At 72.5% G+C, this 108,071-nt stretch carries 101 protein-coding genes and 2 pseudogenes (1 of these 103 cut by a window edge); 56 read left to right on the plus strand and 47 right to left on the minus strand.

Features of this window, described 5'->3' with window-relative positions; all coding sequences use genetic code 11:
• The 3 genes from ACFYXV_RS29680 to ACFYXV_RS29690 form a co-directional block, all read left to right on the plus strand.
• On the plus strand, nucleotides 1–43 hold the 3' portion of the coding sequence (locus ACFYXV_RS29680) for a YigZ family protein (protein WP_359177285.1). 584 nt of this gene lie to the left of the window's left edge; 43 of the gene's 627 nt are visible here — the last part of the coding sequence; its start codon lies beyond the left edge, outside the window; it ends in the stop codon at nucleotides 41–43.
• Nucleotides 44–165: 122 nt separating this feature from the next.
• Nucleotides 166–1,332, plus strand: a complete 1,167-nt coding sequence (locus ACFYXV_RS29685) for an exonuclease SbcCD subunit D (protein ID WP_385462906.1) — start codon at nucleotides 166–168, stop codon at nucleotides 1,330–1,332.
• Nucleotides 1,329–4,340, plus strand: a complete 3,012-nt coding sequence (locus tag ACFYXV_RS29690) for an AAA family ATPase (RefSeq protein WP_389384545.1) — start codon at nucleotides 1,329–1,331, stop codon at nucleotides 4,338–4,340. The genes ACFYXV_RS29685 and ACFYXV_RS29690 overlap by 4 nt, the downstream gene beginning before the upstream one ends.
• Nucleotides 4,341–4,363: 23 nt before the next feature.
• Here ACFYXV_RS29690 and ACFYXV_RS29695 read toward each other — a convergent pair whose 3' ends face one another.
• Nucleotides 4,364–4,810: an Lrp/AsnC family transcriptional regulator gene (locus ACFYXV_RS29695; RefSeq protein ID WP_385462900.1), complete on the minus strand. Its 447-nt coding sequence runs from the start codon at nucleotides 4,808–4,810 to the stop codon at nucleotides 4,364–4,366.
• A 94-nt stretch (nucleotides 4,811–4,904) separates the two neighbouring features.
• Here ACFYXV_RS29695 and ACFYXV_RS29700 point away from each other — a divergent pair, with 94 nt between their 5' ends.
• Complete coding sequence (locus ACFYXV_RS29700) at nucleotides 4,905–5,441, plus strand: rhodanese-like domain-containing protein (RefSeq protein ID WP_385462897.1); 537 nt, start codon at nucleotides 4,905–4,907, stop codon at nucleotides 5,439–5,441.
• A gap of 82 nt (nucleotides 5,442–5,523) precedes the next feature.
• Here ACFYXV_RS29700 and ACFYXV_RS29705 read toward each other — a convergent pair whose 3' ends face one another.
• The 4 genes from ACFYXV_RS29705 to ACFYXV_RS29720 all read right to left on the minus strand — a co-directional run bounded on the left by ACFYXV_RS29705 (nucleotide 5,524) and on the right by ACFYXV_RS29720 (nucleotide 11,617).
• A complete protein-coding gene (locus ACFYXV_RS29705; RefSeq protein ID WP_389384546.1) occupies nucleotides 5,524–7,239 on the minus strand; it encodes a DUF885 domain-containing protein in 1,716 nt (571 codons plus the stop codon).
• A 167-nt stretch (nucleotides 7,240–7,406) separates the two neighbouring features.
• Entirely contained in the window at nucleotides 7,407–8,843 is a 1,437-nt protein-coding gene (locus ACFYXV_RS29710) for a GNAT family N-acetyltransferase (RefSeq protein WP_389384547.1), read from the minus strand.
• Nucleotides 8,844–9,063: 220 nt separating this feature from the next.
• Nucleotides 9,064–10,659 (minus strand): alkaline phosphatase D family protein, encoded by a 1,596-nt coding sequence (locus tag ACFYXV_RS29715; RefSeq protein ID WP_389384548.1) that lies wholly within the window; start codon nucleotides 10,657–10,659, stop codon nucleotides 9,064–9,066.
• Nucleotides 10,660–10,765: 106 nt separating this feature from the next.
• Nucleotides 10,766–11,617 (minus strand): alpha/beta fold hydrolase, encoded by an 852-nt coding sequence (locus tag ACFYXV_RS29720; protein ID WP_389384549.1) that lies wholly within the window; start codon nucleotides 11,615–11,617, stop codon nucleotides 10,766–10,768.
• A 295-nt stretch (nucleotides 11,618–11,912) separates the two neighbouring features.
• Between ACFYXV_RS29720 and ACFYXV_RS29725 the strand changes: the two genes are divergently transcribed.
• Nucleotides 11,913–12,686 (plus strand): GntR family transcriptional regulator, encoded by a 774-nt coding sequence (locus tag ACFYXV_RS29725; protein WP_389384550.1) that lies wholly within the window; start codon nucleotides 11,913–11,915, stop codon nucleotides 12,684–12,686.
• Between the two features lie 129 nt (nucleotides 12,687–12,815).
• Here the strand turns inward: ACFYXV_RS29725 and ACFYXV_RS29730 are convergent, their stop codons facing one another.
• The 3 genes from ACFYXV_RS29730 to ACFYXV_RS29740 all read right to left on the minus strand — a co-directional run bounded on the left by ACFYXV_RS29730 (nucleotide 12,816) and on the right by ACFYXV_RS29740 (nucleotide 15,904).
• A complete protein-coding gene (locus tag ACFYXV_RS29730; protein WP_383348432.1) occupies nucleotides 12,816–13,973 on the minus strand; it encodes an ROK family transcriptional regulator in 1,158 nt (385 codons plus the stop codon).
• Between the two features lie 100 nt (nucleotides 13,974–14,073).
• Nucleotides 14,074–14,724, minus strand: a complete 651-nt coding sequence (locus ACFYXV_RS29735; protein ID WP_366103260.1) for a response regulator transcription factor — start codon at nucleotides 14,722–14,724, stop codon at nucleotides 14,074–14,076.
• A gap of 4 nt (nucleotides 14,725–14,728) precedes the next feature.
• Nucleotides 14,729–15,904 carry a sensor histidine kinase gene (locus tag ACFYXV_RS29740; protein WP_389384551.1) on the minus strand — a complete coding sequence of 392 codons (1,176 nt, stop codon included), beginning with the start codon at nucleotides 15,902–15,904 and terminating at the stop codon, nucleotides 14,729–14,731.
• A gap of 108 nt (nucleotides 15,905–16,012) precedes the next feature.
• Between ACFYXV_RS29740 and ACFYXV_RS29745 the strand changes: the two genes are divergently transcribed.
• From ACFYXV_RS29745 to ACFYXV_RS29755, 3 genes are read left to right on the plus strand one after another with little or no spacing between them, the layout of a single operon-like run.
• Entirely contained in the window at nucleotides 16,013–16,924 is a 912-nt protein-coding gene (locus ACFYXV_RS29745; RefSeq protein WP_389384552.1) for an ABC transporter ATP-binding protein, read from the plus strand.
• Nucleotides 16,925–16,953: 29 nt separating this feature from the next.
• On the plus strand, nucleotides 16,954–17,703 hold the full coding sequence (locus tag ACFYXV_RS29750; RefSeq protein WP_385462873.1) for an ABC transporter permease: 750 nt from the start codon (nucleotides 16,954–16,956) through the stop codon (nucleotides 17,701–17,703).
• Between the two features lie 40 nt (nucleotides 17,704–17,743).
• A complete protein-coding gene (locus ACFYXV_RS29755) occupies nucleotides 17,744–18,178 on the plus strand; it encodes a hypothetical protein (RefSeq protein ID WP_385462870.1) in 435 nt (144 codons plus the stop codon).
• On the opposite strand, the gene mug is transcribed toward ACFYXV_RS29755, so the two are convergent.
• From mug to ACFYXV_RS29780, 5 genes are all read right to left on the minus strand, one after another.
• A complete protein-coding gene (gene mug / locus ACFYXV_RS29760) occupies nucleotides 18,175–18,723 on the minus strand; it encodes a G/U mismatch-specific DNA glycosylase (RefSeq protein ID WP_389384592.1) in 549 nt (182 codons plus the stop codon). The genes ACFYXV_RS29755 and mug overlap by 4 nt on opposite strands.
• A complete protein-coding gene (purB, locus tag ACFYXV_RS29765) occupies nucleotides 18,720–20,153 on the minus strand; it encodes an adenylosuccinate lyase (protein WP_383348417.1) in 1,434 nt (477 codons plus the stop codon). The genes mug and purB overlap by 4 nt, the downstream gene beginning before the upstream one ends.
• 71 nt (nucleotides 20,154–20,224) lie before the next feature.
• A complete protein-coding gene (locus ACFYXV_RS29770) occupies nucleotides 20,225–21,016 on the minus strand; it encodes an SGNH/GDSL hydrolase family protein (RefSeq protein WP_385462866.1) in 792 nt (263 codons plus the stop codon).
• Nucleotides 21,017–21,085: 69 nt separating this feature from the next.
• On the minus strand, nucleotides 21,086–22,111 hold the full coding sequence (locus tag ACFYXV_RS29775; protein ID WP_385462863.1) for a hemolysin family protein: 1,026 nt from the start codon (nucleotides 22,109–22,111) through the stop codon (nucleotides 21,086–21,088).
• Nucleotides 22,108–23,457 (minus strand): hemolysin family protein, encoded by a 1,350-nt coding sequence (locus ACFYXV_RS29780; protein WP_389384553.1) that lies wholly within the window; start codon nucleotides 23,455–23,457, stop codon nucleotides 22,108–22,110. The genes ACFYXV_RS29775 and ACFYXV_RS29780 overlap by 4 nt, the downstream gene beginning before the upstream one ends.
• A 206-nt stretch (nucleotides 23,458–23,663) precedes the next feature.
• Here ACFYXV_RS29780 and ACFYXV_RS29785 point away from each other — a divergent pair, with 206 nt between their 5' ends.
• Nucleotides 23,664–24,086, plus strand: a complete 423-nt coding sequence (locus ACFYXV_RS29785) for a GNAT family N-acetyltransferase (protein ID WP_389384554.1) — start codon at nucleotides 23,664–23,666, stop codon at nucleotides 24,084–24,086.
• Nucleotides 24,087–24,122: 36 nt separating this feature from the next.
• Here ACFYXV_RS29785 and ACFYXV_RS29790 read toward each other — a convergent pair whose 3' ends face one another.
• Complete coding sequence (locus tag ACFYXV_RS29790) at nucleotides 24,123–24,788, minus strand: class I SAM-dependent methyltransferase (RefSeq protein WP_389384555.1); 666 nt, start codon at nucleotides 24,786–24,788, stop codon at nucleotides 24,123–24,125.
• A 192-nt stretch (nucleotides 24,789–24,980) separates the two neighbouring features.
• Between ACFYXV_RS29790 and ACFYXV_RS29795 the strand changes: the two genes are divergently transcribed.
• A complete protein-coding gene (locus ACFYXV_RS29795; protein WP_389384556.1) occupies nucleotides 24,981–25,610 on the plus strand; it encodes a hypothetical protein in 630 nt (209 codons plus the stop codon).
• Between the two features lie 29 nt (nucleotides 25,611–25,639).
• Here ACFYXV_RS29795 and bioD read toward each other — a convergent pair whose 3' ends face one another.
• From bioD to bioB, 3 genes are read right to left on the minus strand one after another with little or no spacing between them, the layout of a single operon-like run.
• Nucleotides 25,640–26,359, minus strand: a complete 720-nt coding sequence (bioD, locus tag ACFYXV_RS29800) for a dethiobiotin synthase (RefSeq protein WP_385462848.1) — start codon at nucleotides 26,357–26,359, stop codon at nucleotides 25,640–25,642.
• A 1-nt stretch (nucleotide 26,360) separates the two neighbouring features.
• Nucleotides 26,361–27,674: an adenosylmethionine--8-amino-7-oxononanoate transaminase gene (locus ACFYXV_RS29805; RefSeq protein ID WP_389384557.1), complete on the minus strand. Its 1,314-nt coding sequence runs from the start codon at nucleotides 27,672–27,674 to the stop codon at nucleotides 26,361–26,363.
• Nucleotides 27,667–28,920, minus strand: a complete 1,254-nt coding sequence (gene bioB / locus ACFYXV_RS29810) for a biotin synthase BioB (protein WP_385462842.1) — start codon at nucleotides 28,918–28,920, stop codon at nucleotides 27,667–27,669. Before bioB ends, ACFYXV_RS29805 begins: the two co-directional genes overlap by 8 nt.
• Nucleotides 28,921–29,076: 156 nt before the next feature.
• Between bioB and ACFYXV_RS29815 the strand changes: the two genes are divergently transcribed.
• Complete coding sequence (locus ACFYXV_RS29815) at nucleotides 29,077–30,249, plus strand: 8-amino-7-oxononanoate synthase (RefSeq protein WP_389384558.1); 1,173 nt, start codon at nucleotides 29,077–29,079, stop codon at nucleotides 30,247–30,249.
• A gap of 4 nt (nucleotides 30,250–30,253) precedes the next feature.
• Here the strand turns inward: ACFYXV_RS29815 and ACFYXV_RS29820 are convergent, their stop codons facing one another.
• A complete protein-coding gene (locus ACFYXV_RS29820) occupies nucleotides 30,254–30,484 on the minus strand; it encodes a DUF397 domain-containing protein (protein WP_389384559.1) in 231 nt (76 codons plus the stop codon).
• A gap of 12 nt (nucleotides 30,485–30,496) precedes the next feature.
• Entirely contained in the window at nucleotides 30,497–31,384 is an 888-nt protein-coding gene (locus tag ACFYXV_RS29825) for a helix-turn-helix domain-containing protein (RefSeq protein WP_385462835.1), read from the minus strand.
• A 196-nt stretch (nucleotides 31,385–31,580) separates the two neighbouring features.
• Here ACFYXV_RS29825 and ACFYXV_RS29830 point away from each other — a divergent pair, with 196 nt between their 5' ends.
• On the plus strand, nucleotides 31,581–32,030 hold the full coding sequence (locus ACFYXV_RS29830) for an ATP-binding protein (protein ID WP_389384560.1): 450 nt from the start codon (nucleotides 31,581–31,583) through the stop codon (nucleotides 32,028–32,030).
• A 7-nt stretch (nucleotides 32,031–32,037) separates the two neighbouring features.
• Here the strand turns inward: ACFYXV_RS29830 and ACFYXV_RS29835 are convergent, their stop codons facing one another.
• Complete coding sequence (locus tag ACFYXV_RS29835) at nucleotides 32,038–32,427, minus strand: VOC family protein (RefSeq protein WP_389384561.1); 390 nt, start codon at nucleotides 32,425–32,427, stop codon at nucleotides 32,038–32,040.
• 315 nt (nucleotides 32,428–32,742) lie between these two features.
• Between ACFYXV_RS29835 and ACFYXV_RS29840 the strand changes: the two genes are divergently transcribed.
• The 7 genes from ACFYXV_RS29840 (at nucleotide 32,743) to ACFYXV_RS29870 (ending at nucleotide 39,229) form a co-directional block, all read left to right on the plus strand.
• Entirely contained in the window at nucleotides 32,743–33,045 is a 303-nt protein-coding gene (locus ACFYXV_RS29840; protein WP_048476832.1) for an urease subunit gamma, read from the plus strand.
• A gap of 14 nt (nucleotides 33,046–33,059) precedes the next feature.
• Nucleotides 33,060–33,371 carry an urease subunit beta gene (locus ACFYXV_RS29845; protein ID WP_385462825.1) on the plus strand — a complete coding sequence of 104 codons (312 nt, stop codon included), beginning with the start codon at nucleotides 33,060–33,062 and terminating at the stop codon, nucleotides 33,369–33,371.
• Entirely contained in the window at nucleotides 33,364–35,085 is a 1,722-nt protein-coding gene (locus ACFYXV_RS29850) for an urease subunit alpha (RefSeq protein ID WP_385462822.1), read from the plus strand. The genes ACFYXV_RS29845 and ACFYXV_RS29850 overlap by 8 nt, the downstream gene beginning before the upstream one ends.
• Nucleotides 35,086–35,115: 30 nt before the next feature.
• On the plus strand, nucleotides 35,116–35,790 hold the full coding sequence (locus tag ACFYXV_RS29855) for an urease accessory protein UreF (protein WP_385462819.1): 675 nt from the start codon (nucleotides 35,116–35,118) through the stop codon (nucleotides 35,788–35,790).
• Nucleotides 35,791–35,839: 49 nt separating this feature from the next.
• Nucleotides 35,840–36,526 carry an urease accessory protein UreG gene (ureG, locus tag ACFYXV_RS29860; protein WP_389384562.1) on the plus strand — a complete coding sequence of 229 codons (687 nt, stop codon included), beginning with the start codon at nucleotides 35,840–35,842 and terminating at the stop codon, nucleotides 36,524–36,526.
• A 32-nt stretch (nucleotides 36,527–36,558) separates the two neighbouring features.
• A complete protein-coding gene (locus ACFYXV_RS29865) occupies nucleotides 36,559–37,374 on the plus strand; it encodes an urease accessory protein UreD (RefSeq protein WP_389384593.1) in 816 nt (271 codons plus the stop codon).
• A gap of 190 nt (nucleotides 37,375–37,564) precedes the next feature.
• A complete protein-coding gene (locus ACFYXV_RS29870; protein ID WP_385462813.1) occupies nucleotides 37,565–39,229 on the plus strand; it encodes an alpha/beta hydrolase in 1,665 nt (554 codons plus the stop codon).
• A 44-nt stretch (nucleotides 39,230–39,273) separates the two neighbouring features.
• Here ACFYXV_RS29870 and ACFYXV_RS29875 read toward each other — a convergent pair whose 3' ends face one another.
• From ACFYXV_RS29875 to ACFYXV_RS29905, 7 genes are all read right to left on the minus strand, one after another.
• Entirely contained in the window at nucleotides 39,274–39,984 is a 711-nt protein-coding gene (locus ACFYXV_RS29875) for a lysophospholipid acyltransferase family protein (RefSeq protein WP_385462810.1), read from the minus strand.
• 15 nt (nucleotides 39,985–39,999) lie between these two features.
• Nucleotides 40,000–40,365, minus strand: a complete 366-nt coding sequence (locus ACFYXV_RS29880) for a DUF6328 family protein (protein ID WP_389384563.1) — start codon at nucleotides 40,363–40,365, stop codon at nucleotides 40,000–40,002.
• Nucleotides 40,366–40,556: 191 nt separating this feature from the next.
• On the minus strand, nucleotides 40,557–40,715 hold the full coding sequence (locus ACFYXV_RS29885) for a hypothetical protein (protein ID WP_165937333.1): 159 nt from the start codon (nucleotides 40,713–40,715) through the stop codon (nucleotides 40,557–40,559).
• A 32-nt stretch (nucleotides 40,716–40,747) separates the two neighbouring features.
• The gene (locus ACFYXV_RS29890; protein ID WP_383348356.1) at nucleotides 40,748–41,704 is read right to left on the minus strand and encodes a cytochrome c oxidase assembly protein; all 957 of its coding nucleotides are present in this window, start codon (nucleotides 41,702–41,704) and stop codon (nucleotides 40,748–40,750) included.
• Between the two features lie 108 nt (nucleotides 41,705–41,812).
• Nucleotides 41,813–42,838, minus strand: coding sequence for a 6-phosphofructokinase (locus tag ACFYXV_RS29895; protein WP_383348353.1), 1,026 nt, complete (start codon nucleotides 42,836–42,838; stop codon nucleotides 41,813–41,815).
• A 213-nt stretch (nucleotides 42,839–43,051) separates the two neighbouring features.
• Nucleotides 43,052–43,780 carry a type 1 glutamine amidotransferase gene (locus tag ACFYXV_RS29900; RefSeq protein ID WP_030158241.1) on the minus strand — a complete coding sequence of 243 codons (729 nt, stop codon included), beginning with the start codon at nucleotides 43,778–43,780 and terminating at the stop codon, nucleotides 43,052–43,054.
• 31 nt (nucleotides 43,781–43,811) lie between these two features.
• Nucleotides 43,812–45,050, minus strand: a complete 1,239-nt coding sequence (locus ACFYXV_RS29905) for a MurT ligase domain-containing protein (protein ID WP_099893962.1) — start codon at nucleotides 45,048–45,050, stop codon at nucleotides 43,812–43,814.
• Between the two features lie 122 nt (nucleotides 45,051–45,172).
• Between ACFYXV_RS29905 and def the strand changes: the two genes are divergently transcribed.
• Nucleotides 45,173–45,736, plus strand: coding sequence for a peptide deformylase (def, locus tag ACFYXV_RS29910; RefSeq protein WP_389384564.1), 564 nt, complete (start codon nucleotides 45,173–45,175; stop codon nucleotides 45,734–45,736).
• Nucleotides 45,737–45,763: 27 nt separating this feature from the next.
• On the opposite strand, the gene ACFYXV_RS29915 is transcribed toward def, so the two are convergent.
• Nucleotides 45,764–46,408 carry a TetR family transcriptional regulator gene (locus ACFYXV_RS29915; RefSeq protein ID WP_382991550.1) on the minus strand — a complete coding sequence of 215 codons (645 nt, stop codon included), beginning with the start codon at nucleotides 46,406–46,408 and terminating at the stop codon, nucleotides 45,764–45,766.
• Between the two features lie 238 nt (nucleotides 46,409–46,646).
• Between ACFYXV_RS29915 and ACFYXV_RS29920 the strand changes: the two genes are divergently transcribed.
• Nucleotides 46,647–47,879 carry an acyl-CoA dehydrogenase family protein gene (locus tag ACFYXV_RS29920; RefSeq protein WP_383348454.1) on the plus strand — a complete coding sequence of 411 codons (1,233 nt, stop codon included), beginning with the start codon at nucleotides 46,647–46,649 and terminating at the stop codon, nucleotides 47,877–47,879.
• Between the two features lie 36 nt (nucleotides 47,880–47,915).
• On the opposite strand, the gene ACFYXV_RS29925 is transcribed toward ACFYXV_RS29920, so the two are convergent.
• Together ACFYXV_RS29925 and ACFYXV_RS29930 are read right to left on the minus strand one after the other, a co-directional pair.
• A complete protein-coding gene (locus tag ACFYXV_RS29925; RefSeq protein WP_389384565.1) occupies nucleotides 47,916–48,677 on the minus strand; it encodes a hypothetical protein in 762 nt (253 codons plus the stop codon).
• A 68-nt stretch (nucleotides 48,678–48,745) separates the two neighbouring features.
• Nucleotides 48,746–49,183 carry an SRPBCC family protein gene (locus ACFYXV_RS29930; RefSeq protein ID WP_389384566.1) on the minus strand — a complete coding sequence of 146 codons (438 nt, stop codon included), beginning with the start codon at nucleotides 49,181–49,183 and terminating at the stop codon, nucleotides 48,746–48,748.
• Between the two features lie 155 nt (nucleotides 49,184–49,338).
• Between ACFYXV_RS29930 and ACFYXV_RS29935 the strand changes: the two genes are divergently transcribed.
• Nucleotides 49,339–49,524: a DUF5999 family protein gene (locus ACFYXV_RS29935; protein WP_030158228.1), complete on the plus strand. Its 186-nt coding sequence runs from the start codon at nucleotides 49,339–49,341 to the stop codon at nucleotides 49,522–49,524.
• 144 nt (nucleotides 49,525–49,668) lie between these two features.
• Here ACFYXV_RS29935 and ACFYXV_RS29940 read toward each other — a convergent pair whose 3' ends face one another.
• Together ACFYXV_RS29940 and ACFYXV_RS29945 are read right to left on the minus strand one after the other, a co-directional pair.
• Nucleotides 49,669–51,771, minus strand: a complete 2,103-nt coding sequence (locus ACFYXV_RS29940) for an ATP-binding protein (RefSeq protein WP_389384567.1) — start codon at nucleotides 51,769–51,771, stop codon at nucleotides 49,669–49,671.
• A gap of 83 nt (nucleotides 51,772–51,854) precedes the next feature.
• Entirely contained in the window at nucleotides 51,855–52,985 is a 1,131-nt protein-coding gene (locus ACFYXV_RS29945) for a fibronectin type III domain-containing protein (protein WP_389384568.1), read from the minus strand.
• On the opposite strand from ACFYXV_RS29945, the pseudogene ACFYXV_RS29950 reads away from it, so the two are divergent.
• The 3 genes and pseudogenes from ACFYXV_RS29950 to ACFYXV_RS29960 form a co-directional block, all read left to right on the plus strand.
• Nucleotides 52,917–53,223, plus strand: a pseudogene (locus tag ACFYXV_RS29950) (ATP-binding cassette domain-containing protein); the annotation flags it as partial. The gene ACFYXV_RS29945 and the pseudogene ACFYXV_RS29950 sit on opposite strands and share 69 nt — an antisense overlap.
• Before the next feature lie 139 nt (nucleotides 53,224–53,362).
• Nucleotides 53,363–53,557, plus strand: coding sequence for a hypothetical protein (locus tag ACFYXV_RS29955; protein ID WP_134074112.1), 195 nt, complete (start codon nucleotides 53,363–53,365; stop codon nucleotides 53,555–53,557).
• 153 nt (nucleotides 53,558–53,710) lie between these two features.
• Nucleotides 53,711–55,279 (plus strand): hypothetical protein, encoded by a 1,569-nt coding sequence (locus ACFYXV_RS29960; RefSeq protein WP_389384569.1) that lies wholly within the window; start codon nucleotides 53,711–53,713, stop codon nucleotides 55,277–55,279.
• Between the two features lie 51 nt (nucleotides 55,280–55,330).
• Here the strand turns inward: ACFYXV_RS29960 and ACFYXV_RS29965 are convergent, their stop codons facing one another.
• Both ACFYXV_RS29965 and ACFYXV_RS29970 read right to left on the minus strand, forming a co-directional pair.
• Entirely contained in the window at nucleotides 55,331–55,996 is a 666-nt protein-coding gene (locus ACFYXV_RS29965) for a cytochrome b/b6 domain-containing protein (RefSeq protein ID WP_389384570.1), read from the minus strand.
• The gene (locus ACFYXV_RS29970) at nucleotides 55,980–56,645 is read right to left on the minus strand and encodes a molybdopterin-dependent oxidoreductase (RefSeq protein WP_385462991.1); all 666 of its coding nucleotides are present in this window, start codon (nucleotides 56,643–56,645) and stop codon (nucleotides 55,980–55,982) included. The genes ACFYXV_RS29965 and ACFYXV_RS29970 overlap by 17 nt, the downstream gene beginning before the upstream one ends.
• A 305-nt stretch (nucleotides 56,646–56,950) precedes the next feature.
• Here ACFYXV_RS29970 and ACFYXV_RS29975 point away from each other — a divergent pair, with 305 nt between their 5' ends.
• Nucleotides 56,951–58,156, plus strand: coding sequence for an acyltransferase family protein (locus ACFYXV_RS29975; RefSeq protein ID WP_389384571.1), 1,206 nt, complete (start codon nucleotides 56,951–56,953; stop codon nucleotides 58,154–58,156).
• Nucleotides 58,157–58,181: 25 nt separating this feature from the next.
• Here ACFYXV_RS29975 and ACFYXV_RS29980 read toward each other — a convergent pair whose 3' ends face one another.
• Nucleotides 58,182–58,850 carry a DUF6445 family protein gene (locus tag ACFYXV_RS29980; protein WP_389384572.1) on the minus strand — a complete coding sequence of 223 codons (669 nt, stop codon included), beginning with the start codon at nucleotides 58,848–58,850 and terminating at the stop codon, nucleotides 58,182–58,184.
• 144 nt (nucleotides 58,851–58,994) lie between these two features.
• Here ACFYXV_RS29980 and ACFYXV_RS29985 point away from each other — a divergent pair, with 144 nt between their 5' ends.
• Complete coding sequence (locus tag ACFYXV_RS29985; protein ID WP_385462773.1) at nucleotides 58,995–59,654, plus strand: DUF2278 family protein; 660 nt, start codon at nucleotides 58,995–58,997, stop codon at nucleotides 59,652–59,654.
• Between the two features lie 16 nt (nucleotides 59,655–59,670).
• On the opposite strand, the gene ACFYXV_RS29990 is transcribed toward ACFYXV_RS29985, so the two are convergent.
• Complete coding sequence (locus ACFYXV_RS29990; protein WP_389384573.1) at nucleotides 59,671–60,054, minus strand: hypothetical protein; 384 nt, start codon at nucleotides 60,052–60,054, stop codon at nucleotides 59,671–59,673.
• Nucleotides 60,055–60,076: 22 nt separating this feature from the next.
• A complete protein-coding gene (locus ACFYXV_RS29995) occupies nucleotides 60,077–60,481 on the minus strand; it encodes an LPXTG cell wall anchor domain-containing protein (RefSeq protein ID WP_383348312.1) in 405 nt (134 codons plus the stop codon).
• A 178-nt stretch (nucleotides 60,482–60,659) separates the two neighbouring features.
• On the opposite strand from ACFYXV_RS29995, the gene ACFYXV_RS30000 reads away from it, so the two are divergent.
• The 3 genes from ACFYXV_RS30000 to ACFYXV_RS30010 are packed head-to-tail and all read left to right on the plus strand — an operon-like array spanning nucleotide 60,660 to nucleotide 63,369.
• On the plus strand, nucleotides 60,660–61,895 hold the full coding sequence (locus ACFYXV_RS30000) for a sensor histidine kinase (RefSeq protein WP_385462767.1): 1,236 nt from the start codon (nucleotides 60,660–60,662) through the stop codon (nucleotides 61,893–61,895).
• The gene (locus ACFYXV_RS30005) at nucleotides 61,883–62,533 is read left to right on the plus strand and encodes a response regulator (protein WP_389384574.1); all 651 of its coding nucleotides are present in this window, start codon (nucleotides 61,883–61,885) and stop codon (nucleotides 62,531–62,533) included. Before ACFYXV_RS30000 ends, ACFYXV_RS30005 begins: the two co-directional genes overlap by 13 nt.
• On the plus strand, nucleotides 62,530–63,369 hold the full coding sequence (locus tag ACFYXV_RS30010) for a hypothetical protein (RefSeq protein ID WP_389384575.1): 840 nt from the start codon (nucleotides 62,530–62,532) through the stop codon (nucleotides 63,367–63,369). The genes ACFYXV_RS30005 and ACFYXV_RS30010 overlap by 4 nt, the downstream gene beginning before the upstream one ends.
• Before the next feature lie 88 nt (nucleotides 63,370–63,457).
• Here the strand turns inward: ACFYXV_RS30010 and ACFYXV_RS30015 are convergent, their stop codons facing one another.
• Nucleotides 63,458–64,288: a hypothetical protein gene (locus ACFYXV_RS30015; RefSeq protein WP_389384576.1), complete on the minus strand. Its 831-nt coding sequence runs from the start codon at nucleotides 64,286–64,288 to the stop codon at nucleotides 63,458–63,460.
• A complete protein-coding gene (locus ACFYXV_RS30020; protein WP_389384577.1) occupies nucleotides 64,288–65,568 on the minus strand; it encodes a VWA domain-containing protein in 1,281 nt (426 codons plus the stop codon). The genes ACFYXV_RS30015 and ACFYXV_RS30020 overlap by 1 nt, the downstream gene beginning before the upstream one ends.
• Nucleotides 65,569–65,686: 118 nt before the next feature.
• On the opposite strand from ACFYXV_RS30020, the gene ACFYXV_RS30025 reads away from it, so the two are divergent.
• Complete coding sequence (locus ACFYXV_RS30025) at nucleotides 65,687–65,965, plus strand: hypothetical protein (RefSeq protein WP_385462752.1); 279 nt, start codon at nucleotides 65,687–65,689, stop codon at nucleotides 65,963–65,965.
• A 20-nt stretch (nucleotides 65,966–65,985) separates the two neighbouring features.
• Here ACFYXV_RS30025 and ACFYXV_RS30030 read toward each other — a convergent pair whose 3' ends face one another.
• Nucleotides 65,986–69,483 (minus strand): M28 family peptidase, encoded by a 3,498-nt coding sequence (locus tag ACFYXV_RS30030; RefSeq protein ID WP_389384594.1) that lies wholly within the window; start codon nucleotides 69,481–69,483, stop codon nucleotides 65,986–65,988.
• A 172-nt stretch (nucleotides 69,484–69,655) separates the two neighbouring features.
• On the opposite strand from ACFYXV_RS30030, the gene ACFYXV_RS30035 reads away from it, so the two are divergent.
• Nucleotides 69,656–70,615, plus strand: coding sequence for a LysR family transcriptional regulator (locus ACFYXV_RS30035; RefSeq protein ID WP_383348780.1), 960 nt, complete (start codon nucleotides 69,656–69,658; stop codon nucleotides 70,613–70,615).
• 9 nt (nucleotides 70,616–70,624) lie between these two features.
• On the opposite strand, the gene ACFYXV_RS30040 is transcribed toward ACFYXV_RS30035, so the two are convergent.
• The 4 genes from ACFYXV_RS30040 to ACFYXV_RS30055 form a co-directional block, all read right to left on the minus strand.
• Nucleotides 70,625–71,254 carry a TetR/AcrR family transcriptional regulator gene (locus ACFYXV_RS30040; protein WP_389384578.1) on the minus strand — a complete coding sequence of 210 codons (630 nt, stop codon included), beginning with the start codon at nucleotides 71,252–71,254 and terminating at the stop codon, nucleotides 70,625–70,627.
• A gap of 109 nt (nucleotides 71,255–71,363) precedes the next feature.
• Nucleotides 71,364–73,433: a discoidin domain-containing protein gene (locus ACFYXV_RS30045; RefSeq protein ID WP_385462746.1), complete on the minus strand. Its 2,070-nt coding sequence runs from the start codon at nucleotides 73,431–73,433 to the stop codon at nucleotides 71,364–71,366.
• Between the two features lie 205 nt (nucleotides 73,434–73,638).
• Nucleotides 73,639–74,832, minus strand: a complete 1,194-nt coding sequence (locus tag ACFYXV_RS30050; RefSeq protein ID WP_385462743.1) for an aromatic amino acid transaminase — start codon at nucleotides 74,830–74,832, stop codon at nucleotides 73,639–73,641.
• Entirely contained in the window at nucleotides 74,825–75,814 is a 990-nt protein-coding gene (locus tag ACFYXV_RS30055) for a DMT family transporter (RefSeq protein WP_389384579.1), read from the minus strand. The genes ACFYXV_RS30050 and ACFYXV_RS30055 overlap by 8 nt, the downstream gene beginning before the upstream one ends.
• A 137-nt stretch (nucleotides 75,815–75,951) precedes the next feature.
• On the opposite strand from ACFYXV_RS30055, the gene ACFYXV_RS30060 reads away from it, so the two are divergent.
• The 6 genes from ACFYXV_RS30060 (at nucleotide 75,952) to ACFYXV_RS30085 (ending at nucleotide 83,869) form a co-directional block, all read left to right on the plus strand.
• Complete coding sequence (locus ACFYXV_RS30060) at nucleotides 75,952–76,410, plus strand: Lrp/AsnC family transcriptional regulator (RefSeq protein ID WP_383348795.1); 459 nt, start codon at nucleotides 75,952–75,954, stop codon at nucleotides 76,408–76,410.
• Between the two features lie 325 nt (nucleotides 76,411–76,735).
• The gene (locus ACFYXV_RS30065; RefSeq protein WP_389384580.1) at nucleotides 76,736–78,244 is read left to right on the plus strand and encodes an aldehyde dehydrogenase family protein; all 1,509 of its coding nucleotides are present in this window, start codon (nucleotides 76,736–76,738) and stop codon (nucleotides 78,242–78,244) included.
• Complete coding sequence (locus tag ACFYXV_RS30070) at nucleotides 78,241–79,767, plus strand: GMC family oxidoreductase (protein ID WP_385462731.1); 1,527 nt, start codon at nucleotides 78,241–78,243, stop codon at nucleotides 79,765–79,767. Before ACFYXV_RS30065 ends, ACFYXV_RS30070 begins: the two co-directional genes overlap by 4 nt.
• Complete coding sequence (locus ACFYXV_RS30075) at nucleotides 79,764–80,849, plus strand: glycine betaine/L-proline ABC transporter ATP-binding protein (protein WP_385462728.1); 1,086 nt, start codon at nucleotides 79,764–79,766, stop codon at nucleotides 80,847–80,849. Before ACFYXV_RS30070 ends, ACFYXV_RS30075 begins: the two co-directional genes overlap by 4 nt.
• Before the next feature lie 73 nt (nucleotides 80,850–80,922).
• Nucleotides 80,923–82,902, plus strand: coding sequence for an ABC transporter permease subunit (locus ACFYXV_RS30080; protein ID WP_389384581.1), 1,980 nt, complete (start codon nucleotides 80,923–80,925; stop codon nucleotides 82,900–82,902).
• Between the two features lies 1 nt (nucleotide 82,903).
• Entirely contained in the window at nucleotides 82,904–83,869 is a 966-nt protein-coding gene (locus ACFYXV_RS30085; protein ID WP_385462722.1) for an ABC transporter substrate-binding protein, read from the plus strand.
• A gap of 49 nt (nucleotides 83,870–83,918) precedes the next feature.
• On the opposite strand, the gene proC is transcribed toward ACFYXV_RS30085, so the two are convergent.
• Together proC and proB are read right to left on the minus strand one after the other, a co-directional pair.
• Nucleotides 83,919–84,728 carry a pyrroline-5-carboxylate reductase gene (gene proC, locus ACFYXV_RS30090; RefSeq protein WP_383348808.1) on the minus strand — a complete coding sequence of 270 codons (810 nt, stop codon included), beginning with the start codon at nucleotides 84,726–84,728 and terminating at the stop codon, nucleotides 83,919–83,921.
• A gap of 55 nt (nucleotides 84,729–84,783) precedes the next feature.
• Entirely contained in the window at nucleotides 84,784–85,911 is a 1,128-nt protein-coding gene (proB, locus tag ACFYXV_RS30095) for a glutamate 5-kinase (RefSeq protein WP_389384595.1), read from the minus strand.
• A gap of 259 nt (nucleotides 85,912–86,170) precedes the next feature.
• Here proB and ACFYXV_RS30100 point away from each other — a divergent pair, with 259 nt between their 5' ends.
• From ACFYXV_RS30100 to ACFYXV_RS30165, 14 genes are all read left to right on the plus strand, one after another.
• Nucleotides 86,171–87,184 carry a pyridoxal-phosphate dependent enzyme gene (locus ACFYXV_RS30100; RefSeq protein WP_385462719.1) on the plus strand — a complete coding sequence of 338 codons (1,014 nt, stop codon included), beginning with the start codon at nucleotides 86,171–86,173 and terminating at the stop codon, nucleotides 87,182–87,184.
• A 61-nt stretch (nucleotides 87,185–87,245) separates the two neighbouring features.
• Nucleotides 87,246–88,445 carry an acetyl-CoA carboxylase biotin carboxylase subunit family protein gene (locus tag ACFYXV_RS30105; RefSeq protein ID WP_389384582.1) on the plus strand — a complete coding sequence of 400 codons (1,200 nt, stop codon included), beginning with the start codon at nucleotides 87,246–87,248 and terminating at the stop codon, nucleotides 88,443–88,445.
• Nucleotides 88,442–89,638 carry an MFS transporter gene (locus tag ACFYXV_RS30110; protein ID WP_389384583.1) on the plus strand — a complete coding sequence of 399 codons (1,197 nt, stop codon included), beginning with the start codon at nucleotides 88,442–88,444 and terminating at the stop codon, nucleotides 89,636–89,638. Before ACFYXV_RS30105 ends, ACFYXV_RS30110 begins: the two co-directional genes overlap by 4 nt.
• Nucleotides 89,631–90,815 carry an ATP-grasp domain-containing protein gene (locus ACFYXV_RS30115; RefSeq protein ID WP_389384584.1) on the plus strand — a complete coding sequence of 395 codons (1,185 nt, stop codon included), beginning with the start codon at nucleotides 89,631–89,633 and terminating at the stop codon, nucleotides 90,813–90,815. The genes ACFYXV_RS30110 and ACFYXV_RS30115 overlap by 8 nt, the downstream gene beginning before the upstream one ends.
• Before the next feature lie 124 nt (nucleotides 90,816–90,939).
• Complete coding sequence (locus ACFYXV_RS30120) at nucleotides 90,940–91,947, plus strand: glutathione synthase (RefSeq protein ID WP_366103449.1); 1,008 nt, start codon at nucleotides 90,940–90,942, stop codon at nucleotides 91,945–91,947.
• The gene (locus ACFYXV_RS30125; RefSeq protein WP_385462707.1) at nucleotides 91,944–93,326 is read left to right on the plus strand and encodes a hypothetical protein; all 1,383 of its coding nucleotides are present in this window, start codon (nucleotides 91,944–91,946) and stop codon (nucleotides 93,324–93,326) included. Before ACFYXV_RS30120 ends, ACFYXV_RS30125 begins: the two co-directional genes overlap by 4 nt.
• A gap of 3 nt (nucleotides 93,327–93,329) precedes the next feature.
• Nucleotides 93,330–94,172 carry an ATP phosphoribosyltransferase gene (hisG, locus tag ACFYXV_RS30130; protein ID WP_385462704.1) on the plus strand — a complete coding sequence of 281 codons (843 nt, stop codon included), beginning with the start codon at nucleotides 93,330–93,332 and terminating at the stop codon, nucleotides 94,170–94,172.
• Nucleotides 94,173–94,753: 581 nt separating this feature from the next.
• Entirely contained in the window at nucleotides 94,754–95,803 is a 1,050-nt protein-coding gene (locus ACFYXV_RS30135; RefSeq protein ID WP_385468466.1) for a substrate-binding domain-containing protein, read from the plus strand.
• Nucleotides 95,804–95,935: 132 nt separating this feature from the next.
• Nucleotides 95,936–97,525, plus strand: a complete 1,590-nt coding sequence (locus ACFYXV_RS30140) for a sugar ABC transporter ATP-binding protein (RefSeq protein ID WP_389384585.1) — start codon at nucleotides 95,936–95,938, stop codon at nucleotides 97,523–97,525.
• On the plus strand, nucleotides 97,522–98,553 hold the full coding sequence (locus tag ACFYXV_RS30145; RefSeq protein ID WP_383498926.1) for an ABC transporter permease: 1,032 nt from the start codon (nucleotides 97,522–97,524) through the stop codon (nucleotides 98,551–98,553). Before ACFYXV_RS30140 ends, ACFYXV_RS30145 begins: the two co-directional genes overlap by 4 nt.
• Before the next feature lie 124 nt (nucleotides 98,554–98,677).
• Nucleotides 98,678–99,727, plus strand: coding sequence for a galactose-1-phosphate uridylyltransferase (gene galT / locus ACFYXV_RS30150; protein WP_385468459.1), 1,050 nt, complete (start codon nucleotides 98,678–98,680; stop codon nucleotides 99,725–99,727).
• Nucleotides 99,724–100,866 carry a galactokinase gene (gene galK, locus ACFYXV_RS30155; RefSeq protein WP_389384586.1) on the plus strand — a complete coding sequence of 381 codons (1,143 nt, stop codon included), beginning with the start codon at nucleotides 99,724–99,726 and terminating at the stop codon, nucleotides 100,864–100,866. The genes galT and galK overlap by 4 nt, the downstream gene beginning before the upstream one ends.
• 108 nt (nucleotides 100,867–100,974) lie before the next feature.
• On the plus strand, nucleotides 100,975–101,778 hold the full coding sequence (locus ACFYXV_RS30160; RefSeq protein ID WP_385468453.1) for a DeoR/GlpR family DNA-binding transcription regulator: 804 nt from the start codon (nucleotides 100,975–100,977) through the stop codon (nucleotides 101,776–101,778).
• A 193-nt stretch (nucleotides 101,779–101,971) separates the two neighbouring features.
• Nucleotides 101,972–104,410, plus strand: coding sequence for a SpoIIE family protein phosphatase (locus ACFYXV_RS30165; protein ID WP_389384587.1), 2,439 nt, complete (start codon nucleotides 101,972–101,974; stop codon nucleotides 104,408–104,410).
• A 52-nt stretch (nucleotides 104,411–104,462) separates the two neighbouring features.
• On the opposite strand, the gene ACFYXV_RS30170 is transcribed toward ACFYXV_RS30165, so the two are convergent.
• Nucleotides 104,463–105,299 carry an enoyl-CoA hydratase/isomerase family protein gene (locus ACFYXV_RS30170; protein ID WP_389384588.1) on the minus strand — a complete coding sequence of 279 codons (837 nt, stop codon included), beginning with the start codon at nucleotides 105,297–105,299 and terminating at the stop codon, nucleotides 104,463–104,465.
• Nucleotides 105,300–105,526: 227 nt separating this feature from the next.
• On the opposite strand from ACFYXV_RS30170, the gene ACFYXV_RS30175 reads away from it, so the two are divergent.
• The 4 genes and pseudogenes from ACFYXV_RS30175 to ACFYXV_RS30190 form a co-directional block, all read left to right on the plus strand.
• Nucleotides 105,527–106,342 carry an alpha/beta fold hydrolase gene (locus ACFYXV_RS30175; protein ID WP_389384589.1) on the plus strand — a complete coding sequence of 272 codons (816 nt, stop codon included), beginning with the start codon at nucleotides 105,527–105,529 and terminating at the stop codon, nucleotides 106,340–106,342.
• A 154-nt stretch (nucleotides 106,343–106,496) separates the two neighbouring features.
• Complete coding sequence (locus tag ACFYXV_RS30180; RefSeq protein WP_385468442.1) at nucleotides 106,497–107,114, plus strand: VOC family protein; 618 nt, start codon at nucleotides 106,497–106,499, stop codon at nucleotides 107,112–107,114.
• A 105-nt stretch (nucleotides 107,115–107,219) separates the two neighbouring features.
• Nucleotides 107,220–107,654, plus strand: a complete 435-nt coding sequence (locus tag ACFYXV_RS30185) for a GMC oxidoreductase (RefSeq protein ID WP_389384596.1) — start codon at nucleotides 107,220–107,222, stop codon at nucleotides 107,652–107,654.
• A gap of 108 nt (nucleotides 107,655–107,762) precedes the next feature.
• Nucleotides 107,763–108,071, plus strand: a pseudogene (locus tag ACFYXV_RS30190) (3'(2'),5'-bisphosphate nucleotidase CysQ); the annotation flags it as partial.

Genomic DNA, 108,071 nt, shown 5'->3' on the forward strand with positions numbered 1-108,071 from the left:
CAGCGCCACCCTCACCCTCGGCGGGGAGACGTACGCGTCCTGAGGACGTGCCGTGCGGGCCCCGGCGACGCGTTAGCGTAGAGGGGCTCAGCGAGCGGGAGACGACCGGGACGACCAGGGGGACGGAAGAGACATGTGCGGCCAGACGTCCGGCGGGGCCGGCGAGTGAGGCTCCTGCACACCTCCGACTGGCATCTCGGCCGGTCGTTCCACCGCGTCAACCTGCTCGCGGCCCAGACCGCCTTCATCGACCACCTCGTCGAGGCCGTCCGTGAGCACGGGGTCGACGCCGTCCTCGTCGCCGGCGACGTCTACGACCGGGCCGTGCCCCCGCTGTCCGCCGTCGAGCTGTACGACCGGGCCCTGCACCGGCTCGCCGATCTCGGCGTGCCCACCGTGATGATCTCCGGGAACCACGACTCCGCCCGCCGGCTCGGCGTCGGCGCCGGGCTGATCGGCCGGGCCGGGATCCACCTGCGCACCGACCCCGAAGGGTGCGCCGACCCCGTGGTGCTGGCCGACGTACACGGGGAGGTCGCCCTGTACGGACTGCCGTACCTGGAGCCCGCCCTGGTGAAGGACCGGTTCGGCGCGGGCAGGGTGAGCCACGAGGCCGTGCTGGGCGCGGCCATGGACCTGGTCCGGGCCGACCTCGCCGCCCGCGCCCCCGGCACCCGCTCCGTCGTCCTCGCCCACGCCTTCGTCACCGGCGGGCAGGCCAGCGACAGCGAGCGCGACATCGCCGTGGGCGGGGTCGAGGCCGTGCCGGCCTCCGTCTTCGACGGGGTGGACTACGCCGCCCTCGGCCACCTCCACGGCTGTCAGACGATCAACGAACGGGTCCGCTACTCCGGTTCCCCGCTCGCCTACTCCTTCTCCGAGGCCGACCACCGCAAGACCATGTGGCTGATCGACCTGGGCCCGGCCGGGGAGATCACCGCCGAGCGCCTCGACACCCCCGTGCCGCGCCCGCTCGCCAGGCTCCGCGGACGGCTCGACACCCTGCTGGAGGAGCCCGCGTACGCCGCGTACGAGGACTCCTGGATCGAAGCCACCCTCACCGACCCGGTCCGCCCCGAGGACCCCATGGCCCGGCTCGCCGCCCGCTTCCCGCACACCCTCAGCCTCGCGTTCGACCCCGAGGACCGCGAGGAGTCCGGCGGCGCCTCCTACGCGCAGCGCCTCAAGGGGCGCAGCGACCAGGAGATCGCGGAGGATTTCGTCGCCCACGTGCGCGGCGGCGGGATCGCGGACGAGGCCGAACGGGCCGTGCTCCAGGGCGCCTTCGAGGACGTACGCGCGGACGACAGCCGGCAGGAGACCCGCCGATGAGGCTGCACCGGCTCGCGATCACCGCCTTCGGGCCCTTCGCCGACCCGCAGGAGATCGACTTCGACGCGCTGTCCGGCGCCGGGATCTTCCTGCTCCACGGCCCCACCGGCGCGGGCAAGACCTCCGTCCTCGACGCGGTCTGCTACGCCCTGTACGGATCGGTGCCCGGCCCCCGCCAGGCCCCCGGCACCAGCCTGCGCAGCGACCACGCCGACGCCGGGACCCCGACCGAGGTCACCCTCGAACTCACCGCGGGCGGGCGGCGGCTGGAGATCACCCGGCGCCCCGAGCAGGACCGGCCGAAGAAGCGCGGCAGCGGCACCACCAAGGACAAGGCGCAGAGCTGGCTGCGCGAGTACGACGGGGAACACTGGCAGGCGCTCAGCCGTTCCCACCAGGAGATCGGCGAGGAGATCGAGCAGCTGCTCGGCATGAGCCGCGAGCAGTTCTGCCAGGTCGTCCTGTTGCCGCAGGGCGAGTTCGCCAAGTTCCTGCGGGCCGATGAGGCCGCGCGGGGCCGCCTGCTGGGCCGCCTCTTCGACACCCGCCGCTTCGCCGCCGTCGAGCAGCTGCTCGCCGAGCGCCGCCGGGCCGCCGAAGCCAGGGTCCGGGCCGGCGACGAGAAGGTGCTCGGCACCGCCCAGCGGCTCGCCCAGGCCGCCGGGGACAGCGCCGACCTGCGCGCCTGGCCGCTGCCCGGGCACCAGCCGGGCGACCCCGGACTGGCCGGGGCCGTCCGGGCCTGGGCCGCCGTCGCACGCTGCTCGGCCCGGGAACGGCTGACGGTCGCCGAGTACGCGCTGGCCGCCGTCGAGGGCCGGCACGCCGCCGCCCGGCGGGCCGCCGAGGAGGCGCGCGAGCTCGACCGCCTCCAGCGCCGCCACGCCGAGACCGCGCGCCGCACCGCACTGCTCGCCGAGGCGGAGCCCGAGCGGGAGCGGGTCCGCGCCCTGCTGGACCGGGCCCGCCGGGGAGCCCTGGTGGCCCCCGCCCTGGAACTGCGCGGAGCCGCGTCGGCCGCCCACCTGTCCGCCGCCCACGCGGAGACCGCGGCCCGCTCGGCCCTCCCGCCCACCCTCGCCGAGGCGGGCACCGAGCAGCTGTCCGCCGTGGAGCAGCGGCTGCGGGAGGACCTCGGCGCGCTCGGTGCCGCCCAGCGGTCCGAGCAGCGCAGCGCCGAGATCGGCCGCGAGCGGGCCACCCTGGAGCGGGAGGCCCGCGACGCCGAGGAGCAGCTGCGGGACTCCGCCGACTGGCTCGCCCGCTGGGAGGCCACCCGGACCGCGCTGGCCGAGCGGGTGGACTCCGCCCAGCAGGCCGCGACCCTGGCCGAGCAGCTCGCGGGGCGGCTGGAGCCGGCCCGGCTGCACCTGAACGCGGCCCGGCGCCGGGACGCCCTGGACGCCGATGCGGAGCAGGCCGAGGGCGAACTGCTCTCCGCACGCGAGGAGTCGACCGCCGCCCGGGAGCGCTGGCTGGAGCTCAAGGAGGCCCGGCTGCGCGGGATCGCCGCCGAGCTCGCCGAGGCGCTGGTGGCCGGTCAGGCCTGTACGGTGTGCGGCTCGGCGGAGCACCCCGCTCCGGCGCGCCCGGCCCCCGGGCACGTGGACCGCGCCGCCGAGGACTCCGCCCACGCCCGCTACGAGCAGGCCGAGGAGCGCAGGGCCGCGGTCGAGCGGAAACTCGCCGCCGTCCAGGAGGCCCGCGCCGAGGCCGCGACCGCCGCCGGGGAGGCCACCACCGCGGAACTCCTCGCGCTGACCTCGGACCTGAGCGCCCGGCACGCCGCCGCCCACGCCGCGGCCGCCGGGCTGCACTCCGCCCGGGAGCGGCTGGCCGGCGCCGAACGGGAGCATTCCGTACGCAGCTCCGACCGGCTGGACGCCGAACGCCGGGCCGCCGGCCGGGCCTCCCGGCGCGAGGCCCTGGACCAGGAGCAGGCCGCGCTGGAGGCGGAGCTGGCCCTCGTACGGGGCGACGCGCCCACGGTCGCGGCCCGCGCCCGGACCCTGGAGGACCGGGTCCGGATGGTCACGGGCGCCGCGGCCGCGCTGCGCCGGGCCGAGGACACCGCCGCCCGGCTCAAGGAGGCCGACGCGCAGCTCGCCGACGCCGCCTTCAAGGCCGGCTTCGACACCATCGACGCCGCGGCCGACGCGGTCCTCCCCGACTACGAACGCACCGCGCACCAAAGGAGGCTGGACGCCTGGCAGGCGGAGGAGGCCATGCTGGCCGACCGGCTCGGCGAGAGCGACACCGCCCTCGCCGCGACCCGGCCCCCCGCCGCGCCGGATGCCGCCGGGGCGTACGAAGCCAGGGCCGCGGCCAAGCTGCGTACGGCAGGGTCCGCCGTGGACGCCGCCCGGGTGCGCTGCGCCGAGCTGGACCGGCTCTCCCGGCAGGTGGAGCACGAGCTGCGCGCGCTGGGCCCGCTGCGCGAGGCCTACGACCGCGTGGCCCGGCTGGCCGGGCTGACCGCCGGCACCTCCGCCGACAACGAGCGCAAGATGCGGCTGGAGGCGTACGTCCTGGCGGCGCGCCTGGAGCAGGTGGCGGCCGCCGCGACGGTACGGCTGCTGCGGATGTCCGGCGGTCGCTACACCCTGGTCCACTCCGATGCCAAGGCGAGCGGCCGGGGGCGTTCCGGCCTCGGGCTGCACGTGGTCGACGCCTGGACCGGCAGTGAGCGCGACACGGCCACGCTGTCGGGTGGGGAGACCTTCTTCGCCTCGCTCGCCCTGGCCCTCGGCCTGGCCGACGTGGTCACCGACGAGGCGGGCGGCATGCGCCTGGACACCCTCTTCATCGACGAGGGCTTCGGCAGCCTCGACGACCAGGCGCTCGACGAGGTGCTCGACGTACTGGACTCCCTGCGCGAACGGGACCGCAGCGTCGGCATCGTGAGCCACGTCGCCGACCTGCGCACGCGCGTCCAGGCCCAGTTGGAGATCGTCAAGCAGCGCGGCGGCTCACTCGTCCGCCACCGCACGGCCTCCCTCACCGACTGAGCTCTGCTCTTGCAGAGCAGAGCTCAGGGGCTCAGCGGGCGCCGGGGCAGGGGGGAGGAGTAGACGATGCTCGTGGTGACGGAGCCGAGGCCCGCGATGCGGCCCGCGACCTCCTCCAGGTGGCTCATCGAGCGGGTGGCGACCTTGAGTACGAAGCAGTCGTCGCCCGTGACGTGGTGGGCTTCCAGGATCTCCGGGGTCGCCTCCAGGAGGTCGTGGAACGGCTTGTAGTTGCCGTGGGGATAGCGCAGCCGGACCATCGCCAGGATGGACTTGCCCAGCTTCTCCGGGTCGACCACGGCGGTGTACCCGGTGATCACGCCCGCCTCTTCCAGGCGGCGCACCCGTTCGGTGACCGCGCTCGCGGACATCGAGACGGTGCGTGCGAGATCCGCGAAGCTAGCCCGGCCGTCCTCCTGGAGGGCCGTCAGGATGCGCCAGTCGGTGGCGTCAGGGGAATAGTCGGTCATGAGGCAGATGTAGCAGGGGAATCCCCGGTCGGACAAGGGGAAGGCCGGGGAAAGGCACTTCACGAGATGATCAAGGGCTCGTAGATTCAGAGCCATGACGAGGACACAGAACAACGCCGCCCCCGCCCCCGCCGCCACTGCCACCGCTCCCGCCGAGAACCCCGTGCTCCGGGTGCCCCCGGCCGCGCCGGCCGCGGCCGCCGCCTACTTCGCCGCGAGCCTCGCCTTCCACGCGGACGTGTCCGATGTCGCCGCCGCCTTCAAGGCCCACCGCGAGCAGGGCTCCGAGCTCGGCTTCCAGCTGCTCGACTCCCGCTCGACCCCGTCCTGGGACCAGGCCCACGTGCCGGGTGCGGTCCACCTGCCGACCGCCCTCATCCCCGAACAGGCCGAGCGGCTGCTCGACAAGAGCATTCCGGTGGTCACGTACTGCTGGGGCCCCGGCTGCAACGGAGCCACCCGCTCCGCCCTCGCCCTCGCCCAGCTCGGGTTCCAGGTCAAGGAGATGCTCGGCGGCATCGAGTACTGGATCCGCGAGGGCTTCGAGGTCGAGACCTGGCAGGGCAGCGAGCAGCGCGCCGAGGCGGACCCGCTCACCGCGCCGACCGACTCCGACGACTGCGGCTGCTGACCGACGGTCCAGCGCCGGGAACGCCGTACGGGCCGTCCGCACCCCGCGAGGGTGCGGACGGCCCGTACGCGGCCGCTGGCGGTCAGAGCTTCGACAGCTCGTCCACGAGGTCGTCCAGGCCCAGCGAGCCCTGCGACAGCGCCGCCATGTGCCACGCCTTCAGGTCGAAGGAGTCGCCGTGCGCGGCGCGGGCGTTGTCCCGGCCGAGCAGCCAGGCCCGCTCGCCCAGCTTGTAGCCGATCGCCTGTCCCGGCATCGACAGGTAGCGGGTCACCTCGCTCTCGATGAAGTCCGCCGGCCGGCCGCTGTGCAGGCCGAAGAACTCCTGGGCCAGCTCCACCGTCCAGCGCTCGCCCGGGTGGAACGGCGAATCCGCCGGGATGTCCAGACCCAGGTGCATGCCGATGTCCACGATGACGCGCGCGGCGCGCATCATCTGGCAGTCCAGGTAGCCCAGCCGCTGCTCGGCGTCCTTGAGGTAGCCCAGCTCGTCCATCAGCCGCTCCGCGTACAGCGCCCAGCCCTCGACGTTGGCGCTGACGAGGCCGACGCTGGCCTGGTAGCGGGAGAGCCGGTCGGCGACGTGCGCCCACTGCGCGAGCTGGAGGTGGTGGCCCGGAACGCCCTCGTGGTACCAGGTGGAGACCAGGTCGTACACCGGGAAGCGGGTCTGGCCCATCGTCGGCAGCCAGGTGCGCCCCGGGCGGGAGAAGTCCTCCGAGGGGTTCGTGTAGTAGGGGGCCGCCGCGCCGCCAGGCGGGGCGATCATGGACTCCACCCGCTTCACGCGTTCGGCGAGCTCGAAGTGGGTGCCGTCGAGGTTCTCGATGGCCTCGTCCATGATGCCCTGCAGCCAGGCCTGGACCTCGTCGACGCCCTCGATGTGGGTGCCGTGCTCGTCGAGGTGCTTGAGCGCCTCCCAAGGACCCGCGCCCGGCAGGATCTTGGCGGCCTCCGCGTTCATCTCGGCGAGCAGCCGGTGGTATTCCGACCAGCCGTAGGCGTACGCCTCGTCCAGGTCCAGGTCGGTGCCGTTGAAGTACCGGGACCAGCGGGCGTAGCGCTCGCGGCCCACCGGGTCCGGCGCGTCGGCGACGGCGGGCGCGTACACGTCGCGCATCCAGTCGCGCAGTTCGGCGAGGGCCGCGGTGGCTCCGGCGGCCGCCTCCTCCAGGCCGGTGCGCAGCGCTTCCGGTCCGCGGGACGCGAGTTCGCCGAAGAAGGCCTCGCCGCCGTCCTCGCCCTCGCCGTCCTCGCCCGCCCAGGTGGTGAGCTGGTCGATGAAGGTGGCGGTGGCGCGCGGGCCCCCGTACAGGCCGCGGTCCAGGCCGAGTGCGAGGCTCTCGCGGTAGCCGGCGAGGGCGGCGGGGACCGCGCGCAGCCGCTCGGCGATGGCGGTCCAGTCCTCGTCCGTTTCGGACGGGGTCAGGGTGAAGACGTCGCGGACCGAGTGGGCGGGCGAGTGGATGTTGCTGACGGAGCGCAGGTCCTCGTCGGCCTCGTACACCGCCAGTTCGGCGTTGAGGCGCTCGCGCAGCAGCCGGCCGCAGCGGCGCTCGGCGTCGCTGTCGGCGCCGGGCAGCCGCTCGGCGGCGTCGAGGCGGGCGAGGGTGGAGCGGGACAGCTCGGCGGCGGCCGCACGGCCGGCCGGCGAGAAGTCCGGGAGTCGGCTGGAGCACGCCGCGACACCGAGATAGGTGCCCGAGATCGGATCGATGGCAATGAGGTCGTCGACATAGGCGTCGGCGACCTGGCGGGGCAGCCGGGAAGCGCTGTCGCTGCGAAGGGTCTCTGACATGCGGCCATCTTCGTACGGAGGACGGCCCCGCGTCATCACCGTTCGCTGTCAGCCTCCTGACGTGCACGGGAGCGGCGGAGCCTGCCTCCGCTCCCGTGCCGTCGGCGGCCGGGGATGCCGGTCCGGAGCCGGGCCGCGCCGGACGCCGGGATCGCGCGGCGCCCGGTTCAGCGGGAGTGCCGCTGCCCGTACGGCTGCTGCGCGCGCGGGAGCTCGTACGCGGCGCCGGAGACGGCGGGTGTCGTGTCCAGTCGGGCCGTGATCACCAGCGTGCCCTCCTCGATCTGGTAGTCGAGGGGGAGGCCGAGACCGCGCATGGCCGCGACCATGCCGGTGTTGGAGGACTGGGTGACGGCGTACACGCTGTCGCAACCGGTCTCGGCGGCCATCGCGATGAGGCGGCCCAGCAGTTCGGAGCCGATGCCGCGGCGCTGCCAGTCGTCCTCGATCAGGAGCGCGACCTCGGTCTCGTCCCCGTCCCACAGCAGGTGGCCGAGGGCGACGAGCTTGCCGGACGCGGTGGTGGCGGCCAGCGTACGGCCGAACCGGGGGCTCAGCAGGTGGCTGAGGTAGCGGTCGGCGTCGGCGACGGGGCCGTGGTAGCGCAGGCCCAGGGTGCGCTCGGAGCAGCGGTCGTGCATGGCGCGGGCGGCGGGGAGGTCGGAGCCGTCGGCGCGGCGCACGGTGATCTCGTTGCCCTCGGGCAGGGTCAGCACGTCCTGGCTGCGCGGGACGCGCGGGCCGAGCCGGGCGTCGAGCTCGACGAGGGCGCGGGCCCGGGCGAACTCGGTCGGGGTGAAGGGCAGGTACGGGCGCTCGACGGTGATGGCGCCGCCCGAGGGGTCGCGCAGCCGCATCACCGTCGCCTCCAGGACGCCCTCGACCGGGGCGTCGGCGCCGGCGTTGGGGCGGCCGGAGAGGGTGGTGGCCGGGATCGAGTGGATGGTGCAGCGGCCGAGCAGCTGGCGCAGCGCCAGCGGCAGTTCGGCGGCGTCCAGGGCGGTACGGGTGGCCAGGCTCAGGACGCGGGTCGGGGTGTCGACGAGGTCGTGCGCGTCGGCGCGTTCGATCCAGGTGCTGTGACCGCCTGCTCCGGCGACGGCGCGCGAGAGTTCGGAGGAGGTCAGCTGGTGCGGGGAGCGCAGCAGGAACTCGTCGACGGTGCCGCCCTCGGGGAGCGGGTGGGTCTGCAGGGTCAGGATGTCTACGTGGTGGTGGGCGAGCGCGCTGCAGATCGCGGCCAGGCTGCCCGGCTCGTCCCGTACGGTCGTCCGCATCCGCCACAGGGAGGTGGTGGGGGCGGTGGCGCTCTCGGACGCGGACGCGACCGGATCGGCGCCCGCGGCCGGATCGGAGGGCGCCGTGCCCGGCGGCGGTGCATGGCTGTTGTGGCGGCGTGCCCACCAGGTGTGGAAGGCCGTCGTGACGAGGAGCGCGACGGCCGAGGCGATGAGCAGGACCGGGCCGTGGGGGCCGTGCGCGACGAGGTTGGCGATGCCGTCGGCGACCGCGACGGCGCAGAACAGCGCGGCCAGTTCGACGAGGTCGCGTCGCCAGTGGTGGCGGTGGTGGCGCTGGGCGGGGGCGTGGTTGCGTTCAGTCATGCATGCCACTGTGACGCAGGGGTGTTGCGTGATCACGAACGATCTGTGTCCGCCTGGTTAAGTGTCCGTCTGGCCGATTTCGCCCGGTTTTCCGAGCGGGCGCGGGCATCCGGAATCCGCGACGGCGGGCCGGGGGCCGGGTCCGGGGCGCCGGGACCTCCTCGGCTCCGGCGCCGGCGGCCCGGGGCCGCGGCTCTCCCGGGCCCCGGACCTGCGGTCGCTACTGACCCACGCGTCCGGGCCGGAGCGAGGTGGTGAAGAGTACGCCGCCTCCCTGGCGGCGCAACCGGACGGTGAGCTCCCCGCTCTCGCCGTCGATGTCGACCTCCCCGTAGTACGGGGGGTTCTCGGACGGTGACATGTTGGCGACCGGGGCGGACTGGACGTACGCGGTCTCGGGGCCGAAGGTGGCGTCGAGCTTCCCGGCGGGGAACCCGCCCGCGCCGACGGGACCGGAGACGAACTCCCAGAACGCCGCGAAGTCGGTGAAGGCGGCCCGCTCGGGGGCGTAGTGGTTCGCGGCCGTGTAGTGGACGTCGGCGGTGAGCCAGAGGGTGCCGGTGATGCGCTGGTGCTTGATGTGGCGCAGGAGTTCGGCGATCTGGAGCTCGCGGCCGAGCGGGGCGCCCGGGTCCCCCTGGGCGACGGCCTCGAAGTTCGCGGTCCCGTCGGGGACGACGATGCCCAGCGGCATGTCGGAGGCGATGACCTTCCATGTGGCCCGGGAGCGCGACAGCTCGCGCTTGAGCCAGGCCAGCTGCTCCCGGCCCAGGATGCCGATGGGGTCCACGGTCTGGCGGCCGGGCGAGTTGGCGTCGCGGTAGGTGCGCATGTCGAGGACGAACACGTCGAGCAGCGGCCCGTACCGCATCACCCGGTACATGCGGCCCTCGGCGCGGCCGCCGCGGAGGTCGGTGACCGGGAAGTACTCGCCGAAGGCGCGGCGGGCGCGGCCGGCCAGGGTGTCGACGTCGCGCACGGTGTAGCGGGGGTCGTCGATCACCTGGCCGGGGTACCAGTTGTTGCGCACCTCGTGGTCGTCCCACTGGGCGAGGACCGGTACCTGGGCGTTGAACTCGCGCAGGTTGCGGTCGAGCAGGTTGTAGCGGAAGTTCCCGCGGAACTCGTCGAGGGTCTCGGCGACCTTCGACTTCTCCTCGGTGGTGATGTTGCGCCAGATGCTGCCGTCGTGCAGCGGGACGGAGGCCTGGATCGGCCCGTCGGCGTAGATGGTGTCCCCGCTGAAGAGGAAGAAGTCGGGGTCGCGCCGGCGCATCTCGTCGAAGACGCGGTAGCCGCCGAGGTCCGGGTTGATGCCCCAGCCCTGGCCCGCGAGGTCCCCGGACCACAGGAAGCGCACGTGGTGGCGGCGGGATACGGGGGTGGTGCGGAAGGTGCCGCGGACCGGCTCGCCCGTTCGGCGAGGGTCGTCCGGGTCGGCCAGGACCACCCGGTAGTGGATCTGCTGCCCGGGCGGGAGGTCGCGCAGGGTCGAGGTGCCGGTGAAGTCGGTGGCGGGGCCGAGGAAGGGGCCGCCGTGCCGCCGGACGCCGTAGCGGAAGGACTCGCTCGGGGAGGTCTCGACGTACATCCGCGCGGGGCGGTCGGAGCGGGTCCAGACCGTGGCCGAGTGCGCGGTGATCTCACCGGACTGGGTGCCCCACGGCGCGCTCGGGCGCCCGGAGCGGGTGAACGCCGCGGCGGTGGTGGGCGCGGCGAACGCGGGCGCGGCGAGCGCGCCGGACAGGGCAAGGCCCACCGGAACGGCGAGTGAACCGCCGAGCAGGGACCGTCGGGTGTGCGGCATCGGTGCCATCGGAGCGTCTCCAGGGGCCGGCGGGGACGGGTCGGACCAGTGTGCCGTCGCACACGGGCCCGCCCGCGTCGCCGAACCGAACCGTGGATGAACAGCCGTCAGCCGCTCAGGCCGAGTGGCCGGTTGTGGCGCGCACCGTGTCCAGAACCACGCGGCAGACCAGTGCGGGGTCGTCGTTCATCGGTACGTGGCCGCAGCCGCGGAGCCGGACCAGGCGGGCGTCCGGGACCGTGTGCTTGGCGCGTACGCCCTGGCGGGGCAGGAGCAGACGGTCGCGGGAGCCCCAGGCGATGGTGACCGGCAGGCCGGGCACGTTCGCGGTGAACCGCACGGAGCGGCCCGCGGCCAGCGTCTCCTCGAAGCCGGTGGCCTCGCGCAGGGCGAGGGTCTCGGCGACCACGGCCTCGGGGGAGCGGCGGGCCGGGTGCGCGTAGATGGTGCCGGTGAGCGCGGCCCGGCCGGCGGCGCTGCGCGAGAGCCGTTCCAGGGTGGAGGGGGGCAGTGTGAGCGCGCCGACGCGCATCGCGCGCAGGGTGGCGAAGGCGTACTTGCGCTCCGCCTCGGTCCAGAACCCGGCGGGGGAGAGCGCGGTGACCGAGCGGACGAGGCCGCTGCGGCCCATTTCGAGGGCGAGGAGCCCGCCGAGGGAGTTGCCGACGACGTGCGGGCGCTCGACGCCGAGCGCCGCGCAGAGCGCGCCGAGAGCGGGGACGAAGGTGCCGAGGTCGTACGGGACCCCCTGGGGCAGCGGCTCCGAGGCGCCGAAGCCGGGCAGGTCGACGGCGATCACGTCGTGCTCGGCGGCCAGGATGTCGGTCACCGGGTGCCAGGCCTGGAGGTGGTGGCCGATGCCGTGCAGCAGGAGGAGGGGTGTGCCCGCGCCCTTGCGTTCGTAGGCGACGGTGGCGGTGCGGGGGCCCAGCTGCGATTCGATCGGGAAGGAGACCGTGGCGGTCATGCTGCTCCTCGTCGGGTGGACGCGTGTGAGACAGGTTGTCAGTAATGACTACCGCCATGATTACCGCCCGGTAGCCCGGCGGGACAAGCCTCCGGCGCGTGTCGCGGTGAGCAGAACATCGCATGAACGGCTTGATACGTATGCCCGATGTGCCCGGTAAAGGGGTGAGGATTGGTCTTGACCAAGGGGGTGTGCCGTCCTATCGTCGCAGGGATAGTGCAGGAACCTTTAATAAACAAAGGCGCGGAACTGCCGCTGGAACACGGCGATTGCAGCGATGGCAGGAGGAGTCAGGGTGGGGACCACGCAGCTCGAAACGGTGCCGGAGCCTAAGTACTGGCACCTCAAGACCGTCCTCAGCGAAGCGCTCGACCAGGACTTCGCGGTGGGCGAGATCCTGCCGAACGAGCGCGAGCTCGCCGCCCGCTTCGGAGTCGCCCGCGCGACCCTGCGGCAGGCCCTGGAGCAGCTCGAACTCGAAGGACGGCTGCAGCGCCGCCGCGGGGTCGGCACCACCGTGGCCCCGCCGCGCGTCGGCGTCGCGGTCGGCAGCTCGGTGCAGGGCTGGCCCGGCGAGAGCGTCGACGGCTGGGAGCTCGTGGACGCGGACGGGGCCGAAGCCGCCCTGCCGTCCGCCGCCGTCCTGAAGCTGCTGGGTGGCGCCGCCGTCGCCGACGGGCCCGTGCACACCGTGCGCCGGACCAGGGTCTCCCACGGGCAGGCCGTCGCCGCCGAGCTGCTGTACGTCCCGGCCGCTTCCGTGCCCGGCCTCTCCGCCATCGACGCCCCGGACGGAACCGCCCGCGCCCGGGCCGTGCTGCGCGAGCTCCAGCGGCTCTCCCTGGAGGGGCAGGACCGTTCGGTGGAGCTCGGTTCGGCGCGCGCCGATGACGCCAAGGAACTGGACCGGCTGCCGGGTGCGCCGGTGCTCGTGGTCACGACCCGGTACTTCACCGCCGCGGGGACGGCGGCCGTCTCGGTGGCCACGTACCGCGCGGACACCTGCCGCCTGACCTTCGGAGACTCGGGCGACGTGGAGATAACGCACGAAGCCCGCGTCGCCTCCTGACCCGGCGTCCCCGCTGACTCCGGCGTCCTCGCTGACCCCGGCGTCATGGCGTCCCCGTACGCCTTTCGACGGCCCCCTTCCGGCCCACCCGCCGGGAGGGGGCCGTTTCGCGTCGCCCGCCGCGGCGGGTCAGCGGCGGCGGGTCGTGACCGTCTTCTCCACCGCGAAGAGCTCTTCCTCCACGTGGTCCAGCGCCAGGCGCAGGGCTCCGGTGGCCACCGCGGCCTCGCCGAGCAGTGACTGCGCCACCCTCGGGGGGCGCAGGCAGTAGCGCTCCAGCTCCCGGCGCAGCGGGTCCAGGACCCCGTTCAGGCCGGCCGCCCAGCCGCCGACCACGACGAGCTCCGGATCCATGGCCAGGACCAGCGCCGCCACGTCGTGCACCAGCCGCTGGATGAAGCGCTCCACCGCGGCCACGGCCCGCTCGTCGCCCCGGCGGGCCATCGTGAACACCTCGGCCACCGCCTGCTCGTCCAGCGGGTGCAGCGGTTCGCCGGTCGTGGACAGCAGCTTCTCGGGCGTGACGTCGCGCCCCAGCAGGTGCAGGGCGCCGATCTCGCCGGCCGCCCCGCCGTACCCGCGGTGCAGTCGGCCTCCGATCAGGGAACCCGCGCCCGGGCTGAGCCCCGCCATCACGAACACCATGTCGTCGGTGTCCTGGGCTGCGCCCTTCCAGTGCTCGGCGACCGCGGCCGCGTTGGCGTCGTTCTCCACTTGCACCGGACAGCGGAACGAGCGCCGCAGCCGCTCCCCGAGCGGCAGGCCCGTCCAGCCCGGCAGGGCCGTGCCCAGGCGCACGGTGCCGTCCGCCTCCACGATCCCGGGGCTGCCGACGCCGACCGCCCGCAGGGAGTCCCGCGGTACGCCCGCCCGCCGCAGGAGATCGGCCACGGCCGCCCGTACCCGCTCCAGCCGCTCGTCGGCGGACGCCGTCTCGGCGACCTCCTTGGTGCCGGCGCCGATGACCCGCCCGTCCAGCCCGGAGAGCAGCACGGCGACGCGGTGCGAGCCGATCTCGATGCCGAGCAGATGCCCGGCCTCGGCGCGGAAGCGGTAGCGCCTCGCCGGCCGGCCCTGGCGCCGCGCGCCTTCTTCCGCGCCGGCCTCGACGACGAGCCCGGTCCCGATCAGCCCCTCGACCACGCCTTCTACGGTCGGCCGGGACAGCCCGGTCACCCGGGTGAGGTCGGTGAGGGTCGGCGATCCGGCCGCCCGCAGCGCACGCAGCACCACGGCCGAATTGATTCGCCGGAGCAGAGAGGGATCCCCGCCGGTCAGCTGCCCCAACGTGTGTCCTCCCAGCTAGCGAGCTTGTCTGCCGGATCGTACTGTGCGCCCGGGGTCGCTGCGAGACGCAGCCCCCCATCGGCCGGAACCGGCTCCTCCCTCACGCCGGGGCGACGAATCCCGACTCGTACGCCGTGATCACCGCCTGGGTCCGGTCCCGCGCCCCCAGCTTGCCCAGGATCGCGCTCACATGGGACTTCACCGTCTCCGTGCCGACGATCAGCTCCTTGGCGATCTCGACGTTCGTCAGCCCGCGCGTCATCAGCCTCAGCACGGCCTCCTCCCGCTCAGTGAGCGCGGCCCGCTCCAGCACCGCCCGCGCCTGCCGGTTCCCGTACTCGGCGGCCAGAGCCCGCACGGCCGCCGGGAACAGCAGCGTCTCGCCCTCCGCCACCAGCCGCACCGCGTGCACGATCTCGGAGGGGCGGGCCCGCTTCAGCAAGAACCCGTCGGCACCGGCCCGCAGCGCCTGGTACACGTACTCGTCGTTCTCGAACGTGGTCACCACGAGGATCTTCGGCGGGGAGTCCACGGTCCGCAGCACGGCCCGTGTCGCCTCGATCCCGTCGAGCAACGGCATCCGTACGTCCATGGCCACCACGTCCGGCCGCAGCTGCCGCACGAGGGGGACGACGGAGGCCCCGTCGGCCGCCTCACCCACCACTTCGATGTCGGGCTGGGCATCCAGGACGGCACGCAGACCCGCGCGCACCAGGGGTTCGTCATCGACGAGCAGAACGGTAACCGGCATCCGGTCAGCGTATTCGCTCCAGCGGAAGCCGGGCGCGCACCCTCCAACTGCCCTCGAAGGGACCGGTCTCGGCCTCTCCGCCGAGGAGCGCCGCCCGCTCCCGCATCCCGCGCAGCCCGCTCCCGCTGCCGGGGCTGAAGACGGGCCCTTGCGGCAGCGGGTTCGTGACCTCCATGTCCAGCCTGCCGACGGCCATCTCCACCCGGATCCGTACCGGTACCGGACCGCAGTGCCGCAGTACGTTCGTGAGTGCCTCTTGCAGGATCCGGTAGCCCTCCCGGGTGACCGGGCCCGGCAACTGCTCCAGTGGTCCGGTCAGTTGTGCGTCGACCTCCGCGCCCGAGGCGCGGGCCGACTCCAGCAGCCGGTCCGCCTCGGCCAGCGTCGGCCGCTGCGATACGGGCTGCGCCGACTCCCGCAGGACCAGCAGGACCCGTTCCAGGTCCTCCAGCGCGGCCCGGCCCGTCTCCTCGATCGCGCTCAGCGCCCGGTCGGTGAACTCGGGGTTGCCCGCGGCCCGGGCCGCTCCCGCCTGGACCACGGCCACCGTCAGGGCGTGCCCGATCGAGTCGTGCAGCTCCCGCGCGATGCGCGTGCGCTCCAACAGCTGCTCGGTGCGGGCTTCCAGGGCGGTGAGCCGCTCGGCGGCCGACGGCCCCAGCAGCCGGCGCGCGATAGCGGTGACCAGCTCTCCCAGCAGCACCACTATGACGATGAGGAGGACCAAGGGCACCGGAACGAGCAGAGCGGCGGCCCAACGCGGGGGAGTGAAAGGGATCATGAGGTCCGAATGGAGCGGATGCCCGAGCGCGGCCGCGACCAGTTCGACCGTGGTCGTCGGGAGCCACACGGTCGCGGCCATGGCGGCGAGCGCGATGGCGAGCCGCGCTTCGAGCCACAGCAGTGTCCGCCAGCGGTCGCCCCACCGTGCCGACGGCGCGGCACTGATGCCGCTGTCGGTGGTGTCGCGATCGTGCGGTGTGAGCAGGAACTGCGCCTGAAGCCCCTCCGCCAGCCGCACCCACGGCACCAGGCCGAACGGTATGACGATGACCAACGGCATCCACGGCCACGCCGGCTCTATGAACATCCACAGGGCCAGCAGCAGCACGGGCACGCACAGATGCAACCAGCGTGAGTAGGTCACCGGTTGGAACGGGGCACGGAGCAGTCGGTACATGCCCCCATCGTGGCAGTGACCGGCGAGGATGCGTCTCCCCCACGTGGGGGAGACGGGACCCTCGCATGGGGGAGGAAGGGGGGTGGGGCGGGCGGCGAGTCTTGAGCCATGAACAGCATCGAGATCCGAGAACTGACCAAGGAGTACGGCCGCACCAGGGCCGTGGACCGCCTCACCTTCGACGTCCTGCCGGGGCGGGTCACCGGATTCCTCGGCCCCAACGGCGCCGGCAAGTCCACCACGATGCGCCTGCTGCTGGGCCTGGACCGGGTCACCTCCGGCACGGCCACGATCGGCGGGGCCCGGTTCACCGATTTCCCCGACCCGCTCCACCGGGTCGGCGCCCTCCTGGACGCCCAGGCGGCCCACGGCGGGCGCACGGCCCGCGACCACCTGCGCTTCCTGGCCGCCGCCAACCGCATTCCGGTGCGCCGGGTGGAGGAGGTGCTGGAGCAGGCGGGGATCGCCTCGGCGGCGAAGAGGCGGATCAAGACGTTCTCACTCGGCATGCGCCAGCGCCTCGGCATAGCGGCCGTGCTGCTGGGGGATCCCGAGGTGCTGCTGCTGGACGAGCCCACCAACGGGCTCGACCCCGAAGGAATCATCTGGATCCGCGAGCTGATGAGGGGCCTCGCCGCCGAGGGCCGCACGGTGCTCGTCTCCAGCCATCTCATGTCCGAGACCGCGGCGCTGGCCGACCACTTGGTCGTGCTCGGGCAGGGCAGGCTGCTGGCCGACTCCTCGATGGAGGAGTTCATCGAGGCCCGCAGTACCCCGAAGGTGCGGCTGCGCACCTCGGATCCGGTCCGGCTCCGTGCGGCCCTGGCCCGGGACGGCTTCGAGTTGGCTGCCGCCGACGGCGAGCGCTGGACCGTGGAGGGCATACGGGCCGAGCAGCTCGGCCCCATGGCAGCCCGCGAGGGCATCCCCGTGCTGGAACTCTCCGACGAACGCGCCTCGCTGGAGCAGGCCTACCTCGACCTCACGGCCGACCACGCCCAGTTCGCCGCAACCCACTGACTTTCACTCAGACCCAAGGAGGCCTCGCCATGAGCGCCGCTCTGCCCACCGTCCCCGTCCTGCACTCGGAATGGATCAAGATACGGTCCCTGCGTGGCACGTTGGGGGCGTTGATCGCCATACTCGTGGCCACCGCCGGGATCCAGGCGCTGGCGGCCGCCGCCATAGGCCAGGCGGAGGCGGGCGGCCTGGGAGAGGACCCACTGCTCGGAGCCTTCTACGGCATCAACTTCGGCCAGATAGCGGCGTTCACCTTCGGGGCGAGCGCCCTGGCCGCCGAGTTCCACAACGGCGCCCTGCGCACGACGTTGACCTCGGTGCCGAACCGGACCCGCTTCTACCTGTCGAAGATCGCCATGGTGGGTGCGCTCGCCTTCCTGGTGGGTCAGGTCACCGGACTGCTCACATTCCTCCTGGGACAGGCGTTCATGGGCCGGCACGCGCTGTCGCTGGGGGACCCGGGTGCCCTCCGGGCCGTCTTCGGCAGTGGGGTGTACCTGACGCTCATGGCCCTGTTCGCGGCCGGACTGACGGCGGTGCTGCGCAGTGCGGCGATCGTCCTGAGCGTGCTCATACCCTTCGTCGTGATGGTGCCGTTCATCATCGGCCAGGCCGCGGGCGGTGTCGCCGAATTCCTCCCGGACCAGGCGGGGCAGCTCGTCCTGCATCTGGAGTCCACCGGTCGGCTCGGTCCCTGGAGCGGCCTCGGGGTGCTCGCGCTGTGGGCGGCGGCCGCGTTGGCCGGGGGCTGGCTGGCGGTGCGCCGGCGTGACGCGTGACGCCGGGCCAGTTGTCAGACCCCGGCGCGATACTGACGGCATGACCACGGCAGAGCATCTCGACACGATCGACCGGCTCCGGACGCGTGCTTTCCCCGACGTCCGGGGCAGGTCCGAAGTGGGCACCAGCGGGCCCGGCTACCACCTCGCCGAGCTGGGCGGCAGCCGGTGGTACGGGGACGAGGACGCGGCCGATCGCCTGGCGCACGAGGACCAGGTCTCCGCCGAGTTCGAGGCTCTGACCCAGCGGCTGGAGGAGCGCTGGGGCAAGCCGGACCGGTTCACACTCGACAGCCTGCGGCTGCGGACGGAGACCCGGGAGGTGACGCAGCCGTGGCAGGAGATCGGCGACACCAGCGACCACCTTCACCTCTGGCGGGTCGGGGACCGCTGGGTCACCGTCTACGAGGCACGGTGGGGGGCCGACCACTCGCCGCAGCTGATGGCCGCGGTGACCGTGATCGACCCGCCCTAGGAATCCGGGGTCTGGTCGGCGGCCGTGCGGAGGCGGGCGTACTCCTGGGCCATGGACTCCGCGGTCCAGTGGGCGTTGAGGCCGCTGGGATTGGGGAGCGCCCAGATCCGGGTGGAGCCGATGGTCCGGTCCTGGGGCCCGATCTGGGCCTTCCGCTCGCCGAAGGCCGTCCGGTAGGCGGTGACTCCGACGACGGCCAGCCACTGCGGGCGCAGCAGTTCCACCTTCGAGGTCAGGATGCGGCCGCCCTCGCGGAATTCCTCGGCGGTCAGCTCGTCGGCCCGGGCCGTGGCGCGGGCGACGACGTTGGTGATGCCGAGCCGGTAGGCCAGCAGCTCCTCCTGCTCCGCGGGGTCCAGGCGGCGCGGGGTGAAGCCGGACAGGTGCAGGACCGGCCAGAAGCGATTGCCGGGGCGGGCGAAGTGGTGGCCCGTCGCGGCGGAGAGGAGACCCGGATTGATCCCGCAGAACAGCACGCGCAGACCGCCCGTGACCACGTCCGGGAGGAAGCGGTCACGGGCGGCGTTCAGCTCTTCGGGGGTCAGAGGATCGACCCCGGGGCGTACCCGGCGGCCTCCGGGTGCTGCTTGGCGATCGCCTCGATACGAGAGATCACCGTGGCGACCTGGTCACCGGCCGCGCCCGTGAAGGACAGCTTGTCGGCCATCAGGGCGTCGAGCTGCGCCCGGTCCAGCGGCATCCGCTCGTCGGCGGCCAGCTTGTCCAGCAGCTCGTTGCGCTCGGCGCCCTGCTCGCGCATGGCGAGCGCGGAGGCCACCGCGTGCTCCTTGATGACCTCGTGGGCGGCCTCGCGGCCGACACCCGCCCGCACCGCGCCCATCAGGACCTTGGTGGTCGCGAGGAACGGCAGGTAGCGGTCCAGCTCGCGGGCCACGACGGCCGGGAAGGCGCCGAACTCGTCGAGGACCGTCAGGAAGGTCTCCAGCAGGCCGTCGAACGCGAAGAACGCGTCGGGCAGGGCCACCCGGCGGACCACGGAGCAGGACACGTCGCCCTCGTTCCACTGGTCGCCGGCCAGCTCGCCGGTCATCGAGGCGTAACCGCGCAGGATGACCATCAGGCCGTTGACGCGCTCGCAGGAGCGGGTGTTCATCTTGTGCGGCATCGCGGAGGAGCCGACCTGGCCGGGCTTGAAGCCCTCGGTGACCAGCTCGTGGCCGGCCATCAGGCGGATCGTCTTCGCGATCGACGAGGGGGCGGCCGCCAGCTGCACCAGGGCGGTGACCACGTCGTAGTCGAGCGAGCGGGGGTAGACCTGGCCGACGGAGGTGAAGGCCTGGGCGAAGCCGAGGTGGGCGGCGATCCGCTGCTCCAGGTCGGCCAGCTTCGCGGCGTCGCCGCCCAGCAGGTCGAGCATGTCCTGGGCGGTGCCGACCGGGCCCTTGATTCCGCGCAGCGGGTAGCGGCCGAGCAGGTCCTCCAGCCGGGCGTAGGCGACCAGCAGCTCGTCGGCCGCCGTCGCGAACCGCTTGCCCAGGGTGGTCGCCTGCGCGGCGACGTTGTGGGAGCGGCCGGCCATGACCAGCTCGGCGTGCTCGCCGGCCAGCTTGCCCAGGCGGGCGAGGACGGCGACCGTGCGGTCGCGGGCCAGCTCCAGCGAGAGGCGGATCTGGAGCTGCTCGACGTTCTCGGTGAGGTCGCGCGAGGTCATGCCCTTGTGGACGTGCTCGTGGCCGGCGAGGGCGTTGAACTCCTCGATCCGGGCCTTCACGTCGTGCCGGGTGACCTTCTCGCGCTCGGCGATGGAGGCGAGGTCGACCGTTTCCAGGACGCGCTCGTAGTCGGCGAGGGCGGCGTCCGGGACCTCGATGCCGAGGTCCTTCTGGGCGCGGAGCACGGCGAGCCACAGCCGCCGCTCCAGCGTCACCTTGTACTCGGGGGACCACAGGACGGCGAGCTCCGCGGAGGCGTAGCGGCCGGCCAGGACATTGGGGATGCGGGGCTTGGCTGTCACGTGTAGGGATTCTACTTGGGCTACGGCTGTGCGTTTACGCAGGTGGGGACCCTGCCCCGGATTGTGCCTTGCTACGAGAGCGGCTCGCCCGCGGTGGCCCGGTACGGCAGCAGCTCCGGGCGCTTGGCCGGGCGGCCGTCCCCGGAGGAGCGGCCCGTCAGCCGGCGGCCGACCCACGGCAGCAGGTGCTGCCGGGCGAAGCTCAGGTCCTGTGAGCGGCGCGAGGCCCAGCCGGGCGGCACGGCGGCGGGGAGTTCGGTGCGCCAGTCCTGTTCGGGCGGCAGGCCCAGCGTCTGCCAGACGGCCTCCGCGACCCTGCGGTGGCCCTCGGCCGTCAGGTGCAGCCGGTCCACGTCCCACATGCGGGGATCGGCGAGCGCCGCGGCCCCGTACAGGTCGACCACCAGGGCCCCGTGGCGGGCGGCGAGCTCCTCGATGATGACGAAGAGCTCCTCCATGCGCGGCCGGAACCGGTCCATCACGGGCCCGTTGCGCCCCGGCGAGCGCATCAGCACCAGCGTCTTGCACGTGGGCGCCAGCAGCCCCACGGCCTCTTCCAGGTGCCCGCGCACCCTGCCCATGTCCACCTTCGGCCGCAGGGCGTCGTTCAGACCGCCGACCAGCGTCACCACGTCCGCGCCCATCGCCGCCGCGACCGGGGCCTGGTCCTCGGCGATCTGCCCGATCAGCTTCCCGCGCACCGCGAGGTTCGCGTAGCGGAAACCGGGCTCGCGCGCCGCGAGGCGGGCGGCCAGCAGATCGGCCCAGCCGCGGTAGGAGCCGTCGGGCAGCAGGTCGGACATGCCCTCCGTGAAGGAGTCGCCGACCGCGACGAAACTGGTGTAAGAGGCATTCATCTCCATGGCGCAGCGATGCTACCGCGCGGTACCCCGGCCGTGCAGGGCCGGGGCACCGTCGCGGTGGCGACCACGTCAGGCGGAGGCCGGCCTGCCGAACAGCTCGCGCAGCACGTCCTCCATCGTGACCAGGCCCGTCATCGCCCCGCCCGAGCCCATGACCGCCGCCAGGTGGGTCCGGCTGCGCCGCATCGCGGTCAGCACGTCGTCCAGCGGGGTCTCCGCCCGCACCTGGGCGATCGGGCGCAGCGCGGACACGGGGAACGGCTCGTCCCGCTCCGGCCCGTCCGCGTCCAGGGCGTCCTTGACGTGCAGGTATCCGAGGATCCCGGCCTGCGCGTCGATCACGGGGAAACGGGAGTACCCGGACTCGGCCGACAGGTGCTGCAGGGCCGTCGGCGTGACGCCCTCCCGGGCCACGACGACCCGGTCCAGCGGCAGCACCACATCGGTGACCGGCCGCCGGCCCAGCTCCAGGGCGTCGTGCAGCCGCTCGCTCGCACGGTCGTCGATCAGCCCCGCGTCACTGGAGTCCTTCACGATGCGGGCCAGCTCGTCGTCCGAGAACGTCGCCGCGACCTCGTCCTTCACCTCCACCCGCAGCAGCCGCAGCAGGAGGTTGGCGAAGGCGTTGATCGCGAAGATCACCGGCCGCAGCGCCCGGGTCAGGGTCACCAGCGGCGGCCCGAGCAGGAGCGCGGTGCGCACCGGCTCGGCCAGGGCCACGTTCTTCGGCACCATCTCGCCGAAGAGCATGTGCAGGTACGTCGCCAGGGCCAGCGCCACGACGAACGAGATCGCGTGGGTCAGCCCGGAAGGCACCCCGACGAGGTCGAACAGCGGGGTCAGCAGATGCGCGATGGCCGGCTCGGCGACCACACCCAGCACCAGGGTGCACAGGGTGATGCCCAGCTGGGCCGCCGCCATCAGCGCCGACACGTGCTCCAGCGCCCACAGCACGGCGCGGGCCCGCCGGTCGCCCTGCTCGGCGTACGGCTCGATCTGGCTGCGCCGTACCGAGATCAGCGCGAACTCCGCGCCGACGAAGAAGGCGTTGACGACCAGGGTCGCCAGGCCGATCAGCAGTTGGATGACCGTCATCGGGCCCCCTCCCCACCCTTGTCCGACGAATCCTGTGCCGGGTCGGCCGGGGCGTGCAGCAGCACCCGCGCGGCACGCCGGCCGCTCGCGTCCTGCACGTCGAGCCGCCAGCCGGCCAGCTCCATGCTGTCGCCGACGGCCGGGATCCGGCCCAGCTCCGTCGCTATCAGCCCGGCGAGGGTCTCGTACGGACCGTCCGGGACGCGCAGTCCGATCCGCGCCAGCTGGTCGGTGCGCACGGCGCCGTCGGCGGAGTACAGGCGGCGCCCGGAGGCGTCCGTACCGGCCGGGGCCAGGTCGGAGGTCTCGTGCGGGTCGTGCTCGTCGCGCACCTCCCCGACGACCTCCTCGACGATGTCCTCCAGGGTGACCACGCCGGCCGTCCCGCCGTACTCGTCGATCACCACGGCCATCGTCTGGCGGCCGGACAGCAGGTCCAGCAGCCGGTCCACGGTCAGCGACTCGGGTACCAGCAGCGGATCGCGCAGCAGCCGGGAGACGGGGCGGCGATGGCGTTCCTCGGCGGGCAGCGCGAGCACGTCCTTGATGTGGACGGTGCCGACGACGGTGTCGAGACTGCCCCGGTAGACGGGGAAGCGGGACAGGCCGGTCGCGAGCGTCGCGTTCGCCACGTCCTCGGCGGTGGTCTGCACGTCGAGGGCCGTGACCTGGACCCGCGGGGTCATGACGTTCTCGGCGGTCAGGTCGGCCAGGTTCAGGGTCCGCACGAACAGCTCGGCGGTGTCCTTCTCCAGGGCGCCCGCCTTCGCGGAGTGCCGGGCCAGCGCCACCAGCTCCTGCGGGGTGCGCGCGGAGGCCAGCTCCTCGGCCGGCTCCATGCCGAGCCGGCGGACCATGTGGTTCGCCGTGGTGTTCAGGTGGCTGATGAACGGCCGGAACGCCCGGGTGAAGACCCGCTGCGTGGTGGCCACGCGTTTGGCGATGGCCAGCGGCGAGGAGATCGCCCAGTTCTTGGGCACCAGCTCGCCGACGACCATCAGGACGACGGTCGACAGCACGGTGCCCAGGATCAGGGCGGTGGAGGAGGCGGCGCCGGCCGACAGCCCGAGGGCCTCGAAGGGGCCCTGGAGCAGGGCGGCGATCGAGGGCTTGGAGATCATGCCGATGACCAGGCCGGTCACGGTGATGCCGAGCTGGGCTCCGGAGAGCTGGAACGTCAGGCTCCGGACGGCCGCGAGGGCGCTCTCGGCGCCGCGCTCGCCCCGTTCGGCGGCCTGTTCGAGCTCACTGCGCTCGACGGTGGTCAGCGAGAACTCGGCCGCGACGAAGGCGCCGCAGGCAAGGCAGAGCAGCAGCGCCACGAGGAGCAGGAGCACTTCGGTCATCGGTCGGTCACCTCCGTCCCATGATCGGCCAGGAGGAGGGGTGTCGCGCGATGTCGGGTACTGGGGGGCTCGCCCATGGGCGGACGCTCACACCTTTCGTTCGGGTCGGCTCCGGGTCGGCCGACTGCTGGTCACCATAGTAAAGGAAAGGCAAAGAGGGCGGATCATTCTTTTGGCGGAGCGCAACCGGATGATGGGATCCGGCCATGAGCGATCTTCACGTCGGTCCCGCGTCCGCCGGTGATCTCGCCGCCGTGCTCGGCTTCTGGAAGACGGCCGCCGAGGGCACGAGTATCAGTGACGACCTCGCCGGGGTCGAGCGCCTCCACGCCCGCGATCCGCAGGCCCTGCTGCTCGCCCGGCGCGAGGGGGAACTGGTCGGCACGGTGATCGCGGGCTTCGACGGCTGGCGCTGCCACCTCTACCGGCTCGCGGTGCACCCGGACCACCGCCGCCAGGGCATCGGATCCGCGCTGCTGGCCGCCGCGGAGGAGCGGTTCCGCGAGCTCGGCGGACGGCGCGCGGACGCGATGGTGCTGGACCGCAACGAGCGGGCGCGGGGAGCCTGGGCCGCGGGCGGCTACCACCCCGAGGACCACTGGACGCGCTGGGTCAAGCCGCTGGTCTGAGGTCCGGCCCGAAGGACCGCGCGGCATCTTCGAGGGCTACGCGGGACCGCGGCGCGCCGTACCGATCACGCAGTACGAGCTCGGAAGCGCCGGCCCGCGCTCCGGCAGACGGAAGGTGCGGGACGAGGTGACCCGGAAGCCGGCGTCCTCGATCGCGGCGACGGGCTCCCGGGCGGTGTGGCACCCGCCGAAGAGACGGGGCCAGACGGTCCGGTCCAGCATCCGCTGAACGGCGGCCATGCCGGCGGCGGGCGCGCGGCCGTGCTCGAAGAAGCGCAGCTCGGCGTCCGGGCGCAGCACCCGGTGGAGCTCCGAGAGCGCGCGCGGCAGGTCCCGTACGGTGCACAGCACCAGGGAGGCCACGGCGGCGTCGAAGGCCTCGCTCTTCACCGGCAGCGCCTCGGCGACCCCCGGCACGAGATCGACCGGGACCTCGGCGCGCAGGGCGGCATCGGCCGCGAGCCGGCGGAGGCGGCGCTCCGGTTCGACGGCGACGACCTCGGAGACGGCGCGCGGGTAGTGGGCGAAGTTCAGGCCGTTGCCCGCTCCGATCTCGATGACGCGGCCCGACACCCCGTGCAGGAGCTCACGACGGAGATCGCGCACCCCGCCGCGGGCGTCGGCGGCGTTGCTGAGCCGGGCGTAGAACCGGGCGAACAGCGGATGGTCGACGGAGTCCGGGTCGCGGTGCGGTGAGGGCATGGCGGACCTCCGGGTGAAGGGCGACGGACGGGTGGGTCTGCCGGGCGTGTGCCCCGCTCGGACGCCCCGTAACCCGTGCCGTGGGCGCGCGGGTGACGGCGCGCGGCCGCCCTCTGAGTACGCGTACTCATGTGCCCGGCGCGGCGCGGTGATGACAATCGGCTGATCGCAGGATTCGAGAGCGGAGACCCCGTGACGCCCCGTACGCCCCCCGCAAGTGCGGTGCTGCTCGCCGCAGGGCTGCTCGTCCTGACCGCCTGCGGAACCACGGTGCCGGGGACCGCCGCGGCCCCGCCCCCATCCCCATCCCCGTCCCCGTCCCTGAGCCCGACTCCGGATTACGCAGCCCGGGCGGCGGCCGCGGAGGCCCGCCACGACGCGCTCTTCCCCGAGGTGGCCGCGGCGTGCGCCGGGAAGCCGACCGCCGTCCCGAGCCGGTCGGCCACGCCGGACGGCCTGCCCACGGACCCCGAGGCGCGCAAGTACGCGGAGAACCACGGGTACAAGCAGCAGGGCACTCTCACGCCCGCGGCCCAGTGCCGGGGCGACGCGCACGCCGCCCGGATCAAGGCGGCGCTGGGCGGCTCCGAGGGGAAGGGCGCGCCGCGGACGGCGCAGGAGCTCGGCGCGCTGCTGACCGGGATGGGCTACAAGCCGGAGCCCCCGGACGTGTACGCATCGAGCACGGGCAACCTGTCGTTCGTGCTGTCGATCCCGGAGAGCGGGCCGTGCGTGACGGGTCATCTGACCCCGCCGGTGAGCGTGAAGGCGCACGCCGTCTACGTGGAAGGCGGCTGCAACGAACCCCGCGGTGGCCACTGACCCGTCGGCCGGGCCTGCCGGCACACCGCTCAGGGCTGCCAGGCCGTCAGGAAGGACTCCGGCGACCACGAGCCCGAGAGGTCGGCGCAGAGCCACGTCGGGGCCGCCTCGCGGAAGGACTCCGGGGACAGGGATCCCGAGGACTCGGGCACGACGCCCAGCAGCGGGAGCCCTGAGGACGAGGGGAGGTCCGCCAGGTTGCAGCGGCAGGCCAGGTCCGGCTCCGCCGGCCAGCTGCCGATGACCACGCCCGGCGCCGCCAGGCCCCGCGCCCGGAGGGCCTCCGCCGTCAGCGTCGTGGAGTTGAGGGTTCCGAGGGCGGGCGGGGTGACCACCAGGACCGGGGCGTCGAGCAGGCGGGCGGCGTCGGCCAGGGTGTGACCGGCCTCGTCGAAGCGGACCAGCAGCCCGCCCGCCCCCTCCACCAGGACCAGGTCGTGGGAGCGGGACAGCTCCCGCGCCGCGTCCGCGATCTCCTGGGGGGAGAGCGTCGGCAGGCCCGCCCGGCGGGCCGCCGTGTCCGGGGCCAACGGTTCCGGATAGCGGGCCAGTTCCACCGCAGTGACCGAGGGCCCCGCGAGGCGGACCACCTCCGCAGCGTCGCCCGGAGCGCCGGGTTCCATGCCCGTCTGGGCCGGCTTCAGGACCGCCACCGAGCGGCCCGCCGCCACCGCGGACGCCGCGACCGCCGCCGTGACCACCGTCTTGCCGATCTCCGTGCCCGTGCCCGAGACCACCAGTACCGTCATGTCAGCCCTCCTGTGCCGCCGCGCACACCGCGCGGCAGATGCGTGCCACGTCGGCGTCGCCCGTGACGAACGGCGGCATCACGTAGATCAGGTCCCGGAAGGGGCGTACCCACACGCCCTCGCGGACCGCGGCCCGGGTCGCCGCGGCCACGTCGACCTCGTGCGTCAGCTGGACCACGCCGATCGCGCCCAGGACCCTTACGTCCCGCACACCGGGCAGCTCCCGGGCCGCAGCCAGGCCCTCCAGCAGGCCCGCCTCGATGCGCTTGACCTCGCGCTGCCAGTCCTGCCCGAGGAGCAGGTCGATCGAGGCCAGAGCCACGGCCGTGGCGAGCGGATTGCCCATGAAGGTGGGCCCGTGGGCCAGGATCGGGACGGCGCCAAGGGAGATGCCGTTCGCCACCCGCTCCGTGCACAAGGTGGCGGCCAGCGTGAGGTAGCCGCCGGTCAGGGACTTGCCGAGGCACATCACGTCAGGAGTGATCCCGGCGTGGTCCGCCGCGAACAGGGCGCCGGTGCGGCCGAAGCCCGTCGCGATCTCGTCCAGGATGAGCAGGACGTCGTACTCGTCGCACAGTTCGCGCATCACCCGCAGGTATCCGGGGTTGTGGAAGCGCATGCCGCCCGCGCCCTGCACCACCGGTTCCAGGATCACCGCGGCCAGCTCGTCCGCGTGCGCGGAGAGCAGGGAGCGCAGGTGGTCGACGTACGCGGGGTCCACGGGCGCGTCGAACCCGCTCGGCGGGACGTCCGCGAAGAGCTGCTGCGGAAGGATCCCCGACCAGAGCTCGTGCATGCCGCCCTCGGGGTCGCAGACGCCCATCGGCGTCCAGGTGTCCCCGTGATAGCCGCCGCGCCAGGTCAGCAGCCGGGTCTTGCCGGACCGGCCGATGGAACGCCAGTACTGCAGGCACATCTTCACCGCGACCTCGACCGAGACCGACCCCGAGTCGGCGAGGAAGACGTGCTCCAGGCCGGGCGGGGTGATCTCGACCAGCCGGGAGGCGAGGCGGACGGCGGGCTCGTGGGTGAGCCCGCCGAACATCACGTGTGACATGCGGCCGAGTTGGCCGGTCACGGCCTCGTTCAGCACCGGGTGGTTGTACCCGTGGATCGCCGACCACCACGAGGACATGCCGTCGACCAGCTCGTCCCGGCCCTGCGCGGGCTCGGCCAGCCGCAGCCGCACGCCCGAGGCGGAGGAGACCACGAGGGGCTCCTGCCGCCCGGGCATCGGACCGTACGGGTGCCAGACGTGCTGCCGGTCCAGCGCGAGCAGCTCGGCGGCCGGCAGCGGGTGGTGCTGATCAGGCATTGGGGGCGAGGTCCGTTCCCGCGCCCCGGCGGCGGACCGCCACCAGGTCCGAGCGGACCTCCCCGGCCGGAGCCTGGGCGGGCGCCCCGGCGGGCACGGGCGCCGGCGCCTCGGCCGCCGCCTGCGCGGGAACGGCCTCGTGGCCCGAGCAGCCGCCGCACGCCGAACCGCAGCCCGCCTCGGCCGCCGAGGACCCGCACGGGCTCTGACCCGCCGCGGCCCTGGCCGCCGCCAGCGCGTCGGCGCGGTGCGCCGGCAGGGTCGTCGTACCGGCGCCCTCCACCTCGAAACCAGCGTCCGCGATCATGTCGAGGTCGGCCTGGCCGGCCTGGCCCTCACTGGTGAGGTAGTCGCCGAGGAAGATGGAGTTGGCGATGTTCAGCGCGAGCGGCTGCATCGAGCGCAGGTGCACCTCGCGGCCGCCGGCGATCCGGACCTCCACGTCGGGGCAGACGAACCGGACCATCGCCAGGATCCGCAGGCAGCGCTGCGGGGTGAGGTTCCACTCCTTGGCCAGCGGGGTGCCCTCGAAGGGGATCAGGAAGTTGACCGGCACCGAGTCCGAGTCCAGCTCGCGCAGCGAGTAGACGACGTCGACCAGGTCCTCGTCGCTCTCGCCCATGCCCGCGATCAGACCGGAGCAGGCCGACAGGCCCGCCGCGTGCGCCTTTTGCACCGTGTCGACACGGTCCGCGTAGGTATGGGTCTTGGTGATCTGGCCGTACGTGGCCTCGGAGGTGTTGAGGTTGTGGTTGTAGGCATCGGCACCCGCGTCCTTCAGACGCTCCGCCTGGCCGTCCGACAGCAGACCCAGGCAGGCGCAGACCTCGACGCCCTCGTTCTGCTCCTTGATCGCCTCGATCGTCTTGCCGACCCGGTCCACGTCCCGGTCCGTCGGGCCGCGCCCGCTCGCCACCAGACACACGCGCTTCGCGCCGCCCGCGACACCGGCCGCGGCGGCCTGCGAGGCCTCGTCCGGCTTGAGCCACGTGTACTTGAGGATCTCCGCCTTCGATCCCAGTCGCTGGGAGCAGTAGGAGCAGTCTTCGGGGCAGAGGCCCGATTTCAGGTTGACCAGGTAGTTCAGCTTGACCCGACGCCCGAACCACTGGCGGCGCACCTTGCCGGCCGCGGCCACCACGTCGAGCAGTTCGTCGTCAGAGGTCGCCAGTACGGCGAGCGCCTCTTCGCGGGTCGGCAGCTCGCGCCGCAGCCCCTTGTCCACCAGGGTGTTCAGCAGGTCCATGACGCCGATCCTGGACTACACGAGCACTCCCGGCCAAGGAGAGATCGCACAACATGGCCGGAACGGAGTGTGTGGATCGCCACACCTGGCACTCAAGTGGCGGCCGTTAGGGTCAGGCAGGTCTGTGGACTGCCGACAAAAAACGAGGACCCGCCGATGAGCCAGCACAGCCCCGAGCCCGATGACGTGTTCGCCTGGATCGACGACGCGGAGCGGGCCCGTGAGCAGGCCGGACTCGTCCGGACGCTGCGCCCCCGCCCGGCCGCCTCGCCGCTGCTGGACCTCGCGAGCAACGACTACCTCGGTCTGTCCCGCCACCCGGAGACCGTACGCGGCGCGCGCGAGGCCGCCGAACGGTGGGGGGCGGGGGCCACTGGATCACGCCTGGTGACCGGTACGACCGAGCTTCATGCGGAGCTTGAGCGCGAGCTCGCGGAGTTCTGCGGATTCGAGGCCGCGCTCGTCCTGTCCTCCGGGTACGCCGCCAACCTGGCGGCCGTCACCGCGCTCAGCGACCGCGGCACCCTCGTCGTGTCCGACGCCGGCAACCACGCCTCTATCGTCGACGGCTGCCGGCTCTCGCGCGCCGCGGTCGAGGTGGTCCCGCACTTCGATCCGGAGGCCGCGCGCAAGACGCTCGGCACGCACGAGGGCCGCGCGCTGCTGGTCAGCGACTCGGTGTTCTCCGTGGACGGGGACGCCGCCCCGCTCGCCGCGTACGCCGCCGCCTGCCGGGAGGGGGGCGCGGCCCTGGTCGTGGACGACGCGCACGGGCTGGGCGTCCTGGGGGAGGGCGGCCGAGGAGCCCTGCACGCCGCCGGACTCGCGGGCGCGCCCGGTGTGGTCGCCACCCTCACGCTCTCGAAGTCCCTGGGCAGCCAGGGCGGGGCCGTGCTCGGTCCGGCCAAGGTGATCCGGCACCTGGTCAACACGGCCCGGACCTTCATCTTCGACACCGGGCTGGCACCGGCCGCCGCGGGTGCGGCGCTGGCGAGCCTGCGCCTGCTCCGGCGGGAGCCGGAGCGCGCCGGCCGGGCCCGCGAGGTGGCCGACCGGCTGTACGGGCGGCTCACCGCGTCCGGCCTGACCGCGGCCCGGCCGGACGCGGCCGTGGTGTCGGTACGGGCCCCGTCGGCTTCGGCGGCACTGCGCTGGGCCGCCGACTGCCGCGAGGCAGGTCTGTCCGTGGGGTGCTTCCGTCCGCCGTCGGTGCCGGACGGCATCTCCCGGCTGCGGCTGACCGCACGGGCCGATCTCACGGGGGACGAGATCGACCGGGCCGTCGAGACGATCCTGAAGACCGCCCCGGCCGGAGCCACGGACTGCTAGGGCCTCACGCGAGCACGTCCGCGTCCGCCCGTACGGCTGCGAGGAAGCCGTCCCAGGCCGGCCCGGTGAAGAGCAGGGCCGGGCCGTCCGTCCGCTTCGAGTCGCGGACGGCCAGCAGGCCGCCGCCACCGAGCACGGCGGTTTCCACGCAGTTGTTCATTCCGGTGCTGCGGCTGCTCCGCCGCCACCGCGCGCTGATCAGAAGTCCGCTGGTGGAGAGGGGGGTTGCGGACACGGGGGTGCCTCCTTACGCGTCGTCAGCGAGTGAGCTGATGAGATCCGACGAGTCCTGGGGCGGTAGGGCGTGCGCCTGGATGGTGCGGAATGCGGCGCTGTACGCCTCTAGGTCTTCCTTCCGCTCCAGGTAGAGGCTACTCGTCAAATGGTCGAGTACCACCACATCCAGATCGGCGATGTTCGGAAATGAGAAGATCACGAACGGTCCTGTGAGGCCGAGATGACCCCCCACGCTGAACGGCAGTACCTGCAAACGCACTTGCGGCAACCGGGCCACCTGCACCAGATGCCGCAACTGCGCCGCCATCACCCCGGGCCCGCCGATCTGCCGCCGCAGCACCGCCTCGTCCAGCACGGCGCTCAGCTCCAGCGGCGGAGCGGCCCGCAGCACCGACTGCCGGGCCAGCCGTACGTCGACCAGCGCGTCCACCTTGGGTTCCGGCAGCCCGCCCAGCGCGGCCCGGGTCACCGCCCGCGCGTAATCCGGGGTCTGCAACAGGCCCGGCACCACCGAGAGCTCGACCGTACGGGCCGAACGGGCGCTCGCCTCCAGGCTGATGAAGTCCCGGTACTCCTGGGGCAGGAGGCCCCGGTAGTCGTGCCACCACTGGCGGCCGCGCCCGGCCTCGCCGCCGCCCGGCCCGGGTCCCGCCGCCGAGGCCGACAGGGCCTCCAGCAGCGCCCGCTGCTCGGGGCTGACCACCTTCGCGTACACATCGAGGAGGAGGCGGATGTCCTCCGGTTTCACGCCACTGCGCCCTGTCTCGATGCGGCTGATTTTCGACTGGTGCCATCCCGCGATCCGGGCGGCCTCACCACTGGTGAGTCCGGTCCGGTCGCGCAGGGCGCGCAGTTCCTCGCCGAGCTTGCGCCGACGCACCGCGGGACCGTGCTGCATACCCGCCTCCTTCCACCGGCACAGCTCGCACCAGTCTGCCGTCCAAATACGCTCTTCCGTAGCAGAGTTCACTGCATTGAGCGACAGATATATGCATATCTTGGGGGAACGGCCGCGCCGACGGGACGATGGGTGGCACTCTGGCGTCCAGCACAGATCCGGGGCGGTTCGCCCCGGTGGGAAAGGGACCGTCGCCATGGCAGACCTCCAGGAAGCATCCGTCACCCTGCCGAGCGATCCCGCCTCGGTCGCCACCGCCCGCCGCTACGTCGCGGAGGTGCTCGGTGAATGGGGACTGCCCGACGAGGCCGACACCGCCGACAGCGTGCGGCTGATCGTCTCGGAGCTCGCCACCAACGCCGTCCAGCACACGTTCGGCCAGTCGCCCACCTTCACCGTCGACGTCCGCCTGGAGCGCGGGGAGTGGCTGCGCGTCGGCGTGACCGACAGTCACCCGCGCTGGCCGAGGCGCCTCCCGGCCGCCGTCCAGCAGGACAACGGCCGGGGCATGGTCATCATCCGCTGGCTCACCGCCGAAGCGGGCGGCCGGCTCTCGGTCAGCCCCACCGAGGATGGCGGCAAGACCGTCTGGATCGCCCTTCCCTGGCCTGTCGGGGCTCCCGCGAAGAGCGTCTCCGGCTGTTGACGCGGGCTCAGCCCTGCCCGCGCTCCGCGGCTCCGCGCTCGATGCACAGCTCGTTGCCCTCCGGGTCGGCGAGGACCACCCAGCCGAGGCCGTCCTCCCGGCGCCGGTCGTCCACCAGCTTCGCCCCGAGCCCGACCAGCCGCTCGACCATCTCGTCCCGCGTACCGCTCGGCGGCTGGATGTCCAGGTGGACGCGGTTCTTCAGGGACTTGGCGTCCGGCACCCGGATGAACAGCAGGCCCGGCACCCCGGGCTGCCCCGGGTCCAGCAGGACCTCCTCGTCCCCCTCGACGTCGTCCGGGTGGATCGGGAAGCCGGTCACCTCGGACCAGAACCCGGCCGTCCTGTAGGGGTCGAGGGCGTCGAAGGTGATGTGCCGTACGGGGTTCGCGAACATGCGTCTCCTCATGGGTGGCCGTATACGGAACCGTCCCCGGGCGGACCGGGAGTAGAAGCCCCGGAGTTGAACCGGGTGCTTCCCCGAAACGTGGGTTAACGCGGCGGAAAAGCGCGGCGCCTAGCGTGGCGGGCACGACGTTCCGTCAATGATCACCCATCCTTCGGCAAAGCGCCGGTGGTCGGGGCGGAAAGCCTTCCCCCGCATTGGGCAAGAGACGCTTGGCTCGGATATGTGCAGGTCAACAAAGTGTTGAAGGCAGCTAGGGTCGGCCCGGCGCGACGCTGATCTGGTCCCGGAAACTTGGTGATACGAGTGCAACTGACACCGCACGAGCAGGAACGGCTGCTCATCCACGTGGCCGCGGACGTGGCCGAGAAGCGCAAGGCGCGCGGCGTCCTCCTCAACCACCCCGAGGCGGTCGCCCTGATCACCTCGCACATCCTCGAAGGGGCCCGCGACGGGCGGACCGTGGCCGAGCTCATGGCTTCGGGCCGCACCGTGCTCGGGCGCGCCGACGTGATGGAGGGGATCCCCGAGATGATCCACGACGTCCAGGTCGAGGCGACCTTCCCGGACGGAACCAAGCTCGTCACCGTCCACGACCCGATCGTCTGAAGGGGAGAACCCGCATGATCCCCGGCGAAATCGTCCACGGGGACGGCCCGGTGCGCCTCAACGAGGGCAGGCCCGTCACCCGCCTCACCGTGCTCAACGCAGCCGACCGGCCCGTCCAGGTCGGCTCCCACTACCACTTCGCCGAGGCCAACCCCGGCCTCGACTTCGACCGCGCGGCCGCCCGCGGACTGCGGCTCAACATCGCCGCCGGCACCGCCGTGCGCTTCGAGCCGGGCATCCCGGTCGCGGTGGAACTCGTACCGCTCGGCGGGCTGCGCACCGTACCGGGCCTGCGCGGGGAAATTGGGGGGCCGCTCGATGGCTGAGCTCGACCGGCGTGCGTACGCCGACCTCTTCGGGCCGACCGCGGGCGACCGCATCCGGCTCGCCGACACCGACCTCTTCGTCGAGATCGAGCAGGACCTCAGCGGCGGACCCGGACGCTCCGGCGACGAGGCCGTGTTCGGCGGCGGCAAGGTGATCCGCGAGTCGATGGGGCAGGCCCGCACCACACGCGCCGAGGGCGCCCCCGACACCGTGATCACCGGGGTCGTCGTCCTCGACCACTGGGGCATCGTCAAGGCCGACGTCGGCATCCGCGACGGCCGGGTCTGCGGCATCGGGAAGGCCGGCAACCCCGACACCATGGACGGGGTGGACCCCGCACTCGTGATCGGCCCCGAGACCGAGATCATCGCGGGCAACGGGAAGATCGTCACGGCGGGCGCCATCGACGCCCACGTGCACTTCATCTCGCCGACCGTCATCGACGAGGCCCTCGCCTCCGGCATCACCACCCTCGTCGGCGGCGGCACCGGCCCCGCCGAGGGCAGCAAGGCCACCACCGTCACCCCCGGACCCTGGCACCTCGCCCGGATGTTCGCGGCCCTGGAGTCCTACCCCGTCAACATCGGCCTGCTGGGCAAGGGCAACACCATGTCCCGCGAGGCCATGCACTCGCAGCTGCGCGGGGGCGCCCTCGGGTTCAAGATCCACGAGGACTGGGGGGCCACCCCCGCCGTCATCGACGCGTGCCTCGGCGTCTGCGACGAGACCGGCGCCCAGGTCGCCATCCACACCGACACCCTCAACGAGGCCGGATTCGTCGGGGACACCCTCGCCGCCATCGCCGGGCGGACGATCCACTCGTACCACACCGAGGGTGCGGGCGGCGGGCACGCACCCGACATCATCACCGTGGTCTCCGAGCCCAACATCCTGCCCAGCTCCACCAACCCGACCCGGCCGCACACCGTCAACACCATCGAGGAACACCTCGACATGCTGATGGTCTGCCACCACCTCAACCCGGCCGTCCCCGAGGACCTGGCCTTCGCCGAGTCCCGGATCCGGCCCTCGACCATCGCCGCCGAGGACGTCCTGCACGACCTCGGCGCGATCTCCATCATCTCCTCCGACTCCCAGGCCATGGGCCGCGTCGGCGAGGTGGTGATGCGCACCTGGCAGACCGCCCACGTGATGAAGAAGCGGCGCGGATTCCTGCCCGGCGACGGACCTGCCGACAACCACCGCGCCCGCCGGTACGTCGCCAAGTACACGATCAACCCCGCCGTGGCCCAGGGACTCGCTCGGGAGATCGGTTCGGTGGAGACCGGAAAGCTCGCCGACCTCGTGCTGTGGGCGCCCGCCTTCTTCGGGGTCAAGCCCGAACTGGTCATCAAGGGCGGCCAGATCGCCTACGCGCAGATGGGCGACGCCAACGCTTCCATCCCGACCCCGCAGCCGGTGCTGCCCCGCCCGATGTTCGGCAGCCACGGCCGGGCCCCCGCGCTGAACTCGGTCAACTTCACCGCGCAGGCCGCCCTCGACGACGCGCTGCCCGAACGGCTCGGCCTCGGCAAGCGGTTCGTGGCCATCGAGAGCACCCGCAAGGTGGCCAAGACGGACATGCGCAACAACGAGGCCATGCCGCGGGTCGAGGTCGACTCCGACACCTTCACCGTCACCATCGACGGCGAGGTGGTGGAGCCCGCGCCCGCCGCGGAACTGCCCATGGCCCAGAGATACTTCCTCTTCTGACATGGGACCGCTACCGACGGGCGCCGCCCCATGAGCCTCGCCGCCCTGCTCGTCCTCGCCGACGGACGGTTCCCCGCCGGGGGGCACGCCCACTCCGGCGGGGCCGAGGCCGCCTGCAAGGCCGGCCGCATCCACGATGCCGCCACCCTGGAGGAGTTCTGCCGCGGCCGGCTCCACACCGCCGGACTCACCGCCGCCGCACTCGCCGCGGCCGCGGCCCTGGGCCTCGACCCGGCGGTCCTCGACGCCGCGGCCGACGCCCGTACGCCCTCGCCGGCGCTGCGCACCGCGGCCCGGCGGCTGGGCCGCCAGCTGCTGCGCGCCGCCCGGGCCACCTGGCCCGCCGCCGAACTCGACGCGCTCGCCGCGGCCTTCCCGAGGGGTGCGCACCAGCCGGTGGTGCTCGGGCTGACCGCCCGGGCGGCCGGGCTCGGGCCGCTGGAGGCCGCGCACGTGGCGGCGTACGAGAGCGTGAGCGGACCGGCGACGGCGACGGTACGGCTCCTCGGCCTGGACCCCTTCCGGGCGAGCGGGGTCCTGGCCCGCCTCGCCCCCGAGCTCGACGCCGTCTCGGCCCGGGCCGCGCGGGCCGCGGACCGGGCCCGCCGGGAAGGCCCGGACGCCCTGCCCGCGGCCTCCTCGCCGCTGCTCGACATCGCGGCGCAGGCCCATGCCGACTGGCCGGTACGGCTGTTCGCCTCCTGACCGGCCCTTCCCCCGCCCCTTTCGACCACCTCCACGACCGGAGACCCCCATGCACCTCGACCACGGCGTGACCTACCCCCAGCGCCACACCCACAGCGCCGAGCCGGTACGGGCGGACGGTTCGCGCCGCGCCCTGCGCATCGGCCTCGGCGGACCCGTCGGTTCCGGCAAGACCGCCACCGTCGCCGCGCTCTGCCGCGCCCTGCGCGCCGAGCTGTCCATGGCCGTCGTCACCAACGACATCTACACGCGCGAGGACGCCGAGTTCCTGCTCCGCGAGGCGGTCCTGCCGCCCGAGCGGATCAGCGCGGTGGAGACCGGCGCCTGCCCGCACACCGCCATCCGCGACGACATCTCCGCCAACCTGGAGGCGGTGGAGGAGCTGGAGGAGACGGTCGGTCCGCTCGACCTGATCCTCGTCGAGTCCGGCGGCGACAACCTCACCGCCACCTTCTCCCGCGGCCTCGTCGACGCCCAGATCTTCGTCATCGACGTGGCGGGCGGCGACGACATCCCCCGCAAGGGCGGCCCCGGGGTCACCACCGCCGACCTGCTCGTCGTCAACAAGACCGACCTCGCTCCCCACGTGGGCTCCGACCTGGACCGGATGGCCCGCGACGCCGCCGAGCAGCGCGGCGAACTCCCGGTCGCCTTCCAGTCGCTGCGCGGCGCCGAGGGCGTGGCCCCGGTGGCCGCGTGGGTGCGCGAGCGGATCGCCGCCTGGGCCGCGCGGTGAGTCTTACGGTGGCCGGCGCGCCTCCCGCCGCCCTGCCGGCCCCGGCTCCGCCCGGCCCGGTCCGGCCGGCCCCGCCCGAGCCCGCCACGACGCCGGCCGGGGTCCGGGCCACCGCCCGGATCGCCGCGGTCGCCGACGGCCGCGGCACGACCGCCCTGCCCCTGCTGGCCGGCGAAGGACCGCTCGCGCTGCGCCGCACCCGGGGCGCGGGAGCGGAGGCCGGCGTGATGCTGGTCGGCGCGATGAGCGCCCCGCTCGGCGGGGACCACCTCACCGTGGAGGCCGCCGCCGGTCCCGGAGCCCGGTTCGCCCTGGGCTCCGCGGCCGCCACCCTCGCGCTGCCCGGCCGCGGCGGTGAGCCCGCGCGCTACGACGTACGGCTGACCCTGGCCGAGGACTCGGCGGTGCGGTGGCTGCCGGAGCCGCTGGTCTCCGTACGCGGCAGTGACCTGCGGGTGCGCACCCGCGCCGAACTCGCCCCGACGGCCCGGCTGCTGCTGCGCGAGGAGCAGGTGCTGGGCCGGTCGGGGGAGGAGCCGGGCCTGCTGCGCAGCCGGCTCACCGTGACCCGGGGCGGGATCCCGCTGCTGGACCAGGAGCTGGCCTGCGGACCGGGCGCGCCCGGCGGCTGGGACGGCCCGGCGGGGCTCGCCGGCCACCGGACGCTCGGTCAGCTCCTGGTCGTGGACCCGGCGTTCGCCGCATCGCCGCCGGCCGCCGCCGTACTCGGGGAGTTCGCGGCCGTCACTCCGCTGGCGGGTCCCGCCGTCCTCGTGACGGCGCTGGCGCCGGACGCCTTGCGGCTGCGCGAGGTACTCGACGCGGCGTGTCGCACGTATGGCTGGTAACGGCTGAGCCAACCTGGGAGGAATGGGACTCCGCTCAGCGGTACACGCCTTTCCGGTTATCGGGTTGGCAAAGAACGCGACCTTGCTCTGTTGTCAGGTGTAGGTCAGGCGAAAGGATCCCCCTGTTCGACCGACCGACCCGACCGACCCGGCCTTCTCCGGGCCGGTCCGACGCAGGGGGAACAACCACGTGATACGCACTGCAGCGCTGGGGAGCGCTGCCACTCTGATCACCGGAGCACTGGCCGCGGGCCTGCTGCTGGCCACGCCGGCAGCCGCGGCTCCGTCCGGACAGAACAGCGGGTTCCCGGAGGCGCTGGGCGTCCAGCTGGCCGCCGCCCGCGCCGCCGCCACCGGGGTCGAGTGGAAGGCTTGCCCCGCCGACTGGGGCTTCGAGGCCCCGATCCAGTGCGGCTGGGTCAAGGTCCCGCTGGACTACTCCAAGCCGTTCGGCAAGACCATCGACCTCGCGGTCGACCGGATCGGCAGCACCGGCACCAAGGAGGAGCGCCAGGGCGCGCTCGTCTACAACCCGGGCGGCCCCGGCGGCTCCGGCATGCGCTTCCCGCGCCGGGTCACCACCAAGAGCCCGCTGTGGGTCAACACCTCCAAGGCGTACGACTTCGTGGGCTTCGACCCGCGCGGTGTCGGCCACTCCGCCCCGATCTCCTGCATCGACCCGCAGGAGTTCGTCAAGGCTCCCAAGGCCGACCCGGTCCCGTCGGGCGAGGCGGACAAGCGCGCCCAGCGCAAGCTGGCCGCCGAGTACGCGGACGGCTGCAAGGAGCGCAGCGGCGAGATGCTGCCGCACATGACCACCCCGAACACCGCGCGCGACCTGGACGTCATCCGGGCCGCGCTCGGCGAGAAGAAGCTGAACTACCTCGGCGTCTCCTACGGCACCTACCTCGGCGGCGTCTACGCGACGCTGTTCCCGACCCACGTGCGCCGCATGATCGTCGACAGCGTGGTCAACCCGGACACGGACAACATCTGGTACGAGGCCAACCTCGGCCAGGACGTGGCCTTCCAGATGCGCTGGAACGACTGGCAGGACTGGGTCGCCAAGAACGACGGCGTCTTCCACCTCGGCGACACCCGCGCCAAGGTCGAGGCCAAGTGGCAGGAGCTGCGCGCCAAGGCCAAGGCCCACCCGCTGGGCGGGGTCGTCGGCCCGAACGAGCTCATCGGCTTCTTCCAGGGCGCCCCGTACTACGACTCCTCGTGGGTCCCGGTCGCGCAGGCGTTCAGCGCCTGGGCCGCCGGTGACGAGAAGCCGCTGATCGAGGCGATCTCCCCGGACATGTCGGACACCGCGGGCAACGCCGCGTCCGAGAACAGCAACGCCGTCTACACTGCGGTCGAGTGCGCCGACGCCAAGTGGCCGACCAGCTGGGCCAAGTGGGACCGGGACAACTCCAAGCTGCACGAGAAGTACCCGTTCCTGACCTGGTCCAACGCGTGGATGAACCTGCCCTGCGCGACCTGGAAGGCCAAGCAGAGCAACCCGATCGAGGTCGGTGCCAAGCGCGGTCTGCCGCCGGTCCTGATCGTCCAGTCGGAGCGTGACGCGGCCACGCCGTACGAGGGTGGCGTCGAGCTCCACCGCCGCCTGGCCGGCTCGCGTCTGATCACCGAGCAGAACGCCGGCTCGCACGGTGTCACCAGCCTGGTGAACCCCTGCATCAACACCCGGGTGGACGCCTACCTGCTGACCGGCAAGGTCGACGCCAAGGACGTGAAGTGCGGTCCGCACGCCACTCCGGTCCCCCCGGCTCCGGCCGCCGCCCGCTCCCTGGAGAAGGCTCCGGCCTCGGCGCTTCCGGCGCTTGAGGAGCTGCCCGCCGTCCGCTAGGACGGCAGGCGCCCGAGCTCGGCCGGGAATGTGCGGGAGAAGGCTCAGCGCGTCTTGCGCCGGGCCTTCTTCCGCGCTTCCTCCTCTTCGGCCTTGACCTCGGCGGCGTACCGGTCGACGTACTCCTGGCCGGACAGGCCGAGGACCGCGTACATGATCTCGTCGGTCACGGCCCGCAGGACGGCCCGTTCGCGCTCCATGCCGGCGTAGCGGGAGAACTCCAGCGGCTTGCCGAAGCGGATGGTCACGCGCCGGATGTTCGGGATCTTCTGCCCCGGCGGCTGGATCTCGAAGGTCCCGACCATCGCGCACGGTACGACGGGCACCCCGGCCCCGAGCGCCATCGCGGCCACGCCCACCTTGCCCTTGTAGAGCCGCCCGTCGTGGGAGCGGGTGCCCTCCGGGTAGATGCCCAGCAGCTCGCCCTTGGCCAGTACCCCGAGCCCCTCGCGCAGTGCGGCCTGCCCGGCGTCCTTGCCGGAGCGGTCCACCGGGATCTGCCCGGCGCTGCGGAAGAAGAACGCGGTCAGCTTCCCCTTCACCCCGGGTCCGGTGAAGTACTCGGCCTTCGCGAGGAAGGTGATCCGGCGCCCCAGGATCGCGGGCATCAGGAAGTGGTCGGAGAACGACAGGTGGTTGCCCGCGATGATCGCGGCCCCCTCCTCGGGGATGTTCTCCAGTCCCTCGATGCGCGGCCGGAACAGCAGCCGGAGCAGCGGACCGAGCAGCACGTGCTTGAGCAAGTGGTAGAACACCGGGGCATTTTCCCTTCACCTGGGGGTCAGGTCAGTGTGCCGGACACGGTGCCAGATGGGCATGGCGAACCAGAATCCCACCAGCCAGCACAGGATGACCGCGGCCAGCAGCCCGGCCTGGGACAGGCTCAGGACCAGGCTGAGAACCAGCAGTACGGCCGCCGACATCGCCAGCATCAGCGCGGTGACGTAGACGGCCCGGTCGGCCGTCGCGAGGACGGCGAAGCGCGGGGTCACGGCCACGGCCATGAGGAATCCGAGCAGGAACTGCACCGCGGTCTGGGCGATGCGCACCTCTTGGAGGATCTCGGCGTAGGCCTTGCAGGCGGCCTCGTCCTCTCCGGATCCGGCGTATGGAACGCCGTCGGTGCCGTGGGACATGGGATCCTCCAGGCCGTGGGGGTTGGCGTCACATGGAACGTCCTTGCCTGACTTCCGTTGCCTAATAGAACGGACGGCGTCGCCGGGGGTTCATGTGAGGGCCGGTCGGAACCGGCCAAAGCGGCCGGGCCTGGGGAGGGACGCCTGCGGCGCGGGGGCGGGAGGATCGGACGGTGCGCGCGGGCGCCGGTTCAGGTTTTGCGGGAGGCTGCCATGCCGGCGGTCAGCAGGCCGAGAACGACCCAGCCGAACCACAGCCAGCCGTTGCTGCCGAGGGCCACGGAGTACGTGGCGACGGCCACCAGAGCGGCGAAGGTCATGACGGCCATCGCCTTAACGGATCCGGTCATGCCCCATGGTCGCGCGCGAAGGTGCCGGCGCGCTACTGGCCACGCGCTTGGAGTGAGGCGAGATAGGAGTTGTACGCCTCCAGCTCCTGGTCGCCGTCGCGGTCCGCGGCCCGGTCCGCGCGCTTCGCCGCCCGCTGCTCGGAGTGGTACCACTGGTAGACCAGCGCGATCAGGACCAGTACGGACGGGATCTCGCTGAACGCCCAGGCGATGCCGCCGCCCCACTGCTGGTCGAGCAGCGGGTCGATGCCGAGGGAGGCCGGCGGGTTCGCGTACGTCTTGATCATCGGCTCGCTCGCCATCATCAGCGCGATGCCGAAGAAGGCGTGGAACGGCATGCCGGCGAAGAGCTCCAGCATGCGCATCACGTAGCCGGGGCGGTGCGGGCCCGGGTCCACGCCCATGATCGGCCAGAAGAAGACCAGGCCGACGGCCAGGAAGTGCACCATCATGCCGATGTGCCCGGCCTTGCTCTCCATCAGGAAGTCGAAGATCGGGGTGAAGTAGAGGGCGTAGAGGCTGGCGATGAACAGGGGGATCGTGAACACCGGGTGGGTGATCACCTTCATGTACCGGCTGTGCAGCAGCATCAGCAGCAGCTCACGCGGACCCTTGTGGCCGCGGGCGGCGGGCGGCAGCGCGCGCAGCGCCAGCGTCACCGGTGCGCCCAGCAGGAGCAGGATCGGGGAGAGCATGCTGATGACCATGTGCTGGATCATGTGCACGCTGAACATGACCATGCCGTAGTCGTTCAGCTTGGTGCACATCACCAGGGCGACGCTCAGCACGCCGGCGGTGAAGGCGATGGTCCGGCCCAGCGGCCAGGCGTCCCCGCGCCGGCGCAGCCGCACCACGCCCCACAGGTACAGGCCGAGGCCCACCAGCGAGCCGATCAGGAAGAACGCGTCGAAGGAGAATTCCAGCCCGCGCCCGAGAGTGAACGGTGGCAGGTCCATGTTCATGTCCATGCCGTGCCCGCTGTGATCCATCTGTTCACTCCCTTGACCTGTGATGCCCCACCACAGTAGTGCCGCCCCCGTGCGCGATCGCGTCCGGGGGCGGCAACTACGGGATATCGGACCAGAAGGGGGGAAACATCACAGAACGTTCTGGGCCTCGGAGTACCGCTCCTCCGGGACCGTCTTCAGGGTCTGCACGGCGTCGGCGAGCGGGACCATCTCGATCTCCGTGCCGCGCAGCGCGGTCAGCATCCCGAACTCGCCGCGGTGCGCCGCCTCGACCGCGTGCCAGCCGAAGCGGGTGGCAAGGACCCGGTCGTACGCGGTCGGCGTACCGCCGCGCTGGACGTGGCCCAGGATGACCGGACGGGCCTCCTTGCCCAGGCGCCGCTCCAGCTCGACCGCGAGCAGGTTGCCGATGCCGGCGAAGCGCTCGTGCCCGTACTGGTCGGTGCCGCCCTCCTGGAAGTCCATGGAGCCGGCGCGCGGCTTGGCGCCCTCGGCGACGACGACGATCGCGAACCGCTTGCCCGCCGAGAAGCGCTCGCCGACGATCGCCGTCAGTTCGCCGATGTCGAAGGGGCGCTCCGGGACGACGATGGCGTGCGCGCCGGCGGCCATGCCCGAGTGCAGGGCGATCCAGCCGGTGTGGCGGCCCATGACCTCCACCACCATCACGCGCTGGTGGGACTCGGCGGTGGTCTTCAGCCGGTCCAGGGCCTCGGTGGCGACCCCGACGGCGGTGTCGAACCCGAACGTGACGTCCGTCGAGGCGATGTCGTTGTCGATGGTCTTCGGCACGCCCACGATCGGCAGGCCGGCCTGCGAGAGCAGGTTCGCGGCCTTCAGGGTGCCCTCGCCGCCGATCGGGATGATGGCGTCGAGGCCGAGGTCGGCCACGTGGCCGCGGGCCCGCTCCACGCCGTCGCGCAGGTGCGCGGGCTGCACCCGCGAGGAGCCCAGGATCGTGCCGCCGCGGGCCAGGATGCCGGCGACGGCATCGAGGTCCAGCTTGCGGTAGTCGCACTCCAGCAGGCCGCGCCAGCCGTCGTGGAAGCCGATGACCTCGTCGCCGTGGTCGACGACGGCGCGGTGGACGACGGAGCGGATGACCGCATTGAGGCCGGGGCAGTCGCCGCCGGAAGTGAGCACACCAATGCGCATGGCAGGAAGACCTTTGCAACGTGGGCCGACGACCGGACCACGTCGTCCGGTTGGAACTACGGCCACCCTACAAGCGGTGGAGAGGTGGACTGAACCATCCTCCACATGCTGGTCATACTCGTCGTACGAAACCACGTCGGCCCGGTTCCCCCAAGGGAAAACCGGGCCGAACACATGATGGCGGGGCCGCCCCGATGAGCGGTCCGCGCGGTGCTACGCGGGCTGCGTGGCCGCCGCGATGCGCTCCGCGCGCAGCGCCTCGTACCAGCGGTCGTCGATGGGCGGCAGCGCGTTCACGTCGAGGGCCAGCTTCAGCAGCAGGTCCGCGATCTGCGGGTTGCGGGCCATCACGGGGCCGTGCATGTAGGTGCCGAAGACGGTGTCGTTGTAGGCGCCCTCGGTGCCGTCGCCCGTGCCGTTGCCGCGGCCCAGCCGGGTGCGGGCGAAGGGCCGCGCGGTCGGACCGAGGTGGGTGACGCCCTGGTGGTTCTCGAAGCCCGTCAGCTGGGGCAGGTTCAGGCGCGGGTCGATGTCCGCGAGGACGTCGCCGACGCACCGCTCGCCCTCGCCGCGCACGGTCACCACGTCCAGCAGGCCGAGGCCCTCCTGGCGTTCGCCCATGTCGTTGACGAACTCGTTGCCGAGGATCTGGTAGCCGGCGCAGACGGAGAAGACGATCGCCCCGTTCGAGACGGCCCGCTCCAGACCGCCGTCGCGCAGCAGGCGCTCCGCGGCGAGCCGCTGCGGGCGGTCCTCACCGCCGCCGATCAGGTAGATGTCGCCCGAGGTGGGGATGGGCTGGTCGCTGCGCACGTCCACGCGCTGCACGTCCAGGCCGCGCTGGCGCGCCCGGCGCTCCACCACGAGGGCGTTGCCCTGGTCTCCGTACGTGCTCAGCAGGTCGGGGTAGACCCACACCAGACGCAGGCTGTTGTCGCTCATGCTCTTGTCCTCTGCGGTTCAGGTGAGAGTTCTAGTTGCCGACGCGGCGGCGCACGTCCTGGAAGGCGGTGTAGTTGGCGATCAGCTCGATCTGCCCGGGCGGCGCCAGCTGCACGGCCTCGTCGAGGGTCTCGCACACGCGGAAGTCCAGGCCCGCGACCTCAAGGCGGACCGCGAGGTCCAGCTTGCGGTCGCCGATCACGAAGATCGGGTGCCCGGCCAGGCGCGGGTAGTCCACGTCCCACAGCCAGGAGGTGTCTGTGCCGTCGGCGCCGCGCGCGTTCACCGAGAGGATCACCGGGGTCGGCGGCGGGTCGATCAGCGAAAACGTTTCGAGCCAGCCCGCCGGGTTCTTCGCGAGCAGCAGGCGCAGCTCACGGCCCTGGAAGGTGATGACGTCGTAGCGGCCGGCTACGGCCTGCACCTGGTACATCCGCTCCAGCGCGACCTGCGGCGGGACGCCGAAGACGGCGGCCACGGCGGCCGAGGTGGCGGCGTTCGCCTTGTTGGCGCGGCCGGGCAGCTGGAGGTGGATCGGCCAGGCCGAGCCGTGCGGGTCGAGGACGTGGTCCCCGGACAGCACCCAGCTCGGGGTGGGGCGCCGGAATCCGCACTCGCCGCAGAACCAGTCGTCGCCGGGGCGCTGCATGACGCCACCGCAGGAGGGGCACGACCAGGCGTCGTCCTTCCACTCCTGGCCCGCGGCGACCCACACCACGTTCTGCGAGGAGGAGGCCGACCACACGATGAGCGGGTCGTCGCAGTTGGCGACGATGACGGCCTTGGAGCCCTGGAGGCCCTCGCGCCACTTCTCCGCGAGCATGCGGGTCTCGGCGGCGCGGTCCAGCTGGTCGCGGGAGAGGTTCAGCAGGGCGATCACCTTGGGGGTGACGTCCCGGGCCACTCCGGCGAGGTACTTCTCGTCCACCTCGATCACGCCGTACTTGGCGTCCGAGCCGCCCGCGAGGGCGGAGGTGATGCCGGCCGGCATGTTCGCGCCGAGGGCGTTGGAGACGACGGGACCGCTGGCCCGCAGGGCCTCGGCGATCAGCCGGGTCGTCGTGGTCTTGCCGTTCGTCGCCGAGACGAGGACGACGTCGAGATGCTGCGCGAGCGCTCCGAGGAGATCGGGGTCGAGCTTGAGTGCGACCTTCCCGCCGATCACCGATCCGCTTCCGCGTCCCGCGGCCCGCGACACCGCCGCCGCGGCCTTGCCCGCCGTCACGGCCAGCTTGGCCCGCGGCGAAAGCGGCTCTGTGTTGCCTGCCATCGTCCCTTGTCCTCCTTGCGTCGGTCGGCCCCAGCCTATCCAGTACCGGCCACGGCCTTGACCGCGGCGCCCCAGGGCGCCGCAGATCTCCTCATATATTCGCCCGTCGTACCCTTACCGCCATGCGACAGCGCCCCATCCCCGGTACCACCGGCCTCGTCCGCACCATGAGCCTGCTCGGCGACCCGGTGCTCCACTCGCCGTGCGAGGAGGTCACCGCGTTCGGCCCGGCCCTCGAACGGCTCGTCGAGGACATGTTCGCGACGATGTACGCCGCCGAGGGCGTCGGCCTCGCCGCGAACCAGATCGGCGTCGGGCAGCGGGTGTTCGTGTACGACTGCCCCGACGACGAGGACGTGCGCCACGTCGGGCACATCGTCAACCCGCGCCTGGTGGCGGCCGACGGGGACGAGTTCCGCGGCCCCGAGGGCTGCCTGTCGCTGCCCGGCCTGGAGGCGGGCACGGTCCGCTTCGACCGCGCGGTCGTCGAGGGGGTCACCTCCGACGGCGCGCCCGTACGGATCGAGGGCACCGGGTTCTTCGCGCGCTGCCTCCAGCACGAGTGCGACCACCTCGACGGCACGGTCTACGCGGACCGGGTCACGGGGCTGCGCGCCAGGCGGCTGCGGCGGGCGATCCGCAAGACGCCTTGGGGCGCACGGGCAGCGGCGGCCGCGCAGGACTGAGCGCGGCCCCTTTCGGAGGGCAGGGCCTCAGAACCCCGGGCCGTCCGCGCGGTTGCCGGCCGTGGCCAGCCGGCCCCACAGCAGGTCGGTGAGTCCGGTGACCAACTCCGCGCGCTCGCACGGGCGCTCGCCGAGCCACCAGTCGCCGGCGGCGTGCATCATGCCGACGATGCCGTGGCCCCAGATCCGGGCCAGGCGCTCGCCGCCGGGGCCGAGGTCCACGCGCTCGCCGATGACGTCGGCGAGCTCCTCGCCGAGCCGGCGCAGCAGCGGGGCCGAGTGCACGCCCACGTCGAAGCCCTTCTCGGCGGCCTGCGAGTCCTCTGCGGGGTGCATGAGGAAGCGGTAGACCTGCGGACGGGCCTCGATGGCCGCGAGGTAGGTGTCGAGGGTGGACTCCACGCGGCTGCGGCGCTCGGCCGGGGCGTCGAGCGCGGCCCGCAGCGAGTCGAGCAGGGCGTCGGTGTGCCGGACGGCGAGCGCCTGGTAGAGCCCGGCCTTGTCGCCGAAGTGCCGGTAGAGGATCGGCTTGGTGATGCCGGCCTCCGCGGCGATGGCGTTCATGGACGCCTTGGGTCCGTCCCGGAGGACGACCCGGTCGGCCGCTTCGAGCAGCTCCCGCCTGCGGCGCTCGGCCGCTCCCGGTTCGCCGGCCTGCTGAGTGGTCTCCATGACGTGTTTCTCTCCCCGCCCTTGCGATGGTGCGTGACGCCCACGCAACGTAACACCCCGCACACCCTCGCGATCGAATCGGCCGCCCCCGACGCCGCCCCGCCACCGCTCCGACGCCGCCCCGCGGACGGCTCGGCGGCGGCGCTGCTTGACAGTGCCTACTCGCCGGTAACAGACTGTGGCCACCGTATGGGTTACCGCTAGTAACACACTGGTGGACGCACAGCTGGAGGGGAACATGGCGGAGTTCACCATGGAGCTCAATGACGACCAGAAGCAGGTACGCGACTGGATCCACGGCTTCGCCGCCGAGGTGATCCGCCCCGCGGCCGCGGAATGGGACGAGCGCGAAGAGACTCCGTGGCCCGTCATCCAGGAGGCCGCCAAGGTCGGCATCTACTCGCTCGACTTCTACGCCCAGCAGTTCTTCGACCCTACCGGTCTCGGTATCCCGGTGGCCATGGAAGAGCTGTTCTGGGGTGACGCGGGCATCGCCCTGTCGATCGTCGGCACCGGGCTCGCCGCCATCGGCGTCGTCGCCAACGGCACCGAGGAGCAGATCGGTACCTGGATCCCGCAGATGTACGGCACCCCCGACGACGTGAAGGTCGCCGCCTTCTGCTCCTCCGAGCCGGACGCCGGATCCGACGTCGGCGCGATGCGCACCCGCGCCGTCTACGACCAGGCCAAGGACGAGTGGGTGCTCAACGGCACCAAGACCTGGGCGACCAACGGCGGCATCGCCAACGTCCACATCGTCGTCGCGGTCGTCGACCCCGAGCTCGGCACCAAGGGCCACGCCTCCTTCATCGTGCCGCCGAACACCCCGGGCCTCTCCCAGGGCCAGAAGTTCAAGAAGCACGGCATCCGCGCCTCGCACACCGCCGAGGTGGTCCTGGAGGACGTCCGCGTGCCCGGCTCCTGCCTGCTCGGCGGCAAGGAGAAGCTGGACGAGCGGCTCGCCCGGGCCCACGAGCGGGCCAGGGCCGGCGGCGGTGGCGAGCGCGTGAAGAACGCGGCCATGGCCACCTTCGAGGCCTCCCGCCCGGCCGTCGGCGCCATGGCCGTCGGCACCGCGCGCGCCGCGTACGAGGTGGCCCTCGACTACGCCAAGACCCGTACGCAGTTCGGCCGTCCGATCATCGACAACCAGGGCGTGGCCTTCCAGCTCGCCGACATGCGGACCTCCATCGACGCGGCCCGGCTGCTGGTGTGGCGGGCCTCCTGGATGGCGGTCGCGGGCAAGCCCTTCACCTCGGCCGAAGGCTCCATGTCGAAGCTGTTCGCGAGCGAGGTCGCCAAGAAGGTCACCGCCCAGGCGGTCCAGATCCTCGGCGGCAACGGATTCACCCGCGAGTACCCGGTGGAGCGCATGCACCGCGACAGCGCGATCTACACGATCTTCGAGGGCACCAGCGAGATCCAGCGGCTGGTGATCGCCCGCACGATCTCGGAGATGCCGATCCGCTAGCCGGCCGCCGCCCGCCGTGCTCCGCGAGTGAGTGCCTCAGTGGGGCACGGGCGTGAGGCACAGCGAACGGGCGCCCTCGGACCACTTCTCGGGGACGCTGATCAGGTCGCCGGCGGCGCAGTCCGCGTCGCCGGTGCCCCGCTCCTTGGTGACCAGGTACGCGGCCAGCGGGGAACCGCAGGCTTCCGGAACCAGCCTCTCGTTGCGCAGCCTGTCCGCGTCGCGCACGCACGTCCCGACGGCCGGGCCGGCCGACGGCTCGTCGTCCCCGGCCGTCAGGCCCAGCAGTACGAGGAGGGGCGGTGCGAGGGCGATCAGCACGGCCGCCGCGAGGAAGACCAGCGCGGGCGGGCGGCGCCACAGCGGCTTGCCGGGGCTCAGCGAGGGCAGGATGTGTCCCGCCGGGGGAGCGAGCCCGACGAAGCGGGAGCGCGCCGCGAGGTTCATGAGCACGGTCACCGGCGTGATGAACAGGGACAGCGGCCCCCACCAGCCCTGCCACAGGGTGTCCGCGGACATCTTGCGGTAGGTGGCGAGCCCGCAGTCGCGGCAGAACGGCCCCTCCTGGCGCAGGAACCGCATCAGCACCAGCATCCCCTGGTGCCCCCGCACGGTGGCCCGCACGGCCGGCTGGGCCCCGCACACGCGGCAGCCGTACGGCGCCTGCGGCATCGGCTGGTGGCCGTGGCCGTACGGCACGGCCTGCGGCGGGACCCCGTACGGGGAGTGGGGGCCGCCCTGCCGCGGCCCGTACGGCTGGTACGGGCCGGCGCCGTGCTGCGGTGGCGGAGTGGCCACGGATCTCTCCTCGGGTCTCGCGGTGCTCACCGGGCGGTCGGTGATCACCGGCACCCTAGCCCGCGCCGTCACTCCCGCAGCAGCCGGGCGAGGGCCCGCGAGAAGAGCAGCCGCCCGGCCGCCGCGACCAGCGGGTCGAAGCGGCGCCCCAGCCCGCGCACGCGCAGCTCCTCGCGCCACTCCACCAGCGATCCGCCGGCCGGACCGGGGCGGACCTCGATCTCCGCCCAGCCCGTGACCGCGCGACCGCGCTTCTCCAGCCGGACCAGTCCCGGTGAGGCCTCGGCCGGGGGCCGCCAGAGCACGACTTCCATGAGGTCGTCGAACGTGATCCTCCCCACGCCCGTGCGCGCCGTGAAGCGCGTTCCGGCGCCCGTGGGGGGCGCCGTCCCGATGATCGTCCGCGTGAGCGGGACCTGTGCGCCGTGGCGTTCCCAGTCCGTGACCCGCGACCAGGCCGCGGCGGGCGGGAGGGGGGTTCGGTGAACGATCCGAATACCGGGCATGAGCGCATGGTAAGCGGGCATACACACCCTGAACTGGACCCCGAATATGGGTTCCGTCCGGGGGCGGCGATCAGCAATACTCACCGCCACCGTGGATCGCGGATTCGACCGGGTGACCACCGGCCCTCCCGCCCCACACAGCGAGGAGGTGCGCCATGTGCTCCCACCAGCCCCCCTGCCCGTCCGCCGACAGCGCCGACCACGACGCCGCCCGCACCGTGGCCTTCCGCCCCGAACAGGGCTGGAGCCTGCTCTGCAACGGCCTGGTGGTCTTCGACGACACCGGTGAGCTGCTCCCCGACGGCCGCGCGGTGGAACCCCGCCGCCCGGCCCTGGTCTGAGCGAGGAGGCCGCATGCGCCAGCAGCTGATCCGCAAGCCCGTCCCCAAGCCCGCACCACGAGACCTGGACCTGCGCACACCGTCGGGCAGACCCCTCCCGTACTGACGGGAGCCCCGGCGTTACGCGGCCCCACCGGCTGGAGTTCAGCCGGTGGGCGCCGCGGTTCCGCCCAGGAACGCGGCCTCGAAGGCCTCGTCCCCGATCGCCGCGCGGGCCTGCCGCTCGCCCTGGTCCCGCAGGGCCGTCAGCGAGGGTGAGCCCATCTGCGGCCGGCCGACCGTGCGCCACCAGGCGTGCGCGGTGCCCAGCAGCCGCGCCGCGAGCTCCCCGTCGCCCAGGGCCGCCACCGCCGCCGCGAGCACGTCCAGGCCGAGTGCGATGCCGAAGCGGTCGCCGAGCAGCCGCTTCCCGGAGAGCATCGCCCGTACGTGGCGCGCCGCCTCTCCGTGGCGGCCGAGCCCGAGCGCCGCGACCGCCAGGATGTAGTCCGCGTACGCCCGCAGCCAGCGCTCGCCCAGCTCCGCGCAGGCCTCGCGCAGCCCCCGGGCCTCCTCGGCGGCCTCCTCGAAGCGCTGCAGGTCGCACAGGGCGTAGCCGGTCGCCAGCCGGCACAGCAGCCAGCCCGGGCCGCTGGTGCGCCCGCCGTGGCCGGCCCGTGCCCGCGGCCCCGCCAGCTCCAGCGCCCGTACGGGGTCACCGGGCATGAGCAGCGACACCCCGTGCAAGTAGGCGGCGCGCAGCTCCGGTTCGGGATCCGCCAGCCGGCCCGCCGCGTGGGTGCACTCCCCGCCCAGCTCGCGGGCCGCGTCCATGTCCCCCTGGAGCAGGGCGGTCAGACCGAGGGCCCACAGGGCCTGGGTGTACGCGGCGCCCGTGCCCGGGGCCGTGCGCAGGGCCCGTTCCAGGAAGCCCCGGCCCTCGTGGACGTGCCCGCAGGAGAACCAGAAGAACCACAGGGCCCCGGCCATCTCCAGGGCTGCCGCGGGGTCGGCGCCGAGGAGGTGCTCCAGCGCCGTGCGCAGCTGCGCGTGCTCGGTGGTCATCCTGCGGTACCAGTCCACCTGCTCCGGGCTCATCCAGCCCCGGTCGGCCGCCTGGCAGAGCGCCGCGTACCAGTGGGCGTGCCGGTCGGCGACGGTCTGCACCTCGCCGAGCTCGGTCAGCCAGTCGTGGCCGTACTCGCGGATGGTGTCCAGCATCCGGTAGCGGGCGCCCGTCCCCCGCTCCAGGGTGCGCCGTACGACGGACTTCGCGACCAGGCCCGCGAGCACCCGCTCCACCCGTGAGGCGGGCAGCGGTCCGCCCGAGCACACGGCCCGGGCGGCGGCGATGTCGAAGTCCCCGGTGAAGACGGACAGCCGGGCCCACAGCAGCCGTTCCACCGGCTCGCACAGTTCGTGGCTCCAGCCGATCGCGGTCCGCATCGTGCGGTGCCGGGGCTGGAGCACGCGCCCGCTGTCGGAGAGCACGGCGAAGCGGGTCCCGAGGCGCTGCGCCATCTGCTCCAGGGTCCACAGCCGCAGCCGGGCCCCCGCGAGTTCGAGGGCCAGCGGGATCCCGTCGAGGCGGCGGCACACCTCGGCGGCCAGCCGCGCCCGCCGGGGGTCTTCGAAGGCCGCGGCGGCATCCGCGGTCGCGGCCACGGCCCGGGCGCGGAACAGGGCGAGGGCATCGCTGTCGGGCCCCTCGCAGGGCAGCGGGCAGACTTCGAGGACCTGTTCGCAGCGGCTGTCGAGGGGTTCCCGGGACGTCACCAGGACCGTCAGTCCCGGTGCGGACTGGAGGAGTTCACCCACGAGGTGGCGGCATTCGGCCACCAGGTGCTCGCAGGTGTCGAGGACGAGGAGCAGTTCCCTGTCGGCCATCCACGCGCACAGCTCCTCGTCGAGGGGGCGGGCGGAGTGGTCGGCCAGGCCCACCGCGTGGGCGACCGTCATGGTGAGCAGGCCGGGGTCGCGCAGCGGTGAGAGCTCCACCCACCAGACCCCGTCGGGCCGGGCCTGTGCGGGGTCGCTGACGGCCCGCAGGGCGAGGCGGGACTTGCCCACGCCGCCGACGCCGGTGAGGGTGGTCAGCCTGCGGGAGCGCAACAGGCAATGGAGTTCCGCGAGTTCGCTCTCCCGGCCGACGAAGCCCGGGGGGTCGGGCGGCAGGTTTCCCGGCGGGGCGCAGGGAGCCGGATCGGGATCGCCGTCGCCTTCCCCGGAATCCGGCCGTTTTTTGTTGAACGCGTACTCACCGAACACGGGTGTATTGTGCGCGATCTTATGGCCACGGCGCGCCGTTCCGTCCGGATTGCCGTCATGTTGCCGGAGGCCCGCCGTGCGCCTCAGGCCACGAGTACGATGTTCCGCTCCGCCGAGAAGGCCCCCCAGTTGCCGTCGGGCAGCCGGGCGCGCAGCTTGAGCGTCCACCGCGTGCCGGCCGGCTCGGTCACGGTGAGCCGGTGCTCCACCCGGGCGGCTCCGGAGGCGGGCGCGGCGCCGGCGCCGAACTGGATGACGGTGACGGGCCTTCCGTTGACGTGGAGTTCGTACTCGGTGGTCGGGCGGCCGGTGTCCGGGGCGGTCCAGGTCAGCGTGACGGAGCCGGGGGAGGCGGTCGCGGTGAACTCGGCGGGCGCGGTGCCCGGGCCCTGTCCGGCGGAGGGCGGGGTGGTCACGTCCACCGGCGGACCGTCGGGGGAGGAGTTGTCCGCCCCGTCGCGGGCCCGCACGGTGAAGGTGTAGACGGTGTCGGGCTGGAGGCCGGTCAGGGTGGTGGCGCTCTCGCCGGGGCCGGCCGTGTGGATCCGTACGCCGCCCTGGTAGACGTCGTACGCGGTCACGCCGGTGTCGTCGCTCGCCGCGGCCCAGGACAGCGTGGCGGACCGGGGCCCGTCCGCCCGGCCCGTGGTGCGGGCGGGCGCGGTCGGGGCCTGGTGGTCCTCGGCCTTGGCGGCCGGGGTGGCGGCCTGGGCGGAGGCGCTCGGGGCGGAGGTGTTCCCGGCGGCGTCCCGGGCCCGGACCGTGAAGGCGTAGGAGGTCTGCGGGGTGAGGCCGGTGACGTCCACCATCGTCTTGTCGGCCGGGAGTTCACGCACCAGCCGGCCCGCCTGGAAGACCTGGTAGTTGGTCACCGCGTCGGCCGGGGCCGCCGCCTGCCACATGACGTGCACGGAGGTGGCGCTGCCGGCCTGGGCGGTGATCCCGGCGGGGGCCGCCGGGGGCGTGGTGTCGGCGGCGGTGCAGGCGGTGAGCACGGTGCCGGCCAGGCAGAGGGCGAGCAGGGGGGCGGTGCGTCGCACGGGGGGGCCTTCCTCGGCTTCCGCTTCCTCGTAAAGGTCTAGACATATATGGCACGGGTGCGGGCGGTGCGGCAAGACCCGTGCGCCCGCGGCCTCCTCGACGCCCTGCCCGAACGGGCCTTCACCCCCGTCCCGGGCGCCCCGCCCGAGCTCCCCGCCGCCCGCGACGCGCACCTCGCGCTCCGCCCCGGCGAATCCCTCGCCCTGCTCGGCCCCAGCGGCTGCGGCAAGTCCACGCTCGCCCGGGTCGCCGCCCTGCTGCACCGGCCCGACCGGGGCGCCGTGGTCCTCGACGGCGCCGCCGTGACCGGCTTTCGGCACCGGGCGCCGCGCACAGCTGCAACGCGCCTGCCTGGCGCGCGCCTTGGTGGTGCGCCCGCGCCGGCCGGTCTGCGACGAGATGACCGCCATGGACCGTACGACCCACCGGGACGAGATCGTCAAGCACTGATCGCCCGTCACGGACGGTCAACACCCGTTCGGCGGACACCGGTTTCGCCCGAAGGAACCCCCTCCTGCGCCACGATGGGCGCCGCTCTCAGGAGGTAACGATGGTGATCTCGCTCTCCGTGGTCGTGCTGCTCCTCGTCCTCGCATGGATCTTCATGCGCAGCGGCGGCCTCAAGTTCTCCCACGCCCTCGTCTGCGTGCTGCTCGGCTTCTACCTCGCGAGCAGCAGCATGGCGGCGACCATCCACGACGGTCTGACGGCCACGGCCGAGGTGGTCTCCGGGCTGCGCCCGTAGGCCGGCCGCCCGGGGCGAATTGATCAACTGTTGCGCCTTCATGAATCATCCGGTTCCTCCATGGACTCCTCGGGCCGTGCGATCTAGCGTCTGGCGGCGGGCGCGATGTCATACGCACTGTCAATAAAACTGAAGAGAACGGAGGAAGTCCGGATGTTCCGAAGAGCGCTGAACTGCGCCGTGGTCCCCGCCCTCATCGTGTTCACCGCGATGTACGGGATCTCGCCGGCGCAGGCCGCGGAGATACCCCAGGCACCCGGCCACCGCCTGGTCAGCCACTACGACGGCGCCCCCGTGGCCGCCGTCCCGCTGCCCGGCGAGGCCCCGCCCCAGCACCCCTTCCTCGCGCCCAACGGCCGCAGCGGAATGCACTCCGACGCCGGGGGCAGCGCCACCTCCCCCTGGTCCGGACCGCTCGGCAAGAGCCCGCGCGTCAGCAGCGAGAAGATCGCGGCCCTCGGCGGCGAATGCGCCACCGCCACGTTCGACGCGGGCGGCCGGCTGGTCACGGTGTGCGGCACCTTCACGGGCTTCAAGGTCAAGCTCCTCGATCCCCATACGCTGGCCACGCTTGCGGAACACCAGCTTCCGCAGCGTTCCTCGACGGTCGAGGCGATCACCTCCCTCGACTTCTCGAAGATCTTCAAGGACACCTCGGGCGGCGCCTACTTCTACCTCGACGACCAGGACCGGGCCGTGCTGGCCGACTCCCGCCAGCACATCCTGCGCCTCTCGCACGCCCAGCGGCCGGACGGAAGCTGGACGTTCGACGTCGTCGACGACTGGGACCTCACCGGCCAGGTCCCGCACGACTGCGTCACCTGGACCAATCTGCGCCCCAGCGGCACCTGCGACCCGGTCACGTCCGTGATGCCCGACTGGAACGGCCGCATCTGGTGGGTCACCCGCCAGGGCCGCGTGGGCACCGTGGATCCGGGGACCGCGCAGATCCGCTCGATCCGCCTGCCGGGCGAGGAGATCCAGAACTCCTTCTCGGTCGCCGAGGACGGGGTGTCGATCGTCACCGACCACGCCCTCTACAGCTTCCGCGCCGCCGCCGACGGCACCCCCGAAGTGCAGTGGCGCCAGACGTACGACCGCGGTACGGGAACCAAACCCGGATCCGTGAACCAGGGTTCGGGCACCACCCCGGACCTCTTCGGCGACGGCTACGTCGCCATCACCGACAACGCCGACGACCGCATGAACGTCCTGGTCTACCGGCGGGGGACGGACGTACCCGCCGACCAGCGGCTCGTCTGCAAGGTCCCGGTGTTCGGCAGCGGCGCGTCGACCACCGACAACTCCCTGATCACCTGGGGCAACAGCATCGTCGTCGAGAACAACTACGGCTACGAGAACCTCACCAGCCTGCTGCTCGGCAAATCGGTCGTCGGCGGGGCCAGCCGGATCGACGTCCGCGCCGACGGCAGCGGGTGCGACACCGTGTGGCAGAGCACCGTCCGCTCGCCCTCCGTGGTCCCGAAACTGTCCACCGCGAACGGGCTGCTCTATTTCTACGAGAAGGAGCCCAACGCCTGGGGGATCGACGCCTGGTACCTGACGGCCGTGGACTTCCGCACCGGCGAGCGCCGCTGGCGGCAGCTGACCGGCACCGGGCCGCTGTACGACAACAACTGGGCGCCGATCACGCTCGGACCCGACGGCACCGCGTACGTCGGCGTCTTCAACGGCATCGTCGCCGTGCGCGACGGCGGCTGACGGAGACCGGCGCGGGGCCGGCCGACGCGGGATCCGCGCCGGCCGGCCCCCTCACTCCCCGGGCCGCCACAGCGGGTGTTCGCGCTCGGCCCAGTCCCGGCCGACGGAGCCGGTGCGCAGGCCCCGGCGCGCCTCGGGGTCGCCCAGGGCCTTGCCGATGTGCGCGGCGAGCACGACGGCGACCGCAAGGGCCAGCCAGTCGTGGACGAAGGTGGCCGCCGTGCGCCGGCCGAGCGGGACCAGCCCGGTCCACCACATCATGATGCCGGTGCCCGCCATCACCAGCACCGCCCCGGCCAGCCAGCCCGCGTACACCTTCTGCCCGGCGTTGAACTTCCCGGCGGGCCGCCGGGTCAACCGGTCGCGCCGCAGGGCGGCCCGCAGCCAGACCCGGTCGTGCGGCCCGAACCGGCCCAGGCGTCGCAGATCGGCGCGGAACGCCCGCGAGGCGAGCCCCAGCAGGAACGGTACGGCGAGCAGCAGTCCGGACCAGACGTGGACGGTGACGACGAGGTGGCGGCGGCCGACGAGTTCCGCGAGCGCGGGCAGGTACAGGCAGGCGGCGGTGGCGACGCACAGGCCCATCAGCGCGGCCGTGGACCGGTGGATCCACCGCTCGGCGCGGCTGAACCGACGGATCCGACCGGTGTGCTCGGTGTGCTCGGCGTGCCCGGTGAGCTCGGTGTGCCGCAGCACCGGATCAGACGGTCGGCGCATCGTCGCGTCCGTTCGACCGGCCGACCCATGCGTCGACCTCGTACCCGAGGTCTTCCCAGTAGCCGGGCTGCACGTCACGGGTGAGGGTGATGCCGGAGAGCCACTTCGCGGACTTGTAGAAGTACATGGGGGCGACGTACAGGCGGACCGGCCCGCCGTGCGAGTGGCTCAGCGGCTTGTCCTGCATGCGCAGCGCCACCATGACGTCGTCCCGGCGGGCCTGGGAGAGGGTCAGCGACTCGGTGTACGTGCCGTCGAAACAGCGGAACCGGATGGCCCGCGCCTCGGGCCGCACACCGGCGGCATCGAGCAGCCGCGTCAGCGGGACCCCCTCGAAGGGCGTGCCCGGTACCCGCCAGCCGGTGACGCACTGGACGTCCCGTACGACCCGGGTCTGCGGAAGCGCCCGCAGCGCGTCCAGGGTGTACGTCGCGGGGCGGTCGACCAGGCCGTCGACGGTGAGCCGGTAGTTCTCGGGGCCGCGCTCGGGCACGGAGGAGGCCACCGAGTAGTAGCGGAACCCGCCGCCGTTCGGCAGCAGGCCGGTCAGGCCGGTGGGGTCCTTGGTGGAGGCCGCGCCGAGGACGGCTTCGAAGCCCCGCTGGAGGTACGGGGCGGCGACCAGCCCGGCGGCGCCGAGCCCGACCATCCCGAGGACCAGGCGGCGGCCGATCGGCGCGCCCCGGCCGTCGGGGTCGGGATCGGTGCCGGGTTCGGTGCCGGTTTCGGGGCCGGGGCCTGGTGGCGGCTGCGGTGCGGGTACGGCTGCGGGTGCTGGGCTCACGGACCGATTCGACCACCGCCGCCGCCCCCGCACCAGGCCCCGCGGCCGGCCGTCAGACTTCCGTCACACCTTGTCGGGCGGGCAGGGGTGGCCGCCGGAGGTGCCCGGTAGGGTGCCGGTTGATCAAATCTGTTCATCGGACCATCACCCAGGGAAGGGGCGGCCACGGTATGAGCGCGTCGAGAGCCATCGGATCCCCCGGGCCGGGCACCGTACGGGGGGCCGTACCGGGCGGCGGCACCCGCCTGGCCGCCCTGGACGGCGTCCGGATCCTCGCCGCACTGGCCGTCCTGTGCTACCACTACCTGGCGCTCGACAGCGGCTGGGGAGAACCGGCCACCTCCGTCTTCCCCGTCGCGAGCGCCTGGGCCGCCTACGGCTGGCTGGGCGTCGAGATCTTCTTCGTCGTCAGCGGGTTCGTCATCTGCATGAGCGCCTGGGGCCGCGGCGTGGGCGAGTTCGCCGCCTCCCGCATCTCCCGTCTCTTCCCGGCCTATTGGGCGGCCGTCCTGTTCACGGCCGGGACCCTGTTCGCGTGGCCGGAGGTACGCGGGGTCAAGGCGTTCAGCGACGTCGTGGTGAACCTGTCGATGCTCCAGGGCGGCATGAAGGTGCCGCACATCGACGACGCGTACTGGACCCTCTTCGTCGAGCTGAAGTTCTACGCCCTGTTCGCGCTGGTCGTCGTGCGCGGCGTCACCTACCGCAACTGCGTGGTCTTCTGCACGGTCTGGACGGTGGCCGGCGTGGTGGCGCCCACCGCGGACAGCGGAGTGCTGTCCTTCTTCGCGATCCCGACCTTCTCGCCGTACTTCATCGCGGGGATAGCCTTCCACCTCATGCGCCGCTTCGGACCCAACGCCGTCCTGTGGGGCATCGCCGGCCTCCAGTTCGTCCTCGCGCAGAGCTACGTCCAGGGACGCATGATCAGCAACCTGGGGCGCGGCGTCGCCGCGCACACGCCGGTCTGGCCGGCCCACGTCGTCATAGCCTGCGGGTTCCTCGTCATGGCGGGCATCGCCCTCGGGGCCTTCGACCGCGTCCGGTGGCGCTGGCTGGGGCACGCGGGAGCGCTCACCTATCCGCTGTACCTGATCCACATGATGGCCGGGCTGACGTTCATCCACCACTTCCGCCACGAGGTGCGGCCCGTCCCCCTCGTCCTGGGCGTGACCGCGTTCATGGTGGTGCTCGCCTGGCTCGTCCACCGGCTGGTGGAGCGTCCCCTGGGCCGCCGGCTGCGCACCGTACTGCGGCGCGCCGTGCAGGACATCCGCCGGATGTCCGCGCAGCCGGCAGCGGTCCCGGCGATCCCCGGGGTCCCGGCCCAGGCCCCGGCGCCCGAGGCGGAGCGCGTCCGTACGATCCGGCGCTGACCGCCCGCCCGGGCGGCTCTGCCGACTACGCCTTCCAGAAGAAGACGGCCGTCATCCGCTTCTCCTCCAGGGTCTGGCCCCAATAGCCGGTGGCGCTGTGGATCAGGTTGGCGGAGTAGAGCAGCAGGCGGTTGGCGCGGTGGGGGACCCGTACGTCCTCGGTGAAGGAGTCCGGGGAGACGAAGCGGGTGCCCAGGGCGTCGACCAGGTTGTTGTGCGGCGCGATCACCTGATTGCCGCCCAGCGCGCCGCCGGGCAGGCTCTGCCGGTAGAAACTGGTCCCGCAGTCCTTCGGGACCTTCGGATTGAGGTAGAGCACGGCGGCGTAGCGGCACAGGCTCCGTGAGTCGGTGTGCGGGCGCGGCTCGGACTCGCCCTCGCCGACGACCTGGACGCAGTTGTGGTTGAACGTGCCGCCGCCCGCGGGCCGTTCGGCCCAGAGCTTCGGGGCGCCGGTGGACTTGCGCACCAGCCGTTCCACCAGGGCCAGTTCATCGGGCTCCAGGCCCGGCATCGCGCGCAGCCCCGGCCAGCTCTCGGGCTTGCGGGGGTAGCCCTCGGTCCAGTCGTCCTTGGCCAGGCAGCGCTCCCGCACGGCGTTCGGGTCCGGCAGCACGTCGTCCAGCACCCAGTAGTCGCGGCCGCGGGTCGGCTTGCGGTACGGGAGGACCGGGAGGGGAGGAGGTAGGGGCATGGCAGGGACGGTAGCCACCGGGTCCGCCGGGGCTCGCTCCGGAAGGAGTCAACGTTCCGTCAAGTGTTCACCATGGCCCCGGAGATCGCCCGGACACGCCCCTCGGCGCCCGCCGCGGGGCGGCCCGGGTGGTTCACTGGCGGGATGCCGCTCGAAAACTACGGAGTGCTGTCCGGGACCCTGCACCGCCACTTCCGCGACCGGCCCGACGACCAGGGCCGCTGGTTCCACGTCCACCTGGAGGTCGACGCGCCCGCCGGACGCTACGAATGCGCCGTCGACGTGGACAGCAAGCACTCCGCGATCGGGGTGCAGTGGAAGGTCTTCACCCTGCACGCCTCGGTGCTCGACCCCGTCGCCTCGCCCGCGCCCGGCTACCACGACCTCGCCCGGACCTCCGGGTCCGGCGCCCTCGACTACCAGCGGCACCCGGCGCTCGCGGACCGCCCCGGCTGTCTCCTCGGAGGCCACCCGCCGCGGTGGTACCAGCGGATCCTGGACCGGCTGAACCCGCCCCGGCCCTGGATCTCGGGCTCGTACCTGGAGGCCTCGGCGGCGCTGGAGCCGATCCTCGTCGTGGGCCGGCCGGTCCTGGTCTTCGGCGAGCCCTTCGACGAGGGGCTCGGCATGCACAACATCCACCAGAACCAGGGTGACCCCTACGGCAGCCAGTGGTGGCCGGACAACGGCATCTGGCAGGACGGGGCAACGCTGACCCGCCGCCCGGACGGCCTCTTCGACGTGTTCGTCTCCAAGTTCTCCACCCAGAGGGAGCCCACCGACGAGAACGGCCACCCGGTGTGACCCCCGGCGTGCCGTGCTAGTGGGCCGCGCGGCAGGCCCCGGACGCGACGTCCGCGGAGATGCCGACCGCCTGGAGGCTCGCGGCGCAGCTGGTCTGGTTGCCGATCTGGCCCTCGTAGCAGGCCTGCCCGACTCCGTCCGTGATCTGCTTGCCGTGCTGTACGACGTACTGCTCGCACTGCTGGACGCTGGTGGGGGCGGCCGCGCCGGCGGCCGGGGCGGCGAAGAACGCGCCGCCGGCGGCGAGGACGAAACCGGCGAGGATGCTGGGGACACGGGCCGACGGACGCATACGGACGCACCTGCTCTCGGGGTCGGTCGCATGGCCCGCCGGTGCGCCGGACCACGGGCGGGGCGCGGGCGGCGCGGGCAGTTCGGGGGAACCCTCGGCGCGGCGCATCGCTCACCCCGCACCTTCGACGCTAGAACACCGGGCGGCGGGCCGCCACCGCCGCACAGGCCGCCGCCAAGGGCAGCTCCGCGCACACCGCCAGGGCCACCGCCGTCGCCCGGGCGCTGCCCGGGGCAGCGGTGGTCACGTCGAACCAGGCGTCCATCAGCAGCAGCGCGGCCGTCGCCGCGGCCAGGGACGCGGCGCGGGGATCACGGCGCCCCAGCAGCAGACCCGTACCGCTCAGTCCCGCGGCCAGCATGGCGTCCAGCCCGATCCAGGCCGTCGACCAGTTGGAGACCTCCGCGGTCTGCGGCAGCGTCTTCGCCAGCACCACCATCCACGGGAGCAGCGCCACCCCGGCGCCGGTGAGCAGCGTGGCCAGGCGGGGCCGGGAGGTGTGGCCGGTCCGGAAGCGCGGGGCGACGAGGGTCATGGTGGAGGAGCTCCTTCCGGCCCCGGTGGTCCGTCCTCCGGGTACGAAGATCACTCTGGTCGGGCGGGGACGCGGAATCAGTAGCGGCACCGTCCGAACCGGGGGTGGCACTGGCTACACCCCCGACCGGGCACCAGGGTGATGGAGCGGCCCTGACCAGTGCGATTACCGTACGGGTATGGGACTTTCCGGAGCGCTGCGGCGTACCACACGCTGGACCGCCGATCATGCGCCCTGGTCGGCGTGGGCCTGGCGCACCACCGCGTTCACCGCCGCCGCGATCCCGATGGCCCTGCCGGCCGCAGCCGCGCTCGTGTTCTTCAAGGCCGCCCCCCTCGTGCTGCTCCTGTCGCTGGTCCTGACCCCGCTGCTCACCCGGCTCCAGCGCAGCCGCTTCCGCGAGCTGCTGGAGCGGGAGATCCCGGCCGTCCGCCACGGGGACCGGTCGCTGCGCCCGCGGGCGCTGCTCGAACGGCTGCGCTCGGAGTCGACCTGGCGGCAGTACGGTTACCACCTGCTGGTCAGCCCGCTCACGGGGATCGGCGGGGCGCTGATCGTCCTGGCCTGGGCGGGCGGGTTCGCCGGGGCCTCCGTGTACGGCTGGTCCTGGCTGCTGCCCCTCGAGTACGGCGACCCCGGCTGGACGAGGAGCTACGACACCTTCACCGTGCTCGGCGCCCTGCTGCTGCTCGCCACCCCCTGGCTCGCCGCGGGCCTGGCCCGGCTCGATTCCTTCGCCGCAGCCGCGCTCCTCGGACCCAACCGGGCCAAGGAGTTGGAACGCCGCGTCGAGGACCTGGCCGAGAGCCGGGCCGGCGTCCTGGACGCGGCCGACCTCGAACGCCGCCGGATCGAACGCGACTTGCACGACGGCGCCCAGCAGCGGCTGGTCGCCCTCGCCATGAACCTCGGCATCGCCCGCGCCACGCTCACCGACCTGCCGCCCGAGGTCAAGGCCGTGATCGACGAGGCCCACCGCGAGGCCAAGGAGGCCATCGAGGAGCTCAACAACCTCGTACGCGGCCTGCATCCGGCGGTCCTGGAGGACCGGGGGCTGGACGCGGCCCTCTCCGGCATCGCGGCCCGGGCGCCCCTGCCCGTCGAACTGGCCGTGGAGCTGGAGCGCCGGCCCGGCCCCACCGTCGAGGCCGTCGCCTACTTCGTCGTCTCCGAGGCCCTCGCCAACGTCGCCAAGCACGCCAGGGCCTCGCACTGCCGCGTGGAAGCCCGCCGGGACGGCGACCTGCTGCGCATCACCGTCACCGACGACGGGGTGGGCGGCGCGGATGCGGCCCGCGGCACGGGACTGCTGGGCCTGCGCAAACGCGTAGGGTCGGTCGACGGAACCATCTTGATCAACAGCCCCCTCGGGGGCCCGACCGTCGTGACTGTGGAGCTGCCGTGCGGGCTGTGATCGCCGAGGATTCGGTGCTGCTGCGAATAGGACTGGCCAAGGTCCTCGAAATGGCCGGATTCGAGGTGGCGGCGGAAACCGGGGACGCCGAGGCCCTGCTCGCCGCCGTCGCCGAGCACGAACCCGACCTCGCCCTGGTCGACGTCCGCATGCCGCCCGGATTCACCGACGAGGGAGTACGGGCCGCCCTGATGATCCGCAGGCAGTGGCCCGGGACCTCGGTGCTGCTGCTCTCGCAGTACGTGGAGGAGCGCTACGCCGCCGATCTGCTGACCGCACGGGCCGGGGGCATCGGATACCTGCTCAAGCAGCGGGTCGCCGACGTCGAGGAGTTCATCGACGCCGTCCGGCGGGTCGCGGCCGGCGGTACCGCCCTCGACCCGCAGGTCGTCTCGCAGCTGCTGCTGCGCCGGGGCGGCATCGACCCGCTGGAGCGCCTCACACCGCGCGAGCGGGAGGTGCTCGCGCTGATGGCCGAGGGGCGTTCGAACGCGGGGATCGCGGCGCAGCTCGTGGTCGGCGAGAGCGCCGTGGCCAAGCACATCAACAACATCCTCGCCAAGCTGGACCTGCCGCAGGCCGACGGCGACCACCGGCGGGTGCTGGCGGTCCTGCGCTTCCTGGACGGCAGCGCGTGAGCGACGGCGGCGAGGGCAGCGGCGAAGGCGGCGGGGGAGGGGGCGGGGGCGGCGCAGGGCGCCCCCGGCGTACGGCCTGGATCGTGGTCGCCGTCCTGAGTGCCGTCCTCGTCCTCGCCCCCGCCGCCCGGCAGGTCTGGTCGTTCGCCTCCACCGAGAGCGGGACGCTGAGCGGCGGCAGCGGCGAACGGCCGGTGACCGCCCTGGAGATCGAGGCGGGCGGCGCGGACGTGCGCATCACCCCCCGCTCCGACGGGCGGGTGGTCTACGACGCCCGGGCGAGCTGGTCTGCGGGGGCTCCGAAGATCGAGGAGAGCTGGCTCGGCGACACCCTGAAGCTGACCCCGCGCTGCCCGGCGGTCGCGGAGTTCGTGGAATCCGGCGTCGGCTGTTCGGTCGACCTGGGCGTCACCGTGCCCGCCGGGATGCCGGTGAAGGTGACGGCGGGCTCCGGCACGGTGGTGATCAGCGGGCTCGGCGGCGCCGTCGACGCCGAGGTCGGTACCGGGACGCTGCGGCTGAGCGCACTGCACGGGCCGCTGCGGGCGGGCATCGGCTCGGGCTCCCTCGAAGCCTCGGGGCTCACCTCGCCACAGGCGGAGATCCGGGCCGGGGCGGGGTCGGCCGCCGTCCGTTTCGCCGCGCCGCCGGAGCGGGTCACCGCCCGGGCGGGCGCCGGGCGGCTCCGGCTCACCGTCCCCGAGGCCACCCGGTTCCGGGTCACGGCCCGTACGGGGGCGGGGCGTTGTGACGTCGCCCCCGGGATGGACGACCCCTCGGCGCCGGGCCGCCTGGACATCTCGGCGGACGCGGGCCGCGCGGAGGCGGGCTACTAGGCCCGGCCCGGGGGTGTCCGGCCGGCGGCCACGGCGGGGTGCCGCGGCCGCCGGCCGGTCAGGCGCCGGCCGGTCAGGCGCCGGCCGGTCAGGCGCGGGGCGGGACCCCGGAGGGGCGGCCCCGGCCACGGGTGAGGGAGTATCCGAAGATGCCGGCGAGGGCGCCGAGGATCCCGCCCGCCGCCGTCCAGATCCAGCGGTCGGACCACCGGCCGCCGGACCAGCCGTCGGCCGGCTCGCCGACCGCCGCCGGCTGCGCCGAACTCCCGGACCCCGCCTGGACGGTCTTGCCGATGCCGGGTACGAGCGGCTTCGCGAGGGCGCCGTCCACCGCGAAGGCGCCGCCCGTGTCCCGGGTGGAGGCCTCGACCTCGGCCCGTACGGGAAGACCGAGGTCCTCCTGCGCCACGCCGATCACCGTCAGGCGGACGTAGTAGCTTCCGGGCAGCGGGTCGTTGGCCCAGGGCTCCGCACCCGGGCGCACGGTGCGCAGGGTGCAGGAGAGCTCGGCCGAGGCGGCCTCCTTGGCCGCTGCGGCCTGCTGCGTGCCGTACGTACAGGCCTGGCGGCGGCGCAGTCCGTCGTAGACGTCCAGCTGCCAGGTCGAGGCGCCGTGCCGGTTCGCCGCCGGAGGCAGTTTCACCGTGGCCTTGACCGTGGCCCGCTGCCCCGAGTCCAGTGGGAGCACCCAGTACAGGTAGTCACCCGTGGACGCGTCGGCCGTGGCCCGCTGCCCCGGCCGGATCGCCGTGGCGGTCCGGAAGGCCGTGCCCGCCTCGGTCGGCCCGGAGGCCTTGCCGCCGGGGCTCGCGCTCGTACTCGCGCTCGCCGACGGGGTGTCCGCGAGGGCGGCGCCCGCCGTGCCGAGCACACCGCCCGCGGCGAGAGCGGCGGCGGTCAGTATGCGTACGGTACGCATCAGTTGGTCCTCCAGACCGAGATACGCCAGCGGGAGATCCAGCCCCACAGCAGGCCGGCGACGAGACCGGCGAGGACCAGCACGCCGATCAGCCACCAGCCGCGGCCGAGACCGAACGAGGCGGCGTCGGCGGCGTCGTCGGGCCCGTCCACCACGTCGATGGTGAGCTCGACGGGCAGGCCCGGCGTGGTCTTCACCGAGGCGGGAGCCGAGAAGGAGTTGCTGACCTGGAGGCAGACCGTCTCCACCGCCGCCTTCCCGTCGCCGTCCTCGTCGGAGTCGTCGGCCTCGGCCTTCGGGTAGCGCAGACCGGTCGAGATCATGTCGGTGCGCCCGTCGCCCGCCTCCGAGCCCCGGACGATCTCCCGGCCGTGGACGGTCGTCGCCCGCAGCATGACCCCGTAGTCGTTGTTGACGGCCCGGTCGGCCGCGACGCTGACAGAAGCGCGCAGCTCCTGGCCGGGCTTGACGTCGACCCGGTACCAGCGGTGCTCGCCGAAGGCCTCGCGGTCCGTGTAGAGGCCCGCGCCGAGCTGCGGGGCTCCGGCGCACTGCTTGGCGCCCTCGGTCGCCACCGGGGTGACGACCGGGGTCGCCGCCCGGTCCACCAACTGCTTCACGCGGCCCGAGAGTTCGGCGGTGTGCTGTACCGAGGTGTACGTGCCGCCGGTGGCCTCGGCGATGCAGATCAGCTGGTTGCGCGTCTTGGCGTCGGGGACGAGCCCGAGCGTGTCGATGACGAGGTGGATGCCCTGGGCCGCGATGTCACGGGCCACCTCGCAGGGGTCGAGCGGGGCGCAGGTGTCCTCGCCGTCGGTGATGAGCACGATCCGCCGGGTGGCGTCGCCGCCCTTGAGGTCGTCGGCCGCGCCCAGCAGGGCCGGCCCGATCGGAGTCCAGCCCGTGGGGGCCAGGGTGGCCACCGCAGTCTTCGCCTCGGTCCGGTCCAGCTTGCCGACCGGGTAGAGCTGCTTGGTGTCCTTGCAGCCGAGCTGCCGGTCGTCACCGGGATAAGTGGCCCCGAGGGTCCGTATCCCGAGCCGCACCTCGTCCGGCGTGGCGTCCAGCACCTCGTTGAACGCCTGCTTCGCCGCGGCCATCCGCGACTTTCCGTCGATGTCGGTCGCCCGCATCGAGCCGCTGACGTCGAGGACCAGCTCGACCTTGGGGGACTCCTTCGCCACCGGTTCACCGGCGGCGGCATTCGCCGGGAAGAGCCCGACCGCCAGAGTGGCCAACAGGCCGCAGGCCCCGGCCGCCACCCATTTTCTTGTGATCATCGCCGGATCGTATTGAGGATCCGCCCCCGGGACCAAAACGCTCCCGACCTGCCGCCCCCGGCGGGCGGGGCTACGCTGGACGGGGGACGGTCAGGAGTGCCCCGACGGAGGCGATCCCATGAGACGGCGCCATCACTTCCACATCGATCACGCGGGCCACTCCGTCAGCGCCACCGTCGAGACCGGCCACCGCGTCGAGGTGGAGATCCTGGTCGACGGCAAGGAGACGGGGCACGGCACCACGCACCACGACCGGCCCGTCAGCGTGCAGGTGGAACTCCCGACCGATCCGCCGACCCCGGTGTCCGTACGGGCGACCCCCGGCCCCGGTGTCCCGCGCTGCGTCCTGGAGGCCCCGGACGCGGTACCCCAGGTGATGTCCCCGCGCCGTTACTGACGCGGGGACACCGGCGGGCGTCAGCTCGCCTGGAGGGTGACGTCGTCCACGACGAAGGAGGTCTGGAGGGACTGGTCCTCCACGCCCTGGAACTTCAGGGTGACGGTCTGGCCGGCGAACCGGGACACGTCGTAGCTCTTGAGCACGTAGCCCGGGGCCGCGTCCAGGTTGGACAGGGTCTCCAGGGTCTGGCCGCCCACCGAGACGGTGAAGCGGTCATAGACCACGTTCTCGTTCTCGTCGGTGTCGACGTGGAGGTAGAAGGCGAGCCGGGCCGTGGCACAGCCGGCCGGGAGCGCCAGCGACTGCGAGGCGCTGTCGGTGTGGGAGGTGCCGTACCCGGCCAGCCACGCCATGTACGCGCCGCCGTGCGAGACCTGGCCGGACTGGTTGGTGACGACCCCGGCGGTGGCGGTCCACGGGCTGCTGCCGTTCTCGAAGCCGCCGTTGACCACGACCTGCTTCGGGGTGCACGTACCCCCGCCGCCGACGGTCAGGGTGTAGGTCGTGCTGTGCGCGACCGTGCCGGTGCCGGTGACGGTCAGGGTGTAGGTGCCGGCCGCGGTGGCCGCGCCGACCTGCACGGTGAGCGTCGAGGAGCCGCCGGACTGCACGGAGGCGGGGCTGAGCGACGCGGTCACCCCGGACGGGGCGCCGGAGACCGACAGGGCGAGGGTCTGCGGGCTGCCGCTCACGGTGGTGGTGTTCACCGTGGAGGTGACGCTGGTGCCCGGGGCGGCGGAGCCGGCGGCCGGAGAGGTCGCGATGGAGAAGTCCTGCGCCGGGGTGTCGCCGCCGACGGCCTGCTTCCAGATCGCGTAGGCGACGCCGTCGGCGCTGCGGTCCAGCACCGTCGCGTTGATGTTGTTCGTCGTGTCGCAGGAGCTGTGGTAGCAGGAGTCGTACGCCGCGTTCGCGGTGCCGCCCCACTTGGTGGCCTGCGCCGAGGTCTTGCGGGCGCTGGCGCCGGCCGCGTAGCCGGACGTCGGGATGCCGCCCTGCTGGAAGGAGTAGTCGTCACTGCGGCCCTGGCCCTCGGTGTTCTCCTCGGGGGCGAGGTTCAGCGAGGTCCAGTACGCCTTCAGCGGCGCGGCCGTCGTCGAGTTGAGGTTGTTGATGAAGTAGCCGCCGTTGGGCGAGCCGACCATGTCGAAGTTGTAGTAGCCCTTGATGGCGGCCTTCTCGGTACTGCTGAGCCGGCCCACGTAGAACTCCGAGCCGTTCAGGCCCTGCTCCTCGTCGGTCCACCAGGCGAACCGCACGTGCTTGGTCAGGGTGGGGTTCTTCTGCGCGAGGACGAGCGCGTTCTCCAGCAGGGTCGCGGAGCCCGAGCCGTTGTCGTTGATGCCCGGACCCGCCGAGACGCTGTCGAGGTGGGCGCCGAACATGACGGTCTGGTCGGCGGGACCGCCGGGCCAGTCCGCGATCAGGTTGCTGGACGGGTAGGTGCAGGAGGTGCAGCTCTGCTCGGTGACGGTGAAGCCGGCCGCCTGCAGCTTGCCCTTGATGTACGCCACGGACTGGGTGTAGCCGGCGCTGCCCGCGCGGCGGTTGCCGCCGTTCTGCGAGGCGATGGTGTTCAGCTGGGCCAGGTGCGCCTGCACGTTGGCGACGTTGATGTTCGGCGGGTCGTTGCCGGGCTGGGTGCTGCCGACGTTCAGCGCGTAGTCGACCGTGTGCGCGAGGCTCGGTCCCTGGCCCTTGACCGTGACCGTGGAGGCCCCCGGCGCCGCGTTGGCCGTGGCGGACAGCGTCAGCGTCGAGGACTGGCCGGACTGCACGGTGGCCGGGTTGAAGGAGGCGCTCACCCCGGACGGCAGACCGGTGGCCGTGAGGGTCACCTGCTGCGCCTGGCCGGTGGTGGTGCTGGTGGTCACGGTGGTGGTGACCGAGGCGCCCTGCTGGATGCTGCCCGCGGACGGGTTCAGCGCCATCGAGAAGTCGTCGTTCTGCCCGCTCGGGGTGCAGGTCGGGTCGCCGGACTGGGCGGGGACGCTGATCGCGTCCCAGGCGGCCTTGGTCCTCGTGAACAGGTTGCAGGTCGCCGGGTCGAGGGACTTGGCGGAGCTGAGGGTCGCCGTCCGGTACTTCTTGTACGACATGCTGCTGGTCTTCAGCAGCATGCCGCCGTAGAAGATCTTGCCGGCGTTCTGCACGCCCACGCCCGTGACCGTGGACTGGTTGCAGGTGGGGCTGCCGGGCTTGCCGCCGCCCGGGTTGCTGCCCTCGGCCAGCAGGTAGAACCAGTGGTTCAGGGGACCCGCGGCCGCGTGCACCTCGGTGCCGGGTATCGCGGAGCTGTAGCAGTTGGGGTCGTTGTCGACGGCCGACGGGTTGTACATGTTCCGGATCGGACCGCTGCCCGTCAGGTTGATCATCTCGCCGACGGTGTAGTCCGGGGTGTCGTACGGGGCCGGCTCGTTGGCGTAGGCCTCGGTCAGCGCGCCGAAGATGTCGCCGGTGCCCTCACCGAGCCCGGACTCCTGGCCGCTGGTGCCGCCGGGGGTGTTGGAGTCGATGGCGTGCCCGTACTCGTGGCCCACCACGTCGATGCCGGCGATCCACTCGTTGGCGCTGTTGTGCCCGATGGTGACCGAGCTGCCGTCCCAGTAGGCGTTCAGGTCGCCGAGGCCCACCTTGCCGGGGAAGCTGCGGCCGTTGCCGCTGACGCCGTTGCGGCCCAGCCACTGGCCCAGCATGTCCCACTGCTTCTGGGCGGCGAACATCAGGTCCGTGCAGCCGGTTTCCTTTGACGTCGCGTTGCCCGTGCCCCAGGAGTCCGACGACTTCGTGAACACGCTTCCGTTGCCGTAGTCGGCGCAGCTCAGACCGGGCCGGTTCGGGTCGCGCAGCGAGTACGAGCCGCCCGAGGCGGTGGTGTCGATGGTGAGCGGGTTCGGGCCGTTCCACTTGCTGGTGCCGCTGCCGGCCACGACCTCGTCGTGGCGGTCGACGACCTTGCCGGTGCGGGCGTCCACGAAGACGTGCAGTTTGCTGGGCGCCGTCTTGGTGCTGCCGGAGAGGACGGTCTCCCAGGCGAGCACCTGCTTGTCGTCCTTGATCTTGACCACGAGCCGGCTGTCGAGCACCTTGTCGACCTTGGCCAGCTCCGCCCGCGAGGTGGCCTCGGCCGCCTTCGCGCCGACGGAGGGGGTGGTGGCCACGTCGATCGCGGTGGCGGAGGCCGACTGGACGGCCCGTACCCGGCCCTCGCCGTCGGCGAGGACGACCGCGTCGCCGCCGACGACCGGCAGACCGCGGTAGCTGCGCTCGTAGGAGACGGAGTACAGGTCCTGCACCCAGGGGGTGACCATGCGCCGGTCGTACTGCTGCTGGGGCGAGTTGACCAGGGTGTCGAGGCCGCTGCGGACCGCCGCGTCGGCGGCCGCGACCGCGCGTTCGGCGGACTTGGCCTGCGGGGAGGGCGCGGGGGACTGGGCCTGTGGTGCGGCGGACGCGGCGGTGGCCAGCGTGCCGGCGAGGCCGGCCGTCAGCGCCAGGGCCGCCACGGAGGCCATCCATCTGGTGGGCTGCAAGAGTCCACTCCGATCGTGTGTGGGGGGCTCCGCCCGAGGGCGAGGGTGGGTGTTGGCGCCGAGTATGGGCGTGGACATGGCGAGATTGGGACATCCCTGCGCACATAAGGTCCGCGTTATGGTGTCGTGGGGTCACGCTGCGTAAGCTGCCGGAATGCAGCTGGAGTTGAGGCATCTGCAAGCCGTGTGCCAGATAGCGGAGTCCGGAAGTCTGGGCGGTGCGGCCCGGCGGCTGGGGGTCTCCCAGCCCGCGCTCTCGGCCCAGCTGCGCAGGATCGAGCGGGTCACGGGCGGCGAGCTCTTCGTCCGCGGCCGCAGCGGCGTCGAGCCCACCCCGCTGGGCCAGTTCGTGCTGGCCAAGGCGCGCCGCGTGCTCACCGAGATGGAGAGCCTCGGCGCCGAGAGCCGCGCGATGGCGACCGACGCGCCCCTGCGGCTCGGCTGCATCCTGCTCGTCCTCATCGACGGACTGCTCGCACGGACGGACCTCGTGCTGTCCGGGCGGGAGATCACCGTGGACGTGGAGCACTCCGTGACCGCACTCGTGCGGATGCTCGGCGCGGGACGGTACGACGTCATCGTCTACGGCGAGGTCAACGACCACGAGGTCGCGCTGCCCCAGGGCGCCCTGGCCCGGACCCTGGTGCCCAAGGAGCCGTTCTGCATCCGCATGTCCACGCGGCACCCGCTGGCGGGACGGGAGGTCCTCGACCTCGCCGAACTGGCCGGCGAGCAGTGGATGACCCTGGTCGAGGACGACGACGGCGGCCCCGAGGCACTGGTCGGGGCCTGTGCGAAGGCCGGCTTCGCCCCCTCCCTGCGACACCGGATCACCGACCGCAAGATGCGCCACGACCTGGTGGCGGCGGGCCGCGCCATCTCCCTGACCCAGCCGACGGCCCCCGCGGTGGAGGGCACGGTGATGCGCCCGCTGCTCGGCACCCCGATCACGGGCCGCATCCGGCTCGCCTGGAACCGCTCGGCGGTCTCCGCCGGGCAGGCGGACTCCCTCTACCGCGCGGCGGCCGGCGCGTACCTGGCCAACGTGGACAACAACCCCTTCCACCGCGCCTGGTGGAACGCCCACCCGGAGGCCCACCCGGTCCTCGGGTGAGCGCGGGCCTCAGGGGAGCAGGGGGGCCCGGGACGGCTGCACCGGCGCTTCGTGGACGAGCCCGGCCACGTGGTCGGACACCATGTCGAGGATCGCCGCCGCCGCGGCCGTGTCGCCGAGCACGAGGAAGTTCAGGGTCAGCCCGTCGGTCATGGCCGCCAGGTAGCGGGCCAGCACGGGGACGGGGACGCTCAGTCCGGCCCCCATGCGGAGGCAGACCTCTTCGAGCAGCTCCGCGTAGGTGGCGCAGTACAGCTCGTGCTGGCGCCGCGCCAGGTGCTCGAACCCGGGCTCGCGCAGGGCGTACTGGGTGAGCTCGTACGTGAGCATGTGCTCGGCGGGGTGGGTCCGGACGTGGTCCCAGTAGGCCTGGAAGCCGGCCCGCACGGTCTCGCGGAGGGTGGTGCGCGGCCGGATCGCCTCCTTGACCACGGTCAGGTAGTGATCGGTGATCGTCTCGATGACCGATTCGAGCAGCGCCTGCTTGGAGTCGAAGCAGTAGTGGAAGACGCTCAGCGACACGCCCGCCTCGGCGGCGATCGAGCGGGTCGTCGTCCTGGGGACGCCGTCGCGGGCCATCGCGCGGATCGCGGCCTCGGTGAGCTGCCTGCGCCGCTGCGCCAACGGCATCCGTGCCATGCGGAATCGGTTCCCTTCGTGCGGGCGGAGATACGGCCGAGGCCGGGGCCGGAGGGATCGGACGAGCCCGATCCTCCCGGCCCCGGCCTGCGGGAGCCGCTGCGGGCCGTCAGCTGCCGTAGACGCCGACTTCGTGCAGGGAGTAGCCCCACTGCGTGCCGCGGCCGACGCCGTGGACGCGTACGTACCGGGCCGGCACGCCGGCGAACTGCGCCGTGTCCAGGCCGCCGTCACCGGTGGTCGTGGACCACACCGTCTGCCAGTTCACGTCGTCCGTCGAGACCTCGATCCGGTACGACTTCCCGTACGCCCGCTCCCAGTCGAGGGTGACGCGCTTGACGGTCGCGGAGGAGCCGAGGTCGATCCGCAGCCACTGGTCGTCGCTCCAGTCGCTGGCCCAGCGGGAGCCCTTGTCACCGTCGACGGCCTTGCCGGGCGCGTAGCTGACGAACGGGTTCCACTCGGCGGAGCTGGCGGAGGCGGGCGCGTTCGCGGCGAGGTTGACGCCCGCCTTGTGCTGCTCCGACGCTCCCCAGGTGTGCAGGTAGGACTCGGCGCCCTTGAAGAGGTCGTCCACGACGCCCTGTCCGCCGACGAGCCGGATGTCCTCGATCCAGTCGGGGACCAGACCGTAGTGCGCGGCGCCGTCGGTGTTGAGGTCCCAGGTGCGCTGCCCCGTGGTCTGCCTGTCGATGACGGAGCCGCCGTCGGTGCTGCGGAAGGGGTACTTCACCGGGTTCGGGGTGTCGGCGCCGCGCGGGCCCGGCCAGCCGCCGACCCCGTTCATGTCGGTGCCGTACCCGTATCCGACCTGGTACTTGTCGCGCAGCGCCTTCGTACGGGCGGCTTCGCCGCTGAACCCCTCGGCGCCGTTCATGTACTGGGCGGCGAATCCGCCCAGCTTGTAGAGGCGCTCGGTCCAGCCCAGGTCCATCCAGCTGTGCGAGGAGATCACGCCCGGGTAGGACTCGGATTCGAGGATGTCGAAGGCCCGGCCCGCCGCCTTGACGCTCATGTGGTCGACTTCGAGCATCATCTTGCGTTTCATCATGCCGCGCACGGCGTACTCACCGAGGTCGGTGAGACCGCGGGAGTTGCATTGCGCGTCGGCCGCGTACGAGGGGACCGCCACCCCGGCCGGCAGCTCCTTCTGCGCCGAGGGCGCGGGTGCCAGGCCGATCGGGTTGTCGTGCTGCGGGCCGGTGCACTTCTCGGTCTTCCAGAAGGTGCCGGTGGACAGGAACTGTCCGACGTTGATCGCCGTGCCCAGGGCGCCCTCGTCGAAGCGGACCCCGCACAGGGCGTTGTCGAACTTGTGGCAGAGGAACATGCTGCGCACGCCGAGCCGGTACAGCTCGTCGAGGCCGCGGTCGATGTCCTGCTTGCTGCACTGGGAGACGTCCAGGATCTGCTTGCAGCCGAACGGCTCGGAGGTCTCCACGCCCAGCACGACGGCCAGCTTGCCCTGCTGGATGACGTCGCGGGCCTGCGCGGAGTCGGTGACGATCCGGAACCAGCCCTTGCCCGGGCCGCCGTACATCTTGTCGATGAACGCCTGCATGTCGTACGTCTTCTGCGCCTCCAGGCGGATGGCGGTCATCTCGTCACAGCTGCGGTCCTTGAAGAAGTAGACCGAGCAGATCACCCCGTTGGTGACCAGGTCGTTGACGAGTACGCGCTGGCCGCCGCGCCAGGCGCGCTCGATCCAGGCGTAGTAGTTCTGCTGGTGGGTCAGCGAGTCGTGGGCGGGCCAGTCCTTGAACGTCGGCCAGCCGTTGGGGTCGTGCTTGCCGTCCCCGCCCTTGGTGATGAAGTCGAAGATCGCGAGGGAGCCGTCGGGGTAGTGCTCGGGGCAGTCCTTGAGGGCGTCGGCCACGCCCTGGTCGGAGAAGGCCTTGCCGCAGATGAGCCGGCCGCCGAAGCCCTCGTTGGACATGATGTGGTCGTGGGCGTCGACGAAGCCCCGGACCTGTCCCTTGGCGTCGGTGCCCTTGAACGGCTCGCCCGTGACGTTGATCTGGGAATCGGGCGCGGGCCGCGCGGTGGGGTTCCACCAGCCGGCATCGCCCTCGGCGGCCGCGCCGGGCGCGGGGCCGAGGGCCATGGCCACCATGGCGAGGAGAAGGGCGAGCAGCGCGAGGGGCCTGCGCCTTCGGTGCGGGACTCGGGTCATGGTCATCACTCACGTCATCGGTCGGCGGATGGCGCGGTCGAGGACGCAGACCGTCTGAGGGAGCCGGCTGATTGTCATGTCCCGCGCAGGCAGTGTGACGAGAATGGCTACCGGCGGTAACAGAGTCAAGGGTCCGGGACGGATGACCTGATGGAATGTCAGCCGTTTGGCCGGGCCCGCCCGGGGGAGGGCCCGGCCGGGCCCGGCCCGGCTACTCGGCCCCCTCGTCGAGCACCGCAGCGACGCCCTGGGCGAGGCAGGGGATCCGGTGCGCGGGGATCCCCGCGATGTTGATCCGCCCGGCCGTCGTCCCGTAGATGGCGAACCGGCTGCGCAGCCGCAGCATCTGGCGCGCGGTGAGCGGCAGCATCGAGAACATCCCCTTCTGCCGCGCCAGCACGTCGGCCTGGGCGTCCCGGCCGAGCGCGGTCAGCTCCGCGGTCAGCCCGCGCCGGTTGTCCTCGATCCGGGCCCGCATCCCGTCCAGCTCGGCGCGCCACAGGTCCCGCAGTCCGTCGTCTTCGAGGATCGCCGTCACCACCGCGGCCCCGTGCTCCGGCGGCATCGAGTAGAGGGTGCGGGCCGCGTTCTGCAGCGCCGTCTCCACGTGCCGCAGCGACTGCCGCGAGGCGCCGAGGACGACGGCGCAGCCGGTCCGGTCGCTGTACAGCCCGAAGTTCTTCGAGCAGCTGATGGCGACGAGCATCTCGGGCACCCGCTCCGCGAGCATGCGCGTGGCGGCCAGATCGGCCTCCAGGCCGTCGCCGAGCCCGTGGTACGCGAGGTCCACGAAGGGCACCCAGCCGTGCTCCGAGGCGAGTTCGGCCACCGCCTCCCAGGCCTGCGCGGTCGGGTCGACGCCGGTCGGGTTGTGGCAGCAGCCCTGGAGCAGGACGACGTCGTCGCGCCGCGCCCGCCCGAGGTCGCGCAGCATGCCCGCCGTGTCGAAGCGGCCCTCGGCGTCGAGCCAGCCGTACGTCCGCACGGTCAGCCCGGCGGCCTCCAGGATGGGCCGGTGGTTGACGTACGCGGGATCGCTGATCCACACCGTCGTGCCCGGCCGGGTCCGGCAGATCAGATCGGCCAGCAGCCGCAGCGCGCCGCTGCCCGCGACGGTCTGGACGGCCACGGCCCGCTCGGCCGCGCCGCCGGAGCCGAGGACGAGCGACAGCATCGCCCGGTTGAAGGCCGTGTTGCCGGAGAGCCCCCGGTACTCCTTGGAGGGGGAGCGCTCCGCCAGCCGTATCTCGGCCTCGCGCACGGCCGCCATGACCGGGGTGCCGCCGGTCTGGTCGCGGTAGACGCCGAGCACGAGGTTCAGGCGCTCGGGCCGGGCGTCGGCGCCGTACGCCTCGGTGAGGTCCCACAGCGGGTCGACGGGCGGCGGGAGGAGGAGCTCAAGCATGGTCGGGAACCTCGGACTGGGTGCGGGGGAGGGGGAGGGCGGCGCTGCGGGTGCGCGGTCGCCGGTTGGCGAGGGCCACGCCCGCGGTGATCAGGGGGACGCCCACGAGAACGGCCCCGGTCGGCGACTCGCCCAGCAGGGGGATGGCGAGCAGGACCACCGCGACCGGGCTCAGACTGCCCACGGTGGAGCTGCGCTCGGCGCCGAGGCTGCGGATGGCGTACGCGTACAGCAGGCCGGCGCACAGGCCGACCCCCAGCCCCTGCACCACCAGGAACAGGGCGATGTCGCTCCCCGCGGCCGAGGCCAGTCCGGTGGGCAGCACCCCGGTCAGGACCAGGAGCGCCATCACCGCGAACGACGGCAGGCACAGCAGGCCGATCGATCCGACCGGATCGAGGTCCACTTCCTTCAGCCCGACGGTGTAAAGGGCCCACAGTCCGCTCGCGACGAGCAGGATCCCCGCGCCCGCCAGCACCTGAGTGTTCAGCGGAACGACGTGGCGCCAGACCAGGGCGACCACGCCGACCGCGATCAGCGCCAGCCCGACCGCCTGCGCGCCCCGGGGCAGGCCCCTGCCCGCGGCGACCATCAGGGCGGAGACGAAGAGCGGGACCATCCCCGGGACGATGGAGCCGACGAAGGCTGCCGAGGTCAGGGAGCCGCCGTACATCGCGGCCAGGAAGAACGGCACCCCGGCTCCGCAGGCGATCTTGAGGGCGGTGGCCGGGCGGACGGCGGCGATCCGCCGGCGCCGCCGCCACAGCGCGGGAGCCAGGACGAGCAGCGGGACGCCGAAGCGCAGCAGGGCCGCGTCGGCGGGGAGCAGGGAGGAGGAGCTCAGCGCCCGGGCGCTGAGCGCGAAGGCGGCCCAGATGAGCACGGTCACGACCAGCGCCATGGTGCCCTTCGTCCGGGCCGAGAGCCGTGGGCGGACCGCCGGCGGCAGTGCCGTCGCGGGTCCGGCATTCGTGGTGACCAAGGGGCTCCTCCAGCCTCGGGGGCCGGATCCGGCCAAGGAGCAACGCTAGGTCTTTCGCCGGGGCAGGCGATTGCCAGTTCTGCCGCTCGGACATACGTTTGGGGCAGGATCTGCCAAGAGGGGGCGAAGGAGGGGCGATGGATGCAGTCGATCTCCAGATCATCCGGGAGTTGCAGGCCGACGGGCGGCTCTCGAACCAGGACCTCGCCGACCGGGTCCGGCTGTCCCCGTCGCCCTGCCTGCGCCGGGTGCGGCGCCTGGAGGAGGCCGGCCTGATCCGCGGCTACACGGCCATGGTCGACCAGGTCGCCTTCGGCCTGCCGATCACCGTGTTCGTACGGATCCGCCTGGACCGGCACACGAAGGAGGCGGTCGGCGTCTTCGAGGGGCACGTCGCGCTCATCGAGCACATCCAGGACTGCTACCTCATGGCCGGAAGCAGTGACTACCTGCTCCGCGTGGTCATCGAGAGCCTGGAGGCGTACGAATCCCTCGTGCGCAACCGGATCCACGCCATCCCCGGCATCGCGTCGATCGAGTCCAGCTTCGCCTTCGGCAGCGTGAAGCAGTCCCGGGTCTACCCCTCCCCCATGTGAGGGGGCGCGCCGAACCCGTGGAGCCGCTCGCCGAATCCCCCGGCCGGGCCTGATCGCCCCGGGGGACGCGGAGCGTCACGACGCGGCCCCGTCCGCCGGGCGCGGGCCGCCCCCCACTCTGCGTGACGGGCGCCCGCGATCGTGGCCCCTCTGTATCCCCGCTCACACGACCTGCCTTACATGTCCGAATTTGCCCTGCCTTCCCGCGTGAACAAGAACACTCTCCGCAATGCATTGCGCATGGATGCCGGGAGCCGGGGCAACCGGGCGGTTCGTGTCGGTGCCACCGGCAGGGGGAAACAGAGGACGAAAGGCAATACCCAACGTGACCGCAGCACAGCAGAGCATCCATGTGGGCGGAGAGTGGCGCGCAGCCCTCTCCGGCGCCACGCGCGAGATCATCGACCCCGTCGACGCGACCGCCTTCGCGGTCGTGGCCGAGGGCGGTGTCCAGGACACCGACGAGGCCGTGGCCGCGGCACGCGCCGCGTTCGACGCCGGTGCCTGGCCGCGTACGCCGGTCGCCGAGCGGGCCGCCCTGCTGCGCCGGGTCGCCGCCCTGCTGGAGCGCGACCGCGAGCGGATCGGCGCCCTGGAGAGCCAGGACGCGGGAAAGACGCTGGAAGAGGGCCGCGTCGACGTCGACTGCGTCCGCGACGCCTTCCTGTACTTCGCGGACCTCGTGGCCGGCGAGAGCGGCGGACGCCTCGTCGACGCCGGTTCGGACGAGATCCGCAGCGTCGTCGTCCACGAGCCGGTCGGCGTCTGCGCCCTGATCACGCCGTGGAACTATCCGCTGCTCCAGGCCAGCTGGAAGATCGCGCCCGCCCTCGCCGCCGGCAACACGTTCGTGATCAAGCCCAGCGAGATCACCCCGCTGACCACCGTCGCGCTGATCGAGCTGCTCCTGGAGGCCGGACTGCCGCTCGGCGCCGCCAACATCGTCACCGGCCCCGGCGGAACGGTCGGCGCCCGCCTGGCCGAACACCCCGACGTGGACCTCATCTCCTTCACGGGCGGTCTCGTCAGCGGCACGAAGGTGGCGAAGGCGGCCGCCGACAGCGTGAAGAAGGTCGCCCTCGAACTGGGCGGCAAGAACCCCAACGTCGTCTTCGCCGACGCCTGTTCCACGCCCGAGGCGTTCGACACCGCCGTCGACCAGGCACTCAACGCGGCCTTCATCCACAGCGGCCAGGTCTGCTCGGCCGGATCCCGCCTCATCGTCGAGGAACCGCTGCGCGACCGGTTCGTCGCCGAACTCGCCCGCCGGGCCGAGCTGATCCGGCTGGGGCGCGGCACCGACGAGGGCGTCGAGTGCGGACCGCTCGTCTCAGCCGCCCAGCTGGCGCGCACCGAGGAGTACGTGTCCTCGGCCCTCGCCGAGGGCGCGGTCCTGCGCGCGGGCGGCGAGAAGCCGGCCGGTCCCGGGTACTTCTTCCGGCCCACGGTCCTGGACCGCTGCCACCGCGGCATGCGCGTCGTCCGCGAGGAGGTCTTCGGACCGGTCCTCACCGTGGAGACCTTCCGGACCGAGGAGGAGGCCGTCGCCCTCGCCAACGACACCGAGTTCGGCCTCGCCGGCGCGGTGTGGACCTCAGACGGCGACCGGGCCCGGCGGGTCGCGGCCGCCCTGCGCCACGGCACCGTCTGGATCAACGACTTCCACCCCTACCTGCCGCAGGCGGAGTGGGGCGGCTTCGGAAAGTCCGGCATCGGCCGCGAACTCGGCCCCGGCGGCCTCGGCGAGTACCGCGAGGCCAAGCACATCTACCAGAACCTCGCCCCGCGCCCCGTGCGCTGGTTCGCGGGCGCGACGGAGAAGGACCAGGCATGAACGACCAGCACCTGTACGACTACGTCGTCGTCGGCGGCGGCACCGCCGGCTCCGTGATCGCCTCCCGGCTGACCGAGGACCCGGACGTCAGCGTCGCCGTCATCGAGGGCGGCCCCAGTGACGTGGGCCGCGACGAAGTCCTCACCCTGCGCCGCTGGATGGGCCTGCTCGGCGGCGAGCTGGACTACGACTACCCCACCACCGAGCAGCCCCGGGGCAACTCGTACATCCGGCACAGCCGTGCGCGGGTGCTGGGCGGCTGTTCCTCGCACAACACCCTCATCGCCTTCAAGCCCCTGCCCTCCGACTGGGACGAGTGGGCGGAGGCCGGCGCCGAGGGGTGGGACGCGGCGGCCATGGACCCGTACTTCGCCCGGCTGCGCAACAACATCGTCCCCGTGGACCAGGCCGACCGGAACGCGATCGCCCGGGACTTCGTCGACGCGGCCCAGCACGCGCTCGGAGTTCCGCGCGTCGAGGGCTTCAACAAGAGCCCCTTCCACGAGGGCGCGGGCTTCTTCGACCTCGCCTACCACCCGGAGAACAACAAGCGCTCCTCCGCCTCCGTCGCCTACCTGCACCCGTTCCTGGACCGGCCGAACCTGCACATCGCCCTGGAGACCTGGGCGTTCCGGCTGGAGCTGGAGGGCACCCGCGCCACCGGCGTGCACATCCGCACCAAGGAGGGAGAGGAGCACGTCGTACGCGCCCGGCGCGAGGTCCTGGTGTGCGCCGGAGCCGTGGACACCCCGCGCCTGCTGCTGCACTCGGGCATCGGGCCGCGCGCCGACCTGGAGAAGCTGGGCATCCCCGTCGTGCACGACCTGCCGGGCGTGGGGGAGAACCTGCTCGACCACCCCGAGTCGGTCATCGTCTGGGAGACGCACGGACCGATCCCGGAGAACTCCGCGATGGACTCCGACGCCGGGCTGTTCGTCCGCCGGGACCCGGCCTCCGAGGGCCCGGACCTGATGTTCCACTTCTACCAGATCCCCTTCACCGACAACCCCGAGCGCCTGGGCTACGAACGTCCCGCGCACGGCGTGTCGATGACCCCGAACATCCCCAAGCCGCGCAGCCGCGGCCGGCTCTACCTGACGAGCGCCGACCCCGAGGACAAGCCCGCCCTCGACTTCCGGTACTTCACCGACGAGGACGACTACGACGGACGGACCCTCGTCGACGGAATCCGCATCGCCCGGAAGATCGCCGAGAGCGAGCCGCTGGCCGGATGGCTGAAGCGCGAGGTGTGCCCGGGGCCCGAGGTGACCTCCGACGAGGAGCTCAGCGCGTACGCGCGCCACGTCGCGCACACCGTCTACCACCCCGCCGGCACCTGCCGGATGGGCGCCGCCGACGACGAACTCGCCGTCGTCGCACCCGACCTGCGGATCCGGGGCCTCGACGGCATCCGGATCGCCGACGCGTCCGTATTCCCCACCATGACCGCCGTGAACCCGATGATCGGCGTCCTCATGGTCGGCGAGAAATGCGCCGACCTGCTGGGAGGCACCACCCGATGAACGCACCGCACACCCCCGCCACCCCCACCGCCCCCGCACAGTCCGTCTTCTCCGTACGCGACCTGTGGAAGGTCTTCGGCCCGAAGGCCGACCGCGTGCCCGCCGATCAGGAGCTCGCTGCCCTCGGCGCCGCCGAGCTGCGCGAGCGCACCGGCTGCACGGCCGCCGTCCGCGACGTCTCCTTCGACGTCCGCAAGGGCGAGGTCTTCGTCGTCATGGGCCTGTCGGGCTCGGGCAAGTCCACGCTCGTCCGCTGCCTGACCCGGCTCATCGAGCCGACCTCGGGCACGATCTCCATCGACGGGGAGGACGTGCTCTCCATGGACAGCGGCCGGCTCCGCGAGCTGCGCCGGCACCGGGCCTCGATGGTCTTCCAGCACTTCGGGCTGCTGCCGCACCGCACGGTGCTCGACAACATCGCGTACGGACTGGAGATCCAGGGCATCGGACGCGGTGAACGGCGCGAACGGGCGGCCGAGTTCGTCGCCAAGGTCGGCCTGGACGGCCTGGAGCAGCGCAGACCGGGCCAGTTGTCCGGCGGCCAGCAGCAGCGCGTGGGCCTCGCGCGCGCCCTCGCCGTCGACCCCGAAGTCCTGCTGTTCGACGAGCCGTTCAGCGCCCTGGACCCGCTGATCCGCCGGGACATGCAGGAGGAGGTCGTACGCCTGCACCGGGAGGAGGGGCGCACGATGGTCTTCATCACGCACGACCTCAGCGAGGCCCTGAAGCTCGGCGACCGGATCGCGCTGATGCGGGACGGCCGGATCGTGCAGCTCGGCACGCCGGAGGAGATCGTGGGCGCCCCCGCCGACGACTACGTCAGGGACTTCGTCCGGGACGTGCCGCGCGAGCAGGTGCTGACCGTCCGCTCGGCGATGCGCCCGGCGCTCGCCGACGAACGCGAGAGCGGTCCCGCGCTCGACCCCCGGGCCACCGTCCACGAGGCGATCGAGGCGGTCGCCCGTACGGGCGAGAACGCGCGGGTCGTCGAGGACGGCCGCTGCCTCGGCGTGGTCGACCACGCCGGACTCCTGGGTGTCGTCGCCGGGGTACCGGTCGCGGCCCGGAAGGCGGTGGCCTGATGTACGCCCATACCACCTGGCCGCCGCCGGGCGCCGCGACCGCCGCCAACGCCTCCGAGGGGCGGTGGAGCCGATGACCGCCACCGCCACCCCCACCCCCGCCGCCACCGGCTCCATCACCGCCGGCGACGCACGCCCCGGAGCCCTGCGCACCCTCGCCCGCCACCGCGGCCGGCTGATCGGCGCGGGCGCGGTCCTCGGCCTCGTCCTCGGATCGGTGCTCCTGGGCGGCGGCAGCTGGCCGGCCGCCCTCGGCGTCGACCTGTCCGGACCGCTGGAGCGCGCCGGCGACTGGATCGTCGACAACCGCGACGGCCACCCGCTGTTCCTCTACTTCCTCGGCCACGTCAGCAACGCCGTGGTCGTGTCCGTCCGCGCGGTGTACCTGCTGCTGCTCGCTCTCGGCTGGGCCGGCGTCACCGCCGCCGCCGGGCTGGTGGCCTGGCGCGTCGCGGGCGTCCGTCTGGCGCTGACCTCCGTCGCCGCGTTCGCCGTGTGCGCGCTGCTGGGCATGTGGGTGCCCACCATGCAGACGCTCGCCCTGATGGTGGTCGCCGTCGCCGCGTCCGTGCTGGTCGGAGGCCTCCTCGGGCTGGCCGCGGGCCTGTCGGACCGTATGCACCGCATCCTGCGGCCGGTTCTGGACACCATGCAGGTGCTGCCCGCCTTCGCGTACCTCCTGCCCGTCGTGCTGGTCTTCGGCATCGGCGTGCCCGCCGCCGTCCTCGCGACCGTCGTCTACGCCGCCCCGCCCATGGCGCGCCTGACCGCACTCGGACTGCGCGGCGCCGACGCCGGCGTCGTGGAGGCCGCCACCTCCCTCGGCGCCACCGGCCGCCAGCGGCTGCTGACGGCCCGGCTGCCGCTGGCCCGCAAGGAACTGCTGCTCGGCCTCAACCAGACGATCATGATGGCGCTGGGCATGGCCGTGATCGCGTCCGTCATCGGCGCGGGCGGCCTCGGCGACCGCGTCTACCAGGCACTGGCATCCGTCGACGTCGGCGCCGCGCTCGCCGCCGGCGTGCCGATCGTGCTGCTGGCCATCGTCCTGGACCGGGTCACCGCCGCCGCGGGGGAGCGGCTCGGTGCGGCACCGGCCGCCCGGTCCCGGCTCGGCTGGGCCCTCGCGCTCGCGGTGACCGCCGCCGTCGCGCTCGCGGGGCGCCTCGCCGACCGGCTCTCGTGGCCCGACGGGTGGACGGTGGACACCGCCGAACCCGTCAACCGCGCGGTCGACTGGATGACCGCCCACCTCTACTCCGGCGTGCCCGTCGTCGGCGGCACCGCCGACTGGGCGGCGCGGTTCACCGCCTGGGTCCTCAACCCCCTGCGCGACGGACTGCAGTGGCTGCCCTGGTGGGCGGTCCTGCTGACCGTGGGCGCCCTCGCCCTGCTCATCGGCACCTGGCGCACCGCCGTGACGGCCGTCCTCGCCATGGCCGCGATCGGCGTGCTCGGCGTCTGGAACCCGGCGCTCGACACCCTGTCCCAGGTGCTGGCCGCCGTCGCCGTGACCCTGCTGCTCGGCTTCGTGCTCGGCGTCGCCGCTGCCCGCAGCACCCGCCTGGGGCGCGCCCTGCGCCCGGTCCTCGACGTCTTCCAGACCATGCCGCAGTTCGTGTACCTCATCCCCGTGGTCGCCCTGTTCGGCGTGGGCCGCGCCCCGGCCGTCGCGGCCGCGGTGGTCTACGCGCTGCCCGCGGTGGTACGGATCACGGCCCAGGGCGTGCGCGCGGTGAACCCGGCCGCCCTGGAGTCCTCGCGCTCGCTGGGCGCGACCGGACGCCAGCAACTGCTCCAGGTCCAGCTGCCGCTGGCCCGGCCCGCGCTGCTGCTGGCCGTCAACCAGGGCGTGGTGCTGGTCCTCGCCGTGGTCGTCATCGGCGGCCTCGTGGGCGGCGGCGCGCTCGGCTACGACGCCGTCTTCGGTCTCGCCCAGGGCGACCTGGCGACCGGTCTGGTCGCGGGCGCCGCGATCGTCTGCCTCGGCCTGATGCTCGACCGCGTCACCCAGCCCACGGAACGCCGCGACCCCGCCGGAAAGGGGGCCTGACATGGCTCGCACACGCCTCGCCGCACTCGCGGCAGCGGCCGCCGTCACGGTGACGGCCCTCACGGGCTGCGGCGCCGCGGACATGACCCGCCAGGCCTCCCCGTACGCCGACGCGAAGGGCTCCCGCACGGTGACCCTGTCCGTACAGTCGTGGGTGGGCGCGCAGGCCAACGTGGCCGTCGCCCAATACCTGCTGGAGCACGAGCTCGGCTACCGGGTGGACACCGTCCAGATCGACGAGGTGCCCGCCTGGGACGCGCTCAGCCAGGGCCGGGTGGATGCCATCCTGGAGGACTGGGGCCACCCCGACCAGGAGAAGCGGTACGTCGACGACAAGGCGACGATCAAGCCGGGCGGCGAGCTCGGGGTGACCGGCCACATCGGCTGGTTCGTGCCCACGTACTTCGCCGAGCAGCACCCGGACGTCACCGACTGGAAGAACCTGAACAAGTACGCGAACGACTTCCGTACGGCGGAGAGCGGCGGCAAGGGCCAGCTGATGGACGGCTCCCCGTCCTACGTGACGAACGACAAGGCGCTCGTGAAGAACCTGGGCCTTGACTACCAGGTCGTCTTCGCGGGCTCGGAGGCGGCGCAGATCACGCAGATCAAGCAGTTCGCCAAGGAGAAGAAGCCGTTCCTGAGCTACTGGTACAAGCCCCAGTGGCTGTTCGAGAAGGTCCCGATGACGGAGGTGAAGCTGCCCGAGCACCAGGAGGGCTGTGACACCGACACGGAGAAGGTGGCCTGCGCCTACCCGCACACGCCGCTGCGGAAGTTCCTCAACGCCCGCTTCGCGGACGGCGGTGGCGACGCCGCCGCCTTCCTGAAGAAGTTCCGCTGGACGACCGACATGCAGAACGACGTCTCCCTGATGATCGCGGACGAGAAGCTGGCGCCGCAGGAGGCGGCCGCCCGCTGGGTGAAGGAGAACGAGGCCACCTGGCGGACCTGGCTCCCGTCCTGACGCCGGTCGGCCCGCCCGTACGGAACTGCGCGTACGGGCGGGCGCACGGTCACGCGTACGAGGCCGCCAGCTCGCTGCTGCGATCGCGGGCGGCCTCCAGGGCCGCCATCAGGGCGGCCCGTACGCCGTGCCGTTCCAGCTCCCGCACCGCGCTGATGGTGGTCCCCGCCGGCGAGGTGACCGCCTCGCGCAGCTCGACCGGGTGCGCACCGGAGTCGCGCAGCATGACCGAGGCGCCCACGGAGCTGCGGACGACGAGCTCGCGGGCCTTGTCCCGCGGAAGCCCCAGCAGGACCCCCGCATCGGTCATGGCCTCGACGAGGAAGTAGAAGTAGGCGGGTCCCGACCCCGACAGGGCGGTCGCCGCGTCCTGCTGGGACTCCGGCACGGTGAGGGTGTGGCCGACACCGCGGAACAGCTCCGCGGCCTGCTCCACCTGCTGCTGCGAGGCGTGGCTGCCGCCGGAGAGCACGGTCATCCCCTCGTCGACCAGCACCGCCGTGTTGGGCATCGCCCGCACCACCGCGACGCCGGCCGGGACCCGCTCCTCGAAGAAGGCCGTGGTGAGTCCGGCCGCCACGCTGATCAGCAGGGTCCCGGGGGCGATCGCGGGGGCGATCTCCGCCAGCAGTGCGCCCGTGTCCTGCGGCTTCACGGCCAGGATCAGCACGTCGGCCCAGGCGGCGGCCTCCGTGTTGCCCATCGGCGGGATCCCGTGGCGCGCCTCGATCTCGGCCGCCCGCGTCTTGCGCCGGCAGGTGACCCCGAGCGCCGGGGCCGGCCAGCCGGAACGCAGCAGGCCGCCGAGGAGTGCCTCACCCATCTTGCCCGCGCCGAGCACGGCGACCTTGCACGTCATGACTTGCTCCCTCGTGGTGGAAGTGACGAAGAGAAGAACGGCCGGCCGCCCCGGCTCACCCCGTACCCGTCCCCGCGTACGCGTGCGGCGCGAACAGGGCCACGTCCTGCGCACCGACGACCTCGGGACAGGCCGCGGCAGCGGGCCCGTCCTGCGGTACGGGGAACCCGGCGAGCAGCCGGATCAGATCGCCGGACGCCAGCCGGGCGAGGCCGCGCGCCACGGGCCGGCCCGCGCCGTCGGCGAGGTCCACCGGGTCGCCCGCTGTGAACTGCCCCTCGACGGCGGTGACTCCGCTCCACAACAGGGGCCGGCCGTGCTCCCGTACGTCCCGCACCGCGTCGGCGTCGAGGACGATCCGGCCCTGCGGCGCCGTGGCGTGGGCGAGCCAGAACAGCTGCTCGGCGGGCCGCTGGCGGGCGGCGTGGAAGTACGTGCCGGTCCCCGCGCCCGCCAGGGCCCGTGCGGCCTGCCCCGCGGCGGCCAGCACCACGGGGATCCCGGCGCTCGCGGCGGTCATCGCCGCCTGCACCTTGGCCGCCATGCCGCCCGTGCCGACTCCCGAGCGCCCCGGGGTGCCCGTACGGATCCCGGCGAGGTCGGCGGGGCCGCGGACCTCGGAGACCGGGCTGGTTCCGGGGGCCAGCGGGTCCCCGTCGTACAGCGCCTCCACATCCGAGAGCAGGACGAGCAGGTCCGCTCCGATCAGCTCGGCGACCAGCGCCGCCAGCCGGTCGTTGTCCCCGAAGCGGACCTCGTGGGTGGCGACGACGTCGTTCTCGTTGACGACCGGGACGATCCCCAGGAGCATCAGCTTCTTCAGGGTGCGCCGGGCGTTGTGGTAGTGGTCGCGGCGGGTGATGTCCCCGGCCGTCAGGAGCACCTGCCCCACCTGGATGCCGTACCGGCCGAACTCCGAGCCGTACGTGCCCATGAGCAGCCCCTGGCCGACACTGGCCGCCGCCTGCTGCTCGGACAGCTCGGTGGGCCGCGTGGTCAGGCCCAGCGGGGCGAGTCCCGCCGCGACGGCGCCGGAGGAGACCAGGACGACGCTCTTGCCCTGCCGGTGCAGCCCGGCCAGGACCTCGACCAGGGCCGCCGGCCGGGCGGGATCCAGCCGCCCGGAGTCCGAAGTGAGCGAGGACGAGCCGATCTTGACCACGATCCGGTGGGCGCCTGCCACGTCCGCACGCTCGGTGCGGGGGGCGTCCGGAGCGGCTTCGGGTGTCACGAGAGCTCTCCTCGGGGGCGGCGGGGTGGCCGGGCGGCGGCTGTGGGGATCCGATTCAGCCATGATCCGTTCCCGTTTCGTTCCCGGTCACCGGGAAGGGTCCGGGATCGATTCGGTAGCCACCGGTCTCATTTTTGCTGGGCATCACTAGGCCCACAGCGAAAAGAGGAAGGAGGCAGGGAGTTCGGTGTTCTCGTCATTCACGGAGAAAATGGCACAACCGGATCTGATAGATCTCGGCGACGGCATTTACGTCCTCCGGTTCGAGGTCATGAAGGTGACCTCGGTCTACCGGGCGGTCAAGGAGCTGCTGGCGCGCGGGGTGATCCGGCCCGGACAGACCCTCGTCGACAGCTCCAGCGGCATCTACGGCCACGCGCTCGCCCTGGTCTGCCGGGAACTGGGACTGAAGTGCCACGTCTTCGCGTCCGTCGCGGTCGACGACGGGATCAAGACGCAGCTCAAGTACCTCGGTGCCACCTACGACCAGGTCGCCGGCGGCGGGGCCAACCTCCAGCACGACCAGGAGGCCCGGGTCCGGCTCGTCCACGACTACCTGCGGAGCAATCCGGACGCGTACTGGATGCAGCAGTACCACGACGACGTCCACTACGCCGGCTACGAGCACGTCGCGGAACTGCTCCTCAAGGAGCTGGGCTGGGCCGAGATGACCCTGGTCGGCGGCGTCGGCACCGGTGCGTCCACCAGCGCGATGAGCCGTTTCCTGCGGGCTTCGTGCCCCAACGTCCGGGTGGCCGGGATCCAGCCGTTCGGCAGCCGCTCCTTCGGCTCCGAGAACTTCCCGCTCGACGGGTTCATCATCGCCGGGATCGGCAGCGGCATCCGCTTCGACAACATCGACTACAGCGCCTACGACGACATCCACTGGGTCGACTTCGACGTGTCGGCCGCGGGCTGCCGCCACCTGCTCTCCACCACGGGCGTCTTCGCCGGGCTGTCCGCCGGAGCCGGCTGGCAGGCCGCCCGGTACATCCGCTCGACCGAGCCCTCCGGCGGCCCCGTCGTCTTCATGGCCGCCGACCCCGGACACCGCTACGTCAAGCAGGTGTTCCCGCCCGACGGACCGCTCGTCGAGGACCCGGAATACCGGCCCGTGGTCATTTCCGCACTGGAGGAGATGACCGGACCCTGGTGCACGATGAACTGGGGCCGAAGGCCGTACAGCGTCCAGGACGACCTCCCGGTGCTCGCCCTGCAGGGCTGAATCGCCCCACGGCCGACCCTGGATCGCCGAATTCCCCCGTAAAAGAATCAGAGGCCGCACCATGACCGATGTCGCCATCATCAATTATGGCGCCCAGCACGACTATCCGGCCATGCTCCCCGAGCTGGCGAACGGGCTCCACGTCTTCAGCCACAACCCCCTCTCGCACACCGCGGGGCTCGGCTCCTACGAGCACGTCGAGGACTGCGAGTTCGTCCCGTACGCCGAGCTGCGCATCCGGCAGCTGGCGCGGACCCGGCGCTTCGCCCACATCATCACCGACAACGAGTACGACCTCGAACGGGCCGCCCGCATCCGCGAGGACCTCGGCATCCCCGGCCAGTCGGCGCGCAGCGCACGCCAGTTCCGCGACAAGGTCGTCATGAAGCAGACCGCGGGACGCACGGTCGCCACCCCGCGCTACGCCCGGCTGGCGACGATCGTCGACCTCACCCGGTTCATCGCCGACAACGACTACCCGGTCGTCGTCAAGCCGGTGAGCCAGGGCGGCTCCCGCGACATCGTCGTGCTGCGCGACGAGGACGACCTGATGGCCTTCAGCCGCCGCCACTGGCGCGAGGACCTCATGGTCGAGGACTTCGTCGACGGCGAGATCTACCACGTCGACGCGATCCTGGCGCCCGGCTACCGGTTCGTGGCCTCCTCGCGGTACCTGCGCGACTGCCTCGGCGTCCTCTCCGGCCAGAACAACGGCTCCCTCCAGCTCGACCCGGCCGGCAAACTCTCCCGGCGGCTGGAGGAGTTCCTCGACCGGGTCCTGGACGCCTTCGACACCCCGGAGGCCGGCGCCTACCACCTGGAGGTGTTCCGCACGCCCGAGGACGAGTTCGTGCTGTGCGAGATCGCCTCGCGCGTCGGCGGCTCCCGCATCCCCGCCCTCACCCGCCTCACCTACGGCCTGGACCTGCACACCACCTGGCTCCGGCTCTCCTGCGGCCTGCCCGTGGACCCCGCGCCGAACACCCCGCCGGCCCAACTGCGCGGCTCCATCGGCATCGTCCCCCAGGGCCGCCCCGTGCGCGCACCGCAGAGCCTGCCGTTCGACTGGGTCGAGCACTACCAGGTCAACGAGCAGCTCGCACTCGGCGCCGTGGCGCAGAACAGCACCTCCAACCTCTGCTTCGCCCTGGTCCGCGGAGCCGACACCGCCGAGGTGGAGCAGCGCCTGCTCCAGACCGAGGCATGGATCCTGGACAACCTGATCGAGGCCGAAGAACCCGCCCGGCTCCCCGCGCCGTGAACGCCTGGCGAGAGGCGTCCCCCACCGCGCGCCTCCTGCTGGTCGCGGTGCTCTTCACCGGCCTGACCACCTTCATGTTCCTGCCGCTGCTGGCCATAGAGCTGACGGCGCGGGGCATACCGGCGGGCCGCACCGGCTTCCTCGTCGGTCTGCTCGCCTTCTCCGGCCAGGCGTTCTCGCTCCTGACCGGGCTGCTGGTCGACCGGTTCGGCGCCCACCGGGTGATGGCCGCCGGCTTCCTCCTGCGCGTCCTCGGCTACGCACTGCTCGGGCTCGGCGGCGCCGGAGCGCCGGCGCCGCTCGTGGCGGGGATCGTGGCCGTCGGGGTCGGCGGCTCGCTGCTGGGCCTGTCGACCAAGACGCTGCTCGTCTCGCAGGAGGGCACCGACCGGCGCACGATGCTCGCGCTGCGCTCGACGTTCGTGAACGTCGGCGTCGTGGCCGGGCCCGCCCTGGGCGCGGCGGTGTACCCGCTGGGGTTCGGCTGGATCCTGGCGGCCTGCGTGCTCTCCCACCTGGTCCTCGGCACCCGCCTGGTCCTGCGACGGTCCGTGACGGCCTCCCGGTCACGGGCCGTCGTGGGACGGGCCGCCGCCCCGGCGGCGGACGGCGCCCCCGCCGCGCCGTGGACGCTGCGCCAGTGGCTTCCCCTGTGCGGGCTGGGGGTCGCGTACTGGGCGATCTACAGCCAGCTCAACGTCCTGCTGCCGATCACCGCGAACGCGATGACCGGCAGCGCCGCCGCGATCTCGGTGGTCTTCACGGCCAACGGGCTGCTCGTCGTGCTGTTCCAGTACACCCTGCTGCGTCACGTGTTCCGCCGCGCCACCGCCCGTACCCTGCTGGTCCTCGGCTTCCTGGCCTTCGCCTGCGCCTACGCCACGCTGATACCGCTGGCCGGGTGGTACTCGCTCCTCGCCTTCGTGGTGCCGGTCACTCTGGCGGAGATGCTGATCGGCCCCAGCCTCGACGAGCAGGCGGTCAACGCCGCCGCCACCCGCCGCACCGGACTCGCGCTCGGCACGATGAGCGCCGCCGGAGCCCTGGGCAGCCTCTTCGGCTCCAGCGCCGGCGGCTACCTGCTGCAGAGCGCGCGGGGCGGCAGCGAGGTGTGGCTGCTGCTCGTCGGGTCCTCCCTCGCCGCCGCGGCGATCTGTCTCCTCCTACCGAAAGTGCGTACGCGCCATGTCTGACACACAGCCGACCGCCGTGCTGCTCAACCCGCGCAGCCATGTCCTGGCCGCGGCCCGGAAACTGGGGGTCGCCACCGTGACCGTCCCCGAACCCGGCAGGCCGCTGCCCGAGGACGGGGCCGGGGTGGCCTTCCACTCCCCGTGGATCACCGACCCCGAGGACCTGGTCGAGCGGCTGCGCGCCCTGGACCTGCCCGCCCCCGTCAGCTGCTTCGGTTTCGGCGAACTCGGCTGTTCCGTCGCCGCGCTGGTCAACCGGCGCCTCGGCTGGCCGGGCAACCCGCCCGAGGCCATGGAGGCGTTCAAGGACAAGGCGAAGCTGCGCTCCGCGGTCGGCGACCGGGCCGGGGCGCCCGTCGCGTACGTGCTGTGCACGGAGAAGAGCGGGATCCGTCCGGCCGTCGAAAGCATCGGCTACCCCTGCATCGTGAAGCCCGCCGACGGCACCGGCAGCGCCGGGGTGCGCCACCTCGCCGGGCCGGACGAGCTCGAAAGCCACCTGGCGTCCCTGGACTTCACCTCCCCGCACATCGTCGAGGAGTTCCTCGTGGGGACCGAGTACAGCGTGGAGGCGACGAGCTCCTCCGAGGGCCACCGGGTCCTCGCGATCACGGAGAAGGCGACCACCGGCGCCCCCGGATTCGTAGAGACCGGCCACACCCTGCCCGTGCGGCTCGACCCGCAGGACGAGGCGGCCGTCGCCGCCCTGGTCACCGCGACCCTGGACGCGGCGGGCTACCGTTCGGGCCCCTCGCACACCGAGGTCATGCTCACGGCCAAGGGGCCCCGCCTCATCGAATCGCACGGCCGTCCCGGGGGCGACCGCCTCAGCGACATGCTGGACCTGGCGCTCGGCGAGGACGTCTTCGAACAGGCCATGGCGGACCTGCTCGGCCTGCCCGTCCCGGGCGCCCCCACCCGCGACCGCGTCGCCGGGATCCGCTACGTCGCCTTCGACCGGACGGTGCCGCTCACCGTCACCGACGCGGAGATCGCGGCGGTCGCAGCCCTGCCCGGGGTCACCGAGGTCAGCGTCGCCGTACCGGCCGGCCAACTCCCGCCGGAGGTACACCGGTCCGGGGACCGGCACGGCTTCGTGGTCGCCTTCGGCGGGGACCGCGAGGAGCTGGAGAGCCGTCTCGCCGTCGCCGTACGCACCCTCACCGCCGGCCGCTGAGCCTCCCCGTACCCGCTCCGCCCCCGTACCCGCTCCGTCCCCGTACCCGCTCCGTCCCCGTACCCGCTCCGTCCCCGTACCTCCCACCGCACGCCAACACGTCAGCCCCCGAAAGGCCCTTCCCATGTCGTACAAGATCCTGGTACTCGTCTCCGAGGCGGCGAAGTTCCGCCTCGACAACCACTCGATCATTCCGAGTGCGCTCCACCGGGAGGGGCACGACGTCCACATCGGCGACATCGACACCCTCTGCCTGCACGACAACACCGTGGTCGTCGACCGCGTGCGGCTCAGCGAGGAGTACCTGACCGGCCACGACTTCCCGGCGCTGAGCGAGTCCTACGCCTCCGCCGAGGACTTCGACCTGGTCTGGGTCCTCACCGGCACCCACCCCGAGGCCCTCGCCGACTCCTTCCAGCTGCTGTGGCTGCTCAACCAGCGCGTCCCCTTCGTCAACGACGCCTCCGCCCTCTTCTACCTCAACTCCAAGATCACCCTGGGCGCGGCGGTCCCCGCGGAGCACCTCCCCGCCTCGTACGTGTCGAACGACTTCGAGTACCTCACCGAGCTGGTCGAGTCCGACGAGAACCGCACCTGGGTGCTCAAGCCGACCAACGAGGGCTGCGGCGCGGGCGTGTACTTCGTCAACAAGAACGAGCGCAACCGCCCCGCCCTGCTCCAGGCCGCCACCGGCAACGCCGTACCGCGCTACGAGATGTACAGCCGCAACATCATCGGGCTCTCCAAGCGGTACACGGCCGTGCAGGAGTACATCCCCAACGTCCGCAGCAACGAGAAGCGCGTGATCATCGCCGGCGACGTCCCGGTCTGCGGGTTCCGCCGCTTCCACTTCGACAACGACGACCGCGCCAACGTCACGCTCGGCACCAAGTTCGAGGGCCTCACCCTGACCCCGGAGGAGGACGAGTTCGTCCGGGCCCTCGGCAAGCGCATGATGGACCTGGGCATCTTCTACTCGGGCATCGACATGGCGTACCCGTACATCATGGAGTTCAACCTGGTGAACCCGGGCGGGCTCAACTACTCCTTCCGGGCCACCGGCGTCGACCAGTCCTCCGAGACCGTCAACGCCGTGCTCGCCGCCCTGCGCGCCGCCGGGAAGATCTCGTGAGCACTTGGTCCTCGCTCGACCCCCGGGCCACCGCCGCCTGGACGGAGTTCGCCGCCACCGGCGCGGCCGAAGCGGACAACGAACGGTTCCAGAAGCGCCTCCACCGGCCCGGCTGGGTCCACGCGTACCCGCCCGTCGTCTTCCGCGAGGCCGCCGCCGACGAGGTCACCGAGCTCGGCCTGCGCCTCGCCGAGCTCGTCTCGGACTTCCCCCGCCGCGCCTTCGGCGAGGACCTGGAGGCCTGGGCCGGCTACCTCGGCGTCCCCGCCGAGGACGCCGAGCTGATGATCAGCGCCCTGCGCCACCCGCGGACGGGCCGCGCGGCCACGGCCATCATGCGGCCCGACCTCGTGGTGACCGACGACGGACTCCGGCTCGTCGAACTCAACGTCTCCACTCCGATGGGCGGCATGAGCACGATCGCCCCGTACACCGAGGCCACCCTCGACTCGGAGTACGCCCGCTTCCTCGCGGCGCGCGGCCTCACCCCGGAGGCAGCGGCCACCTCGCACGTCTGGCTGGACATGTTCGTCGGCCTCCTGCGCGAGCACGAGACGGAGCGGCCGCTCCACGTGTTCGAGGCGATCGCGAACCCCGCGGACTCCGACTCGGGCCGGCGCTTCTTCGTGGACATGATCCGCTCGGGCGGGTACGAGATCAGCTGCGGCCTCGTCACCGACCTCGAACTCGACGAGGAGGGCGCCTCCTTCGAGGGCAGGCGGGTCGACGTGGTCGTCACCATGTACACCTGGCACGAGACCAAGAAGCACGTCCCGCCCGCGCTCACCCGCAGGCTGATGGAGCTCGACATCGCCGAGAAGATCGACTTCATCGGTGCCCCGGCGACGGCCCTGCACGACAACAAGGGCAACCTGGCCCTGCTGACCGAGCCCGAGTTCGACCACCTCCTCAGCGACGAGGAGCGGAGCCTGGCGCGGGCGCACGTCCCCGAGACCTTCCGGCTGCGGGCGGACACCCTCGACCGCGCGCTCGCGGAACGCGAGGAGCTCATCTGCAAGCCCGCGTCGGCCTACGGGGGCAAGGACCTGGCCTTCGGGTTCACCCAGGACGACGGACAATGGCGGGTTCTGCTGACGGAGCGCCTCGCCGACCCGAACGAGACGTACGTCCTCCAGCGCCGGCTGCGGCCCGCCGTCGTCGACGTGCCCGGCGCCGACCCGGCCGGGCGCGAGGTGGTCCTGGCCCCCCTGGTCTTCGGCGGCCGTTTCGCCGGGACGTTCCTGCGCCAGGCCCCGCCGAGGTCCGCCTCGGCGATCAACGCCTCCAGCGGCGCGGAGGCGGCCGGAGTGCTGACGTTCGAGCCCTACCCCGCACCCCCGCACAGCCCACCCTCGCCGTCCTCATACAAGGAGCTATGACGGATGTTAAGGATCGCGGTTCCCAACAAAGGCTCATTGTCGGAGCGGGCCTCGACGATGCTGAAGGAGGCCGGCTACCGGCAGCGCAAGGAGGCCAAGGAGCTGGTCACGGTCGACCCCGGAAACCAGGTCGAGTTCTTCTACCTCCGCCCCCGCGACATCGCCGTGTACGTCAGCGCGGGGCGGCTCGACCTGGGCATCACCGGCCGCGACCTGCTGCTGGAGTCGGGCGCCAACGCCGAGGAGGTCCTGGCGCTGGGCTTCGCCCGCTCGACGTTCCGCTACGCGGTCAAGCCCGGCTCGGCGCGGGGCGCGGCCGACTTCGACGGCATGACGATCGCCACCTCGTACGAGAACATCGTGGCCAAACACCTGGCGAACAGCGGCATCCAGGCCACGGTCGTCCATCTCGACGGCGCCGTGGAGACCGCGGTCGAGCTGGGCGTGGCCCAGGTCGTGGCCGACGTGGTGGAGACCGGGACCTCGCTGCGCAACGCCGGTCTCGAAGTGATCGGCGAGCCCATCATGGAATCGGAGGCCATCCTCGTCCGGCGCCCGGGCACGGACGATCCGAGGGCCCGGCCGTTCCTGCGGCGCCTCCAGGGCGTCCTGGTGGCGGGCTCCTACGTGATGATGGACTACGACTGCCGCGCCGAGCACCTTGAAGCCGCGGTCGCCCTCACCCCCGGGCTCGAAGCGCCCACCGTCTCCCCGCTGCACAACGAGGGCTGGGTGGCCGTCCGTGCGATGGTCCCGGCCAAGGAGGCGCAGCAGATCATGGACGATCTCTACGCCCTGGGCGCCCGCGCGATCCTCACCACGGCGATCCACGCCTGCCGCCTCTGAACACCCCCGCCCCGCCGCCTGCCCCGCCCCGCCCCGCCCCGCCGCCGCCGAACCGGCGGGGCGGGGCGGTCGCGTCGGCGGCCCCGGTCCGCGCCCGGGCCGGCTCACCCCACCCGGACCGGGCATCAAGGGCCAAAACAGCTTCGAACGCGTTCCGACGGATATCAACACGCTCCGGGCCGGTGTTCGCGGGCTGCCGCGCCGTGCCGCGCGCTCCGGCCATGATGGTCCAACCCCCTTGCGGGGCTGCCGTACCGGGGCCTGCGTGACGTTGAGGGTCACGGGGTCGCATCGATCCGAAACCTTGGGTTCGCCCTGTTGACTTATGGCGGAAACAGCGCTTTTCTCTGTTGCATCAAGTTTGAAAGCGGCCGACTGTGGTGGATTTCCTGTGAAGGAATCGCCCGCAGGCGGCTCGTCGACCGAGGCCGGACACCTGCTCCTCGAACGCTCCACGGCCCCACTGCTCCGGGTGGCGAACACGACGACGGCCGGCCCCGACCCCGCCCCACCGCACGCGCGCCACTGGTCGCCCGGTCATCCGGTCGCCCACCGTCATCCGTCCAAGCGAAGGTATTGACATGCTCACTCAGCACCACCGCCGTCCGGTAGCCGCTGCGGTCCTCGGCCTGGCCACGATGCTCGTCCTCTCCTCCTGCTCCAGCGGCCAGGAGACGACGAGCGGGGCCGCGGACGTGGGGAAGGTCGACGGGAAGATCTCCCTGACCTACCTTCAGAAGCAGGGTGACCAGGAGTACTTCATCGGCGAGGCCGCCGGGGCGAAGGCGAAGGCGAGCGAGCTCGGCATCGACCTGAAGGTGGTGAACCTGGGCAACGACGCCAACAAGACCGTGGGCGAGGCCCAGGCGGCCATATCGCAGAAGAGCAACGGGCTGATCGTGGTCGTGCCCGACCCGGCCGTGGGACCGCAGGTCGTGCAGCTGGCGAAGAGCGGCAAGGTGGCGCTCCTGACGTCGGACGACCAGATCTGTGCCACCGGCCCCGACCCCGCCGCCTGCGGCGCCGACGGCCTGGTGCCCCGCATCGGCTTCAGCGGTGGGCAGATGGGCGGCGAGGTGGGCAAGCGCGCCGCCGAGGAGTTCAAGAAGGCGGGCTGGAACGCTGCGGACACCCGGACGATCTCGGCCTGGAAGCAGGACGTCACGGTGTGCACCGACCGGGTCGGTGCCGCGAAGAAGGCCTTCGCGGAGACCGCGGGGGCGACGGTGCAGAACCTCGACGTACCCACGGACAACACCCCGACGGGTGCGCAGGACAAGATCGCGGCGACGATCACCGCGAACGCCTCCGTGAAGCACTGGGTGGTCTGGGGCTGCAACGACGAGAACGTCCAGGGCGGCGTCACCGCGCTGGAGAACGCCGGGTTCACTGCTGACAACGTTATCGGAGTGGGCCTCGGCGCCTACCTCGCCTGCAAGAACTGGAGCTCCGGCAAGCCGTCCGGGATGAAGGCGGCGCTCTTCATCAACGGCAGGGACGTCGGCGCCCTGGCCGTGCAGACGATGTACGACAAGCTCAAGAACGGCAAGGAGTTCCCCAAGGAGGCCTTCGCCCCGACCAGGATGGTCGACGCCTCCGACTGGAAGGACGCGGGAGTCGCCTGCGGCTGAGCCCGACCGACCCGCGGCCGCTCGGGTACGGACCCGCCGCCGCGGGACCGTACCCGCCACCGTCCCGGCCGGCGCGGACCGGCCGCGCCGCCGGACCGCCGGCCACCCGTACTCCCAGCTTGCGAGGCTCCCATGACCACAGCCGGCGCACGGCCGCCCGCCTCCCCCGACCACCCCGCCGAAGAGATCTCCGTCGAGAACATCACCAAGCGCTTCGGTGCGGTGCAGGCGCTCAGCGGCGTCACGCTCTCCTTCCCCCCGGGCCGGGTGACCGCCCTCATGGGGGAGAACGGCGCGGGCAAGTCGACCCTTCTGAAGATCCTCACCGGCGACCACCGGCCCACCGAAGGCAGCGTCCTGTGGGCCGGGCGCCCGCAGAACTTCTCCTCACCGCACGACGCCCACAAGGCCGGGATCCGGATCATTCCCCAGGAGCCCGAGATCATCCCGCACGTCTCGGTCGCCGAGAACGTCTACGCGGGAGCCCTGCCGCGCACCGCCGGACGCCGCCTCGACCGGGCCGAGCTGCGCCGCCGCATCACCGCGGACCTGGTCCGCCTCGGCTTCGAGAGGGTCATCCACCCCGATCAGCTCGGATCCGAGCTCACCCCCGCACAGCGCCAGTTGGTGGAGATCCTGCGCGCGCTGACCGGAGACACCAAGGTCATCGCCTTCGACGAGCCCACCTCCTCCCTGTCCGAGAACGAGGTCGAAGCCCTTTTCGGCCTGATCGAGCGGCTCCGGAGCCAGGGCATCGCCGTCATCTACGTCTCCCACCGCATGAAGGAGATCTTCCGCCTCGCCGACCGCATCGCCGTCCTGCGCGACGGCGCCGTCGCCGGTGTGCTGGAGGCAGGCAACACCAGTGAGGGGGAAGTGGTCCGCCTGATGGTCGGCCGCGACCTCTCCTCCCTGTTCGTCCGGCAGGACGTCGCCCGCGACGAAGTGGTCCTGCAACTGGAAGGCGTCACCACGGACGACGTCTTCGGCATCGACCTCCACGTCCGCGCCGGAGAGGTGGTCGCCCTGGCCGGCCTCATGGGCGCCGGCCGCTCCGAGCTCGCCCTCGCCCTCGCCGGCGACCGGCCCCTGCGGGCGGGGCGCATCAGCGTGAACGGCCGGACCCTGCGCCTGCGCAGCCCCAAGGACGCGATCCGGGCCGGCATCGGACTCGCCCCCGAGGAGCGCAAGGCCCAGGCGCTGTTCCTGCACCGCTCCGTCCGGGACAACACCTCGCTGGTGAGCCTGGACCGGTTGCGCCGCTGGCGATTCGTCCAGCGCCGCCGGGAAAGGGCGGCGGCGCAGGACTTCTCCGACCGGCTGAGGGTGCGCACGCCCTCGATCGAGTACGAGGCGCGCAAACTCTCGGGCGGCAATCAGCAGAAGGTCGTGCTCGCGCGATGGCTGTTGCGCAAACCCGAGGTGCTGATCCTCGACGAGCCGACGCGCGGCATCGACATCGGTGCCAAGGCGGAGATCTACCGGATCATCGCCGATCTCGCCCGGGAGGGGGTCGCCCTGCTGGTGATCTCCTCCGAACTGCCCGAGGTGCTCGGGCTCGCCGACCGGATCGTCGTGATGCAGAACGGCCGCATCACCGGCGAACTCAGCCGCGCGGAAGCCACCGAGGAAGCCGTCCTCAACCTCGCCATGGCCGACGACCTCGCCCCCGTCGCCTCAGACCGAACGCTCACCGACTCCGCCGATGGAGACGCACGATGACCACCACGCACACACCGGCGACCACCGACAGCGTCCCCGCTCCGGTGGGGAAGAGCCGGGGAACCCTGCTCTCCTCGCTCGGCGGGCAGAACCTGAGCCTGATCGGCGCCCTCGTCCTCGTCCTGGCCCTGTTCGGCTTCCTCAACGACAACTACCTCAGCCTCTCCAACATCCAGGTGATCGGTGAGGCCGCGACGATCACCGGGCTTCTCGCCGTCGTCCAGACCGTCGTGATCATCTGTGGAGGACTCGACATATCCGTCGGCTCGCAGGCCGGACTCGCCTCCGTCGTGAGCGCCATGGTCTTCACGTCCGGCGGATCCAACCCCTACCTCGGCATGGCCGCGGCGATCGGCGTCGGTGTCCTCGTCGGAGTGGTCAACGGCGTCGCCATCGTCTACGGCCGGGTCAATCCGACCATCGCGACGCTCGCCGGCCTGGCCGCCTACAAGGGCGTGGCCCAACTCGTCTCGGGCGGCCGCGCGCAGGGCTACGTGCTCAACGACCCCCTGTTCGTGTTCCTGGGCCGCGGCAAGATCGCCGGTGTCCCGGTGATGATCTGGATCCTGGCGGTCGTGGCCCTGGCGGTGCACGTCCTGCTGAAGTACACGGACATCGGCCGCAACGTCTACGCGATCGGCGGCAACGACACCGCGGCGCGCCTGGCGGGCATCAACATCAACAAGTACCTGGTGGCGGTCTACGCGCTCATCGGCGTGGTCGCGGCGGTGGCGGGCATCCTCCTGACCGCGCGGACCGGATCAGGACAGCCCGTCTCGGGAAGCGAAGGCCTCGAACTCAAGGCCATCACGGCGGCCGCGCTGGGCGGATGCGCCCTCAAGGGCGGCAAGGGCGGCATCGGCGGCACGCTCCTGGCGGTGGCGCTGCTGGGCGCGCTCGAGAACGGCCTGACCGTCCAGGGCATCAACACCTTCTGGCAGAACGTCGCTCAGGGCGCCCTCCTCGTCGCCGCCGTCGTCATCCAGCAGCGCCGAAGCGGCGAACGCGCGGTCGGACTGCCCCACTGACACGGCGCGCGCGACGGACGCGCCGTTTTCGCGCCGTCCCGCTCGTGGAGCAGCTCGGCGTGCCCGGCATGACGATCCGCCGCGATCCCACGTCATCCCACACTCCGAGAGACGGGCGGTTTCCATGAAGAAGACCACGACGAACCTCGCGGACGGCCGCGAACTGATCTACTTCGACCTCGACGGGAGCCCCGGGCGCGACACGGTCGACCGGCGCCCGCCGGAGCGCGTCGACAGCAGCCCGGAGCTGCGCCTGGACCCGGCGACGGGGGACTGGGTCACGATCGCCTCGCACCGGCAGGGGCGAACCCACCATCCGCCGACCGACGCGTGCCCCCTGTGCCCGTCCGGCGACGGGCACAGCAGCGAGATACCGGCGGCGGACTACGACGTGGCCGTGTTCGAGAACCGCTTCCCCTCCCTGGCGGGACGGTCCGGACGCTGCGAGGTCGTCTGCTTCACGCCCGAGCACGGAGCGAGCTTCGCCGATCTGACCGAGGACCGCGCCCGCCTCGTACTCGACGCCTGGACGGACCGCACCGAGCGGCTGTCTTCCCTCCCCGGTGTCGAGCAGGTCTACTGCTTCGAGAACCGCGGGGCGGAGATCGGGGTCACCCTCGCGCACCCGCACGGCCAGATCTACGCCTTCCCGTTCGCGGCGCCGCGGACCGCCAAGATGGTCGCCGTCGCCGACCGGCACCGGTCCGCCACCGGGGGGAACCTCTTCGAGGACCTGCTCGCGAAGGCCCGCACCACCCCCTCGCGCCTGGTCCTGCCCGGAGAGCACTGGACGGCGTTCGTCCCGTACGCCGCCCGCTGGCCGTACGAGGTGCACCTCTACCCCCATCGTCGCGTTCGCGACCTCACCGGCCTCACCGAGGCGGAACGCGCCGAGTTCCCCGGGATCTACCTGGAGCTGCTGCGCAGGTTCGACAGGCTGTTCCGCCGGGCGGGCGCCGCCGCGCAGGAGGCCCCCACCCCCTACATTTCCGCCTGGCACCAGGCGCCGAAGACGGACGGGCGGGAACTGGCCCTGCACCTGGAGCTGTTCACGGTCCGCCGGTCGGCGGACAAGCTCAAATTCCTCGCCGGGGTCGAATCCGGCATGGACTCCTTCGTCAACGACATCGCCCCCGAAACCGCGGCCCGGCGGCTGCGCGAGGTCGCGTCATGAACACGTACGACGAGACCTTCCGGCGCGTCTACGGCGCCCGCCCCGAGGGGGTCTGGGCAGCGCCCGGCCGGGTCAACCTGATCGGCGAGCACACCGATTACAACGACGGTCTCGCGCTTCCCGTCGCCATCCCCCAGAACACCCTGGTCGCGGCGCGGCGTCGGCAGGACGGGCGGCTCCGGCTGCACAGCGCCCAGGCCGACGGCCCGGTCATCGATCTCGACGTGGACCACCTGACCCCCGGAACCGTCACCACCTGGGGCGCCTACCCGGCGGGTGTCGTCTGGGCGCTGCGCGAGGCCGGACACCGGCCCGGCGGGGCGGACCTCCACATCGAGAGCGCGGTGCCCACCGGCGCGGGCCTCTCCTCCTCCGCGGCCCTGGAATGCGCGGTCGCCTTCGCCTACAACGACCTCTACGGGCTGGGCCTGAGCGCATCCGACCTCGCCCTGACCGCCCAGCGGGCGGAGAACGGCTTCGCCGGCGTGCCCTGCGGGGCCATGGACCAGGTGGCCTCCGCCTGCTGCACCTCCGGCGCGGCCCTCTACCTGGACTTCCGCACCGGGGTCCACGAGCAGGTCCCGTTCGCCCCGGGGACGCGCGGATTGAGCCTGCTGGTCGTCGACACCCGCGTGAAGCACGACCTCGGGGACGGCGCCTACGCGGCCCTGCGGGCAGGGTGCGAGCGGGCCGCCCGCCTCCTCGGCGTACCGGCGCTGCGCGACCTCGGCCCGGCGGACCTGCCCCGTACCGTGAGCGCGCTCCCCGCGGACCTCGCACGCCTGGTCCGCCACGTCGTGACGGACAACGCACGCGTCACCGAGGCCGTCGCCCATCTGCGGGCCGGGCGCCCGGCGGCGCTGGGGCCGATCCTCTCGGAAGGCCACGCGTCGCTGCGCGACGACTTCCGGATCTCCTGCACGGAGAGCGACCTCGTCGTGGAGACGGCGCTCGCCCACGGAGCGCTCGGGGCGCGCATGACCGGTGGCGGTTTCGGCGGCTCGGTCATCGTGCTGGCTCGGGAGCACCGGACGGCGGCCATCGGCGCCGCCGTCACCGCCGCGTTCCGCTCGGCGGGGTACCAGGCTCCGCAGCTGTTCCCGGTCTCCCCGGCCGCCGGCGCCCGGCGCATCGCATGAGGACACGGTGGGGCCGGAGCCCGGCCAAGTAGACTGTTCGTTTACGAGGATTGCCGTGCGAGCCCGTCGGGGCACACGGACGGTACGCACAGGAGCGGGGACGAGATCGTGGCCGAAGCAGCGCGCCTTGCACCCCAGAGGAGGGCCCTGATCCTCGACATCGTGCGCCGCGACGGCGCCGTGCGCGTGGCCGATCTCGTGGAACAACTCGGCGTCTCGGACATGACCGTTCGCCGCGACCTGGACGTGCTCGCCCGCAGCGGCTCCCTGTCGAAGGTGCACGGTGGCGCCATCAGGGCCTCCGACACCACGGGGGACGAACCGCCCTTCGAGACGAAGGCGGGTCTGGAGTCGCGGGCCAAGGCGGCGGTGGCCGAGGCCGCCTCGGCCCTCGTGAAGCCCGGCAGCGTCGTCGCCATCTCGGGCGGTACGACGTCCTACGCGGTGGCCGCCCGGCTCCGGGACGTCCCCGGCCTGACGGTGGTCACCAACTCCCTTCCGGTCGCCGAACTGCTGCGGCCCAGGGGAGCGGAGCCCGGCGCGGGCCCCACCCTGCTGCTGACCGGAGGGGCACCCACCAAGTCGGCCTCGCTGGTCGGCCCCCTGGCGGACCAGGCGATCCGCACCCTCCAGGTGGACCTGCTCGTCATCGGTGCCCACGGGGTGTCCGAACGGGCCGGTGCGACGACCCCCAACCTCGCGGAAGCCCAGACCAACCGCGCCCTGATCGACTGCGCCACCCAGGTGGCCGTGGTCGCGGACCACACCAAATGGGGTGTCGTGGGACTCAGCCGCTTCATCGCCCTCTCCGAGATCGACTACTTCGTCTCCGACGACGGCCTCGACGCCGAGGCGCGCGGCGTCCTGAGCGACTCGGTGGGCCGGCTGATCCTGGGCTCCACGCAGCCGTAGCCAGGGCGCGCGCGTCGGCCCCGGTCCGGCGCCGGCTCGCCTTCCCGGCGGACTGCCGACGTGCGGAGACGCGGCGATACTGAAGGTAAGCCGACTGCTCGTGCCCCGATCTCCGGTCGCTGTGAGTAGTCGCCGCGGCAATGCCCGCCGTGCGGTCCGTTCGAATCGTCGAGCAGGTCGAGGGGTGTCAGTGATGAATGCACCGGCGCCGGGATCGGGTGAGCTGCCCGAGGACCCGTTCGCGCTGCACAACTCCGCCTCGGCGGTTCTGGACGACCACGGCACGGTCGTCGGCTGGAGCGAACGCGCACAGGAGCACCTCGGCCATCGGCCCGATGAGGTGCTGGGCCGTAAGGCCCTGGAGCTCTTGGTCGACTCCCGTGACCGCGAGGCGGTCCGGGACGCGGCGGCCGCGTGCGCGCGCGACGGGGGCTGGTCCGGGGTCCTGCGCCTCCGGCACCGCAGCGGGCGACGGGTGGAGCTGGGCTTCCGCGTCCGCGCAGTCATCCGCGCCGGCTCGGCCCGTGAGTGGTTCCTCGTCGTCGCCCCGGCGGAGGAGGTGCTCCAGTGGGAGACCGACCGATCGGTCCTGGACGGCCTGTTCCGGCGCTCCCCGATCGGCCTGTCCGTCCACGCCCCGGATCTGAGCATCCTGCGGATCAACCGGGCGCTGGCCCGGTTCACACGGCTTTCCGCGGCCGAGATCCGCGGCCGGCGCATCGGCGACTTCCTCATCGGTCCGGACGTGGAGACGATCGAAAGCCGCCTGCGACGGGTGCTGGAGACGGGCGCCCCTCTGATCTTCACCGAGCAGCCCTGTCATCTGAGGAGCGACCCCGGCCGCGAGCGGGTGGTCTCGGTGTCGGCGTTCCGGATGGAGGACCTCTCCGGTGAGATCCTCGGAGTCACCCAGCTGGTGGAGGACGTCACCGACGGCTACCGGGCCCGGCTGCGGCTCGCCCTGCTCAACCGGGCGAGCACCCTCATCGGGACCACACTGGATCTCGGCCGGACCACCCGGGAGCTGGCCGACGTCGCCGTCCCCGACCTCGCGGACGCCGTCTCGGTGGATCTGCTGGAGTCGGTCGCCCGAGGCGACGAGACCGCCGAGGAGGGGAGCGGAGCGGTCCGCAGAATGGCCGTGCACTCGGTCATGGCGGAGGCGCTGCGGGTGATGCACCCCGTCGGAGAGGTCTTCCGCTTCGACCCCCGCACCTCGCAGGCCAGGTGCCTCGCCGAGCAGCAGCCCATCCTCGAACCGGTGCTCCGGAGCAGTCCCCGCTGGTACTTCCAGGACCCGGAACGCACCCGGCGCGCCCTGGGGCTGCGGGCCCACTCCCTGATCGTCGTACCGCTGATCGCCCGCGGTCTGCTCCTCGGTCTGCTCAGCCTGTGGCGGGGCGAGCGGCCCGAGCCGTTCGAGGAGGACGACCTCACGCTCGCGGAGGAATTCGCCGCGCGGGCCGCCCTGTGCATCGACAACGCACGCCGCTACACCCAGGAGCACCAGGCCGCGCTGACGCTGCAGCGCAGCCTGCTTCCGCAGGCGTTGCCCCAGTACAGCGCGGTCGAGGTCGCGCACTTCTATCTGCCGGCCGATCCCGCCACCGGCGTCGGCGGCGACTGGTTCGACGTCATCCCGCTCTCCGGAGCACGGGTCGCCCTCGTCGTCGGCGACGTCGTCGGCCACGGTCTGCACGCGGCGGCCACCATGGGCCGCCTGCGCACGGCCGTGCACACCCTGGCCGGCCTCGACTACGCCCCGGAGGAGGTCCTCTCCCACCTGGACGACCTGGTCAACCGCCTGGCAGTCGAGCAGGAGCCCGCCGACGGACGCCCGCGGGGCCGGCAGATCATCGGCGCGACGTGCCTCTACGCGGTCTACGACCCCACCTCCCGCCGCTGCACCCTGGCCCGGGCGGGCCATCTGCCCCCCGCGGTCGTGACCTCCGACGGAGTGGTGAGCTTTCCCGACCTTCCGGAAGGGCCGCCGCTGGGGCTGGGCGGACTTCCGTTCGAGTCGGCCGAACTGGAACTCGACGAGGGAAGTCTGCTGGCCCTGTACACGAACGGCCTGGTCGAGGCTCGTGGCCTCGAACTCGACGAGGGACTTGAGCAGCTGCGAACAGCCCTGTCCCGGCCCGGCCGCTCGCCGGCCGAGACCTGTACGGACGTGCGGACCGCCCTGCTGCCCGATCACCCACCGGACGACGTCGCGCTGCTCCTCGCCCGCACCCGCGTGCTGGCTCCGGAGCAGGTGGCCTCCTGGGAACTGCCCGCAGACCCGACCGCCGCCGCCCGGGCGCGGCGCCTGACGGAGAGCACGCTCACGAGGTGGGGCCTGGAGGAGCTGGCCTTCACGGCCGAACTGGTCGTCAGCGAACTGGTCACCAACGCCTACCGGTACGGCGGCGGGTCGGGGACCCTGCGGCTCATCCGCGACCGCAGCCTGATCTGCGAGGTTTCCGACAGCAGCAGCACGGCTCCGCACCTGCGACGGGCGCGCACCACCGACGAGGGCGGCCGCGGCCTCTTCCTGGTGGCGCAGCTCACCGACCGATGGGGCACCCGCTACACCCGGGACGGCAAGACCGTCTGGACGGAGTTCCCCCTTGCCGCGGGCAAGCTGTAGCTCATGGAACGCTTGTCCGAAACGTTCGGCCGGCCGGGCGGGATGCGCCGTGTCAACGGGGGAACTCCGCCACGGCCGTGCCGAGGTCGCGTTCGGTCTCGCCCGCGCGCTGGAGTCCTCGGTGGGTCAGGTGCTCCAGGCGCTCGCGGGTTTCGGGCAGGGTGATCAGGGCCTGGAAGGTGGCGGCGTCGGAGCGGATGTGCGCGGGCTCCGCCAGCGTGAGGTCGTTGATCGAGCGCTTGGCGGCCCGGACCCCCTGGGGCGGGAATCCGGCGATGCGCTTGGCCAGGCGCTCGACGAAGCCGTCCAGTTCGGCGTCGGGCAGGGCACGGTTGATCCAGCCGTAGCGCTCGGCGAGGTCGGCGGCGAAATCGGCCGCTCCTGCGACGGCCTCGATGGCGCGAGTGCGGCCGAGCCGCCGGGTCAGGTGCTGGATGCCGCCCGCGCCGGGAAGGGCGCCGGTCCCGCACTCGAACTGGCCGAAGACCGCGTTCTCGCGCGATGCGAAGGTCATGTCGCAGGCCAGTGCGAGTTCGTTGCCGCCTCCGCGTGCACGGCCGCGCACTTTGGCGATGGTGATCACGGGAACGCGCGACAGCCTGTGCAGGAACATGCCGAGCGAGGCGTCACCGGGGCCGCCGGCCCTGGCCGCCTCCGCGGTGTACTGCGGGACCGCGGTGAGATCCACGTGCGCCGAGAAGTAGTCCGGCGAAGCGCTGTCGATGACGAGGACGCGTACGTCGCCGGGGTCATCGTCCAGGGTGTCGACAAGGGAGACCAGGTCACGCACCAGATCGACACCGAGGAGGTTGAGCGGGCCCGCGTCGAGGGTGGCCCACAGAACGCCCTCTTCGAGCCGGGTCCGGATCGAGGAACAGGCGAAGTTCATGGGGACTCCGTCGGCACGGGATGTCGGGCGGCGACGATGACGTCGCAGGGTCCTGGCGGCTGCCTGTCGGGCGCCTGGCATCCGGCGGGCTCGGTACCCGGCGACATTAGCCCTCTCCCCGGGTTCCGCAGGCGTGCCGTCGCCGCGTGTCGCTGTCCGTGTTGTCATAGACACGTTTGCGGCACGGCCGGGGGCGCGTGCCGTGAGGGCTCCTGAGAGGACGGGAAATGAGCGAGATCAGGCCCCGATTCCGGACCGTCGACGGACTGTCCATCCGGTATGCGGAGAGTGACATGCCCCGCGCCCGCGAAGCTCTGCTGCTGAGCCCGTGGCCCGAGAGCCTGTACGCCTATGACGCGATCTGGTCGAAGCTGGCCCGGCACGCTCACCTGATCGCGGTGGACCTGCCCGGGTTCGGGCATTCCGAGCTGCGCGAGGACCTTCTGTCCCCGACCGCGATGGGTGACTTCATCGTGCGGGTGGCCGACGAGTTCGGGCTGGAAAAACCGCACGTCGTGGGTCCCGACATCGGCACTCCCGCGGCGCTGTTCGCCGCGGCCCGGCACCCGGAGCGGTTCGAGACCCTGGTGGTCGGCACCGGAGGGACGGCAGTCCCGCTGAACCTGGGAAGCCCCCTGAAGGACTGGGTGTTCGCCGAGGACCTGTCCCCCTATCGGGCCATGAGCGCCAAGGCCGCCGTGACCGCCGCGATCGGCGGCATCCACGGCTACGAATTGCCGGACATCGTGCGCGAGGACTACCTCGCGTCCTACACGGGCCGGCGGTTCGCCGACCAGCTGCCCTACGTCCGTGCGTACCCCGCCGAACTGCCCGTCCTCGGCGAACTGCTGCCCCGTCTGGAGACGCCGGTCCAGATCCTGGCAGGACGCAACGACGCGGTCGTACCCCCCGAGAACGCCGAGTATCTGGACCTGCACCTGCCCAACAGCAAGCTGGACCTCATCGACGTCGGCCACTTCGCCTGGGAGGAGGGCGCCGACGCCTACGCTGACGTCGTCACCCGCTGGTGGGAGGCCAACTGACCCGGATCGGCATCCCGGCCACCGCCGCCCGCTCCGAAGCCGGGCCCGGCGTGCTCCCCGGGCCACCCTCCACCGGATTCCCGGGCGCGGGCCGCGTCCGGCCGTGCGAGTCTCGTCGAAGGCGGCGAACTGCACGAACCAGGAGTGCTCAGTCATGGACATGAAACTCGAAGTCGTAGTGGTGCCGGTGTCCGACGTCGACCGGGCCAAGGACTTCTACACGCGACTCGGCTGGAGGCTGGACGCGGACGTCACCCCGGACGAGACCTTCAGGGTGGTGCAGGTGACGCCGCCCGGCTCGCCGGCATCGGTCATCTTCGGCACCTCGGTCACCTCCCAGACGCCTGGCTCGGCCCAGGGCCTGCACCTGATCGTGGACGACATCAACGCTGCACGCGATGAGCTGGAACGGCTCGGCGCCGAGCCGAGCGAGGTGTTCCACGACGCCGGCGGCGTCTTCCACCACGCCGGGACGGAGGCCCGGGTGCCGGGGCCGGATCCCCAGCGCACGAGCTACGGCTCGTTCCTGTCCTTCAGCGACCCGGACGGCAACGGCTGGCTGCTCCAGGAGATCACCACACGGCTCCCGGGACGCCTCGACCCCGCGGCCACGACGTTCGCCTCGGCCGAGGACCTGGCGAGCGCGCTGCGCCGTGCCGCGGCCGCGCACGGGGAGCACGAGGCACGCATCGGTGCGGAGGACGAGAACTGGCCCGACTGGTACGCCCAGTACATGGTCCGGGAGCAGGCGGGGACCGAACTGCCGTCGTGACCCCGTCGCCCCGCGGGAGAACAGGGCCCGCGCGCCCATTTCCGCCTTCGCCGGGCCGGTCAGCCAGCCCCAGTGCTGCGTGACGTCGACCGTCTCGCCACGCGTATGGCGCGGAGGTTCCGAACGAATGGCACGGAGGTTCAAGTACGTGCCCTGCCTGCATTCCTAAGATTCGACGGCAGGAAGCGAAACCCGGGCTGTTCCTGGTCGGGTACACACCAAGGACAAGAAGCTCGTGAAACAAGAGAAGTCCGGCCGGACGGCAGCGGCACCGTGCGCCTGGCGGACGCCAATCCCGCCAGTGCTCCCGTCGTCGACCCCGGCTACCGGGGCGACGACCGTGACCGGGAGGTCATGCGCAAGGGCCTGGCAGTGGCACGCCGCATCGGGGAGGGCGACGCGTTCGCCGACCGGCGCAAGCGGGAAGCGGTCGCCGGGCTGCCGGCCGCAGATGCCTCGGTGATGCCGTCCGTCCCGTCGGCCAACGCCAACGCGACCGTCTACGCCATCGCCGAACGGGCTGCCGAACTGCTCGGCTGAGCCTTCTTCCGCGCCCGCGGGCTTATACAACCCGCTTCATCCCCGCCGTCGTGCGCCGAATGCGGCCCAGACCGGCCTCATCACCCCTTCTCAGACAGGAGCACCACCATGTCCGAAACGCTCCAGCCCACGGCCTTCTCCTCCACCACCGCCTCCGACGCCGACCTGCTCGCCCAGACCGTGACGGCTGTGCGTACGGCCGGTGCGGTGCTGCGCGAGCGCTTCGGCGAGGTGGTTCGCTACGAGAGCCGCGAGGAGTTGATGGACGCGCTCGCCGCCAACGACGACGCGGCCCTCGACGTCCTGCGCCCCCGCCTCACGGAACTGCGCCCGGACGCCGGCTGGGTGGAGGACGAGCTGGACGGCGGCGCTTTGCCGCCGGGCGAGTGGTGGGTGGTGGATCCGGCCGAGGGCAAC

The organism is Streptomyces sp. NPDC002181 (genome assembly GCF_042890485.1).
Lineage (GTDB): Bacteria > Actinomycetota > Actinomycetes > Streptomycetales > Streptomycetaceae > Streptomyces.

Bases quoted from the DNA above. Each gene is read 5' to 3' on its own strand.
- def (WP_389384564.1), top strand. From the start codon at position 45,173: ATGCGACAGCGCCCCATCCCCGGTACCACCGGCCTCGTCCGCACCATG.
- ACFYXV_RS29720 (WP_389384549.1), bottom strand. From the start codon at position 11,617: ATGACCGCCACGGTCTCCTTCCCGATCGAATCGCAGCTGGGCCCCCGC.
- ACFYXV_RS29825 (WP_385462835.1), bottom strand. From the start codon at position 31,384: ATGCAGCACGGTCCCGCGGTGCGTCGGCGCAAGCTCGGCGAGGAACTG.
- ACFYXV_RS29815 (WP_389384558.1), top strand. From the start codon at position 29,077: ATGAGCCAGCACAGCCCCGAGCCCGATGACGTGTTCGCCTGGATCGAC.
- ACFYXV_RS29855 (WP_385462819.1), top strand. From the start codon at position 35,116: ATGAGCCTCGCCGCCCTGCTCGTCCTCGCCGACGGACGGTTCCCCGCC.
- ACFYXV_RS30120 (WP_366103449.1), top strand. From the start codon at position 90,940: ATGTCGTACAAGATCCTGGTACTCGTCTCCGAGGCGGCGAAGTTCCGC.
- ACFYXV_RS29955 (WP_134074112.1), top strand. From the start codon at position 53,363: ATGGTGATCTCGCTCTCCGTGGTCGTGCTGCTCCTCGTCCTCGCATGG.
- ACFYXV_RS29895 (WP_383348353.1), bottom strand. From the start codon at position 42,838: ATGCGCATTGGTGTGCTCACTTCCGGCGGCGACTGCCCCGGCCTCAAT.
- ACFYXV_RS29845 (WP_385462825.1), top strand. From the start codon at position 33,060: ATGATCCCCGGCGAAATCGTCCACGGGGACGGCCCGGTGCGCCTCAAC.
- ACFYXV_RS30145 (WP_383498926.1), top strand. From the start codon at position 97,522: ATGACCACCACGCACACACCGGCGACCACCGACAGCGTCCCCGCTCCG.
- ACFYXV_RS29885 (WP_165937333.1), bottom strand. From the start codon at position 40,715: ATGACCGGATCCGTTAAGGCGATGGCCGTCATGACCTTCGCCGCTCTG.
- ACFYXV_RS29970 (WP_385462991.1), bottom strand. From the start codon at position 56,645: ATGGTCGGGCTCGGCGCCGCCGGGCTGGTCGCCGCCCCGTACCTCCAG.
- ACFYXV_RS29985 (WP_385462773.1), top strand. From the start codon at position 58,995: ATGCCGCTCGAAAACTACGGAGTGCTGTCCGGGACCCTGCACCGCCAC.
- ACFYXV_RS29715 (WP_389384548.1), bottom strand. From the start codon at position 10,659: ATGGCACCGATGCCGCACACCCGACGGTCCCTGCTCGGCGGTTCACTC.
- ACFYXV_RS29755 (WP_385462870.1), top strand. From the start codon at position 17,744: ATGACCACGGCAGAGCATCTCGACACGATCGACCGGCTCCGGACGCGT.
- ACFYXV_RS30165 (WP_389384587.1), top strand. From the start codon at position 101,972: ATGAATGCACCGGCGCCGGGATCGGGTGAGCTGCCCGAGGACCCGTTC.
- ACFYXV_RS30050 (WP_385462743.1), bottom strand. From the start codon at position 74,832: ATGCTTGAGCTCCTCCTCCCGCCGCCCGTCGACCCGCTGTGGGACCTC.
- ACFYXV_RS29750 (WP_385462873.1), top strand. From the start codon at position 16,954: ATGAGCGCCGCTCTGCCCACCGTCCCCGTCCTGCACTCGGAATGGATC.
- ACFYXV_RS30135 (WP_385468466.1), top strand. From the start codon at position 94,754: ATGCTCACTCAGCACCACCGCCGTCCGGTAGCCGCTGCGGTCCTCGGC.
- hisG (WP_385462704.1), top strand. From the start codon at position 93,330: ATGTTAAGGATCGCGGTTCCCAACAAAGGCTCATTGTCGGAGCGGGCC.
- ACFYXV_RS30140 (WP_389384585.1), top strand. From the start codon at position 95,936: ATGACCACAGCCGGCGCACGGCCGCCCGCCTCCCCCGACCACCCCGCC.
- ACFYXV_RS30035 (WP_383348780.1), top strand. From the start codon at position 69,656: ATGCAGCTGGAGTTGAGGCATCTGCAAGCCGTGTGCCAGATAGCGGAG.
- ACFYXV_RS29775 (WP_385462863.1), bottom strand. From the start codon at position 22,111: ATGACGGTCATCCAACTGCTGATCGGCCTGGCGACCCTGGTCGTCAAC.
- bioB (WP_385462842.1), bottom strand. From the start codon at position 28,920: ATGGACCTGCTGAACACCCTGGTGGACAAGGGGCTGCGGCGCGAGCTG.
- ACFYXV_RS29835 (WP_389384561.1), bottom strand. From the start codon at position 32,427: ATGTTCGCGAACCCCGTACGGCACATCACCTTCGACGCCCTCGACCCC.
- ACFYXV_RS29965 (WP_389384570.1), bottom strand. From the start codon at position 55,996: ATGCGCCGACCGTCTGATCCGGTGCTGCGGCACACCGAGCTCACCGGG.
- ACFYXV_RS29770 (WP_385462866.1), bottom strand. From the start codon at position 21,016: ATGGAGATGAATGCCTCTTACACCAGTTTCGTCGCGGTCGGCGACTCC.
- ACFYXV_RS29995 (WP_383348312.1), bottom strand. From the start codon at position 60,481: ATGACCCTCGTCGCCCCGCGCTTCCGGACCGGCCACACCTCCCGGCCC.
- ACFYXV_RS30045 (WP_385462746.1), bottom strand. From the start codon at position 73,433: ATGACCATGACCCGAGTCCCGCACCGAAGGCGCAGGCCCCTCGCGCTG.
- ACFYXV_RS30020 (WP_389384577.1), bottom strand. From the start codon at position 65,568: ATGATCACAAGAAAATGGGTGGCGGCCGGGGCCTGCGGCCTGTTGGCC.
- ACFYXV_RS30075 (WP_385462728.1), top strand. From the start codon at position 79,764: ATGAACGCACCGCACACCCCCGCCACCCCCACCGCCCCCGCACAGTCC.
- ACFYXV_RS29905 (WP_099893962.1), bottom strand. From the start codon at position 45,050: ATGGCAGGCAACACAGAGCCGCTTTCGCCGCGGGCCAAGCTGGCCGTG.
- ACFYXV_RS29830 (WP_389384560.1), top strand. From the start codon at position 31,581: ATGGCAGACCTCCAGGAAGCATCCGTCACCCTGCCGAGCGATCCCGCC.
- ACFYXV_RS30180 (WP_385468442.1), top strand. From the start codon at position 106,497: ATGGACATGAAACTCGAAGTCGTAGTGGTGCCGGTGTCCGACGTCGAC.
- ACFYXV_RS29790 (WP_389384555.1), bottom strand. From the start codon at position 24,788: ATGCCCTCACCGCACCGCGACCCGGACTCCGTCGACCATCCGCTGTTC.
- ACFYXV_RS29850 (WP_385462822.1), top strand. From the start codon at position 33,364: ATGGCTGAGCTCGACCGGCGTGCGTACGCCGACCTCTTCGGGCCGACC.
- ACFYXV_RS29695 (WP_385462900.1), bottom strand. From the start codon at position 4,810: ATGACCGACTATTCCCCTGACGCCACCGACTGGCGCATCCTGACGGCC.
- galT (WP_385468459.1), top strand. From the start codon at position 98,678: ATGAAGAAGACCACGACGAACCTCGCGGACGGCCGCGAACTGATCTAC.
- ACFYXV_RS29990 (WP_389384573.1), bottom strand. From the start codon at position 60,054: ATGCGCCGCGCCGAGGGTTCCCCCGAACTGCCCGCGCCGCCCGCGCCC.
- ACFYXV_RS29785 (WP_389384554.1), top strand. From the start codon at position 23,664: ATGAGCGATCTTCACGTCGGTCCCGCGTCCGCCGGTGATCTCGCCGCC.
- ACFYXV_RS30030 (WP_389384594.1), bottom strand. From the start codon at position 69,483: ATGGCCTCCGTGGCGGCCCTGGCGCTGACGGCCGGCCTCGCCGGCACG.
- ACFYXV_RS30025 (WP_385462752.1), top strand. From the start codon at position 65,687: ATGAGACGGCGCCATCACTTCCACATCGATCACGCGGGCCACTCCGTC.
- ACFYXV_RS30080 (WP_389384581.1), top strand. From the start codon at position 80,923: ATGACCGCCACCGCCACCCCCACCCCCGCCGCCACCGGCTCCATCACC.
- ACFYXV_RS29935 (WP_030158228.1), top strand. From the start codon at position 49,339: ATGTGCTCCCACCAGCCCCCCTGCCCGTCCGCCGACAGCGCCGACCAC.
- ACFYXV_RS29705 (WP_389384546.1), bottom strand. From the start codon at position 7,239: ATGTCAGAGACCCTTCGCAGCGACAGCGCTTCCCGGCTGCCCCGCCAG.
- ACFYXV_RS30060 (WP_383348795.1), top strand. From the start codon at position 75,952: ATGGATGCAGTCGATCTCCAGATCATCCGGGAGTTGCAGGCCGACGGG.
- ACFYXV_RS29890 (WP_383348356.1), bottom strand. From the start codon at position 41,704: ATGGATCACAGCGGGCACGGCATGGACATGAACATGGACCTGCCACCG.
- ACFYXV_RS30170 (WP_389384588.1), bottom strand. From the start codon at position 105,299: ATGAACTTCGCCTGTTCCTCGATCCGGACCCGGCTCGAAGAGGGCGTT.
- bioD (WP_385462848.1), bottom strand. From the start codon at position 26,359: ATGACGGTACTGGTGGTCTCGGGCACGGGCACGGAGATCGGCAAGACG.
- ACFYXV_RS29960 (WP_389384569.1), top strand. From the start codon at position 53,711: ATGTTCCGAAGAGCGCTGAACTGCGCCGTGGTCCCCGCCCTCATCGTG.
- ACFYXV_RS29700 (WP_385462897.1), top strand. From the start codon at position 4,905: ATGACGAGGACACAGAACAACGCCGCCCCCGCCCCCGCCGCCACTGCC.
- ACFYXV_RS29930 (WP_389384566.1), bottom strand. From the start codon at position 49,183: ATGCCCGGTATTCGGATCGTTCACCGAACCCCCCTCCCGCCCGCCGCG.
- ACFYXV_RS30115 (WP_389384584.1), top strand. From the start codon at position 89,631: ATGTCTGACACACAGCCGACCGCCGTGCTGCTCAACCCGCGCAGCCAT.
- ACFYXV_RS30040 (WP_389384578.1), bottom strand. From the start codon at position 71,254: ATGGCACGGATGCCGTTGGCGCAGCGGCGCAGGCAGCTCACCGAGGCC.
- ACFYXV_RS30070 (WP_385462731.1), top strand. From the start codon at position 78,241: ATGAACGACCAGCACCTGTACGACTACGTCGTCGTCGGCGGCGGCACC.
- ACFYXV_RS30175 (WP_389384589.1), top strand. From the start codon at position 105,527: ATGAGCGAGATCAGGCCCCGATTCCGGACCGTCGACGGACTGTCCATC.
- ureG (WP_389384562.1), top strand. From the start codon at position 35,840: ATGCACCTCGACCACGGCGTGACCTACCCCCAGCGCCACACCCACAGC.
- ACFYXV_RS30000 (WP_385462767.1), top strand. From the start codon at position 60,660: ATGGGACTTTCCGGAGCGCTGCGGCGTACCACACGCTGGACCGCCGAT.
- ACFYXV_RS30100 (WP_385462719.1), top strand. From the start codon at position 86,171: ATGGCACAACCGGATCTGATAGATCTCGGCGACGGCATTTACGTCCTC.
- ACFYXV_RS30105 (WP_389384582.1), top strand. From the start codon at position 87,246: ATGACCGATGTCGCCATCATCAATTATGGCGCCCAGCACGACTATCCG.
- ACFYXV_RS29735 (WP_366103260.1), bottom strand. From the start codon at position 14,724: ATGCCGGTTACCGTTCTGCTCGTCGATGACGAACCCCTGGTGCGCGCG.
- ACFYXV_RS29740 (WP_389384551.1), bottom strand. From the start codon at position 15,904: ATGTACCGACTGCTCCGTGCCCCGTTCCAACCGGTGACCTACTCACGC.
- ACFYXV_RS29805 (WP_389384557.1), bottom strand. From the start codon at position 27,674: ATGCCTGATCAGCACCACCCGCTGCCGGCCGCCGAGCTGCTCGCGCTG.
- galK (WP_389384586.1), top strand. From the start codon at position 99,724: ATGAACACGTACGACGAGACCTTCCGGCGCGTCTACGGCGCCCGCCCC.
- ACFYXV_RS29880 (WP_389384563.1), bottom strand. From the start codon at position 40,365: ATGTCCCACGGCACCGACGGCGTTCCATACGCCGGATCCGGAGAGGAC.
- ACFYXV_RS29780 (WP_389384553.1), bottom strand. From the start codon at position 23,457: ATGACCGAAGTGCTCCTGCTCCTCGTGGCGCTGCTGCTCTGCCTTGCC.
- ACFYXV_RS29900 (WP_030158241.1), bottom strand. From the start codon at position 43,780: ATGAGCGACAACAGCCTGCGTCTGGTGTGGGTCTACCCCGACCTGCTG.
- ACFYXV_RS29710 (WP_389384547.1), bottom strand. From the start codon at position 8,843: ATGACTGAACGCAACCACGCCCCCGCCCAGCGCCACCACCGCCACCAC.
- ACFYXV_RS30185 (WP_389384596.1), top strand. From the start codon at position 107,220: ATGGCGCGGAGGTTCCGAACGAATGGCACGGAGGTTCAAGTACGTGCC.
- ACFYXV_RS29915 (WP_382991550.1), bottom strand. From the start codon at position 46,408: ATGGAGACCACTCAGCAGGCCGGCGAACCGGGAGCGGCCGAGCGCCGC.
- ACFYXV_RS30085 (WP_385462722.1), top strand. From the start codon at position 82,904: ATGGCTCGCACACGCCTCGCCGCACTCGCGGCAGCGGCCGCCGTCACG.
- ACFYXV_RS29745 (WP_389384552.1), top strand. From the start codon at position 16,013: ATGAACAGCATCGAGATCCGAGAACTGACCAAGGAGTACGGCCGCACC.
- ACFYXV_RS29975 (WP_389384571.1), top strand. From the start codon at position 56,951: ATGAGCGCGTCGAGAGCCATCGGATCCCCCGGGCCGGGCACCGTACGG.
- proC (WP_383348808.1), bottom strand. From the start codon at position 84,728: ATGACGTGCAAGGTCGCCGTGCTCGGCGCGGGCAAGATGGGTGAGGCA.
- ACFYXV_RS29980 (WP_389384572.1), bottom strand. From the start codon at position 58,850: ATGCCCCTACCTCCTCCCCTCCCGGTCCTCCCGTACCGCAAGCCGACC.
- ACFYXV_RS29920 (WP_383348454.1), top strand. From the start codon at position 46,647: ATGGCGGAGTTCACCATGGAGCTCAATGACGACCAGAAGCAGGTACGC.
- ACFYXV_RS29690 (WP_389384545.1), top strand. From the start codon at position 1,329: ATGAGGCTGCACCGGCTCGCGATCACCGCCTTCGGGCCCTTCGCCGAC.
- ACFYXV_RS30015 (WP_389384576.1), bottom strand. From the start codon at position 64,288: ATGCGTACCGTACGCATACTGACCGCCGCCGCTCTCGCCGCGGGCGGT.